The 115,343-nt window shown below is 48.3% G+C and carries 92 protein-coding genes, 1 tRNA gene and 1 riboswitch (1 of these 94 running past the window's edge); of the genes, 54 read left to right on the top strand and 39 right to left on the bottom strand.

Annotated elements, in window-relative coordinates; translation table 11 throughout:
* From P2W84_RS05555 to P2W84_RS05540, 4 genes are all read right to left on the bottom strand, one after another.
* On the bottom strand, positions 1-283 hold the start of the coding sequence (locus P2W84_RS05555) for a glycoside hydrolase family 78 protein (RefSeq protein ID WP_276089126.1). Its footprint begins 2,408 nt before the window's first position; only the first 283 of its 2,691 coding nucleotides appear in the window; the start codon lies at positions 281-283; the stop codon falls past the left edge of the window.
* Positions 284-352: 69 nt separating this feature from the next.
* A complete protein-coding gene (locus tag P2W84_RS05550) occupies positions 353-682 on the bottom strand; it encodes a multidrug efflux SMR transporter (protein ID WP_276089125.1) in 330 nt (109 codons plus the stop codon).
* Positions 683-755: 73 nt separating this feature from the next.
* Positions 756-1,331, bottom strand: a complete 576-nt coding sequence (locus P2W84_RS05545; protein WP_276089124.1) for a Crp/Fnr family transcriptional regulator — start codon at positions 1,329-1,331, stop codon at positions 756-758.
* Positions 1,328-4,126: a glycoside hydrolase family 2 TIM barrel-domain containing protein gene (locus P2W84_RS05540; protein ID WP_276089123.1), complete on the bottom strand. Its 2,799-nt coding sequence runs from the start codon at positions 4,124-4,126 to the stop codon at positions 1,328-1,330. Before P2W84_RS05540 ends, P2W84_RS05545 begins: the two co-directional genes overlap by 4 nt.
* Positions 4,127-4,205: 79 nt before the next feature.
* Here P2W84_RS05540 and P2W84_RS05535 point away from each other — a divergent pair, with 79 nt between their 5' ends.
* From P2W84_RS05535 to P2W84_RS05525, 3 genes are all read left to right on the top strand, one after another.
* Positions 4,206-4,682, top strand: coding sequence for a TspO/MBR family protein (locus tag P2W84_RS05535; RefSeq protein WP_276089122.1), 477 nt, complete (start codon positions 4,206-4,208; stop codon positions 4,680-4,682).
* Positions 4,683-4,746: 64 nt separating this feature from the next.
* Entirely contained in the window at positions 4,747-7,068 is a 2,322-nt protein-coding gene (locus tag P2W84_RS05530; RefSeq protein ID WP_276089121.1) for a patatin-like phospholipase family protein, read from the top strand.
* On the top strand, positions 7,065-7,592 hold the full coding sequence (locus tag P2W84_RS05525) for a hypothetical protein (protein ID WP_276089120.1): 528 nt from the start codon (positions 7,065-7,067) through the stop codon (positions 7,590-7,592). The genes P2W84_RS05530 and P2W84_RS05525 overlap by 4 nt, the downstream gene beginning before the upstream one ends.
* A gap of 12 nt (positions 7,593-7,604) precedes the next feature.
* On the opposite strand, the gene P2W84_RS05520 is transcribed toward P2W84_RS05525, so the two are convergent.
* Complete coding sequence (locus P2W84_RS05520; protein ID WP_276089119.1) at positions 7,605-10,004, bottom strand: BamA/TamA family outer membrane protein; 2,400 nt, start codon at positions 10,002-10,004, stop codon at positions 7,605-7,607.
* Here P2W84_RS05520 and P2W84_RS05515 point away from each other — a divergent pair.
* From P2W84_RS05515 to P2W84_RS05500, 4 genes are all read left to right on the top strand, one after another.
* The gene (locus P2W84_RS05515) at positions 9,995-10,777 is read left to right on the top strand and encodes an RNA methyltransferase (RefSeq protein ID WP_276089118.1); all 783 of its coding nucleotides are present in this window, start codon (positions 9,995-9,997) and stop codon (positions 10,775-10,777) included. The two genes, P2W84_RS05520 and P2W84_RS05515, sit on opposite strands and share 10 nt — an antisense overlap.
* A gap of 55 nt (positions 10,778-10,832) precedes the next feature.
* Positions 10,833-10,903, top strand: a tRNA-Cys gene (locus P2W84_RS05510).
* 29 nt (positions 10,904-10,932) lie between these two features.
* Positions 10,933-11,109 carry a spore protein gene (locus P2W84_RS05505; protein ID WP_276089117.1) on the top strand — a complete coding sequence of 59 codons (177 nt, stop codon included), beginning with the start codon at positions 10,933-10,935 and terminating at the stop codon, positions 11,107-11,109.
* Positions 11,110-11,205: 96 nt separating this feature from the next.
* Positions 11,206-11,619: an EVE domain-containing protein gene (locus P2W84_RS05500; RefSeq protein WP_276089116.1), complete on the top strand. Its 414-nt coding sequence runs from the start codon at positions 11,206-11,208 to the stop codon at positions 11,617-11,619.
* Between the two features lie 13 nt (positions 11,620-11,632).
* Here P2W84_RS05500 and P2W84_RS05495 read toward each other — a convergent pair whose 3' ends face one another.
* The 3 genes from P2W84_RS05495 to P2W84_RS05485 are packed head-to-tail and all read right to left on the bottom strand — an operon-like array spanning position 11,633 to position 15,372.
* Positions 11,633-12,151 carry an acyl-CoA thioesterase gene (locus P2W84_RS05495; RefSeq protein ID WP_276089115.1) on the bottom strand — a complete coding sequence of 173 codons (519 nt, stop codon included), beginning with the start codon at positions 12,149-12,151 and terminating at the stop codon, positions 11,633-11,635.
* Positions 12,152-12,158: 7 nt separating this feature from the next.
* Entirely contained in the window at positions 12,159-13,505 is a 1,347-nt protein-coding gene (locus tag P2W84_RS05490; protein WP_276089114.1) for a type IX secretion system plug protein domain-containing protein, read from the bottom strand.
* Positions 13,444-15,372 (bottom strand): ABC-F family ATP-binding cassette domain-containing protein, encoded by a 1,929-nt coding sequence (locus tag P2W84_RS05485; protein ID WP_276089113.1) that lies wholly within the window; start codon positions 15,370-15,372, stop codon positions 13,444-13,446. Before P2W84_RS05485 ends, P2W84_RS05490 begins: the two co-directional genes overlap by 62 nt.
* 39 nt (positions 15,373-15,411) lie before the next feature.
* On the opposite strand from P2W84_RS05485, the gene P2W84_RS05480 reads away from it, so the two are divergent.
* From P2W84_RS05480 to P2W84_RS05465, 4 genes are all read left to right on the top strand, one after another.
* Complete coding sequence (locus P2W84_RS05480) at positions 15,412-16,443, top strand: quinone-dependent dihydroorotate dehydrogenase (protein WP_276089112.1); 1,032 nt, start codon at positions 15,412-15,414, stop codon at positions 16,441-16,443.
* 47 nt (positions 16,444-16,490) lie between these two features.
* Positions 16,491-16,696, top strand: a riboswitch (cobalamin riboswitch).
* Positions 16,697-16,762: 66 nt separating this feature from the next.
* On the top strand, positions 16,763-18,820 hold the full coding sequence (locus P2W84_RS05475; protein ID WP_276089111.1) for a TonB-dependent receptor: 2,058 nt from the start codon (positions 16,763-16,765) through the stop codon (positions 18,818-18,820).
* Positions 18,817-19,956 carry a DUF5074 domain-containing protein gene (locus P2W84_RS05470; RefSeq protein WP_276089110.1) on the top strand — a complete coding sequence of 380 codons (1,140 nt, stop codon included), beginning with the start codon at positions 18,817-18,819 and terminating at the stop codon, positions 19,954-19,956. The genes P2W84_RS05475 and P2W84_RS05470 overlap by 4 nt, the downstream gene beginning before the upstream one ends.
* 21 nt (positions 19,957-19,977) lie before the next feature.
* Complete coding sequence (locus P2W84_RS05465; RefSeq protein ID WP_276089109.1) at positions 19,978-21,246, top strand: hypothetical protein; 1,269 nt, start codon at positions 19,978-19,980, stop codon at positions 21,244-21,246.
* Between the two features lie 2 nt (positions 21,247-21,248).
* Here the strand turns inward: P2W84_RS05465 and P2W84_RS05460 are convergent, their stop codons facing one another.
* From P2W84_RS05460 to holA, 3 genes are all read right to left on the bottom strand, one after another.
* Positions 21,249-22,730, bottom strand: coding sequence for a family 43 glycosylhydrolase (locus P2W84_RS05460; protein WP_276089108.1), 1,482 nt, complete (start codon positions 22,728-22,730; stop codon positions 21,249-21,251).
* 71 nt (positions 22,731-22,801) lie between these two features.
* Positions 22,802-25,459, bottom strand: coding sequence for an outer membrane beta-barrel protein (locus P2W84_RS05455; protein WP_276089107.1), 2,658 nt, complete (start codon positions 25,457-25,459; stop codon positions 22,802-22,804).
* Positions 25,460-25,596: 137 nt separating this feature from the next.
* Entirely contained in the window at positions 25,597-26,622 is a 1,026-nt protein-coding gene (holA, locus tag P2W84_RS05450) for a DNA polymerase III subunit delta (protein ID WP_276089106.1), read from the bottom strand.
* Positions 26,623-26,668: 46 nt separating this feature from the next.
* Here holA and P2W84_RS05445 point away from each other — a divergent pair, with 46 nt between their 5' ends.
* The gene (locus P2W84_RS05445; protein ID WP_276089105.1) at positions 26,669-27,130 is read left to right on the top strand and encodes a type I restriction enzyme HsdR N-terminal domain-containing protein; all 462 of its coding nucleotides are present in this window, start codon (positions 26,669-26,671) and stop codon (positions 27,128-27,130) included.
* 31 nt (positions 27,131-27,161) lie between these two features.
* Here the strand turns inward: P2W84_RS05445 and P2W84_RS05440 are convergent, their stop codons facing one another.
* Positions 27,162-29,822 carry a valine--tRNA ligase gene (locus tag P2W84_RS05440; protein ID WP_276089104.1) on the bottom strand — a complete coding sequence of 887 codons (2,661 nt, stop codon included), beginning with the start codon at positions 29,820-29,822 and terminating at the stop codon, positions 27,162-27,164.
* A gap of 45 nt (positions 29,823-29,867) precedes the next feature.
* Positions 29,868-32,018: a DPP IV N-terminal domain-containing protein gene (locus P2W84_RS05435; RefSeq protein WP_276089103.1), complete on the bottom strand. Its 2,151-nt coding sequence runs from the start codon at positions 32,016-32,018 to the stop codon at positions 29,868-29,870.
* Positions 32,019-32,081: 63 nt separating this feature from the next.
* Here P2W84_RS05435 and P2W84_RS05430 point away from each other — a divergent pair, with 63 nt between their 5' ends.
* Positions 32,082-32,984, top strand: coding sequence for a DMT family transporter (locus tag P2W84_RS05430; protein ID WP_276089102.1), 903 nt, complete (start codon positions 32,082-32,084; stop codon positions 32,982-32,984).
* A gap of 304 nt (positions 32,985-33,288) precedes the next feature.
* A complete protein-coding gene (locus P2W84_RS05425; RefSeq protein WP_276089231.1) occupies positions 33,289-35,268 on the top strand; it encodes a M13 family metallopeptidase in 1,980 nt (659 codons plus the stop codon).
* 159 nt (positions 35,269-35,427) lie between these two features.
* On the opposite strand, the gene P2W84_RS05420 is transcribed toward P2W84_RS05425, so the two are convergent.
* Genes P2W84_RS05420 through P2W84_RS05410 form a run of 3 tightly spaced genes read right to left on the bottom strand, consistent with a single transcriptional unit; the run spans position 35,428 to position 37,657 of the window.
* Positions 35,428-36,147 (bottom strand): TetR/AcrR family transcriptional regulator, encoded by a 720-nt coding sequence (locus P2W84_RS05420; RefSeq protein WP_276089101.1) that lies wholly within the window; start codon positions 36,145-36,147, stop codon positions 35,428-35,430.
* Positions 36,148-36,166: 19 nt separating this feature from the next.
* Complete coding sequence (locus P2W84_RS05415) at positions 36,167-37,294, bottom strand: Gfo/Idh/MocA family oxidoreductase (RefSeq protein WP_276089100.1); 1,128 nt, start codon at positions 37,292-37,294, stop codon at positions 36,167-36,169.
* Positions 37,295-37,321: 27 nt separating this feature from the next.
* On the bottom strand, positions 37,322-37,657 hold the full coding sequence (locus tag P2W84_RS05410) for an MmcQ/YjbR family DNA-binding protein (RefSeq protein ID WP_276089099.1): 336 nt from the start codon (positions 37,655-37,657) through the stop codon (positions 37,322-37,324).
* 69 nt (positions 37,658-37,726) lie between these two features.
* On the opposite strand from P2W84_RS05410, the gene mnmD reads away from it, so the two are divergent.
* The 4 genes from mnmD to mazG all read left to right on the top strand — a co-directional run bounded on the left by mnmD (position 37,727) and on the right by mazG (position 41,516).
* Positions 37,727-38,398 (top strand): tRNA (5-methylaminomethyl-2-thiouridine)(34)-methyltransferase MnmD, encoded by a 672-nt coding sequence (gene mnmD / locus P2W84_RS05405; protein WP_276089098.1) that lies wholly within the window; start codon positions 37,727-37,729, stop codon positions 38,396-38,398.
* Positions 38,399-38,470: 72 nt separating this feature from the next.
* The gene (locus P2W84_RS05400; RefSeq protein ID WP_276089097.1) at positions 38,471-39,424 is read left to right on the top strand and encodes an aldo/keto reductase; all 954 of its coding nucleotides are present in this window, start codon (positions 38,471-38,473) and stop codon (positions 39,422-39,424) included.
* A gap of 54 nt (positions 39,425-39,478) precedes the next feature.
* The gene (locus P2W84_RS05395) at positions 39,479-40,591 is read left to right on the top strand and encodes an AI-2E family transporter (RefSeq protein WP_276089096.1); all 1,113 of its coding nucleotides are present in this window, start codon (positions 39,479-39,481) and stop codon (positions 40,589-40,591) included.
* 118 nt (positions 40,592-40,709) lie between these two features.
* The gene (mazG, locus tag P2W84_RS05390) at positions 40,710-41,516 is read left to right on the top strand and encodes a nucleoside triphosphate pyrophosphohydrolase (RefSeq protein WP_276089095.1); all 807 of its coding nucleotides are present in this window, start codon (positions 40,710-40,712) and stop codon (positions 41,514-41,516) included.
* Here mazG and P2W84_RS05385 read toward each other — a convergent pair.
* Positions 41,503-42,117 (bottom strand): DEAD/DEAH box helicase, encoded by a 615-nt coding sequence (locus P2W84_RS05385; protein WP_276089094.1) that lies wholly within the window; start codon positions 42,115-42,117, stop codon positions 41,503-41,505. The two genes, mazG and P2W84_RS05385, sit on opposite strands and share 14 nt — an antisense overlap.
* Positions 42,118-42,369: 252 nt before the next feature.
* Between P2W84_RS05385 and P2W84_RS05380 the strand changes: the two genes are divergently transcribed.
* Positions 42,370-43,188 carry a murein L,D-transpeptidase catalytic domain family protein gene (locus tag P2W84_RS05380; protein ID WP_276089093.1) on the top strand — a complete coding sequence of 273 codons (819 nt, stop codon included), beginning with the start codon at positions 42,370-42,372 and terminating at the stop codon, positions 43,186-43,188.
* Positions 43,189-43,192: 4 nt separating this feature from the next.
* On the opposite strand, the gene P2W84_RS05375 is transcribed toward P2W84_RS05380, so the two are convergent.
* Positions 43,193-44,725 (bottom strand): L,D-transpeptidase family protein, encoded by a 1,533-nt coding sequence (locus P2W84_RS05375; RefSeq protein ID WP_276089092.1) that lies wholly within the window; start codon positions 44,723-44,725, stop codon positions 43,193-43,195.
* A gap of 139 nt (positions 44,726-44,864) precedes the next feature.
* Here P2W84_RS05375 and P2W84_RS05370 point away from each other — a divergent pair, with 139 nt between their 5' ends.
* Positions 44,865-45,491 (top strand): hypothetical protein, encoded by a 627-nt coding sequence (locus tag P2W84_RS05370; protein ID WP_276089091.1) that lies wholly within the window; start codon positions 44,865-44,867, stop codon positions 45,489-45,491.
* A gap of 39 nt (positions 45,492-45,530) precedes the next feature.
* Here P2W84_RS05370 and P2W84_RS05365 read toward each other — a convergent pair whose 3' ends face one another.
* The 8 genes from P2W84_RS05365 to P2W84_RS05330 all read right to left on the bottom strand — a co-directional run bounded on the left by P2W84_RS05365 (position 45,531) and on the right by P2W84_RS05330 (position 59,901).
* On the bottom strand, positions 45,531-46,244 hold the full coding sequence (locus tag P2W84_RS05365) for a DUF4198 domain-containing protein (protein WP_276089090.1): 714 nt from the start codon (positions 46,242-46,244) through the stop codon (positions 45,531-45,533).
* A 49-nt stretch (positions 46,245-46,293) separates the two neighbouring features.
* Entirely contained in the window at positions 46,294-47,646 is a 1,353-nt protein-coding gene (locus P2W84_RS05360) for a PepSY-associated TM helix domain-containing protein (protein ID WP_276089089.1), read from the bottom strand.
* Between the two features lie 75 nt (positions 47,647-47,721).
* Positions 47,722-48,948 carry a DUF4374 domain-containing protein gene (locus tag P2W84_RS05355; RefSeq protein WP_276089088.1) on the bottom strand — a complete coding sequence of 409 codons (1,227 nt, stop codon included), beginning with the start codon at positions 48,946-48,948 and terminating at the stop codon, positions 47,722-47,724.
* Positions 48,949-48,958: 10 nt separating this feature from the next.
* Positions 48,959-51,325, bottom strand: a complete 2,367-nt coding sequence (locus P2W84_RS05350) for a TonB-dependent receptor (protein WP_276089087.1) — start codon at positions 51,323-51,325, stop codon at positions 48,959-48,961.
* 218 nt (positions 51,326-51,543) lie between these two features.
* The gene (locus P2W84_RS05345) at positions 51,544-52,833 is read right to left on the bottom strand and encodes a PepSY-associated TM helix domain-containing protein (RefSeq protein WP_276089230.1); all 1,290 of its coding nucleotides are present in this window, start codon (positions 52,831-52,833) and stop codon (positions 51,544-51,546) included.
* A 33-nt stretch (positions 52,834-52,866) separates the two neighbouring features.
* Positions 52,867-55,374 (bottom strand): TonB-dependent receptor, encoded by a 2,508-nt coding sequence (locus P2W84_RS05340; RefSeq protein WP_276089086.1) that lies wholly within the window; start codon positions 55,372-55,374, stop codon positions 52,867-52,869.
* Positions 55,375-55,680: 306 nt separating this feature from the next.
* Positions 55,681-56,901 carry an FtsX-like permease family protein gene (locus P2W84_RS05335; protein WP_276089085.1) on the bottom strand — a complete coding sequence of 407 codons (1,221 nt, stop codon included), beginning with the start codon at positions 56,899-56,901 and terminating at the stop codon, positions 55,681-55,683.
* A gap of 114 nt (positions 56,902-57,015) precedes the next feature.
* Positions 57,016-59,901, bottom strand: coding sequence for a PVC-type heme-binding CxxCH protein (locus P2W84_RS05330; RefSeq protein WP_276089084.1), 2,886 nt, complete (start codon positions 59,899-59,901; stop codon positions 57,016-57,018).
* Between the two features lie 63 nt (positions 59,902-59,964).
* Between P2W84_RS05330 and P2W84_RS05325 the strand changes: the two genes are divergently transcribed.
* Entirely contained in the window at positions 59,965-61,242 is a 1,278-nt protein-coding gene (locus P2W84_RS05325; RefSeq protein ID WP_276089083.1) for a DUF1343 domain-containing protein, read from the top strand.
* Between the two features lie 22 nt (positions 61,243-61,264).
* The gene (locus P2W84_RS05320) at positions 61,265-61,480 is read left to right on the top strand and encodes a hypothetical protein (RefSeq protein WP_276089082.1); all 216 of its coding nucleotides are present in this window, start codon (positions 61,265-61,267) and stop codon (positions 61,478-61,480) included.
* A gap of 58 nt (positions 61,481-61,538) precedes the next feature.
* On the opposite strand, the gene P2W84_RS05315 is transcribed toward P2W84_RS05320, so the two are convergent.
* Positions 61,539-62,624, bottom strand: coding sequence for a DNA topoisomerase IB (locus tag P2W84_RS05315; protein ID WP_276089081.1), 1,086 nt, complete (start codon positions 62,622-62,624; stop codon positions 61,539-61,541).
* A 78-nt stretch (positions 62,625-62,702) separates the two neighbouring features.
* Here P2W84_RS05315 and fmt point away from each other — a divergent pair, with 78 nt between their 5' ends.
* From fmt to P2W84_RS05290, 5 genes are all read left to right on the top strand, one after another.
* The gene (gene fmt, locus P2W84_RS05310) at positions 62,703-63,611 is read left to right on the top strand and encodes a methionyl-tRNA formyltransferase (protein WP_276089080.1); all 909 of its coding nucleotides are present in this window, start codon (positions 62,703-62,705) and stop codon (positions 63,609-63,611) included.
* Positions 63,608-64,288, top strand: coding sequence for a response regulator transcription factor (locus P2W84_RS05305; protein ID WP_276089079.1), 681 nt, complete (start codon positions 63,608-63,610; stop codon positions 64,286-64,288). The genes fmt and P2W84_RS05305 overlap by 4 nt, the downstream gene beginning before the upstream one ends.
* A 9-nt stretch (positions 64,289-64,297) precedes the next feature.
* Positions 64,298-65,674, top strand: coding sequence for a HAMP domain-containing sensor histidine kinase (locus tag P2W84_RS05300; RefSeq protein ID WP_276089078.1), 1,377 nt, complete (start codon positions 64,298-64,300; stop codon positions 65,672-65,674).
* Positions 65,675-65,786: 112 nt separating this feature from the next.
* On the top strand, positions 65,787-66,269 hold the full coding sequence (locus P2W84_RS05295; RefSeq protein ID WP_276089077.1) for a hypothetical protein: 483 nt from the start codon (positions 65,787-65,789) through the stop codon (positions 66,267-66,269).
* 18 nt (positions 66,270-66,287) lie between these two features.
* A complete protein-coding gene (locus P2W84_RS05290) occupies positions 66,288-67,226 on the top strand; it encodes a bestrophin family ion channel (protein ID WP_276089076.1) in 939 nt (312 codons plus the stop codon).
* Positions 67,227-67,273: 47 nt separating this feature from the next.
* On the opposite strand, the gene P2W84_RS05285 is transcribed toward P2W84_RS05290, so the two are convergent.
* Both P2W84_RS05285 and P2W84_RS05280 read right to left on the bottom strand, forming a co-directional pair.
* Positions 67,274-68,122 carry an aminotransferase class IV gene (locus P2W84_RS05285; protein ID WP_276089075.1) on the bottom strand — a complete coding sequence of 283 codons (849 nt, stop codon included), beginning with the start codon at positions 68,120-68,122 and terminating at the stop codon, positions 67,274-67,276.
* A complete protein-coding gene (locus P2W84_RS05280; protein WP_276089074.1) occupies positions 68,101-69,123 on the bottom strand; it encodes an RluA family pseudouridine synthase in 1,023 nt (340 codons plus the stop codon). Before P2W84_RS05280 ends, P2W84_RS05285 begins: the two co-directional genes overlap by 22 nt.
* Positions 69,124-69,160: 37 nt before the next feature.
* Between P2W84_RS05280 and P2W84_RS05275 the strand changes: the two genes are divergently transcribed.
* The gene (locus P2W84_RS05275; RefSeq protein WP_276089073.1) at positions 69,161-70,039 is read left to right on the top strand and encodes a pyridoxal-phosphate dependent enzyme; all 879 of its coding nucleotides are present in this window, start codon (positions 69,161-69,163) and stop codon (positions 70,037-70,039) included.
* A gap of 97 nt (positions 70,040-70,136) precedes the next feature.
* Complete coding sequence (locus tag P2W84_RS05270; protein ID WP_276089072.1) at positions 70,137-71,498, top strand: acyl-CoA dehydrogenase family protein; 1,362 nt, start codon at positions 70,137-70,139, stop codon at positions 71,496-71,498.
* Between the two features lie 4 nt (positions 71,499-71,502).
* On the opposite strand, the gene lat is transcribed toward P2W84_RS05270, so the two are convergent.
* The 3 genes from lat to P2W84_RS05255 all read right to left on the bottom strand — a co-directional run bounded on the left by lat (position 71,503) and on the right by P2W84_RS05255 (position 74,296).
* Positions 71,503-72,834, bottom strand: a complete 1,332-nt coding sequence (lat, locus tag P2W84_RS05265; RefSeq protein ID WP_276089071.1) for an L-lysine 6-transaminase — start codon at positions 72,832-72,834, stop codon at positions 71,503-71,505.
* 89 nt (positions 72,835-72,923) lie between these two features.
* Positions 72,924-73,640, bottom strand: a complete 717-nt coding sequence (gene bshB1, locus P2W84_RS05260; RefSeq protein ID WP_276089070.1) for a bacillithiol biosynthesis deacetylase BshB1 — start codon at positions 73,638-73,640, stop codon at positions 72,924-72,926.
* 38 nt (positions 73,641-73,678) lie between these two features.
* Positions 73,679-74,296, bottom strand: a complete 618-nt coding sequence (locus P2W84_RS05255) for a DUF4294 domain-containing protein (RefSeq protein ID WP_276089069.1) — start codon at positions 74,294-74,296, stop codon at positions 73,679-73,681.
* 158 nt (positions 74,297-74,454) lie between these two features.
* On the opposite strand from P2W84_RS05255, the gene P2W84_RS05250 reads away from it, so the two are divergent.
* The 4 genes from P2W84_RS05250 to P2W84_RS05235 all read left to right on the top strand — a co-directional run bounded on the left by P2W84_RS05250 (position 74,455) and on the right by P2W84_RS05235 (position 79,844).
* Positions 74,455-76,674 (top strand): bifunctional (p)ppGpp synthetase/guanosine-3',5'-bis(diphosphate) 3'-pyrophosphohydrolase, encoded by a 2,220-nt coding sequence (locus tag P2W84_RS05250; protein WP_276089068.1) that lies wholly within the window; start codon positions 74,455-74,457, stop codon positions 76,672-76,674.
* A gap of 61 nt (positions 76,675-76,735) precedes the next feature.
* Positions 76,736-77,227: a transcriptional repressor gene (locus P2W84_RS05245; RefSeq protein ID WP_276089067.1), complete on the top strand. Its 492-nt coding sequence runs from the start codon at positions 76,736-76,738 to the stop codon at positions 77,225-77,227.
* 34 nt (positions 77,228-77,261) lie between these two features.
* Complete coding sequence (locus P2W84_RS05240; RefSeq protein WP_276089066.1) at positions 77,262-78,539, top strand: adenylosuccinate synthase; 1,278 nt, start codon at positions 77,262-77,264, stop codon at positions 78,537-78,539.
* Between the two features lie 45 nt (positions 78,540-78,584).
* Positions 78,585-79,844 carry an anthranilate synthase component I family protein gene (locus tag P2W84_RS05235; protein ID WP_276089065.1) on the top strand — a complete coding sequence of 420 codons (1,260 nt, stop codon included), beginning with the start codon at positions 78,585-78,587 and terminating at the stop codon, positions 79,842-79,844.
* Positions 79,845-79,855: 11 nt separating this feature from the next.
* Here P2W84_RS05235 and P2W84_RS05230 read toward each other — a convergent pair whose 3' ends face one another.
* From P2W84_RS05230 to P2W84_RS05215, 4 genes are read right to left on the bottom strand one after another with little or no spacing between them, the layout of a single operon-like run.
* Positions 79,856-80,662 carry a M48 family metallopeptidase gene (locus P2W84_RS05230; protein WP_276089064.1) on the bottom strand — a complete coding sequence of 269 codons (807 nt, stop codon included), beginning with the start codon at positions 80,660-80,662 and terminating at the stop codon, positions 79,856-79,858.
* Positions 80,663-80,673: 11 nt separating this feature from the next.
* On the bottom strand, positions 80,674-81,321 hold the full coding sequence (gene plsY, locus P2W84_RS05225) for a glycerol-3-phosphate 1-O-acyltransferase PlsY (RefSeq protein WP_276089063.1): 648 nt from the start codon (positions 81,319-81,321) through the stop codon (positions 80,674-80,676).
* 4 nt (positions 81,322-81,325) lie between these two features.
* A complete protein-coding gene (nadC, locus tag P2W84_RS05220; protein WP_276089062.1) occupies positions 81,326-82,168 on the bottom strand; it encodes a carboxylating nicotinate-nucleotide diphosphorylase in 843 nt (280 codons plus the stop codon).
* A gap of 36 nt (positions 82,169-82,204) precedes the next feature.
* Positions 82,205-82,600: a DUF4783 domain-containing protein gene (locus P2W84_RS05215; protein ID WP_276089061.1), complete on the bottom strand. Its 396-nt coding sequence runs from the start codon at positions 82,598-82,600 to the stop codon at positions 82,205-82,207.
* A 112-nt stretch (positions 82,601-82,712) separates the two neighbouring features.
* On the opposite strand from P2W84_RS05215, the gene gpmI reads away from it, so the two are divergent.
* On the top strand, positions 82,713-84,236 hold the full coding sequence (gene gpmI / locus P2W84_RS05210; RefSeq protein WP_276089060.1) for a 2,3-bisphosphoglycerate-independent phosphoglycerate mutase: 1,524 nt from the start codon (positions 82,713-82,715) through the stop codon (positions 84,234-84,236).
* Positions 84,233-84,769, top strand: a complete 537-nt coding sequence (locus P2W84_RS05205; RefSeq protein ID WP_276089059.1) for a hypothetical protein — start codon at positions 84,233-84,235, stop codon at positions 84,767-84,769. Before gpmI ends, P2W84_RS05205 begins: the two co-directional genes overlap by 4 nt.
* A 3-nt stretch (positions 84,770-84,772) precedes the next feature.
* On the opposite strand, the gene P2W84_RS05200 is transcribed toward P2W84_RS05205, so the two are convergent.
* Entirely contained in the window at positions 84,773-85,402 is a 630-nt protein-coding gene (locus P2W84_RS05200) for a tetratricopeptide repeat protein (RefSeq protein ID WP_276089058.1), read from the bottom strand.
* A 230-nt stretch (positions 85,403-85,632) separates the two neighbouring features.
* Here P2W84_RS05200 and lon point away from each other — a divergent pair, with 230 nt between their 5' ends.
* Both lon and P2W84_RS05190 read left to right on the top strand, forming a co-directional pair.
* Complete coding sequence (gene lon, locus P2W84_RS05195; RefSeq protein ID WP_276089057.1) at positions 85,633-88,104, top strand: endopeptidase La; 2,472 nt, start codon at positions 85,633-85,635, stop codon at positions 88,102-88,104.
* A 14-nt stretch (positions 88,105-88,118) separates the two neighbouring features.
* The gene (locus P2W84_RS05190; RefSeq protein WP_276089056.1) at positions 88,119-89,078 is read left to right on the top strand and encodes a lipid A deacylase LpxR family protein; all 960 of its coding nucleotides are present in this window, start codon (positions 88,119-88,121) and stop codon (positions 89,076-89,078) included.
* 4 nt (positions 89,079-89,082) lie between these two features.
* Here the strand turns inward: P2W84_RS05190 and arfB are convergent, their stop codons facing one another.
* Positions 89,083-89,496 carry an alternative ribosome rescue aminoacyl-tRNA hydrolase ArfB gene (gene arfB, locus P2W84_RS05185; RefSeq protein WP_276089055.1) on the bottom strand — a complete coding sequence of 138 codons (414 nt, stop codon included), beginning with the start codon at positions 89,494-89,496 and terminating at the stop codon, positions 89,083-89,085.
* Positions 89,497-89,537: 41 nt separating this feature from the next.
* Here arfB and cmk point away from each other — a divergent pair, with 41 nt between their 5' ends.
* The 17 genes from cmk (at position 89,538) to pafA (ending at position 113,899) form a co-directional block, all read left to right on the top strand.
* Positions 89,538-90,218: a (d)CMP kinase gene (cmk, locus tag P2W84_RS05180; RefSeq protein ID WP_276089054.1), complete on the top strand. Its 681-nt coding sequence runs from the start codon at positions 89,538-89,540 to the stop codon at positions 90,216-90,218.
* Positions 90,219-90,382: 164 nt separating this feature from the next.
* Complete coding sequence (locus tag P2W84_RS05175; protein ID WP_276089053.1) at positions 90,383-91,549, top strand: efflux RND transporter periplasmic adaptor subunit; 1,167 nt, start codon at positions 90,383-90,385, stop codon at positions 91,547-91,549.
* A gap of 3 nt (positions 91,550-91,552) precedes the next feature.
* Positions 91,553-94,729: an efflux RND transporter permease subunit gene (locus tag P2W84_RS05170; RefSeq protein WP_276089052.1), complete on the top strand. Its 3,177-nt coding sequence runs from the start codon at positions 91,553-91,555 to the stop codon at positions 94,727-94,729.
* 13 nt (positions 94,730-94,742) lie between these two features.
* Positions 94,743-96,146, top strand: coding sequence for an efflux transporter outer membrane subunit (locus tag P2W84_RS05165; RefSeq protein WP_276089051.1), 1,404 nt, complete (start codon positions 94,743-94,745; stop codon positions 96,144-96,146).
* A gap of 210 nt (positions 96,147-96,356) precedes the next feature.
* Positions 96,357-97,490: a PepSY-associated TM helix domain-containing protein gene (locus P2W84_RS05160; RefSeq protein ID WP_276089050.1), complete on the top strand. Its 1,134-nt coding sequence runs from the start codon at positions 96,357-96,359 to the stop codon at positions 97,488-97,490.
* A gap of 115 nt (positions 97,491-97,605) precedes the next feature.
* Positions 97,606-99,534 carry a 30S ribosomal protein S1 gene (gene rpsA / locus P2W84_RS05155; RefSeq protein ID WP_276089049.1) on the top strand — a complete coding sequence of 643 codons (1,929 nt, stop codon included), beginning with the start codon at positions 97,606-97,608 and terminating at the stop codon, positions 99,532-99,534.
* Positions 99,535-99,608: 74 nt separating this feature from the next.
* A complete protein-coding gene (locus P2W84_RS05150; RefSeq protein ID WP_276089048.1) occupies positions 99,609-101,273 on the top strand; it encodes a beta-N-acetylhexosaminidase in 1,665 nt (554 codons plus the stop codon).
* Between the two features lie 35 nt (positions 101,274-101,308).
* Entirely contained in the window at positions 101,309-101,857 is a 549-nt protein-coding gene (gene pyrR, locus P2W84_RS05145) for a bifunctional pyr operon transcriptional regulator/uracil phosphoribosyltransferase PyrR (RefSeq protein WP_276089047.1), read from the top strand.
* A gap of 3 nt (positions 101,858-101,860) precedes the next feature.
* Positions 101,861-102,793, top strand: coding sequence for an aspartate carbamoyltransferase catalytic subunit (locus P2W84_RS05140; protein ID WP_276089046.1), 933 nt, complete (start codon positions 101,861-101,863; stop codon positions 102,791-102,793).
* 134 nt (positions 102,794-102,927) lie between these two features.
* Positions 102,928-105,945, top strand: coding sequence for a tetratricopeptide repeat protein (locus P2W84_RS05135; RefSeq protein ID WP_276089045.1), 3,018 nt, complete (start codon positions 102,928-102,930; stop codon positions 105,943-105,945).
* A 10-nt stretch (positions 105,946-105,955) separates the two neighbouring features.
* On the top strand, positions 105,956-107,653 hold the full coding sequence (locus P2W84_RS05130) for a TonB-dependent receptor (protein ID WP_276089044.1): 1,698 nt from the start codon (positions 105,956-105,958) through the stop codon (positions 107,651-107,653).
* 52 nt (positions 107,654-107,705) lie between these two features.
* Entirely contained in the window at positions 107,706-108,896 is a 1,191-nt protein-coding gene (locus tag P2W84_RS05125) for a hypothetical protein (RefSeq protein WP_276089043.1), read from the top strand.
* A 6-nt stretch (positions 108,897-108,902) separates the two neighbouring features.
* On the top strand, positions 108,903-109,613 hold the full coding sequence (locus P2W84_RS05120) for a MotA/TolQ/ExbB proton channel family protein (protein ID WP_276089042.1): 711 nt from the start codon (positions 108,903-108,905) through the stop codon (positions 109,611-109,613).
* Complete coding sequence (locus P2W84_RS05115; protein ID WP_276089041.1) at positions 109,613-110,014, top strand: biopolymer transporter ExbD; 402 nt, start codon at positions 109,613-109,615, stop codon at positions 110,012-110,014. Before P2W84_RS05120 ends, P2W84_RS05115 begins: the two co-directional genes overlap by 1 nt.
* Entirely contained in the window at positions 110,014-110,823 is an 810-nt protein-coding gene (locus P2W84_RS05110) for an energy transducer TonB (protein ID WP_276089040.1), read from the top strand. Before P2W84_RS05115 ends, P2W84_RS05110 begins: the two co-directional genes overlap by 1 nt.
* 41 nt (positions 110,824-110,864) lie before the next feature.
* Positions 110,865-112,151, top strand: coding sequence for a folylpolyglutamate synthase/dihydrofolate synthase family protein (locus P2W84_RS05105; protein ID WP_276089039.1), 1,287 nt, complete (start codon positions 110,865-110,867; stop codon positions 112,149-112,151).
* A gap of 68 nt (positions 112,152-112,219) precedes the next feature.
* Positions 112,220-113,899 (top strand): alkaline phosphatase PafA, encoded by a 1,680-nt coding sequence (pafA, locus tag P2W84_RS05100; RefSeq protein WP_276089038.1) that lies wholly within the window; start codon positions 112,220-112,222, stop codon positions 113,897-113,899.
* A 110-nt stretch (positions 113,900-114,009) separates the two neighbouring features.
* Here the strand turns inward: pafA and P2W84_RS05095 are convergent, their stop codons facing one another.
* Positions 114,010-114,990 carry an acyl-ACP desaturase gene (locus P2W84_RS05095; RefSeq protein WP_276089037.1) on the bottom strand — a complete coding sequence of 327 codons (981 nt, stop codon included), beginning with the start codon at positions 114,988-114,990 and terminating at the stop codon, positions 114,010-114,012.
* Between the last annotated feature and the right edge of the window lie 353 nt (positions 114,991-115,343).

The raw sequence follows: 115,343 nt of genomic DNA, 5'->3' as shown, positions 1-115,343 counted from the left end.
CCAGGACCGAACGGTCTGTGCGCTTTTCGCCCTTCCATACCAGTTCCTTTCCCGAACCCAGCGCCTTCGCGTCACTGCCGACCCTGATCTCATAAGCGGTCTGCAGGGTATTTTTTTCAGTCGAACTCAGTTTCCAGCTCAGGCGCGGAACCGAGGGTTCAACCGTCAGCGGATTGACCTGGTGCTCGACCTGAAGGTCTGTGACACTTAGTTTTTGTGCAGAAACAGTAAAGTTAAAGGCGAGCATCAGCATGGCTGCGCCCTTTAAGGATGTCAAATTCATAATTGGTTTATTCGGGTCCTACGATTATCCGCAATATTTTTGAATTTGGCATCATGCACTGTCCTGCAATTAATGTGCAGACACCAGTTTGAGGCCTACGATCGACATAATGAGCGTAGCAATAAAGAACATTCTCCAGAAAGTTGCCGGGTCATGAAAAAAGAAGATCCCCATCAATACCGTACCTACCGCGCCAATCCCGGTCCAGACCGCATAAGCCGTGCCCAGCGGAAGGGTTTCCGTACTTTTAATCAGCAGGAACATGCTCGTGCCGCAGGTCAGTGCAAATGCCGCATACCACCAGTAGGCTTCGTTACCTGTTGTTGTTTTTGCCTTGCCAAGACAGGAGGTAAATGCCACCTCAAATAGCCCGGCGATCACTAAAATTATCCAATTCATTGTTTAATGATTATACCACAAAGATCGGAAGCCCCGGATAAATGAGTTTTTACAAATGTTAAAAAATATCCTGCTACCTGACCTCTCCCCGGATGCGGCTCAGACTGACCTGGCTGATGCCCAGATAGGAAGCGATATGGCCCAGTTGTACACGCTTGAGCAGGTCGGGGTTCTGTGAGACCAGGTCTGCATAACATTCCGCAGCAGTCCGGAACTGTCTGCCTATAAACCGCTGCTCCGTCTTCATGAGTTCTTGCTCAGCAAATTTACGGCCCCAGTTGGCTATCTGGAGGTTTAACCCGTAGAGCTGTTGCAGCTCCGCTGTCCCTATTTTATAGAGTATGCTGTCTTCGAGCAGCACCACATCTTCATAACCAGGCTTTTCCTCTACATAACTCCTCATCGAGATAACGGGGTCGCCCTCACGGCCAAACCAGAAGGTCACTTCCCTTTCCGGGGTGCTGGCATAAGCCCTGGCCATTCCCTTTTTGATGAAATATACCCAGCGCTCCACCTTTCCGGCATGAAAAAGAAGATGTCCCTTTGGCAGGGACACTTGCTCCATCTTTTCACAAAGCATCGTCAGCGGCGCTTCCTCCAGCCTGTAAATATGGTTCAGTATATCTTCTAACGGCATTTCCTTCCTCATTTTCCGGAGAAGTCAAACACCAGGTCCAGCTTCAGATAACCGCCGGGTACACGCTTGCTGTCGAAACTGTAAGGAGCAGACCGCGGCCCCAGGGCGTCAGGCTTGCTGAACTTGTTTCCGATGGCGGGGATTGCATGCATAAAGGAGAGGTCGCCTGGCGGGTTCGCAATTACAGAGTTTTCAGGCCCCGGTGCCTCACCGGGGTTAAAGAGCTTCAGAAACACGTCCGGCGTGCGGTTATAGACCGTGAAGGACTGGCCGCCTTTCAGCAGCAGCTTTGCCCAGTAAAGGTTGGCGTGGTAACCCTTAAATTCCGGGTAAACAAAACCCGAATGACCGGTTACGGTATTGTTGTAGGCTTTTTCCCAGATATTGAAATTGACACCGCGCAAACGGTTCTTCCAGACACGATAGGGTCCATCGCCCATCCAGCGCACACCTTCCACTTCCTTTTCAGGAAGACTGAATTCCAGACCGGCAAAAGTACCAGAACCTTTAGGCTGATATTTTACCTGAAGCTCCACCAGCCCGTCGGGGCGTATGGTCCATACCGCCTGCATGCGGTTTTTTTCATAATCTACCACAACCTGGTGAATGCCTTCCTTTTCTTCATGCCGGACGCCACTGACCGTATAGCTACCAGAGGCCAGTACAGGCCCGTTTTGCAACGGCAGTTGTCCCTTACGATTACTCACAGATCTCAGCATGCCGTTTGTTTTATCGATATGGATCCTGATCTCGCCTACACTGAATTCATAACCATTCCCTTCCGAAAAGCTCACCACAGCTACCGGATTTACAGCCTTTAGGGCATCAGTCGTCACATTTGAAGGCGTTCTGACCGGGAAACTGCGGATACAGACCAACCGGCCATGGGGGTCGGTCGCAGTGATTTCGAGCACATCTGCCTGCTGCCATCCTGCGGGAAGCCCAACCTTCAGGTTACCTCGTTCCGTTGGTCCCAGATCACCCAGTTGCGGGACGCCCGAGGCAATGGTCTTGCTGACGCCTCCGCCCGGGGCCGGCAGCCTGAGCCACCTGTAGCTGAACTTACATTGTCCGAAGCGGGTGTAGTGGAAGCGGTTCTCTACCGGGAAATTTCCATCAAATGCGGGCGTAATGTATTTGTCGCCGATATACACGGGTGACCAGATCTCCCGGATCGTATAAAAACTTCCCTCTCTTTCATGATAAGGACCGACGATTCCGTCCGGGGCATGGTTGCCATCCCCATCCAGTTCTTTGGAATCTGTCCGCTTTACCATCTCGTCTGCGAGCACCCAGAGGAAACCTCCGGCACAAAGCGGCTGTGCCCACATCTTTTCCCAGTAATCTTCAAGCCCTGCACCAAGTCCGCCGTCATAGAGCCCGTGAAGAAACTCCGTGGGGAAGAATATCTGGCGTGATGCAAAATTCTGCATAGACAGGTAATCATAGGTGATGTAATGCGCGGTATTGGTTTTGCCGAAAGTCTCCCAGGGATGCAAAACCTCGCGCTTCTGAATATCCAGTTCTCCGAATTCGTGGTCATAACCATAGTTCCAACCGCCCTCATTGCCATTGTCCCAGAAAACCACAGACGGCGCATTTACGTCCCGCCGGATCAGCTCCCTTACTAGTTTACGCCCGATGGTATCGTCGTAACTCGGGGCCTGCCAGCCGGTCAGCTCGTCCAGTACAAACAGCCCGAGCGAATCGCAGGCATTAAGGAAATGCTTATCATGGGGGTAATGCGAGAACCTTACTGCATTCATGTTCATATCCTTGATGAGGTTTACGGTTTCAACACTCATCTTTTCAGATGAGGTCCTTCCGTAATCCGGATGGAAGGTATGCGCATTGACTCCCTTGAACTTGATCTTCACCCCATTTACATAAATGCCATCCTCGGCCCTGACCTCTACCGTTCTGAAACCAATCTTATGGCGCACCTGGTGGATCAGTTTTCCGTTTACACCCAGCAGGCTCGTTACAGCGACATAACGGTTGGGAAACTCAGGGGACCATGTTTTTACCGAAGGGGCCTTCCCAGAGATCCTTGTGGTCGGACTGCTGCCGGGCGCTTTGCCGGACACCGCGATCTGCCGGCCCTGCATGTCCCTGATCTCCACCTGTATCCTGGCCGCAGCGCGCCGGTCTGAAGTGGTCACATCGGCAAAAAATGTACCGTCCGCACGTGCGTCGACCGCTACATGGTCTATGTATTCGGCAGGGTCAGCCTGAAGGTATACCGGCCGGAAGATACCACCGAAATTCCAGAAATCTGCTTCCAGTTCCGCCTGGTTGACCGATTTGTTATCCGAGCGTTTTTTGACGTTCACCTCGAGCTGGTTTACCGCGTCATAACGGAGCAAACCAGAAACATCAAGGTCAAACTCGTAGAACCCACCCTGATGCCTGCCTGCAGGCTTGCCGTTCAGCTTAACTTCGCAATCTGTAAGTACGCCTTCAAACACAAGCCTCACATGCCGTCCTTTCCAATCAGGGTTTAAATTGAACGCATATTTATAGTGTCCTTCCTCATTGACACGCTTGTCCAGTGGCATATGTCCGTAATTGTATTCACCGAAGCCTTGCTGTTCCCAGCAGGACGGCACCTGTATTTTGGTCCACTTTCCGCTACCCATGCCCCCTGTGCAATAAAAATCCCAGGATACGGTATGATCGGCGCCTGTTCCCGACAGGTAACGGACGATACTTGAAGCTGCGGGCCCCGGATCATTCGAACGGGATTTCAATTGCCCTGACACGCTGAGACTGAAAAGGCACAAAAGGAGAAGTAAAATTCTTGACATAAGATGAAGTTACAAACTTTTACTGCATTAGGTACATTTATTGCGGGACTGGGGCCTGAGATTACTGAACCCTGAATAAATGAAGTTTAATTTCCCCGCTTTTGTCGTCAACCTGATCATACCTTTGGCTATTGGTGCAGGTGGCGCATTTTTTACCGCTCACTCGGTCGATACCTGGTACCCCACACTGACCAAGCCTGCTTTTAACCCACCAAATACGCTGTTTGGCCCGGTATGGACAGTGCTTTATCTGCTGATCGGCATTTCCGCCTACCGGGTCTGGCAACGAAGAAGGACGATCGCCCATTTCCCACGCACGCTTTCCGTCTACTTTATACAACTGCTGTTAAACCTGATGTGGTCATTCATTTTCTTTTATGCAAAGCAGCCCGGTCTGGCTTTTATTGAAATACTGATTTTACTGGCCGTCATCGTCATTAATGGCAGGTTGTTTTACCGCGTCGACAAAACGGCAGGCCTGCTGTTTATCCCCTATTTCCTTTGGGTAAGCTTTGCTTCGGTCCTGACCTACAGCATTTATTCGCTGAATCCATAATGTACCGTCATTTAAGTATGTTCAGAAAACAAGTCCGGTTTCCTGAAATTTACTAATTTTAAATGTGGTCGCTTTAAAAAAACTACTTGTCGCCCTGCTGCTATTTCCCGCACTGCATCACGCATGCGCGCAGAAGGTAGGCCTTGTCCTTAGCGGCGGCGGGGCAAAGGGCCTGTCGCATATCGGGGTGATCAAGGCACTTGAAGAGAACAATATCCCGATAGACTATATCACCGGGACATCCATGGGTGGCATTATCGGTGCCATGTATGCCGCAGGCTATTCGCCTTCACAAATAGAGAAGGTCGCCGTCAGCCAGGAGTTTCAGGACTGGGTAAGCGGACGCTACAACAGCGACTACAGTTTCTTTTTCCAGAAAAAAAGCACCAACCCGTCTATCCTGACGGCCAAGCTTTCCGTAGACTCTAATCTCCGGATGAGTTTCCGTTCAAACCTGGTCAATGACATTCCGCTCAATTTTGCGTTGATGGAGCTCTTCTCGCAGGCCTCTGCCGCAGCCAAATATGATTTCGATAACCTGTTTGTGCCCTTCCGCTGCATGGTATCCGACGTGCTTTCCCAGGCGAGCATCACGGTTTCCAAAGGGAGCTTATCTGAAGCGGTACGTGCCACGATGACCGTACCGCTGGTCTACCGTCCGATCAAACTGGACGGCAAGTATGTCTTTGACGGCGGACTGTACAATAACTTCCCGGCAGATGTCATGAAAAAGGACTTTAGCCCCGACATCATTATTGGTGCCAACGTCAGTTCGAAAACCTATAATGAATATCCCAGAAATGAAGACGACCGCCTCATGAACCGCCTGATGATGTTCATGCTGCTTGCCAAATCGGATTCTACACTGATCGGCAAAAACGGTGTTTATATACAACCGGAACTCAGCGGGTTTTCCGCTACGAATTTCAGCAACGTCGCGGAGCTGATCCGCCAGGGTTATGAGGCTACACTGGCAGAAATGCCGCAGATCAGGGAAAAGATCAAAAGACGGGAAGACATCCGGGCACTCCTCAGGCGCAGGACCGAATTCAACAACCGGAAACCGGACCTGAAATTCAGTTCGATAACTGTAACCGGCGTAAATGCAGACCAGAAACGATATGTGGAACGCCTGTTCAACCGGGACAAAAAGGTATTCAACCTTTCAGACATCCGGCAGGGGTACTACAAACTTGTCGCTGACGAGACCTTTGAAACCATTTACCCCAGGATCACTTACAACCCGGTTTCCGACAGCTATAATTTCGAGATTGCCGCCCGTCCGGAAAAAAGCTTCAAGATCGATTTCGGGGGCAACATCTCCACCCGGCCGATCAGCAATGTATTCGTAGGCATCCAGTACCATTACCTTAACCGCAAGTCTTATACCTTCAGCGCCAATTTATATTCCGGGCGCTTTTACGAGTCGGTCCAGCTCAACGGCCGGATTGATTTTCCGTCGCGGCTTCCCCTTTTCCTTGCCGGAGAGCTTACCTACAACAACTTTGACTATTACAATACCAGTTCTATCTTTATCGAAAACCCCCATCCGACCTATATCCTTCAGGCCGACCGGAAAGCGGAGCTGAAACTGGGTATGCCACTGAACCGGAACACCAGGGTCATTCTGGGTACGGCCTACGTCAGTACCAGTAACCGGTACAGTCCTAACAGTAATTATACATTGGGCGATATCCTGGATAAGACGGGCTTCAGCGGTTCAAGAACTATCCTCAGTTTTGAGCAGAATACATTCAACCGGAAACAATATGCAAACCGGGGACGGAACTTCCTGCTTAACGTCAATTACTTCTCCGGAAGGGAGCATTACACCCCCGGTAACATCGGAAACCCACAGGCGCTGGACGATGGCAGCAACACACTGCATCATGACCGGCATTGGTTTAACATCAGGGTGAGCGATGACAACTACTTTTTCCATACGCGCAGATACGCACTGGGTTACCTGGCTGAAGCCGTTTTATCCGATCAGCCGCTGTTTTCTACCTATTATGCTTCGTTGCTCTCCGCTCCCGCTTTTTATCCGCTGCAGGACAGCCGTTCCATCTTCCTGGAAAATTTCAGGGCTACAAGCTATCTGGCGGGCGGCATCAAGCATGTATTCCAGCTTCGCCGTAACTTCGAATTCAGGGCAGAGGCTTATGCTTTTGTCCCCTACCGTAAATTTGGCCGGGAAGGGCAACAGGGAATTTATCACCGTAAAGCCTTAAGTACCTGGCAATATGCGGCTTCTGCGGGACTGGTATACCATACCCCTGTGGGACCGGTAAGCCTCAGCTACAATAGCTATGACGACCCCATAAAAAGAAATGGCATTTTGCTACATTTGGGCTACCTGATCTATAATAAAAGAGCTACGGAATGAGAAGACTGCTACTGGCCATTTTACTGCTTACCGGGGCCGCCTGCTTTGGGCAACCTACTGCAATCGACAACTTCCTGGTCAGAGAAAGCTTGCTGAAAAACAGCAAACTGGCCATTATTGCTGCCGATTCACTTGAAAACCCGGTAGAGAATATCAATGGGACCTACACCTTCAGTATAAGCGGCTTTACGCAGCAGCTCCGGTTCAGCAATGGTGTGGCTGTATTGTCTATGCCACTGGAACGCTCTGCCTTTGTTTACATTAAGCATCAGAATGATTCGGGTACGCACAGTAAATTGTTGTACGTATATAAAAGCGACGGTGGCCTGAACCCTTTTGTGATCAGCAGTCTCTGGCTTGTTCTGTTTCCGGCAATCGTTATTTTCCTTGCATTTGCCATACGGAAGCTGATCATTGCTGCCATCGTCATACTGATCTTATGGCTTTATTTCAACCATAGCAATGGTCTGGATGTAGCTACCTTCTTTGAAACGATATTTGACGGGCTGAAATCCGTCTTCTAAAGGTCTTTCTGCTTAGAAAGGCATACCGATACCAAAGTTATACTGGAGGAACCGGTAGCGGTCGGGAGAATTGGCCTTGTCATAAGCGTCCCGGAAGGCCTTTCCCCCGCTCAGGAATTTGCTGATCACCCACTGGTCACTCCCGCTGAACTGAGGGTCCTTGAGTTTCAGTCCCATATCAAAACGGAACACAAAATACTGCACATCATACCGAAAGCCCATACCCGTACCCAGGGCAATCTGCTTACCCAGTTTTTTGACATCAAAATAAGTCTCGCTGTAGGCACTGCTGTTGGATGATGCATTCCAGATATTACCTGCATCCAGGAAAACCGCGCCCTTAAGTTTTGCGCCAAAGAAACGGTTGAGCAGCTTATACCGGTATTCGAGGTTCGCCTCAATGCGCATATCTCCCAGCTGATCAAGGCCATAAAAAGCCTTACGGCTGTTCTCATCGGCAATACGCTGGCCCCGGTTGTAGTTTCCGGGCCCGAGTGTCCGTGCCTGCCATGCACGCACGCCGCTTGCGCCACCCGCAAAGAAGAGTTTTTCAAAGGGCAGTACGATAGAATTGCCATAGGCATAACCGATACCTGCGTTTAACCTTGTCACCAATTGTCTTTCCCCGCCGAGATACTTATACCACCTCAGGTCCACTTCAGGCCTGAGGTACTGGTTGAAAGGCAATCCGAACAACGTCGCATAATCTTCCTGTTTAGGATTACTGGCTGCACCTCCAATCTTAGACGCCAGTTGGAGCATATTTCCTGCCATATCCATGTTTGCCCGCATATAAACAAAGCTGCTGTTCTCCAGCAGGCGATTGGCATTCAGACTATAGGCATACTTTATACCGAGTGTGATGTTCCTTCTGTCGAGCAGGTTGATGGTATAACGGTTGGCCTCGAATTGCTGCCTGCCAAACACCGTACTGGTATCCAGCAGAAGGTTACCAAAACGGTATTCCAGGTTGAAAGGCGTAACCGAGTGATACCTGGACTTGGATTCCACAAATTCATAGGTTACGGAGTTCAGGAATACCCGGCGGCGAAAGGCTTCTTTCTGCAATGCGTACACATAGCTGGTGGAGAATATGGTATGCGGCATTCCGCCTCTCCTGCCCGGTCTGGCCGTGATCAGCGGCAGCATCAGCCTCGGGACGCTGAGGTTTGCGCTCAGGGAAAAGTCACGCTGATAAATGTCGCTGAACAGTCCGCTCCCCTGGCCGATCCTTGACTGTAACCCGCCCTTTACCTGGAATTCAAACCTTTCAGCACCCCGGAACAGGTTATTGTTCGAATACGTATTGCTCAAATTGAAGCCTACAGTTCCGCCATTGAAAGGCACCTCACCTTCCACCCGGTTGCTCATGATCTTCTGAGGGATCAGGTAAATACTCGGCAACACCAGTTTACTGCTGTCCCCGGCCTTGCTATATTCAATTTTCACGTTCTTGAATACATTCAGCTCATACATCCGGTCATAAGTCAGTTCTTCATTTCTGACGTCGTATTGCTCCGGGGCAGACAAAAAATTATACCGCACGATCGGGTTCCGTCTGAACTTCCCGGAAAGATCCGTATACCTGACATCCTTAAAAGCCCGGGTGTTCAGCACGATCGTGTCCCTGAAACCGTCGGCATCAGGAGCAATGATCACCTTGGTTTCACCGATATGATAGCGTTCGTGTGCAGGTTTTCCGTCCGGATTGTCTACCACCAGCGTTACGTTCGCCTTGTTGGCATTGAGGTTGGAATCAACAGTATACTTTACATATGGCTTTGAGAAATCAAAATAACCATTTTCACGCATCAGCTGCTGCAACTGGTCCCGCTCATAGCTTAAGGAGTCATCATCGAAACGTGCCCCTTCACGCAGATGGGTAAATTCCTGTTTCCTGGACACATAAAGTTCCTTGACCGAAGGATCAGCAATTTCAAAATTCAGTTTATTGACGGTAAACGGTTGTCCCTGCCTGGCTGTATAGACCACTTTTGCCCGCTTCTTTTTAATCGTAATTTCCGATTTCACCACGGCATTGAAATATCCCTTGCTCTTTAAAAACTTCTCGATCTGGTTGCGCGATATCTCTACCAGGGTACTGTCGAGTATGGGGGGTGGTGTTCCCAAAGGTTTAATGTTACTGGTTTTGTATTTACCGTCCTTGGTATTAAAGATATTATAAATGACCACATTGATCCCGATAACAGAGGCAGGGCGGATATCTTTCTGAATATAATTGTAGGCTTCCTCCTCAAATGCGTTGTCAATGCTGTCGATCCTGACCTTTTTTACGATCGACTGGTAATCGGCAATATATTTTGTAGAAGAACAACCCGCGCCAAAAACAAGAATAAATAGTAATATTGCAGCAAATAGCACATTGTTTTCAGGATTCAGGTATGCTTTCAAAATCTCAGGTCGGTTTTATTAAATCACTACATCAAAAAAAGTACCGTAAAGCGCATGGGATCTTCATCATTGAAGGTATAAAGTCTATTTCAGAATTTATCCGGTCATCCTATCAGGTACACAGCATCTACTATTTGCCCCAATTCCAGTCTTCACTGCAAAAATTGCCCGCAAATATAAAGTTATTTGAAGTAAACAACGCTGATCTTGATAAGATTAGTACACTGCAGGCCCCTCAGGGCATTCTGGCACTCGTTCATATCCCTGGCCACCGGGAGCAGGAGACTGTGCCCGACCTGGACCCGTCAAGCCTGAACGGGAAATTCACGCTGGTACTCGACGGTGTACAAGACCCCGGGAACCTGGGGACAATTATACGGACTGCAGACTGGTTCGGCTTTGACCAGATCATCTGCTCGGCAGATACCGTTGAAGCTTACAATCCCAAAGTCGTTCAGGCTACAATGGGTTCGCTGAGCCGGATCAGGGTACACTACTGCGATCTGGCCCGGCTCATCAGCAGTTCCAAACTTCCGGTATTCGGCGCATTGCTAAACGGGAACAATATCTACGAAACCGATTGGGGACATGAGGGCCTTGTCGTATTGGGCAGCGAAGGCCAGGGCATCAGCCAGGAGATCATCAGACTCGTCGGGTATCCCGTAACGATACCAGGGGCCGGTGCAGCCGAGTCACTCAACGTGGCTGTATCCGGTGCCATCTTCTGTTCCGAACTCTACAGGAATCTCCATACGGGCGTGAGAAAATTATAGAAATAAATTGCATCATAACGAATATTTACTATTTTTGCAGCCTGAATTTTAACAGGGTCGAATGGCCGAGTGGCTAGGCAGAGGTCTGCAAAACCTCCTACAGCGGTTCGAATCCGCTTTCGACCTCAAGGATTTAATACATTAAATTAAAAGACATGGCAGTTACCAGATTAAAAAGAAAAGACAGAAGGAACAAAACTTTTGCGAAGCAGGAAGTGAAACATTTGAAATTGGCAACCAACCTTGAGCTGGGCAGCCGCTCAAAGCAGTCTGCAAAAGATCAGCTGGCTAAAAACAATGCTGTTCTGGCTAAATTGACTGCTCAGGCATAGATCCTGTCATTAAAATACATAGCACGCCCCGGTACTCAGGTATCCGGGGCTTTTTTTATTCGGGATTCGCTATTTTTGCAGTAACTATCCACAAACATGAGTAACACGCAATACTGGCTCGTTAAGTCAGAGCCATTCAAATACAGCTGGGAAAAATTCAATAAAGACGGCCGCACCTTTTGGGATGGTGTGCGCAATTACCAGGCACGCAATAACCTACGGGACATGAAGGAAGGCGATCTCGTCTTATTTTATCATAGCAATGAAGGCAAGAATGTAGTGGGTATTGCTAAAGTCGTGAAGGAATTTTATCAGGACCCCACTACAGATGATCCGAACTGGGTTGTAGTGGATCTTGCGCCTGTAGAACCTTTAAAGAACCCGGTAAGCCTGGAGCAGATCAAAGCTGAGGAAAGCCTGAAGGACATTTCCCTGATACGCCAGGGAAGGCTTTCCGTAATGCCGCTCAAAGCTGCCGAATTCGACAAGATCCTGGAGATGGGCAGCTGACGGGGCGCGGGCCTCAGCTGCTAAACAAAGCCTTCAGTTCGAGCGCATCGTTTGGCAGCATTTTTCCACTGAGGATGAGCCTCAATTGTCTCCGCCTTAAGGCGCCGTCGTAAAGCTCGATTTCCTCAGGACTCTCCGGTTTCAGTTCCGGGACCGGTATGGTGCGGCCGCTCTGGTCCACGGCCACGAATGTATAGTAAGCTTCATTAGATTTTACCTTCGATCCTGAAGGTACATTTTGTGCCCAAACATCCAGCCGGACCTCACAGGAAGTATTAAAGGCACGTGTTACCCTGGCCTCGATCGTGATCACATCTCCCAGTTTCACGGGTTGTTTAAAGGATACGTTGTCCACAGATGCCGTCACCACAATGCGGTTACAATGCTTCTGCGCCGAGATCGCAGCGGCGATATCCATCCAGTGCAGCAACCGGCCACCCATCAGGTTATTCAGGGTGTTGGTATCGTTCGGCAATACCAGCTCATTCATTACAGTATAAGACTCCTGCGGGTGTTTTGCTTTCAAATTCATATCATCTTTATTTCTTCAGGGAATTCACTTGACCATAACCCGCAAGTTCTTCCCACCTGGAACCGGGGCGTTTATAATATACGAAAACCTGGTAATTGTTGCCTGTTTCAAAATGTGAGCCTTCGAAGGCGGTAAAATCCACTTTGCCAATCTGTTTGTCCAGCCAGACATATTTATAGTCATAAAGCCCCTGCTTAAGTTTGACCACTGCTGAGAACCGTTTGCGCGCAGGATCAAAATTCATTTTAGCGCGCTCATCCAGTACGTAATTATTAAACCGGCCCACTACAAAGGCGTCCCCGGAAGCAGACGGAGGCACGGCATCCAGGCTGAATGTAACATTGGCGTAATCGCTTTCCGTGGCATCATCACGCCCGTCCTGGTTCCGGATGAAAAAACTTCCATCCTCATCTATCACGTTACTGTAACGATCGCGGGAAGTGTTCGGATCGTCGAAAAGTATCACGCTTAAACCCGTATCCCTGACGATATCCCGTACGTTCTGGGCTTTGTAACGCACACTGCGGATGTCAAACTTCCGGAATTCACTCCCTCCGGGAAAATCATTACTGTTCATTTCGTTATAAACCAGCGAACCCTGCTTCACAAACTGAGGCCGCGTGTTCAATACCGCAGTCTGCGGATCGCCGTTCTGCATGACCACGACCTTCACATCCAGCGATGGATTGGCAATTGGTGCCTGATGGAACAAGGTAAAATTTACCTTCTGATTACTGAAACGCAAAGCTACCTGCTGACTGGCTACTACATCCGCTACTACACTGACCGCATGATCTGCAACATAGAAACGTTGCGAAATCACGGGTTTCTGCTGGTTTCCTTCTTCATACACCTTCAGCAGGTAATTCCCCGAAATCTTAGGTTTCACCTGTGCATTGGGCAATGTCAGTTCATAGTGCGTATACTTCTGCAAGGTTCCGAAAGAATATTTAAAATCATTGATCCGGTCTTCAGGCATGCCTTCAAGATAATCGAGTACAGACAGCCTTGAAGATTTCCAGTCATAAGTACAATGTTCAATTGTATACCAGTATACCTTACTGCCCCCCTCCAGGTCATCAAAGGAAAACCGCAGCTGTTCATCGGACTTGAGCGCAATGACCGGCATTGACTGCTCGTTCCGGACATTATAGCACTGCACCGTCTGTATCGAAGCCCTGTAGGCCCGGTTCTCATACTGAAAATCTGCCTGTCTGGCAACGGCGGCATGACTCAGCAACCCGATCAGGGTGCATATCCATTTTAATTTCAGACAGACCGCTTTCCTCATGTTATTGCGCTTCCAGTTCCATAATTTCACCGGCCAGGCCTTCCCAGTCCTTCTGTGCCGCATCCAGCTGCGTCTTAGCTGTATTGTATTTCTTATTTGCTTCTGCCAGCTTCTGTGCATCGGCATAAATATTTTCGTCAGCCAGCAGCATCTCCATCTCCTTCAGGTTCGCCTCAAAACCGGCAATATCCGTCTCGATCTTCTTCAGCTGCTCATTTAGTTTCTTGAGTTGCTGCTGGGGATTCTGTCCGGAAGCGGCCGATACCGGGGCTGGCTTTTCCTCTTTCTTTACTTGTTTATCCGGTCTCACCGGAATGGAAGAGGACCTGGCAGGCGGACGCTTCGCTGCCCATTCCTCGTATTCAGCATAAGTACCCGGATATTCCTTGATCTTCTGGTCCTCAATGAACCATATCTTGTTCGCTACGTTGTCCAGGAAGTAACGGTCGTGCGACACCGTAATGAAAGTTCCCTCATATTGTTGCAAAGCCTGGATCAGGATATTCACCGACTGGATATCCAGGTGGTTGGTCGGTTCGTCCAGAATCAGGAAGTTGGAATCCGTGGTCAGCGACTTGGCAAGTGCCACGCGCGATTTCTCGCCCCCGGAAAGTACCCTGATCTTCTTGAACACATCATCTCCCGTAAACAGAAAACAGCCTAAGATGCCCCTGAGTTCTGTATCTGTATGCTTTGGCGCAAAAGCCTGCAATTCCTCAAGTATGGAATTGTCCAGGTGCAGCGACTCCAGCTGGTGCTGTGCAAAGAAAGTCTGCGTCACGTTATGGCCCGTCACACAGGTACCCGAAAAGTCCTCAGTCCCGGCAATGATCCGCAGCAAAGTAGACTTACCCTTACCATTGGCACCGATCAGCGCAATCTTATCGCCCTTCTCGATCACACCTTCCGCATCCTTTAGGATATCCACGTTCGGATAGCTTTTGCTCGCCGACTCGATCCGGATCACGTGCCTTCCCGAAGGCTTGGTAAACTTAAACTGGAAATTCACTGTCGGGTTATCGTCATCTACATCATCCACACGTTCCATACGGTCAAGCGCCTTCATCCTCGACTGTGCCATCTTCGCTTTGGAAGCCTTTGCCTTAAACCTTTCGATCAGACGCTCCTCCTGCTTGATCTTGGCCTGCTGGTTTTTAAATTCTCCCCGCTGGATCTCTTCCCGCAATGCCTTCTCTTCCAGATAGAAACTGTAATTTCCGGCATAAACCGTCAGCTTGCCCTTCCTGGACTCCACCGTCTTGTTCACGATCTTATCCAGGAAATAGCGGTCATGCGATACGATCACGATTGCCCCTTCAAAACCGGACAGATAAGTTTCCAGCCATTTAATGGAAGGAAGGTCCATGTGGTTGGTCGGTTCGTCCAGCAGCAGGATGTCCGGTGTCTGCAAGAGTATCTTTGCCAGCATGACACGCATCCTCCAGCCTCCTGAAAAAGTATTCAGCGGGCGCTGCTGGTCTTCAGTGCTGAAACCCAGACCTGCAAGGATCTCATGCGCACGGTATTCGATATTGTATCCGTCCAGCGCTTCGAACTCCTGCTGCTTGTCACTCAGCTTGTTCAGTACTTCTTCCGAATAATCCGTCTCAATTTTCTTCAGCAGCACCTCGATCTCGTCATGCAACTGGTTCTGCCGTTCAAAGGCTTCCATTGCGACATGCAGGATACTGTGGTGAGAATCATAAGAAAGCAGGTCCTGGTTCAGATAACCGATCTTCAGGTCCTTTGACATGGAAACCGTACCCGAGGTAGGCGCATATTCCCCTACGATGATCTTCAGCAGTGTAGATTTGCCGGTGCCGTTTGCGCCGATCAGTCCTGCCCGGTCACCCGGTTTGATGTGCCAGTTCGCCTCATCATACAAAGCCCTTGCACCAATAAGAAAAGTTAAGTCGTTTATTGAAATCATTTGGGCTCAAAAATACGTTTTTTTCCTATCTTCGCGCTCATGTACCGTCTGATTAAGCCTATATTCTTCCAGTTTGAACCTGAAAAAGTGCATCACTTTGTGGTCAGGCGACTGAAATGGTTCCACGAGTACTTTCCGATGGGCAGCCGTATCCTCAGGAGCTGCTACGGGGTAAACATAAGTGGCCTGGAAAAAGAAGTTTTCGGCATCAGGTTTCCTAATCCTGTCGGTCTGGCAGCAGGCTTCGATAAAAACGGCGAGTACATAGAAGCACTCAGTGACCTGGGTTTCGGGTTTATTGAAGTCGGTACGGTCACTCCCCTGCCTCAGCCGGGCAATGACAAACCCCGTATGTTCCGTCTGCCTGCAGACAGTGCCCTGATCAACCGGATGGGTTTCAATAACAAAGGGGTGGACACACTTGCCGAGCGTCTGCGGTTGCTCAAATCCAGAAACAAGCGTATTGTTGTCGGCGGCAACATCGGCAAAAACAAGAATACACCAAACGAAGATGCAACAAGTGATTATATCAAGTGTTTTGATGCATTGTTTGATGTGGTGGATTATTTTGTGGTCAACGTGAGCTCACCCAACACCCCGGGCCTCCGCGCACTTCAGGAAAAAGCGCCTTTGATGGAATTACTGCACACTTTGCAGCAGCGGAACCATAAAAATGGCATATCCAGGCCTATTCTGCTTAAAATTGCCCCGGACCTTACTCATGAACAACTGGACGATATTGTGGAGATCGTGCTCCAGACCAGGATTGCCGGTGTGATCGCAACTAATACCACTATTGACCGTAACGGGCTTTATTCTTCCCCCAAACTTAAGGAAGAAACCGGTGGGTTAAGCGGCAAACCACTCACCCAGCGTTCTACCGAAGTCATCAGGTACCTTTCCGAAAAATCCGGCAAAGCCTTTCCGATCATTGGTGTCGGCGGGATCCATTCTGCAAAAGACGCTCGCGACAAGCTTGCCGCAGGCGCCTCGCTGGTACAAATCTATACCGGGTTCATTTATGAAGGTCCCGGATTGGTACGCGAGATCTGCAAGGGTCTGTCTGACTAACTCATTCCCGCCCTTAACGAAACCTGCTATCCTTAAGATATATTTCTTATTTTTGCACCGCATCAGGTTCCTGACATCAGTTCACAATGTCAGGATTAAAAGGGAATCAGGTGAAAATCCTGAACAGGCCCGCTACTGTAAGTTCTGTAACGACACTTTGATATCTTCATGCCACTGTTTTTGTGAATAAGAACGGGAAGGCCGTCAAAAGTGAGAACAAGTCAGGAGACCTGCCTATGCAACTGTTTTAAAGCTTTCGCGGTCGGAGCTTTGAATATAACTTGGACTGAAACCCATATAGATGCATATTTCAGGCGCTTTGAAAACGTTATCCACTACGTTTTTGGTACTTACCGGCCATTACCTGTACGGACAGCAGCCCGGGCACGATACCCTGCGTCTGGATTCGGCACGCGTCAGGACCTTACAGAACGTGACGATCTCTGCCCCGGAATATAAAGAAGTCATCCCCTCCCAGAAACTCTCCGGCGACCAGTTAAAAAACCTGAACAGCTTTTCCGTGGCCGATGCCATAAGGTACTTTGCAGGTGTCCAGGTGAAGGACTACGGCGGTATAGGGGGATTAAAAACCGTAGACATGCGCAGTATGGGTACCAACCACATGGGCGTATTTTATGATGGCATCCAGCTGGGCAATGCCCAGAACGGACAGATAGACCTCGGGAAATTCTCTATGGACAATATGGAGTCCATCTCCCTCTACAATGGGCAGAAAAGCGATATTTTCCAGCCGGCGAAAGATTACGGATCTTCGGGCACGATCTACCTGCGCAGCCGGAAGCCGGTATTTGATTCACAGAAGACCACGAATTTTAAGGGAGTGCTCAAAACGGGCTCATTTGACCTGATCGATCCTTCGGTACTTATTGAACACCGGTTGTCCAAAAGCCTCAGCTATTCTTTCAGCAGCGAATACATTTATGCTTCCGGCCGTTATCCCTTCCGCTACAGGCGGGTATTACCCGGGACGAAGACCGTTGCCTATGACACCACCGCGATCAGGGAAAATGGCGACATTCATGCACTGCGGCTGGAAAGCGGCGTGTACGGAAACATCAGGCATGGCTTCTGGCAGGCTAAAGCCTACTTCTATGATTCAGAAAAAGGTATACCCGGTGCTGTCGTCAATAATGTCTGGAGAAATCCGCAAAGACAATGGGACCGTAATTTTTTCCTGCAGGGTTCTTTTCAGAAAAACAGCGTCAATGGTCACGGCGTCCAGGTCAATGCAAAGTATGCCAGCGATGAGATGCGTTACCTGAGCCCCGGCCCGGATGAACTGCATATAGACAACAGCTTTCATCAGCAGGAATGGTATACTTCGGTAGCCAATAAGTACAGCCTGTCCAGAGCGATTGATGTCGATCTTTCAACAGATCTGCAATACAACTCCCTTGCTTCCAATCTGGAAGGGTTTATATACCCCAGGCGGCTTACCGCGCTCATTGCGCTGGCGGGTGCTGCACAGCTGGGGAAATTCAAGATGCAGGCCAGCCTGCTGGGCACCTTCGTGAACGAAGGCGTAAAACGGGGCCTTACGGCCACGGGTGAAGCAGCGGTGGCCGCCCCCGCCAAACATGAGTTTACGCCCGCTATTTTTTTATCGTACCGGCCGTTTGAGCAAAATGACTTCAGCCTGAGGGCGTTTTATAAAGATATTTTCAGGATGCCTACCTTCAATGACCTTTATTATACGGATGTCGGTAATATCAGGCTGGAGCCGGAGTATACACGTCAATACAACCTGGGTTTCACCTATCGTAAAAACCGGAAAGGCGCTGTACTGAGTGAGTGGCAGCTACAGACCGATGCCTACTATAACCAGGTTACCAATAAGATCGTAGCCGTTCCCAGGGGCAGCGGCATGTACCGATGGATGATGATGAACCTGGGTTATGCAGAGATAAGGGGCATCGACGCGGTTTCCGATTTCGCTTTCTCCTTACCCGGCAACCTGCAGCTGAACGTGAGGGCCTCCTACACTTACCAGAAGGCGCAGGACTTTTCCAGACGGCAAAACCCTTTGCTGGAAGGATTGAGTTATGGCGGTCAGATCCCGCACATTCCCTGGCATAGCGGCTCGCTGATCTCAGGTATCCGGTACAGGTCATGGCAATTGAACTACAGCTACATTTATATCGGACAACGGTATGATAACTCCGCCAATATTGCTGAGAATTACCAGCAACCCTGGTATACCCATGACCTGTCCGCGTCAAAAGCGATACGGCTTAAAGGATACCGCGTTAAAATTTCAGGTGAGGTCAACAACCTGATGAACCAGGATTACGAGGTAGTATTGAATTATCCCATGCCTAAGCGAAATTATAAACTGATTTTATCTGTTGAGCTATGAGAAAACTACACCTGATCCTGCTGGTTCTCCTCGCGGTATCCTGCCGCAAAGATGTAGAGCTCTTTAAAACCGGCGAAACTGTCGTAGATAAGCCCGCCGATGACGGCTTTTCCGGCTTTTACCTCCTTAACGAAGGCAGTATGGGCAGCAATAAGAGTACACTGGACTATTATGACTTTTCCAGGGGTGTCTATCAGCGGAATATCTATGGCATGGTAAACCCGGCTGTTCCGAAAGAACTGGGTGATGCAGGAAATGACCTCGCCATTTACGGCGGCAGGCTTTACGCGGTGATCAATGTCTCGAACAAGGTAGAGGTCATGGAGGCAAGGACCGCCAGACGCATTGGGCAGATAGAGATCCCCAACTGCCGTTACATCAAGTTCGATAAGGGATTCGCTTACGTTACTTCCTATGCGGGGCCTGTTGAGGTCAACCCGGACTATACCCAGAAAGGCTATGTGGCTAAAATAGATACCGCTACGCTGAAAGTGGTAGACCAGTGTGTGGTCGGATATCAGCCTGATTGCCTGGAGATCGTCGACGGAAAGATTTACGTAGTGAATTCAGGTGGCTACATGGGCGGGGGAAGTACAAACAAGTATGAACGAACAGTTTCGGTGATCGACCTGGCTACGTTCAGGGAGGAAAAAAAGATCGACGTAGCCTACAACCTGCACCATATCAGGGCGGACAAGCGGGGCGGCCTCTGGGTGACTTCACGAGGTGACTACAAGGCTTCACCATCACGCCTGTATTTCATAGACAAGACGCTGCAAAAGGTAACAGATACCCTACCCGTAGCGGTGAGCAATTATTACCTCGACGATGACCTGTTGTACCTCTACAGTACCGAATGGAGTTATGTAACCTATTCCAATGTCATCACCTATGGGATCGTCGATACAAAAACGCACCAGGTCATATCCCGCGTATTGATCACCGATGGGACCGATAAACAGATAGAAATACCCTATGGAATCATGGTACATCCTGTCACCAAAGACATCTATATCACTGAAGCGGGCAACTATGTTTCGCCCGGCTTACTCTACTGCTTTAATAAAGAAGGCAAAAAGAAGTGGGTCGTTCGCACGGGTGATGTTCCCGGTCATTTTGCCCTGTTACCAAAATAACTTATTAATCAACCATTTTGCATGAATAACCGATATCTATTTCTTCTCTATCTTGGCTGTGCCGCGCTGCTGATCTGCAGTTGCAAAAAAAACGCTGAAACTTCAAACCCAGCACCGGTAACCTACAGCCAGGTCACCACCAATACGATTTTGAAATTGGAGGCACCTCAGAAATTTGCGGATAAGGATGTATTAAAATGGGAGATGATATCAGCCCCTTCCGAATTATACCGGCTGACTTCCGGTACATCGTCCGCTGCTTTTTTTACCGCCGTGAACGCGGGGACTTACCAGTTAAAAGTCTCTTCGGGCGATTTGGCAGATACGCTGCTGGTTACTGTACAACAACGGGCAAGGGCCGCTGCTGGCTTTACCGCAAAGGTCTTCGACTATATGCCCGCCCCCGGACAGTTCGTTAACGAGATGCCCAAATATCATCCAGGCGATACTTATGAAACCATGCTTGCCAAAGCAGACCAGGAACTCGTCGGAGAAGACGCCGGTATGGTCACGTTGGGGAGCTGGGGAGGTTATGTGGTCCTGGGTTTTGACCATACCATCGTCAATGTTGCGGGCAGGCGCGATTTTCGCATTTATGGAAATACCTTTGGTACTCCTGTCGGCCCCTCAAACGCGCCGTTTGGCGGAAGCAGCGAACCGGGAATCGTTATGGTGGCCTGGGACAAGAATAAAAACGGAAAACCCGATGCGGACGAATGGTACGAGATCAGGGGCAGCGCGAGCTTCTCTGCTGAGGGAGAATCCTGGTACAGTACTGCAGTGGCCAACAATGATGTCCGTACTTTCCGTAATTACGAAATGACCTATCAGCGCCCGGTAACCGAAACACCGGCAGGCACTCCCGAAAACAACGTCAGCATCAGCAATTATATCCGGTGGACAGACAACCAGGGGCAAACAGGTTACAAAGCCAAAAATGTTTTCCATGCACAGAGTTATTATCCCGCCTGGGTGAAAGACGACAAGATCGTTTTTAACGGCGTCAGGCTTGCGAACAATGGCCTCGAAGAAAACGGCCAGGGCACCTACTATGTGCGTTATGCATTCAGGTACGGTTACGTGGACAATTATCCAAACGCTCATGACAATTCCGGCATTGACATCGACTGGGCCATTGACAAGAACGGCAATCCGGTAACACTCCCCGGTATCGACTTTGTGAAGGTCTATAGCGGGGTCAGTCAGGAAAACGGCTGGCTTGGCGAAACCTCAACGGAAGTCGGCCGTGGTGAAGACCTGCACCTGCTGGGTGTAAAAATTGAAAACTAAGCTTATTTCAACGTAAAACTGTCAAAGCTTGCTTTCTTGTCCTTTTCGCCAATGGCGATCATACCCACACGCAGTGCCCGGTCCCATGGCGGCAGGAAGCTGCCGTCTGCCGCTTCGGCACTGATCTTTCTGTAAGCACCTTTGTCCGGGGCATAGTAAAAGGTAAAGCTGGCATTCCGGCTGGCCTCCAGCCTAAATCTTAAAGGAAATTGCGTTGCAACACCCGGCAGCGTCTTCAAAACCGTAACCTCGCCATTCCTTACCGATTTCAGTACGATATCTGTGCCCTTTACCGCAGCGTAGACCAAATGCTTATCGTCACCGATGATCCCAATGCCCGCTTCCGCAGCAGAAGCCGATGTCAGCACGGTTTCTGCAGTATAACTATTATACAATACAGGTTGTGCTATATAAGCGCCTGAGATGTCAGGTAATGCGTCCAGCGTCAGCACCCCGCCAGCCAGCTGATACTTAACATCCTTGAAAATACTCCACTGCCAGTCCAGCCCAAGCTCACTTCCTGAAAAATTATCGGATTTAGTGGTGCGCTTTACAGCTACCGGCGCATCCTTTTTAAAGCTGATCCAACCATCTTTGGTAAACTCCAGTTCCTGGAGGAGGCCCTGTCTACCGGCAAAAACACTTTCCGCAGCACTGTAGCCGTGGTACAGGAAATAGTACTTACCGTCTTTCTGCACTACCGTACCATGTCCGGGGCAAGTCCATTCAGCTGTACTGGCCAAAACCGGGTTCTGCGCATACTTCTCCCACGGCCCCAGCAAATCCTTGCTCCTGGCAACTCCCGTTCCATAGTTACATTTGGTTCCGCAGCAGGCCGCAGCCGCATAGACCGCATAATAATATTCCCCATGTCTGACCATCGAAACACCTTCTACCAGGCCGTTCTCCCAAGGCTGGTCACCCCTGAAAAGCTCCTTCTTCTCTCCGATCAGCCCGGTACGGTCTTCCTTCATCTCCATCGCCCAGATCGGGGTCGGCTTGCGCACGCTGTTGCCGTCTTCCTTCCAGATCATGTACAGTTTGCCATTTTTGTCCCGCATCGGAAAAGCATCAATAGAACCGTCTTCCTGGCACATCAGCGGACCCAGGTCTGTGTATTCCCCGTCCGGCCGGTCGGCTACGGCCGCACCGATACAAAGGTTGCCGTTCTTCTTGTGTGCAGTATAATAGATGTATACCTTGCCATTGTCATAAGTGATCTCCGGAGCCCAGAAATAGTAGTCGGCCCATTCAGGACGCTGTTTAAAAACCACGCTCTTTTTTGTCCAGTGCTTCAGGTCCTTACTCTGATAAACAGGAAAGGCCGGGAACCAGTTGGATGTGGTGGCAGTGGCCCAGAAGCTGTCACCGATCTTAACGACAGAAGGGTCAGGATGGTCGCCGGGCAAAACAAGTTGCTGGGCCTTCAGGAAGCACGGGGAAAACAGGAAAAAGAAAAAGATAACGGTCTTCAATAATTTCATTGGTTACTGGTTTTAGGTTGCCTAAAATACAGATTATTGCCCAAATGACCGCCTGTCGCAGCAGAAGAAAGCTATCCGCCGAACTTCCTGACACGGTAAATGAACGACAACATGAAGTAACGGCCCAGCCGGTTCACCTGCCGGTCTACGATCACGTTATCGAATACATCCCTGGAGATGCCCGAATTCTGGTTGAATAAGTCATAACCGTCAAGCCTCAGGGCAGCCATGTCATTCTTCATAAACTTATATTCCAGGGAAAGCCGGAGCAGTGTCGGGTTGTTGATGATGGTATTACTGAAACCGGAATTGATCACCTTGCTGAAGTCATAGCCCAGCGTCAGTTTCTTAAAGAAGTAATTGCGGCCTTCTACCTTGTATTCCCAGCGATTGGTCTTCCGCTCTTCAAAGGCTTCCTGCGAATAGGTCGTCCTGTTTTGAGAATAAGAAGTCTCAAACTGCACGTTGACCACCTCCTGAAGATCAATCTTAAACTCTATTCCCTGCCTCCAGGCCGTATTCTGCGCCACATTGCGGTTGCCATCCACGAAAGAAACATTATTGTTCAGTGAGCCCCAGCCCGAATACCCCAGAGAGAATTTGCGTTCAGCAAAAGGCTTGCTGTAATAATAATCCCCGCTCAGGTTATAAAAGCCGTCCGTATTGGTATAAGTGGTCTGCTGCCAGCCGGTAGATGGTGAGATGAATTTGGTGGTCACGATGCGGTTATTCGTCTTATTGTAAGAAGCATTCGCAAACAAGACATGCCCGAGGTTCCAGTCCGATTGCTTGTAATGCGCATTGATGCTGTGAATGAACTCTGGCTTCAGATCGGGGTTACCGGTGACGACATTCTGCAGATTGGAATTATCAGAAATGGGCTGCAACTGGAAAAAGCTGGGCTGATTGCTGCGTCCCCAGTAATTGATATCAAAAGATTCCTGGTTAGAGAACTTGTAGGCCAGCCGGGCAGAAGGAATGATATTAAACGTATGGTTCACTGTCGTGAGGTCACGGCTCAGGTTTTGCCCCCTCAGTACGGCAGGCTGGGCATTCACACCCAGTGTATAATTCAGCTTCTCACCGATATAGCGGTAATTCAGGCCAACCTTGTTGGTAATGAACTGGTAATCGTAATTGTTACTGAGGTCAGGATTGAACACCTCATTCCCGGATTTTATATCCCTTACATCCCTGCTGCTGGTGTTGGCCGAGCGGTTCCAGTTATAATTCACTTCAATGAACGTCTTTGCCCACAACGGTTCCATATAGGAACCGCCCGCATTGAGGCCCAGGTTGTGGTTGTCCTGATCATTAAGCTGGTGTTGCAATGCCACAGAGTCGATGCTGTTCCTGGTGAACAGGTAATCATTCAGCACGTCCCGGTAATTATTGCCTTTTGAGTAATTGATATTTCCCCAGAAGCTGAAATTGCGGCCTTTCCTGGCAAATTTATGGTTATAGAACACATTGGTCTTCAGGTTCAGGTTGTCTGAATTACTGCTGGTTTCGCTCAACCTTTTGGTCGTCAGTGCGACAGCATCGGCTATCGCGGGCTGGCTGCTCAGTGAATTGCCATTGTAACTGCCTTCGTTCTGGTTATACGAGAAATTAGGTGATACCTTCAGGTAATTATTGGTATCTATCTTGTATTCCAGGTTGCCGCCAAACCAGTGGTTACGGTTTTTACTGAAATTGTCGTTAGTTGCATCCTCTAAACGGGTATAAGCATTCTTTTTGGTGTCTTCGAGGAAGTTCTGGGTATGGGAAGCACTGTAGGTATTATTCCGGTTGCCATTGAAACCATAAGCTGCATCAGCCGAAACTTTCTTATTGAATTCATTCCTGTAATTGACATTCGCTGAATTGCGTGTCGTTACGCCGTCCCCGCCATTGCCCCACATACTGGCATTGTTGATGGTCCCATCAAAAGAAAGCTGTTGCTCCCCGACCATCCGGTTGGCTTTCAGACTGGTATTATAACGCTCTGCATTGCCCAGGCCCCCGGAAACCCTGGCAAAATAGCCCTTCTTCTTATCTTCCTGTATGGTCAGGTTCAGGACTTTTTCCGGCTCTCCGGTTTTAATGCCGGTAAGCTTGGCCTGGTCGCCATAATCATCAATGAACTGCAGGTTCTTGATAATGTCCGCGGGAAGGTTCTTGATCGCGGTCGCCACATCTGTTCCGAAAAAATCCTTGCCGTTTACCCGGATCTTCGTCACCGGGACGCCCTGGTTGGTCACATTGCCATCCTTGTCCACCTTAATGCCGGGCAGTTTTTTCAACACTTCATCGACGGCATCCCCGTCACGTACCGGAAAGGCAGATGCATTGAAGCTCACCGTATCTTCGGTAACCTTGACCGGCGGTACACCCGATATCACGACCGCATCAAGCGTATTTGTGGCGGGTTTCAGCCTAATCTGCCCAGCGTCAAGGGAACTGCCTTTTTCGATCTGGTATTGCTTAACAAAGGTATCAAATCCGATAAATGCGGCCGATAAGGAGAATTGCCTGGCTTTAATCTTTGAAATGGAGAAGCTACCGTCAACACCCGCGGATATGCCCAGGCTGTCAGCACCCCACTTTACCCGAACCTGCGCACCCGGCAAGGGAAGCCCGGCGGTATCGAGTATGGTACCCTTAACGGTATAATTCTGGCCCTTGCTGCTGATCACGGCTCCTGCAAGCAGCAGGAACAGCAAAGCCAGTTTAAAAAAAAACTTCATGGTTTACATTTGTGTGTGCTGTAAAAATACGACAACCTGCACCAAAGGTCCCAGCGTAATCAACATTTTACAATCGATTGCTGATACGCATACAGATAGTATCTTGCCGGAACGGATAGCCGGCTGCCCGAATGTCTTCAATGCAGTATCCTGAACATCAACTCTTTCAACAGCTCCCCGTCCGTGACATTACCCGTACTGTCAACCCCCTTACTCTTCAGGTCATATTCCCGCAGCAGACTGATGATGTTAAATACATGGCCGATGCTGTAACTGCGAGCCGCAGCTTCATAGTCCTTCACGAAAAAAGGATTTACCCCTAATTCCTTCGCAGCATCGCCTTTGTTCTTCAGGTAATGGTACTTAAGTATCTTGGAAAAATAACTGTTCAGGTTGGCCATGACCATAACCATCGGATTGGCCTTGGGATTATCGGCAAAGTAATTCACGATCTGGTTACATTTCAGGACATCACGCATCGCCAGTGCCTTCTGCAGCTCAAACACATTATATTCCTTGCTGATCCCGATATTCTTCTGCACCAGGTCAGTATCGATCACCGTTTCCTTGGCGATATTCAGGATCAGCTTATCCACCTCGTTCTCAATCTTGGACAGGTCGGTTCCCAGGTATTCACCCATCAGGGCAGAAGCCTGCGGCGCGATCTTATACCCTTTTTCTTTTACAAGGTCCTCGATCCATCCCGCCAGTTTATAATCGCGCACCGGGTCAGACTGGAACACCAGCCCACTCTTGTCAATCGCCTTATAGATCTTCTTACGTTTATCGAAGGTACCGTATTTATAGGCCAGCACCAGGATCGTCGTCGGCAGGGGCTTTTCAAAATAACTGAGCACGAAACCTGCCTCCTTACTACTCCCCTCTGTCTCCTTCGCCCATTTGAGGTCCTGCGCCTCCTTCACGACCACCAGCTGATAATCCGACATCATCGGGTAGCGCTTGGCCGCATTCATGACGGTGGCCATATCCGTATCCTTGCCATAGAGAACAGTCTGGTTAAACCCCCTTTCCATATCGTTCAGGACATGGTTCTCCATATACTGCACGATCTTGTCAATATAATAAGGCTCCTCCCCGTGCAGCAGGTACACCGGCTTGAATTTCCTGGCCTTAATGTCTTTGATGATCTCCGAAGCACTCATAAGATGGCCCAAACATAGCCAAAAAATTTGTCTACTTTTACAGCAAATGTCATTTACGCCCATCGAACTGAACCTGCCGCCTTATCCCTTCAGGATCACCCTGAAAGACGCAAAACACTACATATTCGATGAGATCCGTAAAAAGCATCTCGTGCTCACCCCCGAAGAATGGGTGAGACAGCATTTCATCCAATACCTCATTACTGAAAAAAAATTCCCCCGCAGCCTCATTCAGATCGAAGGCGGGCTCAGTCTAAACCAATTACAAAAGCGCACCGACATCCTGATCTTCAACACCTCCGGTGAAAAACTAATGGTCATCGAATGCAAAGCCCCTGCTATAAAAATCAGCCAATCTGTATTCGACCAGGCCGCACGTTATAACTCTGTCCACAAAAGCAAATGGCTGGTCGTAACCAACGGACTTAACCATTGTTATGCGCAGATTGACCACGCCACCAGCCAGTTCAGCTTCTGCCCTGAGCTGCCTGATTACAAAATGCTATAGTTAAAAGGCTATTTGAGATTGCTCAGCCCTTCTACAACGCCGCCAGGCTTTCTTCAATAATCCTGATCTTTGCCTCCGCATCCGCCTTTTTATTGCGCTCATTCTGCACCACTTCCGGCTTCGCATTCTGCACAAAGCGCTCATTGCCCAGTTTTGCTTCTACCGAGCGCAGAAAGCCCTGCAGGTAAACCAAGTCTGCATTCAGCCGCTCACGCTCCGCTTCTGCATCCACCGCCTCATTCAGCTGAATAAAAAACTCATCATTCCCCACCATAAAGCTCACCGCGCCGGCAACCTTATCATTCACCAGCTCCAGCCCGGACACATTCGCCAGCTTAAACAACACTCCGGCCCACAGCTGATAATCCAGTGAAGAATTCACTTTGACCGCCAGCGGCAGGGCCTCCTTAGGTGAGATCTGCCGCGTATTCCGGACATTTCTGATCTCTGCGACAACCGTCTTCACCGCTTCCACATCCCTCAGCAAGGCAGCATCGACCGCACCCGCTACCGGGTAATCAGCTACAATACAACACTCCAGTTCAGCACGTTCGCCAAATAAGCTGTCGTGCCAAAGCTCCTCTGTCAGGAACGGCATAAACGGATGGAGCAGCTTCAGTATCCGTTCAAAGAAACCTACCGTTGCCTTCAGTGTCTCCGCATCTACAGGATGCTGGTATGCAGGCTTCACCATTTCCAGGTACCAGGCACAGAAATCGTCCCATACCAGTTTATAAGTAGCCATCAGGGCTTCAGAAAGCCTGTACTGCCTGAAATTATCTTCAATCTCGGCAAGTGCTCCGCTGAAACGGTTTTCAAACCAGGCGATGGCTTGTTCATTAGGGTTTTCCAATTGGTCACTGACTTCCCAGCCCTTCACCAGCCTGAACGCATTCCATACCTTGTTTGCAAAATTCCGGCCCTGCTCACAATAAGCCTCATCAAACATCAGGTCATTGCCGGCAGGAGAACAAAGCAGCATACCTACCCGTACCCCATCCGCACCGTATTTTTCGATCAGCCCGATCGGGTCGGGTGAATTGCCCAGCGATTTGGACATCTTACGGCCCAACTTATCCCTCACGATACCTGTCAGGTACACATTGGTAAAAGGCTTTTTGCCCCTGAACTCATGCCCCGCCATGATCATTCTTGCCACCCAGAAGAACAGGATCTCCGGTGCTGTCACCAGGTCATTCGTCGGATAATAATAATTGATGTCCTTATTGTTCGGGTTCTTAAAGCCGTCAAATACCGAGATCGGCCACAGCCACGAAGAAAACCAGGTATCCATTACGTCCGGGTCCTGCGTTACAAAAGGTGACAGCTGGTGCTTAAAGCCCGCAGCCTCCTCGTTGGTGAACACCCCGTCAATATCCTTCAGCTTCAGGAACTCATCCAGCGCTTCCTCCTTCGTCTTTGCCACTACCCAGTTGCCTTTGTCGTCATACCAGGCCGGGATCTGCTGTCCCCACCACAGCTGCCGGCTGATGTTCCAGTCCCGCACGTTCTCCATCCAGTGACGGTAGGTATTCACGAACTTATCCGGGATCAGCTTCACCTCGCCATTCAGTACATCCTCCAGCGCCGGGCGCGCCATCGCTTCCATCTTACAGAACCACTGCATCGATAACTTAGGCTCTATCGCGGCATTCGTACGCTCGGAAAAACCCACCTGCGACTTATAATCTTCTACCTTCTCCAGGTGGCCGGCTTCTTCCAGCAGCACGGCGATCTTCTTGCGTGCGGCGAAGCGGTCTTCACCCACCAGCAATACGGCCAGTTCATTTAAGGTACCGTCGTCATTCAGGATATCGATTACCGGGAGCTTATGCTTCAGCCCCAGCTCATAGTCATTGAGGTCGTGCGCAGGGGTCACCTTCAGGCAGCCCGTGCCAAAATCCATCGTTACATACTCGTCCTGGATCACCGGGATCTCCCGGTTGATCAAAGGCACAAATACTTTCTTTCCTTTCAGGTGCGCATAACGCTTATCCTCCGGGTTCACACAGATCGCCACATCGGCCATGATCGTCTCCGGGCGCGTCGTCGCTATGGTCAGGTAATCTTCGCTGCCGGAAACCGTATACCGGATATAATACAGCTTCTGGTTCACCTCTTTGCGGATCACCTCCTCATCTGATACCGCGGTTTTACCCGCGGGGTCCCAGTTGATCATGCGCACACCACGGTAGATCAGTCCCTTCCGGTATAAATGGATAAAGCAGTCAATTACCGCCTCAGACAGGTCATCTTCCATCGTAAAGCGCGTACGCTCCCAGTCGCAGCTTGCGCCCAGCTTTTTCAGCTGTTCCAGGATGATGCCACCGTATTTCTCCTTCCACTCCCAGGCATATTTCAGGAACTCCTCCCTGCTCAGGTCCTTCTTCTCAATACCGCGTTCCTTCAACATAGCCACTACTTTCGCTTCCGTAGCGATAGAGGCATGATCCGTTCCCGGCACCCAGCAGGCATTCTTTCCCTGCATGCGCGCCTTGCGGATCAGCACATCCTGAATCGTATTGTTGAGCATATGCCCCATGTGCAGTACACCGGTTACATTGGGCGGTGGGATCACGATGGTATAAGGCTCACGTTCATCAGGCTCGGAATGAAAAAAACGCTTCGACATCCAGTAGCTGTACCATTTATCTTCGGTCGCCGCCGGGTCGTATTTAGTGGAAATGCTCATTATGTTTGAAAGTATTCGATTTAAGGCCGTAAAAATAAGAAAAACTTAATTGAGGTTCTGTATAAAGTAGTCGGTCACCTTCTGGTATAAGTGCGTCCTGTCCTTACCCGTCACATTGTGCTCATGACCGGGATAGATCATATAGTCTACCTGTACCCCCTTATCTACCGCTTTCTTCACGAAATCCACCGAATGCTGCTGTACGACCACGGGATCCTGCAGACCATGGATCAGCAGCAGTTTGCCTTTGAGCTGGTCTGCCTTATTGCTCAGATACGTCGCCGCATAGCCTTCAGGGTTCTCCTGCGGGGTATCCATATACCTTTCGGTATACATGACTTCGTAAAATTGCCAGTTGATCACCGGGCCGCCGGCTACAGCCGCCTTAAATATGCCCGGATGGCTTACCATAAAGTCTACCGTATCGAAGCCACCAAAACTCCAGCCAAACAGGCCCATCCTCGACGTATCGGCGTAAGGCAGCGCTTTCAGGTAATCCACGGCGCTCAGCATGTCTTCCATCTGCACATCTCCTACCCTGCGGAACATCGACTGCTCAAAAGCCCTGCCCCGGTTATCACTGCCCCGGGTATCGATGGTCAGCACCACATAACCCCGTTCTGCCATGTACCGGAACCAATAATCTCCGGCGCCGGCATTCCAGCTGTTCAGTACCAGCTGGGCATGCGAGCCCCCATACCAGTATACGATCACCGGATATTTCTTACCCGGCTCAAAACCTTCTGGCTTGTATAAACTGCCATACAGGTCGTCACCAGTTTTGCTCTTAAACGTAAAGATCGTTGAATTTGCCATTGCATACCCGGCCAGCGGGTTGGCAGCAGTCAGCAGGGTCTTTTCCTTTCCCGACCCTGTTTCGAGCAGTTGCACGATTCTCGGCTGTTCTACGTTACTGAAGTTATCGATCACGGTATTGCCCGAACTGCTCACCTGCGTATTGTGCACCCCGCTGCCTTTCGTCAGCCTGGCGCTTTTACCGGAAGAAAGGTTCAGTACATATAGATTGCGCGTAACCGGTGAATCTTCCGTGGACACATAAAACAAACGCCCGCCTTTTGCATCAAAACCCTTAACCTCCAGCACTTCCCAGCTGCCGCTGGTCAGCTGTTTCAGCATTTTGCCATTGACGTCATACAGATAAAGATGATTCCAGCCGTCACGGTTGCTCTGCCAGATGAATTTACCCGGATCGTTTTTCAGGAACAGCATGGGCACCAGTGGTTCCACATACTTTTCATCCTTTTCCTCAAACAGCGTCTTCACAAAATCTCCTGTAACGGCGTCATACTGGTTCAGCTTCAGGTGGTCCTGGCCACGGTTTAGCACCGCGATGTATATATATTTATCGTCCGGGCTCCAGGCAATATTGGTCAGGTACTGTTCCGCAGGCTCACCCGTTTTCAGGTACACCAGCTTACCGGTTTCCGCATGGTATACGCCAACGGTCACCTCGTGACTCTTGTCGCCCGCCATCGGGTATTTGATGTTGACGTTCTTCGCCGGCCTGCTGGTCCAGTCGATGATCGGGTAATCCGTTACCATACTTTGATCCATCCGGTAAAAAGCCAGTATTTTGCCATTGTTGCTCCAGAAAGTTCCCTTAGTAATGCCGAATTCTTCGCGGTGCACAGTAGAAGCATAGACGATGTCTTCACTTCCGTCAGTGGTTACCTGCTTTACGGCACCGCTTCGGGAAACGAACAGGTTGTGGCCATCTACATAAGCGACATAACCGGCACCACTTTCCTCAGCGACGCCCCTGGCAGCTACCGAAGCCTCCAGTAAAGTCCTTGCCCTGCCCGTCGCCGGGTCAAGCGCCACTTTCGACCCATTGAGCATCACGATCCATTCCCTGCCCTGGTTAAACTGTATAAATGGCATGGCCTTCGCCGTATCCAGGCTGCCGGCACGCAGCTTCGCATTCAGCTGACCCAGTGTCAGAAAATCATGCGCCGGGCGTTTGAAGCTGCCGCTGGTCCAGACCACCTCATTGCCCTGGCGCTTCGCATATACATAATCTTCTGTACCGTAAATGAACTGTATCTGTGAAAGGTTCTGTGGCGCCAGCGTACCGCGCGCATTGATCATGGCATCTTCCATGGTCAGTTGCTTTTGACGGGCAACGCCGGAAATTGCCATCACGATCAGGGGGACGGCAAATATCAATCTCTTCATAGTTGTTTAAATGAAATAAGCTGCGCCAAACATAACCAATTTTACTGTATTATCTTTGTCACCGTGAAACGTATATTAACCGGTATCCTGTTCGCCATGCTCTGGGCATCGGCATCGGTAGCCACCAAATTCGGCATCCATTCCGCGCCGCCGCTGATCCTGGCCAATACCCGCTTCTTTATTGCCGGTATCGTGTTGCTGGTCTTTGGTTATGCTGCAGGCCCGAAATCAGGCAAACGCATGCCAGCGGGCAGGGAATGGCAGCAACTGGCTATTTTCGGCTTCCTGAACACGACGGTTTACCTGGCACTGTATGTCTATGCCATGAAATATACGGCCGCGGGTATCGGTAGCCTGGCCACCTCCACCAATCCGCTCATCATCGTACTACTCTCCTCCTGGCTCATCGGCCGCAAGCCCGCCAAGGCAGAGATCTGGAGCATCTTCATCGGCATGACGGGTATCGGCCTGGCTACTTACCCGCTTTTGCGCAGTGCCAGTACTACCCTCCCGGGCATCAGCGTACTCATGCTCAGCATGGTCGCCGTTTCTTTTGCCAGCGTCTATTACGCCAGTGTAAAGTGGCAGTTGTCCAACATCCTGATCAATGCCTGGCAAGTCACCCTCGGCGGGATATTCCTGTTGCCCTTCACCCTGGGCCTGAGTGATTTTTCCGCAGTCAGGATAGGTCAGACCTTTGTCCTTTCTACCTTATGGCTCAGTCTGTCGGTGTCTGTCGTCGGCCTCATCTGCTGGTTCTGGCTGCTGCGCATCGACACGGTAAAGGCCTCACTCTGGCTCTTCCTCTGTCCGCTGTTCGGATTTTTCTATGCTTGGTGGCTGCTCGGCGAGGCCATCACTCTTTATACCATCGGTGGCACCCTGCTCGTTCTTTTGGGGCTCTACATAGGTCAGAAAGATAAATTCGCGAAAAAAACGGGGGTTCAGCATGCGGGGACACAATAAAAACTGTTAAAATATGTTAAATACCTATATAACGGAATGTGTCATGAAAGCGATTAAAGTTTCGGATATTACCCACACCCTGTTCAGGAAGCTGGGCATCGTCAAGATCTATTACTGGTTCAATAAGTAATATTTTGAATAGACTGGCGGTTGCCCCGCCGTATTGTTTAATTTAGCCCGTAGCAAGTTGCGGGCTTTTTCGGCTATAAACTGCAATAACAGCATATTTTAACTAACCTATCTTACATTTATGTATAAAACCTTACTGCAGGGTGGCATCTCATCGGTCCTGATCGCCCTGACCATGACCACTTCAGCACAAACACCATCCAGATTCATCGACCCGGCAAACATGGACCTCAGCGTAAAGCCCGGGGACGACTTTTACCGGTATGCCAGTGGTACCTGGATCAAAAACAATCCGGTACCTGCCAAGGAAACTCGCTGGGGCAGCTTCAACATGCTGCGCGATTTTAACATCAATGCCGTAAAGGGTCTGGTAGAAGAAGCCTCAGCAGACAAGACGGCACCGGCCGGTTCGGTCAAAAAACGTGTGGGCGACTTTTACGCGGCCGCGATGGACAGTCTAGCCATTGAAAAGCTGGGTTATACGCCTGTTAAGGCAGACCTGCAAATGGCCGGCAAGTTGAAAGACATCAGTGCTGTACTTGACTTTGCCGCTTACCTGCGTACCTCTGGCCTTGCCAGCCCGCTGTTCAGTTTCAGCGTAGGCCAGGATCGTAAGAACGTAACCAAATATGCCGTACAGCTCGGTCAGGGAGGCACCACACTGCCGGACCGCGACTATTACCTGAATGACGACAGCCGCAGCAAACAGATCCGTGATGCTTACCTGAAATACATTAACGAGGTCTTTACGCTTACCGGCATCCCGGCTGCAAATGCAGGACAAAAAGCGGCAACGGTCATGGCCATTGAAAAACAACTGGCGGCCGCACAGATGAGCCGGGTGGAAATGCGTGACCCTTATAAGACCTATAATAAGTTTACGGTAGCTGAATTTAATAAGCGTACCCCCGCTTTCAACTGGAAGGACATGCTTGTGAAGCTTAAAACACCCGGGCAGGACACCGTGCTTGTGTCGTCACCGAAATTCTTTACCAGCCTGGACAGTCTGCTGAAAAGTGTCCCTGTGGCCGACTGGCGGACCTATATGGAATGGAACATCCTGAAAAACGCGGCCCCGAACCTCAGTTCTGCTTTCGTCAAGGCGAACTTTGCCTTCAGCCAGGTACAGTCCGGCCAGAAGATACAGACCCCGAGATGGCAGCGCATGTCGCAGCTGACCGACGGCACCATTGGCGAACTGCTGGGCCAGCTGTATGTCGCCAGATATTTCAAACCCGAAGCCAAGCAGCGCATGGACGAACTCATTGCCAACCTGCGCAAGGCTTTCGAGATCAGGATCAAAAACCTGGACTGGATGAGCCCGGAGACCAAGGAGAAAGCCCTGGCCAAACTGCACGCTTTTGTGCCCAAGATCGGCTATCCGTCCAAATGGAAAAACTACGATGGTCTGGTCATCAGCCGCAATACCTATTTCCAGAATCTGCGTAATGCCGGAAAATGGGGTTATAACGACATGGTGGGCCAGCTGGGCAAACCGGTTGACCGTACCCGTTTCGGCATGACCCCGCCGACAGTAAACGCCTACTACAGTGCAACCATGAACGAGATCGTGTTTCCCGCGGGCATCTTGCAGTTCCCCTTCTTTGACCCCAATGCAGACGATGCCGTAAACTATGGCGGCATCGGGGCTGTGATCGGCCACGAGATGTCGCATGGTTTTGATGATTCTGGCAGCAAATACGACAAAGACGGCAACCTGCGTAACTGGTGGACTGATGAAGACCGGAGTAAGTTCGAAGCCAAAGCGAAGGCGCTGGGTGAACAGTTTGACCAATACACCGTGCTGGATACCATCCATGTCAACGGTAAATTTACCATGGGCGAGAACATCGGCGACCTGGGCGGGCTGAACGCAGCTTATACCGCCTTTAAGATGACCAAACAGGGCCAGTCTAATGAAAAGACAGATGGTTTTACGCCCGACCAGCGCTTTTTCCTCTCCTGGGCGCAGGTATGGCGCGGTAACATCCTGCCCGAGACCGCGGCACAGTTCATCAAGACCGATCCGCATTCACCCGGCGAATACCGTACCATCGGTGCACCGGTCAATATGGATGCCTGGTATGAAGCCTTTGGTGTCAGGCCGGGTGATAAACTGTATAAAAAACCTGAGGACCGGATCAGGATGTGGTAATATTAAGAGATTGTTAAAGGATGTTAAAGAAAGAAAAAATCAGAATATGTCACCAGTTTTTAAAAAAAGCACGCGTATTTTTATAACCAGACATTAATACGCTTCTCAAACTAAGAAATGAGGGTGTTTCTCCCCGAATCACCCTCACTCTTAAGTAACTTATACTTCCTTTTTGCCCATCCCTTCTGCAGCCTTGTCGTAAACCAGATCCGTGATCTGATCGAGTGCTTTCATCATGCGCTCCATTTCCGCCGGGTCGTTGATATCTATCCCGCAAAAAGGATTTCCACTGGCCTGCGACTGCAGCACCATAAAGATGATCCCCGCCACCTGCAAGGCCATGATGCCTCTGAAATCGACACCTGTACGTTGTTCAAAATAAGGGGTCAGCAGCTTAAATAATTCTTCGCCAAAGGCCTCGCGCTTGAGGCCCACTTCCTTCATCAGTTTATTCCGCTCACTTGTTTCCCAGATGACGATCTTTTGCATCTCGTCCTCTGCATAGAAATGGCTAAGGTGTGTCTTTAATATGGTCTTTACCATCGGGCGCCCATGGTCGATCTTTGATTCGGCAATGATCTGTTCCATATCCCCTGAAAGGCTGATCCAGTAATCCTTACGCTTTACATAAGCTTCGATCAGGTTATTGACATTGTTATCAAAGTACCTGTAAATGAGCTTTTTGTTTACATCAGCAGTCTTTGCTATGTTATTCACTCCCAGCGCCGTATAGCCCTGGGTCTTAATGATCTCGCCAACAGCATCGATCAGCTTCAGCATGGTACGCTCGCGGTCGCGGACAGGTCCTGAAGTTCTCTTCCTGGGCTTCCCGGTCCTGGTCAGGCCATTGGTTGTCTTCGTATTTACTTCCTCATTCATATGGGTAAATCCATTACGGCTACTCTTGTGTGAACCTGATTGTCTTACCTGTTTTTACGGATTCCTTCGCCGCTTCCAGTATCCTGACGACCATTACATTATTTTCCAGCGAATACAGCCCGTTTTGCGGCACAGTTATCCTGCCCCTGACGACATCGGCCAGGTAAGCAAAAGGATCCTCATATACCGGTATCTCTTTCGGCGTTATTACTCTGACCTGTTCCGAACGGTCTGTTCCGGTCCGCATCCGCATGTGGTAATTGTCAACCGCAAACACATAACCTGTTTCTCCATATACCTCCATGTCCTTACGGTTGAAAGGCCAGTTCCAAGAAGCCTGGATCACACATTGTGCTCCGGGATAGTCGACAATGATCGTCGCATCGTCATCTACCTTAGGGTAAATCTCCGGCTTAAACTGCCTGGCTACCGCGGTAACGGCGATGGGTTGCTGCCCTTTCATCAGCCAGGTCATCAGGTTCGCCCCATAACATCCGAAGTCCATGAGCGCGCCGCCACCATTCAGTACCGGGTCTGTCAGAAAATCAAAGAACTCCCGGCCTACCCCGATCTCCCTGGGGCCCTGGTGTCCATCATGGATGACCACCTTACGCACTTTGCCGACGTAATTGCTGTCATTGACCAATTGATAAGCCTTGGCGTTACTCGGATACCAGGAGGTCTCGAAGTTGGTCAGCAGATGTATCTTATGTTTTTTTGCCAGCTCCTCCATACGTTTGGCCTGTGCCACCGTGGTAGCCAGGGGTTTTTCTACCATCACATGTATGCCGCGGGGGGCACAGGCTTCTACCACCATCGCATGATCATATACCGAACCAAAGGCTACCACCGCCTCGGGCTTCACCTTGTCGAGCATTTTACCCAGATCAGTATAAAAAAGCTTGCCGTCCAGCTGGTAATTCCTGATCCTGGCCCCCGCAAGTGCTTTATCTGGTTCAAAGACCCCAACCAGCACAGCATCTGCTTTATTCTTGCGGTTCAGTATCCAGGGCACATGCCCATGACTCGTACCTGCAACCGCAATCCTGAGCGGCCGGTCTCCGCCGGTCTGTGCCGCGGCGTCATATCCCCACGGCAACAGTAATAACACCATTGTGCAACTTATCCAACGAAATAATTTCATCATAGCTTTTTTTTATTATATCCTATTCCATTATGAAAACTCCTGCTGCAGCTTCTTTGTCAGCTTTGCGATCACCAGTCGTCTGCTCTGCGCTACCCGCTCCGCCAGTTCGACATCGGGTAATAACTCCAGGTTTTCTATAAACACCCATTGCCTGCGCGCGAAATGTGGTGCCTGCACAATCCCAGGCTTTGCGGTAAGCTGGTCAAAATCCTCCGGGTCACATTTAATACATAGGCCGCCATCGTCCAGTGAGACCAATGCAAAGATCTTTTCTGCTACCATAAAGCAAAGGTGGTCCCATTTCATCCCTTCGGTCGTTCCTTTCAGACCAAGGCAATATTCCCGGAAAGTCTCGATGTCCATAAACAGCTCTTTAGGTCTTGGTGGTTAATCCAAGGCAATATAATGGTAAATATTGATAAGTTTGCAGGCATGAACAGGATTACGCCCACGGCAGACGGCTCCAATACCCTTTACAATGAAGAGATCGGCGAACATTACCATTCCAAACATGGTGCGCTGCAGGAAAGCCTGCATGTATTCATAAAGGCGGGACTTGAGCATACCGCCGGTTGCTTCCCGGACCGGCAGATCAAGGTGCTCGAAGTCGGCTTCGGGACCGGGCTGAATTTTCTGCTCAGCGCAGCCTGGTGCCTGGAACGCAACCTCTCCCTTAGTTATGTTTCGCTGGAAGCCTATCCCTTGCGTGGCAAAGAGCTGGAAAGTACCGGTTACAATGCCTATATACCGGATAGCCTCTGGCAAAGCACCACACTGAACTATGGCAAAGCCATGCAACAGACCAGTGAAATTGCTGCCGGCATACAATTGCGCATCCTGCATACCCATCTACACCGCTACGATAGCCCCGAGCGGTTTGACCTGCTTTATTACGACGCATTTTCTGTACAGCATCAACCCGAAATGTGGACAGACGAAATCATTGCACATGCCTGCCAGTTCCTGAAACCCGGGGGTATTTTCGTCACCTATGCCATTACCGGAAAACTCAAACGCGCGCTGCAGGGCATCGGCTTCCATATCGAAAAACTCCCTGGAGCTCCCGGTAAACGGGAAATGCTCCGCGCTACTAAACTTTCCTGACCCACTTCTGACGCCTGCCGGACAAACCTTGCCCGCCGGAAATTGTTATGCCCATATACAATCAAAACCAATATGGAAAAGAGACAGCTCGGCAATACCACATTACAAGTATATCCCGTTGCCTTCGGTGGCAACGTCTTTGGCTGGACCGCCGACGAACAGCGTTCATTTGAAATCCTTGACGGATTTACCGGAGCAGGCTTCAACCTGATCGATACAGCCGATGTCTACAGCAAATGGGCGCCGGGTAACCGCGGCGGGGAATCAGAAACCATTATTGGCAATTGGCTTGAAAAGCACGGCGGCCGTGACAAGCTGGTCATCGCTACAAAAGTGGGTTCCCAGATGGGGCCTGATAAAAAAGGGCTCAGCAAAAAATACATCCTGCAGGCCGCAGAAGACTCGCTGAAAAGGCTCAAAACCGATTATATTGACCTTTACCAGACCCATTATGATGACCTGGATACGCCGATAGAGGAAACACTTGAAGCCTACCAGCAACTCATTACGGATGGCAAGGTCAGGTATATCGGCACCTCCAATATGTCACCGGAGAGGCTGCTGCAGTCACTGGAGATTGCGGAAAAAGAAAACCTGCCCAGGTACAGTTCCCTCCAGCCGGAATACAACCTGTATGCGCGGGAAGGCTACGAGAAGAACTACGAGCAGATCGCTATGGAGCATAACCTCGGTGTCCTGACCTATTATTCCCTGGCCAGCGGCTTCCTTACCGGCAAGTACCGTTCAGAGGAGGACCTGGACAAAAGCCAGCGGGGCGGAGGCATACGCAGTTATCTCAACGAGCGCGGCTTTAGTATCCTGAAGGCCCTGGATGAAGTTTCTGAGCAATACAGTGCAGACCCTGCCAGCATAGCCCTGGCCTGGATCATCGCCCGGCCTTCGGTTACAGCGCCGATTGCCAGCGTCACCAGCCTGGGCCAGCTCGCGGACCTTGAAAAAGCCGCCAGGCTAAAGCTGGGCAACGAAGACATTTCCATACTTGACGCCGCCAGCGACTGGAAATAGTTTTGGCAGGGCATTTGCATTTCAGTAAATTACAGCACAAACCGCTGCCATCTGATGAAACCGCTGATACTGCCCTTTTATGCCAAGCTGGCGATTATTCTTTTTTCAGTCATTGCCCTTGGTTACCTGGCAATTATCGGTCAGACCATACTAGCCCCATTACTTACTTCTTTCCTGCTGGCTTTGCTATTACTGCCACTGGCCAATACATTAGAAAAAAGATGCAGGTTCAGCCGCAGTCTGGCGGCCATCATATCGGTACTGATCATGATCGCCTTCATCTCCGGCATTATGTATTTTCTGGCAAATCAGCTGACAGACCTCTGGCAGGACTGGCCACTGCTCAAGCAACAGGCCGAACTCTCCTTTCATGACGTGCAGATCTGGATATCCAGGACATTTCATATTAATGCCCATAAGCAATTGGACTACCTGAAGAACAGCGCAGACAGTGCCCTGGCCACCAGTGCTACCGTATTGGGTGCTACACTCCTCACCCTGTCCTCTACCTTTCTGTTCCTCTCCTTTCTGCTGCTGTTTACCTTTTTCATCCTGAATTACCGGCGCATTCTGTTTACCTTCCTCAACTCGGTTTTTGCAGAGCAGCATAAAGAAAAAGTCAGTGAGATCGTACAACGCATCCAGTACATCATTAAGAAATATATCACTGGCCTGTTCCTGCAAATGTTCATTGTTACCCTGATGATGGTACTGATCCTCTGGATATTGGGCGTTAAATATGCCATGCTGCTGGGCCTCATTGCCGGTATCTTTAACATCATTCCATACATTGGCATCTTTACCGCCCTGCTCATCAGCGCCGTCATTACCTTTGCCACGGCGGGTGCTGCTAAAATGTTACTGGTTATCCTGGCCTTTGTAGGCGTCCATGCCATCGACGGTAACATCCTGATGCCACTCGTGGTCGGTTCAAAGGTCAAGATCAATGCCTTATTTGCGTTCATTGGTATTGTCGTGGGTGAAATGCTATGGGGCATCTCCGGCATGTTCCTCTGTATTCCCTACTTGGCTATGCTCAAGATTATTTTCGACAGAATTGACCAGCTAAAACCCTGGGGCATCCTGCTCAGTGGTGAAGAAAAACCGAGACGTAAGCGCCGCAGCTACCAGATCACTAAAAAAATCCGCCTCGAGGAACAGGAATAACTGCCCGTGCACGTAAAGAACCCGCACATCCTCACGTTATTTTTCTTTTAGGGCTGACGGTACTTTTTGTTAGTGCAATGATCATTACCTTTGACTTTTTAATCTAGTCAAGTGATACATGCCTAATCATATCCCCCCTGCCACAGCCCATGAACCCGCAGCTGCCTTTCAGCGCCTGCTTACCGTTCTGAATACCCTGCGTACTGAATGCCCCTGGGACAGAAAGCAGACCATGGAAAGCCTGCGCCATCTTACCATAGAAGAAATCTACGAACTTTCCGACGCCATTCTTGAAGGCAACCCCGACGAGATCAGAAAGGAACTCGGTGATGTCATGATGCACCTGGTATTTTATGCACGGATCGCCTCAGAAACCAATGATTTTGACATTACCGGTGTCCTTAACGGCGTATGCGACAAACTCATCAGCAGACACCCCCATATCTATGGCGATACCGAAGTGCAGGATGAACACGACGTCAAGCGCAACTGGGAAAAGATCAAGCTGAAAGAAGGCAATAAATCAGTGCTGGCCGGTGTACCGGCAGGGTTACCCTCACTGGTCAAAGCGAGCCGTATACAGGAAAAAGCCAGGGGTGTCGGCTTTGACTGGGACAGCAAAGACCAGGTATGGCAAAAAGTAGAAGAAGAACTCAGTGAATTCAAGGCTGAATACAACCATGCAGATGACGGCGCAATAGACCAGGAAAAAGCCGAGGCCGAATTTGGTGACTTGCTGTTCTCGCTGATCAATTATGCCCGATTTGTAAACATCAATCCTGAAAATGCCCTGGAAAAAACCAATAAGAAGTTTATCAAACGCTTCCAGTACCTGGAAAGTAAGGCAAAGGAAAATGGCAAACAGCTCCAGGACATGAGCCTGGCAGAAATGGATGTCTACTGGAATGAAGCTAAAAAGTTATAACCGCCGGAAACTCCATAAAACGGTCCAGCAGCTTTTGCAGCTTGCCGGTCATTTCCCTGGTAAACACAAGTTGCTGCACTTTACCTGCACTGCGTGCCAGTTCAAACAGGGGCACCTGCATGTTGAGCCCGATCATCTCGGATGCATCGTCCACGATAAACATCTTGATCCGGTTCATATTCAGCGCCAGCTTCAGGTAAATCGTCCTTGCCCGGTTGGGCGTCGCGACTACGATATCCGTACCATGCATCAGTTCGTTGATCTCCTCCTCCATGCCCCCTTTTCCATACAGGCCGGTTACCCGCAAGTTCTTGTTCCTGCCCAGTGACCGGAACTGTGCAATCACTTCCAGCGCACGTTCCTCATCCGGCACCAGCACCAGAGCCTTTGGCGCTTCATCTGTGCTGTAGCTTAGTTTCATCAGAACGCCAAGTACGTATGCTGTAGTCTTTCCACTATCCTCCGGAGCAGTCACCACCAGGTTCTGGCCGCCATGTATCCTTGACAATACCTTTTGTTGCACCTCGGTACCTTCCTCAAACCCCGCTTCCTGCATCGCAGCAATCAGTTGCCTGCTCAGTTTTAAATTCTCTAACGACACTTTTGTATTTCTGATAAACCGCAAAATTACAGATTACCAGGGAGATTAAAGGCATTTCGCTGCATTGAACTCATAATCAGAGAGATTCGTCATATTAAAGCAATAGCTGAACATTTATTCTACTAGAAATGTCCGGTAGCGCTTAACTTTGTATAAGTTTAACAGAAAATACATAAACAAGATTTCTGTTTACAAGATACTAAGACCAGTTAATTAACGTATTAATCCATAGCCACGCTTTAAATGAACACTATGAGAAGATACCTGTTAGGAATAACCGCATTCATCGTCCTTACCATTGCACTCACTACCATCAGCTGGGTGCCCATGGCCGGTAATACCACTAAACATGACAGTCTCGCCAAGGCAGACACGGTTGCAGCAAAGGAAAGCCTTTACCAGACTTATCTTAAACGTATCTACAATACTGCACACCTGGCCGAAACCGGTCTGAGGCTAAATGTATTTGAAATGGCAGTGACGGGATTTTATAACCTGAAGAAGTCAGGCAAACTGAGCAGCGATAAATCTGTAGTGACGATTGCAGACATGGACCTGAACAGTACCCGCAAGCGTCTGTGGATCGTAGACCTTGAAAATGGGACGCTGCTACTCAATACCTGGGTAGCCCACGGACAGCGCAGCGGTGACGACAAAGCCATCAATTTTTCAAACACCAGCGATTCTCATCAAAGCAGCCTTGGCTTTTACGTGACGGGGGAAATTTATACCGGGCAGCACGGCCGTTCATTACGCCTGGACGGCATGGATGAAGGCTTTAACTCCAATGCCCGCAGCCGGGACATCGTTGTTCATGGTGCCAGTTATGTAAGCGCAGGCACCATCAAGGCCCTGGGAAGACTGGGCCGCAGCCATGGCTGTCCGGCCATTGCGCCTGAACTGACCAACAAGGTCATTAATACCATCGGCGGAAAAACGCTGTTGTTCATCAACAGCAGCGATAAGGGTTATACTTCCAAATACCTGGATGAGCAATCGGCAGCCTCACTAGCCGCCGGAACGGAAGAAGCGCTGCTTTCTCAGGATACAGTGGATTCACTGAACATATAACCGTTTACCCTTTCATTTTTTCCAGGTAAGAATACAGTACCACATCCTGCCCGTATACATCCTTTCTGAACTGCAGCACCCCCTGTTCATCGGGCCAGCAGGTAAAGTAAGTCAGGTAAACGGCCACTTTTTTGGGCAGGGCAATGTCCTTCGCCTGCGGATTGTCTGTCTTCTCCATTTCCCGTTTGATCAGCTCCAGCTTTTCACCTTCGCCAAACAATACACGCGCCAGCTCCAAAGGCTGTTCCAGACGTACACAGCCATGGCTAATGGCCCGCATCGGCTTATTGAACGCCATCTTGTTCGGGGTGTCGTGCAGGTACACTGAACTCTGGTTATTGAAAAGGAACTTGATCTTACCTAAGGAATTTTCTTCACCCGGACGCTGCTTGAATGAATAGGCCCCTGCATCAACCGAACCCCAGTCAATGGTCTCCGGATCTTCTACCAGCTGACCATCCTTGAATACGTCGATGGCATTATTAGACAAGTAGTACGGATCTGCCGCTGCATATTTACTGATCTCCTTTGTCGCAATGCTTTTTGGAATGTTCCAGACGGGGTTCACCTGCACACTATGGATCAGGCTGCCCAGCTGAGGCGTTTCCCTGCTGAAAGGCCTGTCCTTCTTCAGGTCATCCTCATCGTATTCCTTCAGCTGATCATCAGCTGAAAGCTCCCGGCCCTCCCCTACGCAAACCTTCATTTTTAGGACAGGCTTATCATGTTCAAGCACCTGCAGCGTAAAATCCGGTATGTTCACGACCACCATCTTTTCGTCATTATTACGGTTCTTCCAGCGCAGCCGCTCCAGGTTTACTTCCAGCACCCGTGCCGTTTCCTCCTTGCCCATCCCCGGTGCCGTTACACCTTCGGCCAGCGCCTTCTGCAACGCCAGGTAAGCCTTGCCCTGAGGTTGTATGCTGTCCAGGTATGTTTTTAAATCCTCCGCACGCATGGCGACCTGCATGGACACACTATCTGGGCGTTTCGTTTCAGTATAATAATGCGCATAGATCTTCCGTGGACTCAGCAAGCCATACTGTAATGCATTACTATAGCCAAGAAGACTGTTGGCCATTGCGATTTCAAGTTCTGCAATAGCCTGGTAAGCCTCATTTGGAGTCCTGACCGCACGTTTGTCATAGACCTTATCTAAGCGTGCCTTTAACTTTTCAGTACCGAAGAGCTCCGGTGAAAGCCCGTGCGTACCGGCCTGATCCAATCGCGCCACCAATTGTTTCACGCCTCCATCTTTCAGGTGACGCATGCTCAGCACCGGATCGTAACCGTGCTGTGCATAAAAGGCCGTAATGAACTTCGGGTTTTTCAGGCTGCCCTTTTCCTGCTCCAGCGCTTTTTCAAATACCCCGGCAAAGGCTTCGGCATCTATGTCTTTAAAGGTCTTATTTCTCGTCTCCTGGAAAAACACCTTACCAATGTCAGACCTGCTTTTCTTACAGGATGTTGCCAGCAAGACCAGGCAGCAGGACAGTATCAATGTAAAATGGTTGAAATACCTCGTTGTATTGTTCATATGGATCATGTTTTGAGTAGAAATAAGAAAAGCGGCCATTTTGTTTGATCTAAATTTCCGAAGCCCGTTGTCCAAACATTTAATGGTACTACGGCGTTATCTGGCAAAAGAATACACTGCAATCATTACCTGAAATACCATGCGCAGAAGCACCCTTTATTATATAGCCCTGATCCTGTTCACGGCCGCAGGCTGCAGTTCCGAACAGGACAGCGGCACCCACGATTCCGTTACTGTGGCCACTGCTTCCACTGAAGATGATGCTGCGGTCGTCAGCAATACCGTTGCAGAAAATCGGCTGGTACCAGGAAAGTCCGCAGGTCAGATCAGCCTGGGTGAAGATGCCGCATTACTTTATCAAAAAATGGGCAAGCCCGATGCCGGCGATGCCGCGATGCAGAAAGCCGTGGCCATATGGTATGACGACCACGATCCGAAGTCCTATCAGACTGCTGTTTATACCGTAAGGGATACCGGCGACAACCCACCCGCCCGTATCCGCCAGATCCGCGTTACTTCTCCGGAATACAGGACCGTTACCGGCATGGGGCCTGGTGTCGAGCTGAATAAACTGCTGAGCAGTTTTACACTGGTCAAACTCGACAATTATCCCGCAGCTGAGGTAAAAAACGCCAAAGAAAAGCTACAGCTTTACGACAGCGACGAAGGCATCGCCTTCGAAGTTAACGAAGCCATGAAATGTACCGCGGTGATTATCCATGAACCAGGGAAGATATTAAAGGCCGGCAATTTACCCTTAAGGTAAAACCGGCCTTTATTTAACAATTCAATTATTCTCAGGGAGCTACTTTACCTCGAAACTGTAGGTGGCACCTTTCCAGGTTGCCTTATAATCCTTACCGTAATGCTGGCCTGGTGTTTTGTCCATATCACTGATCTCTATTACATAGCGACCTGCCCACACCGGGATGAAAGAAACCACGCCGCCGGCATCGGTGGTCAGTTCCTTAGACCACCCACTTGGCGAAAACACGCTTACCGTTTTGCCAGCAGCAGCAGCACTGTTCAGGAATGCCTTCAGCAAAACCTGTTTTTTCAGTTTAACGGAAGTCGCATCATCCAGGTGCACCTTCAGTACATTGTCGTTCTGTGCCGCATCGGCTATGGTCTTGCCCACTGCCACATGTGCACTTGACAGGAAATGATACTTGGTCGTACCCCCCAGTTCCCTGGCCTCATGGCTGACCGTCAGCGTATAGGCACCATTAACAGCAGGCGTAAAGCTTGCCTCATAATAGTTCGCGCCGGGCGTGAGTTTTAACTCCAATTTCTTCTGGTCCGGACCTGTCAGCCAGAGCGTAACCGCTTTTACGTCAGAATACCAGTTGGCTATGCTATCACGCTCGCCGGTAGCATACTCCCCGTAAAACACCTTTACGGTCTGCGCATGTCCTATCTTGCCCGTTGCCGCCGTCTCGATCCAGAGCGCATGGGCAAAAAGCCCGCTGCTGATAAAGCTGAGCACCAGGGTCAGCATCAGGATATTCCATTTTTTCATCTTATCAGTTTTTAATTTGATCAATATTCAATTCTTGTTTAATTCATAACTATTCAGGCTGCAAAGGCAGATTGCTTGCCAGCACCGGATCCTTTGGTTTTGCGTGTACCTTCAGTTTCGGCTTCGTCACCATGCCCGCACGTTTAGCGACATTACCGACAGAAGAACCGCCTCCTTTCTTGTCGCCTTTCTTCTTCTTGAATTTCCGGCCATACCAGATCAGGAACCCGGTAATGGGCAGACTCGCGCCGATCAGTGAAGCCAGGAAAGCCAGCACCTTACCCGGAAAACCCAGGATACTGCCCACATGGATCTCATAATTCATCTTGCGCAGCTTTTGCCCAAATGACGCCTGATTGAACGCCACTGCATAAGGATCACTGCGCTTCAGCTCCTTGAGCGTGTGCTGGTCAAACGTATAGCTTTGACTGTTGTAAAACTGTCCGGCGGTTGGATATACATAAATATCTATCGTTGCCCCGGAGCGCGCCGTATCCGGAAAGCTGTAATAAAAACCGGTAGACTTTTGATGTTTCGATATTACCTTTGCCCAGGCCCCGTCTATCGCCTCAACCGGCGTGTAGAACCTGCCTTTCTGCAGCGAGTCCGATTCCATTCTCCTGAACTCCTGCAACTTCTCGCCGGTAGTGACCCAGTACAGACCGTCACTGTACCATTTGATGCCATAGACCATTCCCGTAAGTGCGATCGCGGCCAGGAACAATAAAGCGTAAAAACCCAGCACATTGTGCAAATCCAGGTTCACCCGTTTAAAGGAAGCGCCCCACTTGATCTTAAAGCTCTTCTCGCGGGTAGATTTGTTCCATTTTTTAGGGTACCACCAGACGAGCCCGGTAATGAGCAGGATTACGAAGACCAGTGTACCATAATTGACGATCGGCCTCCCGATCTCATAAGGCATCCACAGGAACCGGTGCCCGTTGAGTATAAACCTGAAGAAATCTGTCTCCCCCGGCTTACGTACCTCTTTACTGATGACCTCACCGGTATAGGGGTGAATCTTCAGTGAAACCCCGCCGCCGCGCCTTCCGCCGCCACGGCGTCCGCCCTTCTTTTCAACTTTATCCCTGAGGTTTAGATTGATCACCTCGCCCTGGTGGTAACTGGCATAGGCCGGCAACTTATCCGGGAACTGTTTAGCGACGATCCCCGCCAGTTGCGCGGGAGTAAGCACCGGCTTGTCCTGCCATTCGACCTTATTCTCTGGTTCGAGCAAGCCGGTAATCTCCTCATTGAACACCCAGATACAGCCGGTGATGCATACGATAAAGACAATGATGCCTGATATCAGCCCCAGCCACAAGTGGAGCCAGTTGTTGATCCTTTTAAAAAGCGAATCCTTCTGCTTTTTCCTCGGCGGTGTCTGTTTGTTCGCTGTCATTGTCTTTAATGGTTTCCAGGTATGTACCGGGTATGGTGTGCTGAGGAATTATCGTTATTGAAATGCATTTTATGACTATTGCAGGTGCTGGATCGCGGTGATCTTTCCGCCTTCTACTTTAAGGCCTTTAGTTGCGGTAGCATTTGAAGCATCTATCTTATATACCCAGGTCGTGCCATCGGTCAGGTTTACCCCGACGTAGCCATACCTGCCATCTTTAGGCGTATAATTGTTTGTAGTAATGCTGGAAATGGTGGCCGGATCGGCGAAGCCGGTTACTGCGTTTACTGTCCTATCAACCACATTCAGGATTGCCAGGCGGATACCCGCCTTATAAGCACCACGGGTAGCCTTTGGCTCCATGTGCGCAATGAACTTATTGCCACCTATATATAACCAGTTGGTAATCACATGACCATTTGAGACCTCTTCAAAATTCAGGAAGTAAGAAAGGTCAAATTCAGTGGTACCAGCCTTGATGCGGGTAATCGCAGATGGCTTAGTAGATGTCAATACGCCGCTGTTTACCGCAACAGAAGAAGAAAAGGCGTAAACATCACTGTTTTCAACCACACCGAGGCCGTCTGTAAAATACCTGCCGATAAAACTGGTACGCGTGTCTTTAATTACCTTCTCCAGTTGCATACCCGGATAAGAATATACAGCTATACCTGCATAATCGGGATAGTCGGTATGAAACGAACTGTTCTTGATGCCAAAGAATGGAGCCCAGACCTTGTCACCGATCTGTCTGATCCAGCTAAAATGCGCAATTTCACCGTTACCTGTAGGCTCAGTTGCATTCAATGTACCTTCAGCTGCAATAGAAGTGCTGGTCGTATTTACACGATACCAAAGCGCATTGGTAGTACCGGTAGCTGAAATCGTCCTTGGTACTTTTACCAACAGAATATCGTCCTTAACAGGAGCAAAAGCCTGAACCGTCTCGGTAACAAAGTTGGTCAGCTTGTTCAGCTTTCCGTCAACAATATTATAAGCGGTAACAGCCCCGGGGTTACCCTGACCGTAAAGCATGCTGAAGAATTTATTGTTGGCGGTTACATAGTAGCGGTAAGTACCGTCCTGCTCTGTTCCATTACCCACAATAGATACTTTTCCTGTATCGAGACTGCTGGCAGTAACCAGGTAGTCGGCTACGCCCGTTGATGCAACAGGAGTTACCGCCAGGATAAAATTACCCGGATTTTCCGGGACTACTTCTATATCTTTCTTTTTAGAACAAGATGCCAGGACAGCAGCAAAGGCCAGTGCAGCAAGCGCTTTTGTAAATTTAGTTTTCATAATAATTATGCTAATCGTTTTTAAATTGGTGTTTGTTAATGAAATATCTCAGATTCAGATAGAAGCCCCGGCCTGGTTTTTGAAGGGCAAAATTATCGTAAAGCGCAACATCGGTAATGTTCCGGGCCTCAAGACTAATGTTATACCGGCCTTTGGCCATGCTGTACACAAGATTCACATCATGTGCAAATTGTTGGGGCACTTCGTTCTTTTGCGCCGCACTGGCGGTACCCAGACTTGGCCAGTATAGCCAGAAAGCGTGCACATACAGTAAATTGTAACCTATACTCAGGTTATTGCCCTTTTTACCAATGTCTTTCAGAAACACAGAAATGTCTCCGTTACCAAAAAGATAAGGGATGTTCGGCATCTGGTCCAGATATACAGGACTTGAAACATAGGTACTTGTCTGCGTATCGTATACATATTCCTCCAGGTTTTTCAGGTACTGGTAGGTCATGGTAGCTCCCGCACTCAGCCAGTTTTTATAAGCATAACGCAGTTCCGCATCTCCACCTATTGTCGATACCCCCGCTTTGTTATCCAGAACAAGTTTGGTTTGGTTCAGGTTATACCGGCTAAAAATGAAGTCCCTGGCATACCGGTAAATCCCATTGGCAGTAAGTGAGAAATTGTGTACCCGATTGAGATTGAAAGTATAAATTACGCCCAGGTTCACATTGTCGCTGCCTTCCGGCTTCAGATTAGGATTTCCTTCCTGGTTTTCCAGGTCTCCGAAAAGTTCCTGCGCCTCAGGTAAACGATTACTCAGTTCATAAGAACCTCTGAACTGTAAATTCCTGTTCAGGAAATAAGTTAGCGCAGTGCCATATCCAAATTTCGTTAATCCAGGCTGCGGGCTGCCGTAAACAGCTTTCTGATACAACATTTTGCCAAATGCCGTCGCACTCCACTTGTCCGCCACGTTATAACTGTAACCTAACCCGGTCACATTTTTGTTTAATTTCTTTTTCCTCTCATTTTCTGCACTTGCGGGATTAAGCTCGTCTTTGGCTGTCCGGTCAAAGGTATTGTAGACGTTGCTTAATGCTATAGACTGATTCGCGTCGATATTGTAGTTGAACATCGCCGTACCTAAGCCGTTATGGTTTTTATATTTGGCCAGAGTTCTGCTCCGTTCACCACTGGTGCCGATGGGTTTAGATGTGCCGTACCAATCAAAACGTGCGTTTACGGTATCTATGTTCTGCTCATAACCTAAGTTATAATTTGCATTAACAGCTACGTCCAGCCCCGGGATCAAATCTTTCTTCTTATATTTCAAAGCAGGCATGATGATGTTTCCGCGCCTGTGCATGGCGCCAAAGACAGCCTCCGGACGGGCCCCGGTCTGCATTTCTTTATAGTTCTGGCCCAGCGTAATGCCGAACAGCAGCTTGTCCGCATAGCCTTTGTCCAGCACACCGACATTAGCGATCACCGTTTCGTTGTGGTAAGTATCGTTAAATCTCCTGATGGTCTTGCCCTGATTATACTGTCCCGTATAAATGTCCGCGGCCAGAATATCCATCTTATAGTTATTGTCCGAATAGTTCTGAAAAGCGCTTAACTGTAAAGTAAGGCCATTTTTATGGGTAGCAGCGGCGTTTACTACACTTCTGTGTGTATTAAAAGAGCCATAGGAGTAAGAGACATCTGCATAATTTCGGTAACGGTCCGCAGTCACGATATTAATTGCCCCGCCTAAAGCATCCGAACCCAGCCACATCGGCACCACACCTTTATACACTTCTACACGTTCTGCAATATTGATCGGAATATTATTGATCTGGAACGAAGAACCAAAATTGTCCATCGGTATACCGTCAATGAAATAACGGATCCGGCTACCCGAAAAACCATTTAGCGAAAGGTTAAAGTTGGACCCAACTCCTCCAGATTCCCTGACCCGCACACCCGCTACCCTGTCAAGCGCGCCTGATATATCTAAAGTCGTATTGTAAAGTTTAGTGGCATCAATGGCAGTTACATTGAATGCCTGCCGGTTCACTTCCTGGGCTTTGGTACGACCGATCACATTGACCGTCTCCATTTGCTCAGCGCTTTCTTCAAGGCTGAAGCTGAGCGTGCCAGTTTCTCCAGCAACCAGTCTGATCTCTTTTTTCTCTGGCTTAAAGCCGATGGCGTTGACATGCACCACATAGCTGCCCGGTTTTAAGTCGTTGATTTTGTAACTACCCTGAGCATCGGTAACTGTGCCATACCTGGAATTCTGGAGTCTGATGGTCGCTGCGGGAATTGCTGCTCCCGTACTTGTCCTGACCTGACCACCCAGACTTGATTTCTTTTCCTGGGCACTTGTAAAAATTGCCTGGATGCATAGTACACCCAATAGCAAAAGTTTCTTAACTTGCATTACTTTTAATCCACATTAAAGGTGAGCCGGTTTATCCGGTTAGCCACACGGTTCGGACCCGTGTGGCATTTTTTTTATACCGCAAATATAGCCTTATTTAGAATAAGTCCAAATATAGAAACTAAATAAAACCTCACATTTTTGTTACCATTCCAAACGCCAAAGGCCGGCAACTTACCACTCTGGTAAGGCCGGCCTTTGGCCATAATAAGCGTCTGTTATTCCAGTACAGTATCTTCCTGCAGGGTATACGCTTTTGGCCCGGACTTCACCCTGGCCGACGAAGCCTTTTTCTTCTTTTTAAACTTGCGTCCATACCAGACCAGAAAACCCGTGATCGGCAGGCTCGCACCGATCAGGGAAGCCAGGAAAGCCAGTACTTTTCCCGGAAAACCAAGGATGCTGCCCACATGGATCTCATAATTCATCTTGCGTAGCTTTTGCCCAAATGACGCCTGATCAAACGCCACAGCATAAGGATCGCTTCGCTCCAGTTCCTTAAGCGTATGCTGGTCAAACGTATAGCTCTGACTGTTGTAAAACTGCCCGGCAGTGGGGTAAACATAGATGTCTATCGCTGCCTTCGCCCTGGCCGTGTCCGGAAAACTGTAATAGAAACCGGTAGATTGCTTATGTTTTGCGACTACTTTTGCCCAAGCACCGTCTATCGCTCCGGCCGGCGTAAAAAACCTGCCCTTCTGCAAAGAATCTGATTTCAGCTTTCTGAATTCCTGCAGCTTTTCACCTCCGGTGGTCACCCAATATAAACCTCCACTATACCATTTCAGGCCATAAACCATCCCGGTAAGGGCAATAGCCGCAAGGAATAATAAAGCGTAAAAACCCAGTACATTGTGCAAATCGAGGTTCACCCGTTTAAAGGAAGCACCCCACTTGATCTTAAAGTTCTTGTCACGGGTAGATTTGTTCCATTTCTTCGGATACCACCAGATCAGGCCGGTAATGAGCAAAATGACAAACACCAGCGTACCGTAGTTTACAATCGGTCTGCCGATCTCCACAGGCATCCAGAGAAAACGGTGTCCGTTCAGGATAAACCGGAAGAAATCGGTCTCGCCCGGCTTACGCACTTCATTACTGACCACCTCGCCGGTATAAGGGTTGATTTTCAGCATCACCGCGACATCACGTCTGCCACCGCCCTGAGGACGTCCTTTTTTCGCAACCTTGTCTTTCAGACCAAGATTGATCACTTCACCCAGGCGATAATTGGCGTAAGATGGTACCTTATCCGGATACAGCTTTGCGGCAACCTCCGTCAGCTGTGAAGGGGTCAGTACCGGCTTATCCTGCCACTCGACCTTGTTTTCAGGTTCGAGTAAGCCGGTAATTTCTTCATTAAATACCCAGATGCAGCCCGTAATGCACACGATAAAGACAATGACGCCCGAAATCAGACCCAACCACAAATGGAGCCAGTTATTGATCCTCTTAAAAAGCGAATCCTTCTGCTTTCTCTTAGGTGATGTCTGTTGTTTTTGGGTCATCATTGTAACGATCTGTATAGCGGTTTTCCAGGATTACTTGAAGCGGTAGGTCAAAGACAACCTGGCATTCCTTGGAACTTCGTAGATGTAGGTGTAATAGGAAACAGATGTCGCCGTTGCCCTGCTGCCTAAATCTGTGTACGAACCTTGAGTAAGCAGTCTGCGGTCAAGTAAATTGTTCACTACTGCAGACAATGTTACTTTTCCGCGTTCATAGGAGATACCTGCATCGAACCGGTAATAATTTGGCAAATTCAAAGGAGCTGAAGTCGTACCCGCATACCTGTCCAGCTGAATCTGATAACCACCGGTTAGCCCCAGACCGTTGAGCACCGATCCCACCTTTTTGTAACGGTAGGAAAGCCAGCCATTGGTAATGTGTTTCGCCGAATTTGGCGTATGTCTTCCCACGAGGTCTGGCTTATTGTCTTCGCTGACACGGGCATCAGTATAAGCGTAATTCAGTACCAAATTCAAGTCCTTGACAACTTCACCGGTAATATCCAGTTCTATCCCTTTTGACTTGATTTCACCCAGTTGCACTTGTGCATTCGGGTTGGCCGCAATATGCTCCGGATCGAGATCAGCGGTAAGCACATTCTTCTTAATAATCTGGTAAGCTGCTACAGTCGTACTCCATTTTCCGTCAAACCAATCTTTTTTCAGCCCCAGTTCAATATTGTTACCTCTTATCGGTTTAAAAGGCTCACCGAAAAAGTCCTGCCCCGCAACCGGAAGATAACTTTGATCATACAGCGTATAAGCGGAAAAGTCCTTAAAGATCGAATAGCTCAAACCGGCACGCGGAGAAAATACATTATCAGAAATCTGAGTTTTGTTTGACTTTCCAACGTTTACAGAATGGGTAAACCTACCTGCCAGAGTCAGACGCAACTTCTCTTCCAACATACGGATCTCATCCTGCAGGTACAGACCTGTGTAGGTCAGATTGGTAGCATAAGCAAGGTTGGCCGGAATACCTGAACGGATCTGGATGCTTTTAGAACGGTCAAAAACGGGAATATTTGCTGTTGGGATGCCGTAAATCGGATTGTAGATATTGAAGGTCGCATTTCCGGCGAGCTGCAAATCTGGCTGCTGAACACTCGCAAAATCACCCCAGGTTTTCAGATTGCCCATATCCACACCGGTAAGTATCCTGTGAACAATAGCACCAGTAGCCACGTCACCCATGATGCTCAACTGGGCGTTCTTATTGATCGCCAGTTCTTCACTGATATTCAGGTATCTCCTCATATCGCCATTTGGTGCGATCATTGATGGCCAGGGTGTACCGCCTTCAAGGCCATATTTTATATAAGCAACCTGACCATTCACTTTCCAGTCCGCATTTAATTTGTGGTTCAGGTAAAGAGTGATATTGTGATCATATAGTTTATTCGGATCCAGCGCCGGATCTCCTATGAAGAAACTGGGATCAGTATCGCCAAACCCCTTCGGAGAGAAACCATAGGTACCCAATGCCTGAGCTTCTACGTGCTGCGTCGTGTATTCAGCAGTAACCAGGGTATTGGAATCAATCTGATAACTGATCACAGGGGCGATAATGTACTTATCTGTATAATTGTATTTGTTGTAGCTGCCTTTAGTTTGCGCAGCAAGGTTGAGACGAAACAGCAATCTGCCGTCCGATGACAATTTCCCATCCAGGTCAACCGCGGCACGGCCCAAGTTAAAACCGCCGCCGCTGAAACTTACAGAACTCCGGTTTTCACCTGTTGGCTTCTTGGTTACGATGTTATAGATACCACCTGGTTCTCCATTGGCCATCATAAAACCTGAAGGTCCCTTCACGAACTCTATACGGTCAATAGTTGCCGCGTCGTCAGCAAGCGGGCCCCAGGGCATTTTCTGGTTCATCCCGTTCCTGAACGCCGGAATGTTGGTACCACGCATAAAAACGTTTGCATACTGAGCATCCCAATGCCCTGTTCTGGTCGCGCCACTGACGTTGCGTGTCACACCGTCTACGATATCAAATACCAACTGGTCTGCAAGTACTTTGCTTGTAACCACCGCAATGTTTTGGGGCACTTCGATCAACGGAGACTGCAGTCTTAGTGAAGGGGAAACCTTATCAGCTTTAAACCGTTTACGCTGTCCATTGATATTTACTGCCTCCAGCTCCGACAGGTTCTCATTAAGTGAGAAGTCTGCTACTACGGTCTGCTTTGGTCCTACATCTACCTCTTTTTCCTTCGGATAAAGCCCCACCGCGGATACCACGATCGTATACTGGCCCGCAGGCACCCTTTTGATCTGGTATTCGCCGTCTTCGTTAGAGATGGCGCCAAAATTAGTACCCTTAAGGACTACAGACACATAGGGAGCGACACTTCCGTCTGCAGTCGTGATCCTTCCGCGTACAGCACCGTACTGCTGCTCCTCCTCCGGGATGCGGGATAGCGTCCTTTCGCTGGCTTTTGAAATATTTACAGGCACTTTTGGCCCGGATGCAGCCGCGGAGATGAAGGCTGCGGTGCAGAATGCACCCAATAACAAAAATTGTTTAACTTGCATTACTTTAATTCACGTTGAAGTACCGGTTATCCGGCAGCCACACGGGGCCTAAACCGTGTGGCATTTTTTTCACCGCAAATATATATCTATTTAGATTAAGTCCAAATACCAAGACAGATAAATAATAGTATCGTCGTTTTAGCTCCGCACTATGTCCAATACGAAAACTGATCATCATCAGGTGTCAAACCGGCTTTAAACTGTATTTAAACTGGTTGGACCAGATGGTGACCAGTCTGAGACCAGTCCAATACCAGACCAAAACCAGACCAAAAACGGGACATAAGTAGGCCCTGAAATGGCGGATCACTTAAACCTGATCGCCTTAAGCGGGCTGATCCGGCTGACAAGCATGGAAGGAAGAATGAGCACCAGGGTGCAAATGATGATAGTTGCAAGATTGAGCAGCAGTACATCGGTGAAATGGAATTCTACCGGCACATAGGCAAGATAGTAAGAAGATTGGTCCAGCTTGAAGATATGGGTGTAATGCTGCAGGATGCCAACGCCCAGGCCAAGCAGGTTACCGAGCAGAAGGCCGATACCGACCAGATATAATGCGTTGTAAAGAAATATCTTCATGATGCTGACATTGCCCATGCCCAGGGATTTGAGCAGACCGATCATATTTGTGCGTTCCAGGATCATGATGAGCAGGGCGGTGATCATGTTGATGACCCCGACGATCATCATCAGTACCAGCAACACACGGGTATTCACGTCGAGCAGGGAAAGCCAGGTAAAGATAGCCGGAAAATATTCCTGGACCGATTCCGATTTGAGTTTCATTTCCAGGTTCTCATAAATACCGGTTGAAGTCTCCGCCAGTTTAGAGAAATCCCGGATACGGACCTCCAGGCCCCCGATCTCACCAGGTTTCCAGTTGTTCAGCCTTCGGATAAGGTTGATATCACCGATCACAAAGGTTTTGTCGATTTCTTCGACTCCGATGTCGTAAATACCGACGATCTTAAAGGGCCGCTTTCGGGGCGGGTCCTGTACAAAGTGCATAATGAAGCTGTCTCCGGTCTTCAGGTTGAGCCTGCTGGCGGTAAACCTGGAGATCATGATTTGCTTCATCGCCTGTGCACTGTCTGCGAAATTGATGACCGTACCACTGACCAGGTGTTTCCGGATGAAGTCCCAGTGATAAGTCTTATCGACCCCCTTGAAATTAATGCCTTCAACCTGGTCATTGGCCGACAGGATAGCCGGTTTGGTGGCATAGGGCTGAAAGTATACTACCTCCGGGTTCTTCCGGAGATTACGGATGGTCTCGGGATCTGGTATGAAGGGGCTTAGCTCGAAAGAATTGTTGAGGTCAAATTTAAAGATGCGGATGTCGCCGATGTATCCCCGTACTTTTTCACGGATCTCGGTCTTGAAACCTTTGATGATGGCTACGGAAAGCATCATGACGGCAAGGCTGAGCATGACGCCGGCAATGGCAATGCGCACGATCAGTTTGGAGAAGGTGCGGTTGGATTTGACGGCAATGCGGCTGGCGATGAAATAGGATGTATTCAACCTGTTAATGCTCTTGACCTGTTAATGCTTCTGATGATTGTATGCACACAAAAGTCGCAAAATAATTTGAATACCCGGACCTGAAAGTTCAGGTCCGGGTGATTATGCGTCACATTACTGCTTTACCGTAAGCAGGTACTGCACGACATTGGCCAGGTCTTTCTCGCTGAGCTGAAGCGCTGAAGGCTCTGGCATAATAGAGGTCGCAAACTGTTTGCGTGAGGCGATGTCTTTTGATTTGATGTTGTATTTCTCGCCGGCCATGCCTTTGAGTACCACGGTTTCGCCGTCGGCCTGCAGGAAGCCGGAGAAGGTGGAACCGTCTTTCTTGGTGATGAGCCAGGATTCGTAGCCAAAGGCCATGCCTGCGCTCGGATTAATGATGGCGTCGAGCATACCATTCTTTTCAAATTTCTTGCCGATCAGGGTAAGTTCGGGGCCTATGCTTGCGCCTTCGTTGCCTACCTTGTGGCAGGGGGTACATTTATTTTTGAAGACGAGCCTCCCCGCAGCCGCATCACCCTGTAATTTGGCGATCCTCGGAATGGAATAGGTGGTTTCTCCGCCCGGCTTTTTAAAGTAGTCGCTGGCCAGCACGCGAACGGTCTGGTCCGGGTTACTGAAAATGACCTTGCTGACTTCGTCCGTAAGTTCCTTGCTCAGTTTTTTGTCTACGGCAAGGCCGATAAGCATTTCCCCGCCGATCTTGTCTTTGGCCATGGCCTGTATAGCGGTAATCTTGTCTTTTTGCGGCGTTGCATTATTTTCCAGCTTTACCTTATGGGCCAGCATTTTCTGCTGCTGCTGTTCGTTGGCTTTGTTGCCTTCGTCAGGCAGCTGAATATTGAAATTGCTCCACTCGTTGCCCTGGCGGTAGCGCAACCACCACAGGGCCTGTTCCTTCACACCTGATATCTTACTGGCACTTAGTTGCTGCATGGCATCAGCCGCTGCCTGGTCGGGTATGAAACCGATGGCGACGACGGCCTGTTTGCGTTGCTCCGGACTGAGTTGGTCTGATCCGGCGCGCTGTACCAAAGCCGGGAGGGCAGCCTTGGGGTGTAGTCTCCAGGCAATACCTGCCATGGCCGGACTCCATTGCAGGGGTGCCCCGCCTATTTCTGCATTGACAGCATGGTAAATTTCTTCTTCCTTGCCCAGGGCGGCCTCACCCAGTGCTTCCAGGTAATAACGGTCTTTGCCATCATACATGCGGGCTAGCTGGACAATGAGGTCTCTGGTATTGGCCAGGGGCAGGTCGCGGAGCGCTACCGCAACCTCACGGCGTACGGCTGGCGAAGGGTCCTTTACCAGTTGTTGTGCATAAGCCAGGATATCCGGTTTTATACCGCGAAGTGCCCGGAAGGCGGTAATGCGCAGGTTGTCATCGGTAGATCTCAAAGCAGCCTCCACCTCTTTTATCCCCTCCGGCCCCAGGTTGGACAACAGCCAGATGGCTCTGGCCCGATGGTAGGGATTAACGGAACCCAACAGTTTAATTGCGGGTTTCACTGCTTTTGCACCCTGGGCCACCAGCAGCACAAAACCAGAGTTGCGCACGTTGACTGCAGGACTGAGCAGGGCCTGTAACTGGCCGTTTATGTTTTTCAGGTTGTATTTCGGCTTGCTGAGTTTTTTGCCTTTTGGCGCGATGCGGTAAATGCGGCCGGTGCCTGTGGTATCGGTCATCCGGTGGCCGCCGACCATACTGTCATACCAGTCAGCAACATAAATAGCGCCATCCGTACCTACGGTGACGTCGCTGGGGCGGAACCATTTGTCTTTTTCGCCATCCCTGGCACTGCTCCCGGCCCCGGCCACCTGCTCATCGGGCAGGGAGGTGATCAGGTTGAGGCGGTTGAGATCGAAGCCCGCGCCGTTTACCTGGGGCTTGTAGGCAAAAACTACGTTCCTGCCGGCATCGCAGGCCATGAGCATACCCCTGTATTTTTCACCTAGGGCATCGCCCTCGTTAAAGGCTACGCCTGTGGGTGAGCCCGCACCGGTATTGTCGCCAAAAGGCAGTACGCCCGGGTCTTCCTGGTGCCAGTGGGCTATTGGCGTAGCCTGATCTGGCCTGCGGTCGGCCTCCCAGCGGCGGGTACCGTCTGCGCTGGCATAGCCCATGTTGGCGCCTTCCATGAGCCAGGATACGCGGACGCCTTTGTTGCCGTCATCGTCATTATCGTTCTGCCACATGTTGCCGTAGGAATCGAGCGTATATTCGTAAGAGTTTCTGAAATTGTGTGCGAGCACTTTAAGTCCGGTACCGTCCGGATTGACGCGGAGTGCAATGCCACCGGTCCAGACTTTCCCGTCGTCACTCACCAGACCGCCTTTATTGCTGTTGTTATAAGGAGAACCGCCATTATAGTTACTGCCAGAGCGCAGGTTCCAGCCCGATTTATCGGTAACGATGTGCGGCCCGGCGTTACCGGCGTTGAAGTAATATTTGCCATCGGGCCCGGCAAAAAGGGCATGAAGGCTGTGGTCATGGTCCTTACCACCAAAACCGGTGAGGAAAATTTCTTTCTTATCGGGTTTATCGTCTCCGTCTTCATCGGTATAGACGATCAGTGAGGGCGCGCAGGAAACAATGACCTTATTGCCGACGACGGCGATACCCAGCGGTGCGAGCAGGTCTTTGTCCTGAACGAAGACTTTGGAGCTTTCCGCCTTTCCGTCACCATCCTTGTCTTCCAGGATAACGACGCGGTCGCCTGCATCCCTGTCCGGGAAATGGGGTGCCCTGTTGTTGTACTTACGGTAATTGACCGCCTCAGTTACCCAGATACGGCCTTTTGCGTCAACATCGATGTTGGTGGGGTTGTACAGTTGGGGAGACTCCGCCCAGACCGTGGCTTCGAGGTCCTGGGGAACGAAGAGCCGGGTCTCTTCTGAAAAGTGTTTGCTTTCAAGGTTCAGTTCGGTCCGTCTCTTGAGCGTGTATCCTGACGCGGCAACTGCTACTACGGCGGCGGCAATGAGTTTGGTTCTCATGGTTATCATTTGGTTTGTTGAGAGCAATATAGTAATTATCCCTCATTTACTTACCTTTACTTTATGACTTCTATGCTGCTGAATTCCCTGAATGCTTTACTGATCGTGGTTTCCCTGAATGCCTGCGGGTGGCCAAAAGTGGTCTTTAATCCGGGCGTACCGAACCCTTACCAGGTGAAGGCGGAAGACTTTGACAAACCCGGACGGGAAAAGGGCGCCCTGAAAACAGGCGCAGAACAAACTGACCTGTACGTGCCTTATCTGAAGGGCAAACGGGTGGGCATGGTCGTGAACCCGACTTCAGTTATCGGCAAAGAAACCACAGTGGACAGTCTGCTGAAACTGGGTGTGAAGATTGTGAAGATCTTCGGTCCGGAACATGGTTTCCGGGGTAACGCCAGTGCGGGGGTACATGTAAACGATGAGGCGGATGTGAAAACCGGCATTAAAGTGGTGTCTTTGTATGGCAGGCATTCGGCGCCGACGAAGGAAGATCTTCTGGACGTGGATGTGATGGTTTTTGACATACAGGACGTTGGTGTACGCTTTTATACGTATATCAATACGCTGCAGCATGTGATGGAGGCTTGTGCGGCAAATGATAAAGAGGTGTTGATCCTGGACAGGCCCAATCCAAATGGTTTTTATGTAGATGGACCCGTGCTGGAACCTCAGCACAGATCGGGTATCGGGATCAATCCGATCCCGATCGTACATGGACTTACGGTAGGTGAATATGCACAGATGCTGAACGGTGAAAACTGGCTGAGCAACGGACTGAAATGCCGGATCCGGGTGATTAAAGTGTCCAACTATACGCACGATACGCCGTATGAACTGCCGGTGAAGCCTTCTCCAAACCTGAATACGCAGCAGGCGATACTGTTATATCCGTCGACCTGCCTGTTTGAGGGCATTTACCTGAACCATGGGCGGGGCACGCAGTTTCCGTTTACGGTAATTGGTGCGCCATACCTGAAAGGGATATATAGTTTTTCCTATACACCGGTAAGCATAAAGGGAATGTCGGAAACGCCGTTATTTATGGGACAGGTCTGTTATGGGCTCGACCTGCGGAACTATGATGTATCGGAGTTTCGCAGGACCCGGCAACTCAACCTGAGCTGGCTGCTGGAACTGTATAAGGCTTCGCCGCGGAAGGCTGATTTTTTTAATTCGAAGCTGAGCAGGGAAATGGGGACCATTGAAAGACTGATCGGGGTTTCCGCTTTCAGGGAACAGGTAATGGCGGGTAAGTCTGAAAAGGAGATCAGGGCAAGCTGGGAACCGGGACTGAGCAAATACAAAACAATGCGCAAAAGATACTTGTTGTATCCCTGAGATCTGTCAAATACATCCTTTTATGAACAGCGCACCTAAAAAGAAGAATGAAAAACCCAGCAGCAACTACCGCGAAGAAATTCCCAAGGGTAAAATACCGGAAGGCGACAAGGCGGTAAAGCAGCCCGAAGACGAGGTATATAAGGGAAAAGAGCCGCATTTTAACAACCCCGCCGAAAGACGGGAAACCAGTGAGCAGCCGGTGCATCCCGTTAAGAATGCCCCCCGGGAAAAGTAATATAAATGCCTGATTCAGATACCTTAATCGGGTGTTTTAACTTTGGAACGTTTCCAATTTAAGCGCTTAAATTTTCGGCTTTTTGTCTTTGTGCGGCGCGCAGGAATTGCATGAGTACCTTTTCGTCGTTTTCCAGGTCGGCCTGGGATTCGCCCCGGCTGCCGCTGATCTTTTTCAGGTAGCGGGAAAGCTGGTCGTTTTCAAATGCTTCCAGGAGGACCGGATAAACATAAGAACTTTTGCATACGGCCCTGGTATTGCCCAGCTTGCTGGCGACACAGTCCAGTACTTCAACGATAATTTTCTTTTTTGAACGTTCTGAGGCCCTTGTCATCGCTGCTGTATCTTCGCTGCAGCATCTGGCCAGCTGGCGTAATGCTTCAAGGGTTCCGCCCCAGGTACGGAAGTCCTTGGCCGTAAAATCGCAGCCCGTGATCTCGCGGATATAGGCGTTGACCTTGCCGGAGTCTATGGCCCGGTGCTGTCCCCCTTGCGTATAATACTGGAAAAGTTCCTGCCCCGGAATGTCCCGGCTTTGTTTCACGAGCCGGACCAGGGTGCGGTCGTTGAGTCTTACATTTTGCTTTACGCCTTTTTTTCCGGTAAAGCTGATCAGCAGCTGGCTGCCATCGATCTTCACGTGTTTGTCGCGAAGCGTGGTAAGGCCATAACTTCCATAAAGCTGCTTGTAAGATTCATTGCCTACGCGGATCAGCGTCTTAAGCATGACCTGCATGCAGATGGCCAGCACTTTGCGTTCATCAAAGGCTTTGCGCCTGAGATCGCGTGCGATATGACGGCGGGCGGCAGGCAGAGCCTTGCCGAATTCGAGCAGACGGAAATATTTACTGTCGGAGCGACGGGAGGTCCATTCCGGATGGTAACGGTATTGTTTGCGGCCTGCCCCGTCATAACCGGTTACCTGAAGATACGCATTGCTCTTCCTGGCGATCCAAACGTTGGTCCAGGCAGGCGGAATGACGAGTCTTTTGATGCGGGCAAGCTGCTTTTCATCTTTGATCCGATTGCCTTCGTGGTCGATATAAAAGAATTTGCCGGGACTGCCTTTGCGGCTGATCCCGGGCTGGCTGTCGTTGGCATAGGTAAGACCGGCGGACTCAATGGCTTCAATACTTTCTGGCATAGCTTTACAGGAACAGATGCGCTTTATTTTTGTTAATTTGCAAACGCATCTTGAATTGTTAATCTCAAACAACGACGTATGAAAATAGTTTTCATGGGCACACCTGATTTTGCCGTAGCTTCACTAAAGGCCTTGAAGGAAGCGGAAATGGACATTGTGGGTGTGGTGACTGCACCCGATAAACCGGCAGGACGCGGGCAGAAGCTGCAGGTAAGTGCGGTGAAACAATATGCGGTGGCTAACGGGCTGAGGGTATTGCAGCCTGTAAAGCTTAAGGACCCAGGATTTATTGAGGAATTGCGTTCACTGAACGCTGACCTGCAGGTAGTGGTGGCATTCCGGATGCTGCCGGAAATAGTCTGGAGCATGCCACCCAAGGGCACAATTAACCTGCATGCGTCTTTGCTGCCCCAGTACAGGGGGGCCGCGCCGATCAACCATGCCATTATCAACGGGGAAAAGGAAAGCGGCGCGACGACGTTCTTCCTGAAGCAGGAAATCGATACCGGTGATGTGATTTTTTCGGATACGGTGCAGATACCGGAGGATATGACTGCCGGGGAGCTGCATGACCAGCTGATGCAGCTTGGCGCAGATTTGCTGGTACGTACGATAAAAGCGATTGAAACCGGGGACTACCAGGAGCAGCCGCAGCCGGAAAGCGGGGAACTGAAACATGCGCCGAAAATTTTTAAGGAATTCTGCCAGATTGACTGGAGCAGGCCTGCCCGGGAGGTCCATAACCTGGTGCGGGGACTGAGTCCCTATCCTACCGCCTTTACGCAATTGAACGGCAAGACCCTGAAAGTGTTCCGGACGGAAATCGAGGAAAAGGAACCGGGTATTGCACCGGGAGGCTTCCTGACAGATGGAAAGACCTTTTTGAAGTTTGCGGCCAGGGACGGTTTCCTGAAACTCACGGAGCTGCAGTACGAAGGAAAAAAACGCATGGGGATCGGGGAATTCCTTAGAGGCGTGAGATTATGAAGGTATTGTTGGTGGAAGATGAACCGGGATTAGTCTCGGTGATTGTAAAAGGGCTTAAGGAAGTGGGGATTGAGACAAGTGTTGCCGTGGACGGGAACATGGGGCTGGATATGGCGCTGGGCCATCAGTTTGACCTTCTGATTCTGGACATCATGCTGCCGGGCATGAACGGGATACAGCTTTGCAGGGAGGTCCGGAAAGTGAACCCTGAGGTGCCGGTGATCATGCTGACGGCGCTGAACACAACGGAAAATATTGTGACCGGGCTGGATGCAGGGGCTGACGATTACCTGGCCAAACCTTTTAAGTTTCCCGAGCTGGAAGCCAGGATCCGCTCGGCGATCAGGCGGTCAAAAAACGGCGGTACGGCTGTCAACCTGATGAAGGCGGCTGACCTCGAGGTGAACCTGGACACACAGACCGTCACCAGGGCCGACCGGCAGGTGACACTGACGACTACCGAATATAAATTGCTGCTGTATTTTATAAAAAACCGGAACAGGGTACTGTCGCGGATACAGATACTGGAGAATGTCTGGGACATTGACTTCAATATGGGAACAAACGTGGTGGATGTCTATGTCAACTACCTGCGCAGGAAACTGGACACAGGCTATGCCGTAAAACTGATCCATACGGTATTTGGCTCGGGGTATATCTTCAGGGAGCAGGACTAAATACAGGCCATGAAGATACAGAACAAGATCACATTATTGTTTTTCGGACTGGCTACGCTGGGGCTGGTGCTGCTGAACGCGGCGATCTTTTATTTCGTATCTGAGTTTAACTTTGAGGATTTCTTTAAGCGGCTGGAGGCCAGGGTAAACCTGGCAGCCGAGATCAAGATCACCCCGGACGCCAGATCAAGCGCCTATGAGGAGGTGCGCAACCGTTACCTGGAGAAGCTGGACGATGAACGGGATCATATCATCAAGATAGATCCCTACCATAAAATGCTTTTTCCAAGGCCGGTAAACTTGCCTGACGAATTTTACAAGGCCATTATCCAAAAGGGCAAGGCAAGGTACAGCGAAGACAACCGCTTTTACGCGGGTGGTTACTTCAATACAGCCAGGGGACCTTATATCGTGATCGTGGGCGCATCGGACCCCTACGGATTTAAGGAGCTGCAGGAACTGAAAAGGGTGCTGGCCATCGGTTTTTTTGCTTCACTGGCTTGTATCTATGTTGTAGGGATTGTTTTTTCGAACTATACCATGCGGCCTTTCCGGCAGTTCATCAAGAGTGTGAAAACGATCAGTGCGGATAACCTCAACCTCCGGTTAAAGGAAACCGGCGGAAAAGACGAGGTTGCAGAACTGGTACTGACTTTCAACCACATGCTGACGCGCCTGGAAACAGCCTTTGAGACGCAGAACAATTTTGTAAGCAATGCCTCTCATGAGCTGCGCACACCGCTTGCGATCATTACAGCGGAAACGGAATTGTTGCTTCAGCAGGACCTGAATGCCCAGAGCCGTAATGCGGTCGAGGTGGTACTGAAGGAGGCAGAGAAACTGAACCAGATCATCACCAGTTTGCTCGGACTTGCGCAATCGGGCTTTGACGGGAAGAAGCAGAACTGGCAAAAAGTGAGGGTAGATGAACTGATCCTGGACGTAATTGCCTCGGTGCGCAAGATTATCCCCGAATGTGCGGTCGACCTGGATTATTCAGCCCTACCCCAGGATGAGTCACTGCTGTATACGGATGGGATCACCAATCTCCTGCATCTTTCGGTGACCAACATTGTCATGAATGCCTGCAAGTATTCCAGTAACCAGCCCGTAAAGATCGCACTGACGGTTGAAAATGGCAGGATTATTATCTCAGTAACGGACAGGGGCATCGGTATTCCGGAAAATGAGCTGCAATACATTTTTGAGCCTTTTTTCAGGGCCTCGAACACGGGAAGCTTCGAAGGTTACGGCATCGGGCTACCGCTTACACTAAACATTATCCGGCTGCACAAGGGCTCGATCGGTATCCGCTCGGAAGTGGGCGAAGGCACTGAAATACAGGTTTTGCTGCCTTCTACGGGCAATTATTCCGCTGAAGGATAAAAAATTAGAGAAAACGCCTTATTTTCTAATGAAATTCTAATCTGTCTTTAACGGGGTTCTAAAAACCTCTTAATAAGTACAGGCTAACCTTGCATTAACTAATGTTATGGTTATGCAAAATATATTGATCCCAACTGATTTTTCAAGGAAGTCGACAGATTGCCTTCCTGCTTTATGTGCACAATACGAAGGTACATCTTTGCGCCTGGTCTTCGTGCATTTCTTTAAAATTGCCGACTCGATCTCCGATCTGCTGATGCTGTCCCGCAGGAACAAGGAATACAGCTATGTATCTGATGGCTTTTACGCTGCTTGCGAAAAACTGAGGGCGGAGCATCCGGGCCTGGTGATCGGCATCGAGTTTTTTTACGGCAGCAGCCTGGGCAACTTCAGAGATTTCCTGGAGGCCAATGAAATTGACGCTGTGCTGGATCCGGTCTTTTGTGTACTGGATAAACTCAATGCTTCCAGCGCCGACCCTTTGCCATTTATCCGCAAGAGCGGTATCGCCTTGACGCAGATTGCCACACGCACAGCTGATGCAGAGACCGCCCCGGTTACGCCGGAGGAACTGGTGCTGGCGGAAGAAGTCTAAACCTTAATTTTTTAGCCTATGTTACTGAAACAAAATATTCCCGTGAGTTATATCTTCGGCAAGATCAAGCCGGAAGTGATCGGCGTAACTTTATACGCGATACTCATTGCCGTGTTGTACAACAACTTTCACTTTACACGGATTTCCATACCGATCGCCATTCCCACTTTGCTGGGAACGGTGATCTCGCTGTTGCTGGCCTTTAAGTCTAACCAGGCTTATGACCGCTGGTGGGAAGCCAGGACGATCTGGGGCGGCATTGTGAACGATTCCCGGACGCTGACGCGTCAGCTCCTGACTTTTATTGATACATCTTACGGATCGGCTGAAGAAAGGAAGTTTTGTGAGCGGATGGCGAAAAGGCAGATCGCCTGGTGCTATGCGCTGAGCAGGAGCCTGAGGCGGCAGGACCCGCTGGAAGGGCTGGAGAAATTCCTGACCCGGGAGGACATGGATTATGCCCGCAATTACAGCAATGTGCCACTGGCCTTACTGAAACTGCAGGGCTCTGACCTGAAAAATGCCTACAAACTGGGCTGGATCAATGAGTTCCAGCAGGTGCAGATGGACAGCACATTGTCGAAATTTTCTGACCAGATGGGTGCCTGTGAACGCATTAAGAATACGATCTTCCCGGCTACATACAGTGTATACATTCATCTTTCCGTGCTCTTGTTTGTGCTGCTGCTGCCTTTTGGCCTGATTGAGTTCTTCGGTGTCGTAGAGATCCCACTGGTGATCGCGATCTCAAGCTCTTTTTTCCTGATCGAAAAGATGGCGATACACCTGCAGGACCCGTTTGAGAACAAGCCGACAGACACACCGACGACGACCATATCGCAGACGATAGAGCGTGACCTCACGCAGATGATCAGGCTGAGTTATGAAGATGACCAGCCGGCACTGGTGAGCAGCGGGGGCAGTCTGAGCAGCGGCAAGCTGTTTTATATCCTGTAAAGTCGGCTACCTGCAGATCGGGTACTCCTGATCAGGCTGGAGGGAGTTTAAGGCCGGCTGTTCAGGCGGGCGCTGAGTGTTTTGGAGACTTCGTTGAAATAACGCTTGCGCCCGTAACCCATTACCCAGCGGATGCCGCCGACAGCATTGGTAATGAATACTTCCTCTGCTTCGTTGAGTACCTCTGGGTTGATCTGTGCTTCTATGACTGCAATGCCCTCTGCCCTGGCCAGATCCATAACGGCCCTGCGCATGATACCGTTGATACAACCTTCTGAAAGCGCAGGCGTATAGACCTGGCTGCCATAGACCACAAAGACATTGGAACTGATGGTTTCGCAGAGAAAGCCTTGCTGGTTGAGAATGAAGGCTTCATCAAGACGGTGCTGTTTTTTGTAAAGCCCGGCCATAACATATAGCAATGAACTGCTGGTCTTGTGATTGGACAGTTTGTCTACCGGTTTGGTCATTTCCTGGAATACGTCCAGGATAAGGCCTTTTTTGTTGAGCTCGTAAGTGCCGGTGTCTAGTGCTGTGCCTTCAAGGATATAACCTGCTTTGTTGCTTTCCGGCGCATAAAGCCCCCCACCTTCCCGGTAAACCGAAAGCCTGAACCTGGCATTGTCCTTAAATTTGTTTCGTTTACTAAGTTCTGCGGTCTTCTGGCGCAGGAAGTACTCGTCCATAAGGGCTGAACCTTCAATTTTCAGTGCCTTCATGCCTGCTTTAAGCCGTTCTGCATGGGCCTCGGCATAGCGCAGCTTGCCATCTGTCATACGCATGGATTCGAAGATACCGTCGCCGTAACGGAATCCGCGGTTATGTACAGTAAGCAGTGGCTGCTCACCGGGATAAAATTCGTCGTTGTGCAGGATCATTGGGTATATTTTCTCCATTTGTCCAGTACGGCTGCAAAATCTGCCGGAAGCGGTGCTTCAAACTCCATATATTGCCGGACGCCGGGATGCATGAAGCCCAATACCTGGGCATGCAATGCCTGCCTCGGCATAACTTCAAAACAGTTCTGGACAAACTGCTTGTACTTTGCAAAAGTCGTACCTTTTATGATTTTGTCACCGCCGTAATTGGCATCGCTGAACAACGGATGACCGATATGCTTCATGTGCGCCCGGATCTGGTGGGTCCGGCCGGTTTCCAGCTGACAGCTGATGAGCGTGACATAGCCCAGGCGCTCAAGTACGGTATAATGGGTCACCGACCATTTGCCCTTGTCTTCACTGTCATAGATGTCCATAATGATCCGGTTTTTGGCGCTACGGCCAATGTAACCGGTTACTGTGCCGTTCTCGGCGATATCGCCCCAAACCAAGGCGATGTACCTGCGGGTAATGGTATGGTCGTAAAACTGCTTGGCCAGACGGGTCATGGTGCCTTCGTTCTTGCTGATCAGCAGCAGGCCGGAAGTATCTTTGTCAATGCGGTGCACAAGACCGGGGCGCCCTTCATTGCCTGTCAGCTGGGGCAGCTGCTCGAAATGATAAGCGAGGGCATTGACCAGGGTGCCCGTATAATTGGCATAGCCCGGGTGGACGACCATTCCGGCAGCTTTATTGACGACAAGCAGATCGTTGTCTTCGTAAATGATCTCGATCGGGATATCCTCAGGATAAACTTCGGTATCGCGCGGGGGGTGAGGAAAAACAATAGAAATCTCGTCCAGAGGCTTAACTTTATAGCTGGGCTTTACGGTCTTCTGGTTGACGAGTACATTTCCCGCGTCTATGGCGTTCTGGATGCGGTTACGGGAAGCATTATTGACCCGGTACATCAGGAATTTATCGATGCGCAGCAGGGACTGTCCTTTATCCACAACGATATTCAGGTGTTCGTAAAGGTCCTGGTCTTCTGCTTCCTGCAGCACATCTGGGTTTTCCATAGCCTGCAAAGCTAATCTTTAAATATATTTGCAGCAAATGTCTGTGACGATACATAGCCCCCTGCAGCAACTCAAGGCCCCTGAGCGGGCTTCGGTCTGGGTAAAAAGGGACGATATGATCGATCCGTATATCTCGGGCAATAAATGGCGCAAACTAAAGTACATACTTGAAGGCGCACTGGCTTCCGGCAGACGGCACCTGGTCACTTTCGGCGGAGCTTATTCTAATCACCTGGTGGCTGTGGCCGCGGCCTGTGCCCGGAACGGCCTGCGCAGTACGGCCTTCGTGCGGGGTGAAATGGCAGAGAACGAGATGTTGTTGCTGTGCAGGTTGTATGGCATGGAACTCCGCTTTACAGACCGGTTGGGTTACAAGGACAAGAGGGGACTTTTTGAGCGTCATTTCGGCGGCGACGCGGAGGCTTGCTTTGTAGACGAAGGCGGCGCGGGCATGCCTGCGGTGCTGGGTTGTGCTGAACTGGTGACGGAACTGCCGCCTGACACCCGGCATTTGTTTTGTGCGGCCGGAACAGGAACTACGGCAGCCGGGCTCCTGAAAGGTATACGGGAAACAGGCATGGATACGTTACTGCACGTGGTCCCGGTATTGAAGGGCGGTGAATTTATCCGGGCGGAGATTGCCCGGTATACGGATGGGTTGGACCGGCTGGTCTTGCACACCGCTTATCATTTCGGGGGTTATGCCAGGACCAGCCCGGAGTTGACGCAGTTTATCGGCAGGTTTGCTGCGGCCGAAGGCATTCTGACCGACCCGGTTTATACGGGCAAGTTGTTCTTTGCCCTGGAGGACCTGTTATCGCAGGGTCGTTTTGCGGCGGATGAAAAGATCGTAGTGGTACATACCGGTGGATTGCTGGGGATATGGGGAATGAAGGAGAAGTTTTCGGTCTTATAATTGGTTTTCAACAAAAGGGCTTTGTATCTTGTTGTGGTTGATTAATGGTCTCACTGATCATTTCGTGTACAACCGCAATAGTTCTAAACAATTCAATATGGCTGGTTTCTTCTCATCGCTTAAAAACGCTTACACACTTTTCAGGACCATTGATTTGGCCAAACTGGAATCACTTTCCAGGAAGGTCGACCTGGCTAAGATGATGGACTCGGTCTCGTCGCTGGATGAGACACAATTGCAGGGACTGATGAAGATGATGGATACGCCGCACAAAAAGAAAGAACTGCCGCCGGTAGAAGGTGATTTTTACCACCTGGGTGAGGAGGCGCTGAAAGATGAGGACCGGGCCCTGCAACTAAAAGTACGTGATTTCCTGGAACGGGAAGTGAAGCCGGTCGTAAACCATTACTGGCTGAGAGCCGAATTTCCTTTTGAGCTGATCCCGAAGATTGCGGAACTGAATATCTGTGGTCTGACTTACCAGGGTTATGGCTGTCCGGGAAAATCGAACCTGATGGAAGGGATCCTGGCGATGGAAATGGCAAGGATAGATACTTCTATTTCGACTTTTTTCGGGGTGCAGAGTGGCCTGGCGATGGGGTCGATCTATCTGCTGGGTTCGGAAGCGCAGAAACAGGAATGGCTGCCGCAGATGCAGCAGCTGAAACTGATCGGGGCCTTCGGACTGACGGAGCCGGAAGTGGGCTCTGCCGCAGCGGGCGGGCTGACGGTAACGGCAAAAAGGCAGGGTGGCAAATGGATATTGAACGGCCGGAAGAAATGGATCGGCAATGCCACTTTTGCCGATGTGACGGTAATCTGGGCGCGGGACCTTGAGGACAACCAGGTAAAAGGTTTCCTCGTGCGCAAAGACACGAAGGGCTTCTCTGCAGAGAAGATACAGGACAAGATGGCGCTAAGGATCGTGCAGAATGCGGTGATCACTTTGCGGGACTGCGAGGTGGAGGAATCGGACCGGCTGCAAAATGCGAATTCCTTTAAGGATACAGCCAGGGTGCTGAAGATGACCAGGGCCGGGGTGGCCTGGCAGGCGGTGGGTTGTGCGCGGGGTGCTTATGAGAGTGCCCTGCATTATACGCGTACGCGCAAACAGTTTGGCAAGCCGATCGCTTCCTTTCAGCTGATCCAGAACCACCTGGTGGAGATGCTGTGTAACCTTACGGCCATGCAGACTTTGTGTTTCCGGCTTTCGCAATTGCAGGACCAGGGACTGCTTACGGACGAACATGCTTCGCTGGCCAAGGTATTCTGCTCGATGCGTACACGGGACGTCGTGAGCAGGGCCAGGGAGGTGATGGGCGGCAACGGGATTTTACTGGAGCATGACGTAGCCAGGTTCGTAGCAGATGCAGAAGCCATTTATTCTTATGAAGGTACCAAGGAGATCAATACACTGATCGTCGGACGCGCCATTACAGGCTTTTCTGCTTTTGTATAGAAGGTTAAAGCGCGGGCAGGATACGGTCCATGATGTCGATCCCTTCGTCTATTTCTGTTTTCCCGATACATAGTGCGGGCCGGAAACGGATGGTGCTGGTGCCACAGCCCAGGAACATGACCTGCTGCTGCATGCCTTTTTGAATGAAGCTGTCCCGCAGCTCTTTTGAGGGAAAGTCGAAGGCGCAGAGCAGTCCCCTGCCCCGTACATTGCTGATCTGCGGATGCCTGGCAGCCAGACCGCGCAGTTGCTGCTGCAGATAGGCTCCGGAATCGGCAGCTTTATCGCAAAGCCGGTCTTCTTCGATGATCTGCAGGATCTGAGTGGCCCGCACCATATCGACGAGGTTACCACCCCAGGTTGAGTTGATCCGGGAAGGAACATGGAAGACATTGGTTTCGATTTCATCGATCTTCCTGCCCGCAAGAATGCCGCAGACCTGCATTTTCTTGCCAAAGGCAATGATGTCTGGCCGGGCTTCCGCTCCGAAATGCTCGTGGCACCAGAATTTGCCGGTAAGTCCCACCCCGGTCTGCACTTCGTCATAAATAAGCAGGGCCTCGTTCTCATCTGCGAGCTGACGCAGCCGGGCCAGGAATTCTCCGCGTATGTGGTTGTCTCCGCCCTCACTCTGAATGGGTTCGATGATGATGGCGCAGATCTCGTCTTTATTATCGGTAAAGGCCTGCTTGATCTGTGCGATGGAACGGGCCTCGGCCTGAATCACATTTTCGAGATTGTCGCCCCAGAGGGGAAAACGGATAACGGGTGTAGATACACGCGGCCAGTCAAATTTAGCATACCACCGGGTTTTTTCGGGCAAAGTATTGGTGAGGCTCATTGTATAGCCAGTACGGCCATGGAAAGCCTTTTCAAAGTGAAGGACTTTAACTCCCTTTTCCTGTTGATAACCCTTTTTAAAGTTCTTCTGTACTTTCCAATCCATAGCGGTCTTGAGGGCATTTTCGATGGCCAGCCCGCCACCGGCGATGAAAAAGGCATGAGGCAGGTAGTCCGGCATGCCATATCTGGAAAAAGTATCGACAAACTGGGCATATTGCCGGGTATAGACGTCGGAATTGGAGGGATTGGCCAGGGCTGCCAGCAGCAGGTTTTTCTTAAATTCTTCATCTCCGTTCATTTTGGGATGGTTATATCCCAGCGGCACAGAAGCAAAGCAGGTAAAAAAATCCAGCAGCTGACGGTTGTGCTTTGCATCATAGATGTAGGCACCGTGGCTTTTTTCGATATCATAGGTCATATCAAAACCGTCAGCAAGAATGTGTTGTCCAAGGGCTTCGTTAACTTGTTGCGGGCTAATCGTCAGCTTATACATCGTTTTTTTATGTTGTTTGTACTAATTTAAGAAATGCCGGCTGCTTCCCGAAAAAAGAGGTCTTCCGGATCCATTAAAGCGCCGCTATTTTAAAGCAGTTCGAACAGATTGGCGACACCGATCAGCTTGCGGGATGTAAATCCTTCACCGTAAGTAGTACCGATAGATTTACCAAATTCCCTGGCCCTGCCGATGACACTTTCAAAGAAATCGGGTGAGGAAATATAAGTTTGGGGCTGTTCCCCGCCTGGACTGAGGAACTGGGTCCTGAATGCCTTGATGGATGCAATTTTGGTATCCATATAGGGTGTGATGTCAATGATGACGTCTGGTTTGAGATAGCGGTCCTGGATGAACTGCAGGACAAGCCTCGGGCGCCAGGCCTCCTGCTCCTGTCCATTGTCCTGAGAACTGATGCGCGGCAACCCGGACAGGAAACAGGCGTCGTTGGAGAGGTCTCCTGCACGGCCATGATCCGGATGGCGGTCTTCAAGGGCATTGGTAAGCACTATTTCGGGCCTGTACTTCCGGAGCATGCGGACGACGGCCATCTGGTGCGGCTCATCGTTCTTAAAAAAACCGTCCCGAAAACGGAGGTTCTCGCGAACATGCAGGCCGAGGATACGGGCAGAGTCTGCTGCCTCCTGATCACGGATCTCGGCGCTGCCGCGGGTACCCAGCTCGCCACGGGTAAAGTCAACGATCCCTACTTTCCTGCCTTCTGCAATATATCTGGCGATAGTCCCTGAACAACCGAGTTCTGCGTCGTCCGGATGTACAGCCAGGACGAGGATGTCTAGTTTCATGATGTCTTTGGTTTTGTTCCCTGCAAAAAAGGGAAAAATTACTGATAATATCCCGAAGAAATGATGATGGATTCGATATCCCTGTCTTCCTGAACATCGTAGGTACTCTTCAGGTTATGCCCTACTACCCGCGCAACAGACTGATAGACAAATGCGGTAAACCCGCCTTTTGTCTCTTTGACAATTTCATAAGTGGTACGACCGACTTCCCGGTCGATGAGCTTGGTCAGTATCTGGCCCTGCGTAATCGTGAGCTCCTTGATCTCGCGGTTGAACATGTCTTTGATTTCCTTATCGCATTGTTTTACAAGTTCCTTCTGCTGCTTTTTATCTGTAGTAACTGCGATATCCCGCTCGAGCTGTTCATAACGTCTCTTGGCATACAGCGCATAGGGCATTACCTTCATGACATTATACCGGAGCCGGTTGTAAGCGGCCCGGTCGCCGGGTGTCTTGAAGATGCGTGTACCGTAGATGACGACTTCATGCAGGGGTATCCAGGGAATCATTTCTCCGTCTACAGCTGTACCCGCTACCCGTATGGTATCATTTTTACCCAGCACGGGCATCTTCACGGTTGCATACTTATCCTGAGCCATCGCATTTCGGCTGGCAATAATGACAATAAACAGAATAAATAACCTATAAAATTTCATAAATTTATATCCCTAATATAAGCTTTTAAAGGCAATTTATCAATGATTTGCTCATTTGAAACTTTTGTTTATCAACCAGAAGGAAAACACAAAAAATGAAAAATTATTGTATTTATTAGTATCATATTTGCACAAAATTACGGAAAAGAGACAGATCGATGAAGAACGCGTTAGTGATTGATTTAGAGGCGGAAAAACAGGAGATACTGAAAAGGTACAGGGCCTTGCTCAGGGCCTGCAAGCCGACCATGCAGCGGGGGGATAAAAAGGAGATCCGGAAGGCTTTTGATATGGCACTGGAAAGCCATAAGAACATGCGCAGAAAATCCGGAGAGCCATATATTTACCACCCGATAGCGGTCGCGCAGATTGCGGCCGAGGAGATCGGACTGGGCACAACCTCAATTGTCTGTGCGCTGCTGCATGACGTAGTGGAAGATACAGACATTACATTAGAGGATATCGAACGTGAATTTGGCAAAAAGACTGCCCGGATCATTGACGGGCTGACCAAGATCTCGGGTGTGTTTGATTATAACAGTTCCCTGCAGGCGGAAAACTTCCGGAAGATGCTCCTAACACTGGCAGACGATGTCCGTGTGATCCTGATCAAACTGGCTGACCGCCTGCACAATATGCGGACAATGGATTTCATGCCCAGGCAGAAGCAATTGAAGATCGCATCGGAGACGATATACCTGTACGCGCCGCTGGCACACCGTCTGGGATTGTATGCGATCAAATCGGAACTGGAAGACCTTTCGATGAAGTACCTGGAACCTGATACTTATAAATACATTGCTACGCAACTGAATGAGAAAAAAGCGGAACGGTCCATGTTCATTAAACGCTTTGTGGAGCCTATCAACGAAATTCTGGCTGAACAGGGGCTGGTCGCGGATGTATACGGACGGCCAAAATCGATCCACTCGATCTGGAACAAGATGAAGAGCAAGAACATTCCCTTTGAGGAGGTTTACGATTTGTTTGCGATCAGGATCATCCTGGACAGCCCGCCGGAAAGAGAAAAGGCGGACTGCTGGAAGGCATACTCTATCGTTACGGACTTATACCGCCCTAACCCGGACCGGTTGCGGGACTGGGTCTCTTCCCCTAAGGGAAATGGATACGAATCGCTGCATACTACGGTAATGGGGCCGAAAGGACAATGGGTGGAGATACAGATCCGTACGCAGCGAATGAACGAAATTGCGGAAAAGGGCTTTGCTGCCCACTGGAAATACAAGGAGTCGAGCAATGACAATGGGCTCGACCAGTGGATCATGAAGGTACGGGAGATGCTGAGTAACCCTGAAGCGAACGCACTGGACTTCCTGGACGACTTCAAAATGAACCTGTTTTCCGATGAAATCTTCATCTTTACGCCTAAAGGTGCTTTAATCCAGTTGCCTCAGGGTGCTACGGCACTCGATTTTGCCTTTGAGATCCATACCGATATCGGGGCTAAATGTATCGGGGCCAAGGTGAACCATAAGCTGGTGCCGTTGTCGTATAAACTCCAGAATGGCGACCAGGTAGAAATCATTACCTCGGGGAAACAGGCACCAAAGGAGGACTGGCTGAATATTGTGATGACGGCAAAGGCCAAGTCAAAGATCAAGTCGTCGCTGAAGGAGGAGAAACGCAAGATCGCCGAGACGGGCAAAGAGATATTGGAGCGGAAGCTGAAATCATTGAAGATCACCTACAGCACAGACAACCTGAACAAACTGAGCTATTTCTTTAAACTGCCTTCGACCCAAGATCTGTTCATTGCCGTTGCTAACGGCAAGATAGAGCTGAAGGACCTGAGGGAATACCTCTCCAGTGAAAAAGAGGTAGATAACAAGGTTGTTCATGAGCGGCCCGAGCGTACAGAATACCAGCAGATCGAAAATCTGCTGAGCCGTGTAAAGACTGCGGAATCGGATACCCTCTTGATCGGGGAAGATATGCAGAAGATCGACTATACATTGGCGGCCTGCTGCAATCCGATACCGGGAGATGACGTATTTGGGTTTGTTACGGTGAACGAAGGCATTAAGATCCACCGGACGAACTGCCCCAATGCTGCACAGCTGATGGCCAACTATGGCTACCGTGTCGTGAAAGCCAAATGGAACAGCCAGCGGGAACTCACTTTTCTGACCGGGCTGCACATTGTGGGTATCGATGATGTCGGGCTAATCAATAACATTACCAAGGTGATCTCCAATGATTTCAAAGTGAACATGCGGTCGATTACGGTGGATACGGACAATGGCATTTTTGACGGATCTATCATGATCTACGTGAACGATACGGACCACCTGGACCGGCTGATCGAAAACCTGATGAAGGTAAAAGGCGTGACGGGTGTAACGCGGTTCGATGCGTAATTTGCGATTATCCGCTAGCGTTTTAGATAAAAAATGATACCTTTGGAAGGAGATTTTAAATATGTCTGCAAACCATAACAGCGAGCTGGTCAGAAAGATATTCGAAGCCTATCTCGAAAACAAGAGCCTGAGAAAAACGCCTGAGCGTTTTGCGATCCTCGAAGAGATCTACTCACGTGATGACCATTTTGACGTGGAGACACTTTACATCCACATGAAGAACCAGAAGTACCGCGTGAGCAGGGCTACTGTTTACAATACACTTGAACTGCTGGTATCCTGCGACCTGGTCACCAAACACCAGTTTGGAAAGAATATGGCTCAGTTCGAGAAGTCTTACGGTTATCATCAGCATGACCATGTGATCTGCATCGATTGTGGTAAGGTGGTGGAATTTTGCGACCCGCGCATCCATCAGATTCAGAGTATGGTGGGCGAGTTGCTGAAATTTGACATCAAACACCATTCGCTGAACCTTTATGGAGTATGCTTTGACTGTTCTGCCAAAGCCGCAATGAACAACCAGCAGCCCAGTATCAAAAACGCAAGTTAAACCAATTATAAATTTCTATTCTTAATTTCTGATAATGACGCAAGTAGACGTGCTTCTAGGCCTGCAATGGGGCGATGAAGGCAAGGGAAAAATTGTTGATGTGCTTAGTCCCAAGTATGACCTGATCGCCCGTTTCCAGGGCGGCCCGAATGCGGGACATACATTGGAGTTTGATGGTAAGAAGTTTGTACTGAATACAATCCCCTCTGGTATTTTCAACGAAAAAACCATGAACCTCATCGGGAACGGCGTGGTCATTGACCCGATCATCCTGAAACGTGAACTTGACAACCTGAAAGCTGCAGGGCATGATCCTGTAGCAGCCGGAAAGCTGGTGATCGCCCGTAAGGCACACCTGATCCTGCCTACGCATCAGTTGCTGGATGCTGCCAATGAGCAGAAGATGGGCAAGAATAAAATTGGTTCTACCCTGAAAGGTATCGGACCGACCTATATGGACAAAACAGGCCGTAACGGGCTGAGGGTTGGCGACACGACCTTACCTGACTTTAAGGAACGTTACGACAAGCTGGTAGAAAAGCATAAGGAAATGCTGGCACACTATGATTTCCAGTATGACCTGACTGAAAAAGAAGCGGCGTTCTTTGAAGCCGTTGAATTCCTAAGGGCCATTCCTCATGTGGACAGCGAGCATTTTGTAAACGGCTATCTGAAGTCTGGAAAAACTGTACTTGCTGAGGGTGCCCAGGGCACCTTGCTGGATGTAGATTTCGGTTCCTACCCTTTTGTAACTTCCTCGAATACGACCACTGCCGGAGCCTGCACAGGACTTGGCATTGCACCAACCGCTATCGGCAAGGTATTCGGTATTTTCAAGGCTTACTGTACCCGCGTGGGCGGAGGCCCCTTCCCTACTGAACTGGAAGACGAAACGGGTGAAACGCTTCGCAGTGTAGGCCATGAATTCGGCGCCACTACCGGACGTGCCCGCCGTTGCGGATGGATCGACCTGCCTGCATTAAAATATGCGATCATGCTGAACGGTGTATCTGAACTGATCATGATGAAGGCGGATGTACTGGATGGCTTTGACACGATCTACGTGTGTACGCATTACGAACATAATGGCGAAACCATCGACTATATGCCTTACGACATCATTTCGGTAAAACCGGTACCGGTACTGAAGGAAGTAAAAGGCTGGAAAACGGACATTACCGGCATCAGGGGAGTTGAGGAAATTCCGGCAGAACTTTCTGATTACATTGCGTTCCTGGAAAAGGAGCTGGGGGTACCGGTAAAATTCCTTTCCGTGGGACCTGACCGGATTCAGACGCTTACCCTGGGTTAGTTTATTACCGGTAAGCCTGTATTTCTGCATTTGCCGGCGCAAAAAATGAAGATAAGGGACTTAACGGATTTCAAGCAAAAAGCTATACAGTGGGCAGCGGCATTTGACGTATACTGCTGCCTGGATTCCAACGGGTATGACGACCCTTACGGGCAGTTTGATTTCGTACTTGCAGCAGGGGTTAAGACTTGTATCATGCCAGATGACGGGCATTGTTTTACAGCCCTGAAAAATTTCTATGAAATCCATAAAACCTGGATGTTTGGTCTGTTCAGTTACGATCTGAAAAATGAGACAGAACACCTGAGTTCCGGCCATGCTGATCATTTGTCCTTTCCTCAGTTGTTTTTCTTTGTACCCCTGCATCTGATTGCTGTGAGGAACGGGGAAGCAGAGGTGCTGACGGATGATACCTGTGTGCTGCTACAGATAGATGACGTAAAACTCAGCGAAGTCAGAACTGCTGACATTGAAGTTAAAAGCAGGATATCAAAGTCGCAATACCTGGAAACCGTCAGGCTGTTGCAGGAACATATCGCGCGCGGCGACATTTACGAGGTGAATTTTTGCCAGGAATTTTTTGCAGAACATGCCCTGATTGATCCGCTCGCCTTGTTCAATCGTCTGAACCAGGTTTCCCCGACCCCTTTTTCCGGCTTTTTCAGAATTGAAGATAAGTACATCCTCTCCGCTAGCCCTGAAAGATTCCTTTGTAAGCGGGGCCGAAGACTTCTGTCGCAACCGATAAAAGGCACGGCAAAACGCGGATCGGGCCGGGAAGAAGATGAGGCCATAAAAAAAGGGCTCCGGGAAGATCTGAAAGAACAAACGGAAAATGTAATGATCGTGGACCTTGTGCGCAATGACCTGACCCGAAGTGCGGTTAAGGGCAGTGTAAGGGTAGATGAACTTTTTGGCATTTATCCTTTCCCGCAGGTTTACCAGATGATCTCTACGGTCAGTTGTGAGCTGATGGAGGATATACATCTTGTGGAAGCGATAAGCAATGCATTTCCTATGGGCTCAATGACCGGGGCCCCGAAGGTAAGGGCGATGCAACTGATCGAACAATATGAAGCCAGCAGGCGCGGTGCATACTCCGGTGCCTTTGGTTATATAAGCCCTGATGGCGATTTCGATTTTAATGTAATTATCCGAAGTATACTTTATGCTGCAGACCGGCAATACCTGTCTTTCCAGGTAGGCGGCGCAATTACACATGCTTCGGATGCCGAAGCAGAATATGAGGAATGTCTTTTAAAAGCTTCAGCTATGATCAGGGCTATTAAAGCTGACCATAGCTGAACGCATTACCATTAAGGTTTGTAGTATTTTTTGGCTTCCGGCAGCACACGCTGGATTTGGGCAATACGTGTGGCATCACTGGGGTGAGTGCTTAGAAATTCAGGCGGTTTCTGACTGCTTTGAGAAGCCGAAGCCATTCTTTCCCAGAAGCCGATGGCATTCTGAGGATTGTAACCGGCCATGGCCATAAAGATAAGGCCCAGCCTGTCTGCCTCAAGTTCCTGGTTACGGGAATATTTAAGCATAACAAGCGGCGTGCCCACACCGTATAAGGTATTAAAGATGGATTGTGTTTTAGGGTTTTTAGACAAGGCTACATTGCCAGCTACACCAAGTCCCTGAGAAACCATTTCCTGCGACATACGTTCTGCACTATGCCCCGCAATGGCATGTGCAATTTCGTGCCCCATTACGGTGGCAAGACCGGCATCGTCCTTAGTGACCGGCAGTATACCGGTATAGACCACAATCTTTCCTCCCGGCATACACCATGCATTGAGTTCCTTGCTCTCGACTACGTTGACTTCCCACTGGTAATTTTTGATGAGATCGCCGTAGTTATTACTGTTCATATAGTTCTTAACGGAAGCAATGAGTTTATTGCCAATGTTCTTGACCCGCTGCGCCTGTGAACTGGAAGACGGAAGCACCGCACCTTTATTTTCGGTAAGAAACTCACCATAAGCCTGGAAGGCCATTGGTAAAACCTGTTCGTCACTGACCAGGTTCAACCTGCTCCGCCCGGTAAGCGGCACAGTAGAACAAGATGAAAAGGCCATGAAGATAATGCCCACACCTAAAATCCATAGTTTTTTCATAAGGTAGATTTTTAATTCGTTTTCTTTTTAAACAGATAAACTTTGGATTCCTTGCCTTTGAGCAGACGCTCGAGGTTTTTCTGATGGGTAACCAGGATCAATACACATACACACATTCCATAGAGCACTTCTGATTTTACCGAAGAGTGAAAAAGGAACACAATACTGAGCGGGAAGGTAAACCCGGCACAGATAGAGCTCAGAGACACATATTTGGTAGCCAGAAGGACAACCACAAAGACCAGAACGCAAAGCATAGCTGCATTGAAGTTCACTGCCAAAATCATTCCAAAAAGCGTAGCTACGCCCTTCCCGCCCCGAAAACCGGCAAACACCGGAAAAAGGTGTCCCATGACGGCGGTTACGCCGAGTGCAAGCTGATAATTGGTAAACTGAGAAGAACTGGAAGGTCCCGTCACAGACATTCCTATGAAATAGGCCAGCTGGGTAGCCGTGTAACCCTTGGCAATATCGATCACCATCACTGCAATGCCCGCTTTTTTGCCAAGCACACGAAAGGTATTGGTGGCCCCTGCATTACCACTTCCGTATTCCCTGACGTCTATGCCATAAAATGCTTGTCCCAGCCACACAGCAGTGGGTATAGAACCAAACAAATAGGCCAGCAATACTGCCGATATGGAATAAATGGAAACCATAAGATCAGAATGCCTTTAAACTCATGTCTAAACTCTTCACAGAATGGGTAAGCGCACCGATAGAGATATAATCTACACCGCATTTGGCATACTCGGCTACATTCTCCCGGGTAATGCCACCCGACGCCTCGGTAATATACCGGCCATCGATACGGACTACCGCTGCTTTGAGGTCGTCAAAGTTAAAATTATCCAGCATAATACGGTCGACATGGCCGTAGTCCAGTACTTCTTCCAGCTCGGTGAGGTTTCTGACCTCAATCTCAATCTGTAAGTTCTTGTGTTTGTCGGTTAGATAGCTGTTTGCTGCAGCAATGGCATTGGTAATACCTCCCGCATAGTCTACATGATTGTCCTTAATGAGGATCATATCATAAAGGCCGGAACGGTGATTGACCCCTCCGCCAATACGTACCGCCCACTTCTCCAGTATTCTTAACCCGGGAGTAGTTTTGCGGGTATCCAAAAGTTTGGTTTGATACGGGGACAGTAAACGTACGATAGCATCCGTTTGCGTGGCAATACCACTCATACGCTGCATACAGTTGAGCACAAGGCGTTCAGCCAGTAAAATAGAGTGGATGCTTCCCGAAACTGTAAAAGCGACATCTCCATAGCTAACGGGCTTTCCATCGGAAATAAAAACTTCTGTCTGAAGGCTGGGGTCTATCTTCCGGAAGATCTCCAGGGCCAGTTCCACTCCTGCCAGGACACCAGCTTCCTTGATCAGTAGCTTTGCCCTTCCCTGCGCACCGGCAGGTATAGTGGAAAGCGAGGTATGATCGCCGTCGCCCTGATCTTCTGCAATGGCATTGGCGATAAAATCATCTGTAATCTGCTTATCCAAAGTTTTAAATTAAACCCAAAAATAGCATTTTGGAAACTATTTCTCCGTTTCAATCCTCAATTCTGTAATAAAAAAGCTGTTGCCGGATTTTTTCAGGGTAATCGAAACGCGGAAAGTTCCGTTTTTGGTGGTCAAAGAAAGTGCCCCGTAGCGGTAGTTGGGATTGGTGTTTAGCCGGTGTATAATGACGGATCTTGTGGGTGGATATTTTGAGAAAAAACTCCTCAGTATCTGTTCGGCCTGTGCCTTGGAATAGACATCTTCTTCGTCAATAATGATCAGGTCTACAGATGGAGAGAAGCTTGCAGCGACTTCTTTGGCATTCGCGTTTTTAAAATGTGCAGATAAACTATCTATGATATCAGCTTGACTGACAAGCAATGACGAAACATTGACAAACAACAGGACTAAAGAAATCAACGGCTTTACCATTCTTCCATATATAGCTAACAGCTATGCATATACACAAACTATGCCATCTTTCTGCAAAAACCTTATATTTGCCCTACCCGGCATTGCCGCTCTAATGTTAAAATAACCACGCATGAACAACAAAAAAGTAGCGCTGATCATTCTCGACGGATGGGGATATGGAAAGCAGGACAGCTCCGATGCAGCTTATGCTGCAAACACACCCTTTTTTGACTCCTTACTGAAAAAATATCCTAATTCCAGGCTTGAGGCCTCCGGAGAGGCGGTAGGCCTGCCTGCCGGACAAATGGGAAATTCTGAAGTAGGTCACATGAACCTGGGTGCAGGCCGTGTCGTCTATCAGGAACTGGGCAGGATCAACAAAGCAATCAGCGATCGTACACTACACAGCAACCCGGTACTTCTTGCCGCATTTGAGAACGCCAGAAGGAACGGACGCTCGGTACATTTTATCGGCCTGGTCTCCGACGGTGGTGTACATGCGCACATTGACCACCTGAAGGCACTGTGTGACGCCGCTGACGAAAGCGGTGTGAAACAGGCTTACATACATGCTTTCCTCGATGGCAGGGACACGGACCCGAATTCAGGGGCAAAGTTTATCGGTAACCTGCAGCAGCACCTGGAAAACTCTTCGGTGAAGCTGGCAAGTATGGTGGGCCGTTATTATGCGATGGACCGCGACAACCGCTGGGAGCGGGTAAAACTGGCTTATGACTTGCTTACCAGGGGCATTGGCGAACCTGCCAGGGATGCAGTTGCCGCTATTGAGCAATCATATGAAGAAGGCATTACCGACGAATTTGTAAAACCGGTGGTTCTCACGGATGAGAAGGGCGCGCCTGTAGCAACGATACAATCTGGTGATGTGGTTATTTGCTTCAACTACAGGACGGACCGCGGCCGTGAAATTACCTCTGCCCTGAGCCAGACGGACTATCCGGACTTCGGCATGCATAAACTCGACCTGTACTATGTGACAATGACCACTTATGATGAGAACTTCAGAAATGTAAAAGTCATCTTTACCAAAGATGATCTTTCACAAACGCTGGGGGAAGTACTTGAAAAGCACCATAAGCGCCAGATCCGCATTGCGGAAACGGAAAAATATCCGCACGTCACGTTCTTCTTCTCCGGTGGCCGAGAGCAGGAGTTTGAGGATGAAAAGCGTATTCTGATTCCATCGCCTAAGGTAGCTACCTATGATCTGCAACCCGAGATGAGTGCGGCAGGCATCACTGAAGCAATCATTAAGGAAATAGAGCGCGGGTGGGCTGATTTCATCTGCCTGAATTTTGCCAATCCGGATATGGTAGGCCATACCGGTGTATTTGAAGCTGTGGTAAAGGCTGTGGAAACCGCTGACAGTTGCGCCGGACAGGTGGTAAACAAAGGCATTGAAAATGGTTATTCGTTTATTATCCTTGCTGACCATGGCAACTCGGAATATATGCTGAACCCTGATGGTTCGGTAAACACTGCGCATACGACCAATCTTGTCCCTTGTATACTGATCGATAATGATTACAAGCACATCAGTGATGGAAAGCTGGGAGATGTAGCGCCTACCATCCTGCAGCTGATGGATATCCCTAAACCAGAGATCATGACCGGCAACAGCCTTATTTCATGAGATATGTTTCTTTATACTTAAGCTTCTTTTTTTTTCTTTCCGGGTGCAGCCCATCCGGGAAGGAAAAAAAGGATAAGGGTATTTACTTTGATCTGGAAGGCTATGTCAACAAAGAAATATCCCGCTTATCGAAAGAAAACCCCCTCATACATAAAACAGTCGCTGTCAACGGATCTGCCGAGCACAAACGCATCAAGATCGCCGATTGGAGAAACGAGCTGTCTGCATTGTCGGCAGCGGACATCAACAAAACTGCCTGGAGTGGTTATTTTACTGCTGACACTGAAAAAACAGACAGCACGGTGAGCTATCGGTCGGATGATAAAAAGATCAATGTCAAGGAATTAAAGATCATTAAACAAAAGGGGCGGCTCAAAGGGATCTATATCTTAATAAGAAATACCAACATGCTTTACGCTTCAGCAGATACGCTCACCTATTTCCCTGATAGCATTTATGAATTGCGGAAGACACAGCAAATCAGATTTCTGGAGCCAAAGCGCTACCGGGTAACACTGAAAATGAAAGAATAAGAATTACTTGAGACTTGAGGCCTGAGCTTTGACATAATCGATCAGGGAAATAATATCTTTTCGCAGCGGCTGGGTGACCAGTATTTTATTGAAGTCTGCAATGGAGCTATTGAACAGTTCAATACAGGCTTTCCTTTCTGCAGATTTCCTGATCTTGTAAGATTTGTAAATACCATAGTCCTTATAGGCAAGCGCCCTGTTCTGGAAAAGCTGTGCGTCCTCTTCTTCTCCCTTGATTTCAATGGCTTTCGTAAAATCCCTGATGGCTGAAAGGTAAAAGTTCTCCCGCATTTCGTTAAGAGACTCCTTAGGGTCGTTGGCGACATTAAGCCTTGCTTTGCCTCTGTAATAGTAGGCAGAATAATCTGCTGGTTTTAACGCGATAAACTTGCTGTAGGTAGTTATCGCATTCTCAAAATCTCCACATTGGTAATAAGAGTAACCCAGCATTTTCAGGATGTTGGTATTATTGGGCTCCTTGACATCGGCTTTTTCCAATTGGGTTACAGCTGTCTTGTAATCGCCCTTCATCCAGGCTTGCATACCCAGTTTATCGTAGCTGTTACTCTGTGCGCTCACCCCGATCGCAGAAGCTAGCAGGGAAATCAAAACCGTTTGTTTGATATGGTTCATTAATCAATGTCTAAGGTGACTTAAATTACCGGTAAATATGCTATTAACGAAGGAGAACTCAAAATATGATAAATAATGCACTTATTTTGTTTGAATGCCTGACTTTTTAGCATGGATACCAGCAATACATCTTTTTGGCATAGCTGTTGAAAATATGCATCTGCATAAGAAATTGTTAATTTTTCAAATGACAGCTGCCAGATTGTCGTTTTTAATTTATATTGTATTTAATGAGCAAACAGGATCAATTTGATTTCAGTCACGCACTTCCTATAATAAATGAGGATACTGAGTTTTTTCCGTTGATGTCGCAACAGGATGAAGATGATATGAACAACGAGGAAACACCGGAAGTCCTTCCCATCTTACCGCTAAGGAACACCGTTCTTTTTCCGGGGGTTGTCATCCCGATTACGGTCGGACGTGACAAATCCATTAAACTGATCAAGGATGCATATAAGGGAACCCGGATCATTGGTGTGGTCTCTCAAAAGGATGTAACCATCGAAGATCCCTCCTTTGAACAACTTAACAGTGTAGGTACAGTAGCCCATATCATTAAGATGCTTCAGATGCCGGACGGAAATACAACGGTCATCATACAGGGAAAACAGCGCTTCCGCCTGGTGGAACAGCTTCAGTCTGAGCCATACATTAAGGTAATGATCACCAAATTTGCAGAGACCAAACATAAGGAAGATAAGGAGTTTAAGGCCCTGGTTGCTTCGATCAAGGAGATGTCTTCGCAGATTATACAGCTCTCTCCGAACATCCCCAGTGAAGCAGGGATTGCGTTAAAGAACATTGAAAGTACTTCATTCCTGATCAACTTCATTTCGTCCAACATGAATGCCGACGTGGCAGACAAGCAGAAAATGCTGGAGATGGATAATTTACGCGACCGGGCAGATATGGTAATGGAACTGCTGACATTGGAGCTGCAGATGCTGGAACTGAAAAACCAGATTCAGAGCAAGGTACGCACCGATCTGGACAAACAGCAGCGTGATTATTTCCTGAACCAGCAGTTGAAAACCATTCAGGAGGAACTGGGGGGAAATTCATCTGATCTGGAATACCAGTCGCTTCAGGACCGTGCAAAAAAGAAGAAGTGGTCCGCAGAGGTAGAGAAGCATTTCGCGAAAGAACTGGAGAAACTGGGCAGGATGAACCCTGCGGCGCCGGACTATTCGGTGCAGCTTAATTACCTGGAACTTTTAGTCGATCTTCCCTGGAGAGAATTTACCAAGGATAATTTTGATCTGAAACGTGCCCAGCGTATTCTTGACAAAGACCACTTTGGACTTGAAAAGGTAAAAAAACGCATTATAGAATATCTTGCGGTACTGAAGCTGAAGCGTGACATGAAAGCCCCTATTCTTTGTCTTGTAGGCCCTCCGGGGGTAGGCAAGACTTCTCTGGGCAAGTCCATTGCGAAGGCACTGAACCGGAAATATGTAAGGATGGCACTGGGTGGTATCCGTGACGAAGCCGAAATCAGGGGACACCGTAAGACTTATATTGGCGCAATGCCGGGACGTATCATTCAGTCCATTAAGAAGGCTGGGGCAGATAACCCTGTATTTGTACTGGATGAGATTGATAAGGTAGGCGCGGATTTCAGGGGTGACCCTTCGTCTGCCTTGCTGGAGGTACTCGATCCGGAGCAGAACAGTGCTTTTAACGATCATTATGTAGAGGCAGATTACGACCTTTCCAATGTGCTTTTTATAGCTACGGCGAACTCTTTGAGTTCGATACAGCCGGCCTTGCTGGACCGTATGGAGATTATTGAGGTAAATGGCTATACGATTGAAGAGAAGATTGAAATTGCAAAAAAATATCTTTTGCCCAAACAACGCGAGCAACATGGCATTAATCCTAAGGATATTGCACTGAAAAATACCCTGATTGAAAAAGTAATTGAGGATTATACACGGGAATCGGGCGTTAGAGGACTGGAGAAAAAGATCGGTTCTCTGGTCAGAGGCGTTGCCACTAAAATTGCCATGGAAGAAGCTTATGATATTAACCTGAGCCAAAAGGATGTGTTGAATATATTGGGTGCGCCGCTTTATGACAAGGATCTTTACGAGGGCAATGAAACGGCCGGTGTAGTTACCGGGCTGGCCTGGACATCGGCAGGCGGCGACATTCTCTTTATTGAAGCGAGCCTGAGCCCGGGAAAAGGAAAACTTACACTGACAGGTAACCTGGGAGATGTGATGAAGGAATCTGCTATTATTGCACTGGCCTATCTAAGAGCCCATGCGGACCTCTTTGACATTGATGTAGCCTTGTTTGACCAATGGGATGTGCATGTGCATGTTCCGGCCGGGGCGACACCTAAAGACGGACCCTCTGCGGGTGTGACGATGCTTACTGCACTTACATCTGCGTTTACACAACGCAAAGTAAGGAGTAAACTAGCTATGACCGGTGAGATTACACTCAGGGGAAAGGTATTGCCGGTCGGTGGCATTAAGGAAAAGATACTTGCCGCAAAACGTGCAAATATCACAGATATCATCCTGTGCAAGTCAAACCGGAAGGACGTACTGGAAATTAAAGAAACCTACATTAAAGACCTGAACTTTCACTATGTTTCGGAAATGAAAGAGGTAATACAGCTTGCCCTTACCAAAGAAAAAGTCAAGAACCCTCAGAAACTATCGGTAAAGCTGCCGGCTGCTGTAAATTAACCTGACCAAACCCATTGAAGACCATCCTAAAACTCTTTCCCGCCACTGTTCTTGTACTGCTGTGCTGCTGCAGTGCAGGCGCACAGGATTTTAAAAATGAATTTGGTTTCAGAAGCGATAATGATTCTTACCTGGCACAAGGTTCTGACCGTTATTATACCAACGGCCTGTTCATTTATTTCCGGCATTCGGCCAATCAGCAAGAATTGAAACCCGGACTGGAGAAAAAGATTTATGAGTTTACGGCGGGCCAAAAGATGTACAATCCTAAGTCGGGCTATGTCCCTAACCCGCTCAAACAGGACAGGCCTTTTGCCGGGTATCTATATGGCGGGTTTGCCTTAAGCTGGTTCCGTAGCAATGAAAGTACATGGAAGGCCAGCGCCGAAGTGGGCACTACAGGCCCCAGATCACTTGCTGAAGATGCCCAAGAGCTGTTGCACAACACCATAGGATTTTATAAACTGGGCGGATGGGAATACCAGATCCGTGATGAATTTTCAGTAAACGTTTCTGCACAATATACGAAGCTGATGTACAGGTCTGCCGGAAATGATGCAGACCTATCTTTTGAGGGATATGTCAACGCAGGTACCACCTTCAGCGGTGCAGGTGCAGGTGTACTTTTCCGGGGCGGAAGGATCAATCAGCTGTTCAACTCGGGTTATACCAACGCTGTTATCGGCAACCATGCCAAAACCCGGGGACTGATAAAGCGGGAATTGTTTTTTTACGCCAAACCCCAGCTCAATTTTGTCGGCTATGACGCAACTGTCCAGGGCAGCATGTTTAATGACCGCAGCCCGGTCACCTTTGGGACCAGAAAGATCGTGTTTGCCCAACAGGTTGGTGTTAACTACAGTTCGCAGCGCTTTACACTGGATTTCGGAATGCTGTTCAAGACCAGAGAGATCAGGAGTACGGCTGTGGCGCATCAGTTTGGTTCGATCACCATGTTCTATCGCTTCAACTAAGCGCTTATCCATCTTCCTGCGGACGCCTGCGCATCGTTTTCTTAGCGGCTGTCGACCGCTTGTTTATAAGGCGTCTGCGTACCCCTGCCTGCGAGATTTTCGTCGGCTTGCGCTTTTTCCTGACCTGAAGTGCTGACTTTAGCAGTTCCAGCGTTTTTACGACTGCTTTCTCGCGGTTGATGAACTGGCTTCTGTCTTCCTGCGATACGATATGGAGCAAGCCTTCTTTGTCCAGCCGACCGGCCAGGCGCTCTTGTAACAACGTCGCTTCTTCGGGGTTCAAAGTGGAAAGAAGTTTGATATCCAGGATCAGTTCTACTTTACTGGATACCTTATTTACATTTTGCCCGCCTTTACCCCCGCTCCTCGAATTTCTGAAAACCGCTGCGCGAAGGACGTCTTCTCTAATTGGTAACATTCTGCAAATGTAACCGCGAAAAAAACTAATTTTGCATCACTATGAGAAAAAACCTGGTTGTTGCTATAGATGGCTACTCTTCCTGCGGAAAAAGTACTTTGGCAAAGGCTTTGGCTAAAAAACTAGGTTTTATTTATATAGACAGCGGTGCGATGTACAGGGCGGTGACACTATATTTTTTGCGCAATCATGTGGATACAGGGAATGAAGATGCGGTACGTGATGCCTTGCAACATATTACATTGAATTTTCACTCGCGTGATTATGAATCCCACATTACCCTTAACGGAGAGGAGGTCTCTGATGAGATCAGACAGATGTATGTATCTCAGCGGGTAAGCGAGGTCTCCGCAAATAAGCTGGTAAGACAGGAAATGGTGAAGCAGCAGCAGCGTATGGGCAGGTCTGAAAATATTGTAATGGACGGAAGGGACATAGGCACCACTGTCTTTGAGGATGCCCAGGTGAAGTTTTTTATGACAGCTGACCCGAAGATCAGGGCGGAAAGAAGATTTAGGGAACTGCAAAGTAAAGGAGATACGACCACCACGCTGGAAGAAGTCTTCGAGAATCTGGCCCATCGTGACTATGCAGACACCACACGTGCAGAAAGTCCCTTAACAAGGGCTGAAGATGCGATCATACTTGACAATACTGACCTGAACCCTGCGGAGCAGCTTGAATTTGCCTTAAGACTGGTACATCGTCACATGCCTGTCTAATATTTTTTTGCGCTTATTAATTAATCACTTCATACTTTTTCTGCAAATGTTTAGTTACAAACATCTTGCGAAAAGAAACATTACAATTTGATGTTTTATCTGTTTTAAAGTATGAATAATTTCGCCGTCCGATGGCTTACCCCCTATTTAACAAAACAATTCAGATGAAAAAAACAATTTATCCAGTCTGCTTAATCGTACCTGCATTATTGAATTTCAGTTCATGCCGAAACAGCGATCAGAATAAAGGCGCCCAGGGTGCAAATCAGGTTCAGTCTTACCCTGTGCTTACGGTAAAGACGCAACCGACTTCCCTGGAAACAGATTATCCGGCTACACTTGAAGGCATACAAAATATAGACATACGCCCGAAGGTGGAAGGGTTCATTGACAAGATATGGGTAGATGAAGGCGCGACCGTAAAAAAAGGCCAGCTGCTGTTTACCATCAATGCTCCGCAGTATGAGCAACTGGTCAGAACGGCAGCCGCGTCGATCAGCAGCGCAGAAGCAGCCGTAAATACAGCACAGCTCCAGGTAAATAAGACAAAGCCACTGGTAGAAAAGGATATTATCAGTAAATATGAGCTGGATGCGGCCCAGCTGACTTTGCAAAGCCGTCAGGCTGCACTGGCACAAGCCAGGGCCGAATTGGTAAATGCGAAGGTGAATCTGGGTTATACCAGGATTACGAGCCCGGTTGACGGGGTGATCGGCAGCATACCCTTTAAGGCTGGAAGCCTGGTGAGCCCAACCAGTACACAGCCCCTAACTACAGTATCGAACATTTCTAAGATCTATGCTTATTTCTCACTGAATGAAAAGCAGTTGCTGGATTTCTCCAGAACTTACAAAGGAAATACACTGGCTGTACAAATGAAGAACATTCCTCCGGTTGCGCTCGTGCTTGCCGATGGTACAACCTATGCTGAAAATGGAAAGGTGGAGTCGATTAACGGGCTGATCAATACCAATACCGGATCGGCGAGCCTCAGAGCCACATTTACCAATCCGTCAATGTTGCTGCGCAGCGGTGCAAGTGCATCTGTACGTATCCCGCAGCATCTGAATGACGCTTTACTGGTACCCCAGAAATCGACAACAGACCTTCAGGGTAAGAAGTTCGTGTATGTGGTTGACCAGAAAGGTAATGTCAAAAATACAGAGATCGGGATCATGGACATACCTAAGGGAAGTTTCTATGTAGTGACAAAAGGCCTGAAGCCGGGCGATAAGATTGTACTGGAAGGTTTCCAGTCTTTAAAGGATGGTGCGGAGATCAAACCTGAAGAAAAGAACGCGGATTCTGTTTTTGCGGAGCTTAAAAACTAGTTTATGTTTAAAAAATTTATCGAGAAACCCGTTCTATCGACGGTTATATCTATTATCATAGTCATACTGGGTATTTTGGGTCTGGTTACCCTGCCGATCTCACAGTACCCTGAAATTGCGCCGCCGACGGTGCAGGTTTCTGCTTCTTACCAGGGTGCAAATGCCGATGTGGTAATGAACAGTGTAGTAGTACCGCTTGAGGAACAGATCAATGGTGTAGAGGACATGACCTATATGACCTCTACGGCAGGCAATGATGGTACCGCGACAATCACCATTAATTTTAAACTGGGTACCAACCCCGACCTGGCTGCAGTGAACGTGCAGAACAGGGTTTCCAGGGCTACCAGTCTGTTGCCTGCCGAGGTGACCCGTGCCGGTGTGGTAACGGCGAAGCGGCAGGCAAGTAATGTGCTGATCTTTGGTATTTACAGCGATAGCGCTTCTTATGACCAGAAGTTTCTGCAGAACTACGCGAATATTAACCTGATCCCCCAGATCAAAAGGATCAATGGTGTGGGTGATGCAAGTGCCTTTGGCCTGATGGACTATACGATGCGCATCTGGCTGAAGCCGGATGTGATGGCGACTTACGGCCTTGTGCCTAATGACATCAGTACTGCGCTGGCCGAGCAGAATATTGAGGCTGCACCCGGCCAGTTTGGCGAACAGGGCAACCAGTCGTTTCAATATACACTGAAATATTCAGGCAGGCTGAAAAATGAGACAGAATTCAGCAATATCATTATCAGGACTGCGGATAACGGGCAGGTACTGAGGCTAAAGGACATTGCCCGGATTGAGCTCGGTGCACAAAGCTACGCAAGCTCGGTGCGTTTCGACGGCAAGCCGGCGCTGGGTATCGCCATTAACCAAACGGCCGGCTCAAATGCTAAAGAAGTAATTGAGGGCTCTTTAAAGGTGCTTGACATTGCTTCTGAAAGTTTCCCTAAAGGCGTACATTATGCACCGCTGGTCAATGTCAATGACTTTCTGGACGCTTCTATTGAAAAAGTAATCCATACACTTGTTGAAGCGTTCATCCTGGTGTTCATCGTTGTATTTATCTTCTTACAGGATTTCAGGTCTACACTGATCCCTGCGATCAGTGTTCCGGTGGCGATTATCGGTACTTTCTTTTTTCTGAATCTGTTTGGCTTTACCATCAACCTGCTTACATTGTTTGCACTCGTGCTTGCCATTGGAATTGTGGTAGATGACGCGATCGTAGTGGTTGAAGCTGTCCACGCGAAACTTGACCATGGCTACAAATCTGCTAAGAAGGCAACGATTGACGCCATGGAGGACATTACGGGTGCAATTATCTCGATTACCCTGGTAATGGCTGCCGTATTTATTCCCGTGAGTTTCATTAAAGGATCTTCGGGTGTATTTTACAAGCAATTTGGTTTGACGCTGGCGATCTCGATCATTTTATCTGCAATCAATGCGCTGACGCTAAGCCCCGCACTTTGTGCCCTTTTCCTGAAGCCTCATACAGATGACCACGGACATAAGAAGAATTTTATGCAGCGTTTTTATGCCGCCTTCAATACTTCTTTTGACCTGATGACCAACCGTTATAAACGTTCGGTAAGCTTCCTGGCCAGAAGAAAGTCAATTGCCATCGGGGGCATCGTATTGTTCACAGCAGTATTGATCTGGGCGATGAATACAACGCCTAAAGGCTTTGTACCCAACGAAGATCTTGGAACGATCATGTCGGATATTTCTCTTCCACCGTCTACTTCCCAGGAGCGGACGAACGAAGTAATTGCCCAGATCGACAGTATTGTACATACCATTCCGGAGGTAAAAAATTCTATCCGGGTGGTGGGCAGGAGTATGATCAGCGGCACGGGAAGTTCCTATGGAATGGTCATCAGCAGGCTAATCCCCTGGGACAAACGCGAACGTGATGTTAAGGCCATTATCGGAGAACTATTTGCGCGCACCGCCAACATTAAGGGTGCAAAGATCATCTTCTTCGCCCCTCCTACTATCCAGGGTTTTGGAACAAGCGGAGGTTTTGAATTCCAGTTGCAGGATAAAACCGGCGGCGACATCAATAAGTTTAATGCAGTAGGCAACGAATTCCTGGCGGCATTGGGCAAAAGACCTGAGATACAGTATGCGTCGACTTCTTTTAACCCTAACTTTCCACAGTATGAGGTGGATGTAAATGTAGCCAGGACGAAACAGGCCGGACTTACTGTGAGTGATGTACTGAATGTACTGCAGGGGTATTATGGGGGTGTATATGCATCGAATTTTAACAAATTCGGCAAGCAATACCGGGTAATGTATCAGGCCGATGCCATGTACAGGGCCAACGAGCAGAGTCTGAATGCTATTTATGTCAGAAATGCCAGAGGTGAAATGGCCCCGGTAAGTGAATTTATCACACTTAAAAAAGTATATGGCCCTCAGGCTATCTCCCGTTTTAACCTTTTCACCTCGATTTCGGTGACCGGAAGCCCGAATGCAGGTTACAGCTCGGGTGATGCGATCAAGGCGATACAGGAAGAAGCTGCCATCCATCTTCCGGTGGGCTATGGCTATGAGTTTTCCGGACTTTCGCGTGAGGAAGTCTCCAGCGGCAGCCAGACCATTTTTATTTTCCTGCTTTGCGTAATTTTTGTCTACTTCCTGCTTTGTGCCCAGTATGAAAGCTATATCCTTCCGCTTGCCGTATTGATTTCGCTGCCGGTAGGTCTTGCGGGCGTGTTCCTATTTGATAAGCTCTTTAAGGTGGACAACAATATCTATACGCAGATCACGCTGATCATGCTGGTGGGACTTCTGGCAAAGAATGCGATCTTGATTGTAGAGTATGCGGTAGACCGGAGGAGAAAAGGTATGAGTATCGTCAGAGCGGCGATTGACGGCGCAACCGCCCGTCTCCGTCCTATCCTGATGACTTCATTTGCATTTATCCTGGGCCTGCTGCCGCTGATGCTCTCTACCGGTGTTGGTGCCGCAGGAAACAAATCTATTGGTACAGGTGCTGTAGGCGGTATGCTGATCGGAACTTTATTCGGGGTATTTGTAATTCCTGCCCTCTTCATTATTTTCCAGACGCTCCAGGAAAAGGTAAGCAGTAAGTCTCCTTTTGATGAAGGGATAGATAATGAACAGGCTGCATTTGAATTTCCGGAAACAGATACCCGTGAACACTAATCATTAAGAACACATGAATGCTAATTTCAAAAAAATATATTTCATTATCGGGTTTGGTATCCTGCTGCTTACAGCCTGCGTTACCAAAAAGTATGAACGTCCCGCGGTGAACAGCAGCGGCCTGTACCGCGATGTGTCAGCTGCTGACACGGCTACCATAGCCGATCTGCCCTGGAAGACTTTATTTAATGATCCTTTGCTCCAGGACCTGATCCAACAGGGCCTTAAGGAGAACCTGGATCTGAAACAGGCCATTGAACGGATGAGGGTTGCCGAAGCAACGCTGATACAGAGCAGGGCTGCATTATTGCCCAGTCTTTCCGCAGACCTTTCCGTAACTGACGCTAAACAATCAAAAGCTGCGCTTAACTTTCCTTCGGGAATCAACATCAATACGGAAACCCAGACTTATAAAGGACAACTGAGTACAAGCTGGGAAGCAGACATATGGGGGCGGCTGAGTAGCGCGAAACGGTCTGCATATGCCTCACTTTTACAAACTGAAGCGACAAAACGTGCGGTACAGACCCAGCTGATTGCCAATATTGCCAATACTTATTATAATTTACTGGCCCTGGACAAACAACTTTCCATTACTGAGCAAACGGTGAGGATCAGGCAAAGTGATGTGGAGACCATGAAGGAATTGAAGGCGGGTGCTGTTGTAACAGGTGCGGCGGTGGTACAAAGCGAAGCTAATCTCTACGCGGCGCAGGTAAGCATCCCGGATCTTAAACGGAGCATCAGAGAGGCTGAGAATGCCCTCAGTATATTATTGGGCAGGGCTGCCGGAACGATAACAAGGTCTTCCCTGGATATCCAGCAGCCCTATAGTGATCTGAAGACAGGCGTATCTGCACAGCTACTGCAAAACCGTCCTGATGTACAGGCATCTGAATTTGCCTTACGGGCAGCGTTTGAAAATACGAATGCGGCAAAGGCTGCATTTTACCCGGCATTGACGCTTACTGCCAGTGGTGGGCTTTCTACACTCGATGTAAAGAACTTCTTTGATCATTCGATCTTCTATAACATCATTGGTGGCCTGACCCAGCCCATCTTTAACAAAGGACAGAACAAAGCCAGATTAAAAACGGCGCAGGCCCAGCAGCAACTGGCTTTTTTCGCATTTCAGCAATCGTTGCTGACCGGTGGCCAGGAAGTTTCCAATGCTTTATATGCCTATCAGGCTGCAAGTGAAAAAGAAACAACGAGAAATCTGCAGATCATTTCGCTGACCAAGGCAGTAGATTATACCAAGGAACTGCTGCGATATAGTTCTGCAACAAATTATACAGATGTACTGACTTCCGAACAGAGTTTGCTTTCCGCCCAGCTGAACAGCACAACGGACAAGCTACAAAAATTGCAAGCTGTAGTCAATCTCTATAAAGCCCTTGGCGGAGGCTGGAAATAACAGGCCAGATGCCTGGCCTGTTATTTCCAGTCCTCAGTTTGGTCTGCTTGCTGATCTCGCCTTCACTGATCCTTTTTCTATGGCCTTCTCATTAATGACCAAAGAAATTGTACAGATGTAAATGCCCGGTCTGATATTTTAAAAACAAGTTGCTTATATGGGCGGAGTTGGCTTATTTTGCAAATCAGACTAAATCTAAATAAAACCGTTTTGATCAGAAAAAAATTCAGGTTCAAATATTGGATTGGACAGGTCCATTTGTGCATGGGACTGATTTCCGGCCTTTTTGTATGTTTTCTTGGTATAACAGGTTGTATCCTTGCCTTTGAAAGGGAGATTGAAAATTTCACTCAGCCTTACCGTTTTGTAAAACCGGAAAACAGGGTTTACCTGGAGCCTTCTGTACTCAAAAACATCGCCGATAAACAGGTACCTGGCAAACATGCACATAGTGTAGGTTATGAAAAGGGAAAAGCGGCTACAGTCGTCTACTACGCGGCAGAACCCGAATACTACTGGATCGTATTTCTGAATCCTTACACCGGATCGGTGCTTAAGGTAAAAGACATGAGCACGGATTTTTTCCGTATAATGATCAAAGGACATTACTATTTATGGCTGCCCCCTGAAATTGGTCAGCCTGTACTGGCTACGGCTACATTGCTTTTCTTCTTTTTACTCCTCTCGGGGCTGATACTCTGGTGGCCTAGAAATGCCGCGACAAGCCGTAAAAGATTTACCGTTAAGTGGAATGCCAGCTGGAAGCGGGTAAACTATGATCTGCACAGCGTACTGGGTTTTTACGTCACCTGGATATTGATCTTTATTGCTTTTTCCGGATTGGTAATGGGTTTTCAGTGGTTCGCCAAATCTACCTACTGGATCACTTCGGGAGGCAAGGCACTGAATTATTTTGAGGAGCGCTTTTCAGATACCACGCAGGTCCCGGTTGTTCCCAAACCGGCTATCGACATCCTTTGGGCCCGGACATTAAAAGCGCATCCGGACTATCAGGGCTCTATTGAGGTACATGTCCCGGACAGCCCGAAAGCAACTATTGAAGTGGCGCTGAATCCTGAGACAGGAACTTACTGGAAGACTAGTTACCTGTACTATGATCAATATAGTCTTAAGGAAATCAATGTGGACCAGGTTTACGGAAAGTTTAAAAAGACGAGGTTTGCGGACAAACTTTTACGTGCGAATTACGATATACATGTTGGTGCCATTGGAGGACTTCCGGGCAAAATCCTGGCATTTTGTGCCAGTTTCGTGGCTGCCAGCCTGCCGGTTACCGGCTTTTTGATCTGGCGTGGCCGGAAAAAGAATCAAAGGAAGCATTGATTTAAATTTCAATCCATTCAAAATCAACAAGATTTACAAAAAAATTCTTTCTTTAAAAAGATAAATATCTATCTTTGCCCTCCCCTAATAAGGGGAAAAAGGAGAAATAATTTTAATGGCTAAAAAACAAGTAGCAGAAAAAGAACTAGAGGCTAAAAAAGCCGAACTACAAGGCGCAGACGCTCGTCTGGCTGAGAAAGAAACCATTGAATCAGAAGCTGATTCGGTGTCGATCGAGCAGATCAAATCATCACTTGCAACCCCTGATCAGGATTTTGACTGGGATGCGGACGACAAAGTTTTCGGAAATTACAGCGAAGCAGACCGTAAAAAGTTTGAAGACATGTATACCGATACTTTCAACCAGATCACGCAGGGCGAGATCATCAGCGGAACTGTTGTTTCCATTAACAACAAGGACGTAGTATTGAACGTTGGTTTCAAATCAGACGGTCTTGTATCTGCTTCTGAATTCCGTGATATGCCGGAACTGAAAGTTGGCGACAAGGTTGATGTTTTTGTTGAGGCTCCTGAAGATGCGAACGGACAATTGATCCTGTCGCGTAAACGTGCCAAGACCCAAAGGTCATGGGAGACAATTAATGAAGCTCTTGAAAACGACAGAATCATCAATGGTTTCGTTAAAAGCCGTACCAAAGGCGGTCTTATTGTTGATATCATGGGGGTTGAAGCCTTCCTTCCTGGTTCCCAGATTGATATCAAGCCTATCCGTGACTACGATGTATATGTTGGAAAGACTATGGAATTCAAAGTGGTTAAGATCAACCATGAATTTAAGAACGTAGTTGTTTCTCATAAAATCCTTATTGAAGACGATCTGGAAAGCCAGAAAGTGGAGATCGTATCTAAACTTGAAAAAGGACAGGTACTTGAAGGAACTGTTAAAAACATCACTGATTTCGGTGTATTCATCGATCTTGGCGGTGTTGACGGATTGCTTCACATTACTGATATTTCATGGGGCCGTATCGAGCATCCGAAAGAAGTACTTAGCCTTGACGAGAAGATCAATGTCGTTGTGCTTGACTTCGATGATGAGAAAAAACGTATTGCTCTGGGCTTGAAACAACTGACTCCACACCCATGGGAATCATTGGATCAAAACCTGGCCGTTGGATCTAAAGTGAAAGGTAAAATCGTTACTGTAGCTGACTATGGTGCGTTCCTGGAAATCATTCCTGGTGTTGAAGGACTGATCCACGTTTCTGAAATGTCATGGTCACAAAACCTGCGCAGCCCTCAGGAATTCCTGAAAGTTGGTGATGAGATCGAAGCGGAAATTCTGACCCTTGACAGGGACGACCGCAAAATGAGCCTGGGTATTAAACAGCTGACTGAAGATCCTTGGCAAAATGTTGCGGCTAAATATCCTATTGGAAGCAAACATACCGCAGTAGTTAAGAACATGACTAACTTTGGTGTATTTGTTGAAATTGAGGAAGGCATTGACGGGCTGATCCACATTTCTGACCTTTCATGGTCTAAGAAAGTGAACCATCCTAATGAATTCACTAAAGTAGGTGATACACTGGACGTAGTGGTTCTTGAACTTGATGTAGAAAACCGCAAGCTGAGCCTTGGCCACAAGCAACTGGAAGAAAATCCTTGGGATACCTTTGAAACTATATTTACTGTAGATTCAATCCATCAGGGAACTGTTGTAAAAGTAACCGACAAGGGTGCTGTTATCGCATTACCATATGGTGTTGAAGGCTTTGTTCCTACCAAGCATATGGCTAAAGAAGACGGAGGTACAATCAAAGCTGATGAAACCAATGACTTTAAGATCATTGAGTTTAACAAAGACGCTAAACGTATCGTTGTTTCTCATGCCCGCATCTGGGAAGAAGCAAGGGCTGAAGCTGTAGCTGAAGAAAGAGCAACCAAGAAGAAAGAAGCAAAAGCATCAAGCAATGCGGTTAAAAAAGTAAAAGATGCAGTTGAAAAGTCTACATTGGGTGATTTGGGTGTGCTTGCACAACTTAAACAACAAATGGAAGGCGAAGAAAACAGGAAGAAATAAATAATTGTTTTTAACTGATATTTCGGAGGGCGCTTATATGAGCGCCCTCTTTTTTTTATCTCAACTAACCTCCGATGAAATTTTCCGCTATTCTTTTACTTCTTGCACTATCGCTTTCAGTACCTTGCCGGTCGCAATCGCTCCCTCAACCTGCTGCTGTTGCCATTATCCCGCAGCCTGTTGAGCTTAAATTGAAAAACGGTCTTAATTTTCAATTGAGCAATAATACTTTGATTTTGATCAGTGATCCTGAACTGACCAAATCAGCAGATTTTTTAGCAGACTACCTATTGCGGTATTACCACATACATATTGGTATTGCCCGATATACCCATAACGAAAATAGAAAAAATGCAATCCGATTTTTGAGGACTGCAAGTGTGGCACCACACCATGACCAATATCGGTTATCGGTAACTAGTGATGTCGTAGAACTGACTGCATCTTCAGATAAAGGCATATTTTATGGCATGCAGACCATGCTGCAATTATTGACACTGCCAGGAAACGGGCAAATTAGACCTGAAATCCCATGTGCAGAAGTGTTGGATTATCCCAGATTTGATTACAGGGGCATGCATCTCGATGTCAGCAGGCACTTTTTTGGTACAACATTTATCAAAAGATATATTGACTACCTCGCTTTTCATAAACTGAATTACTTCCATTGGCACCTTACCGATGACCATGGATGGCGTATTGAAATAAAAAAATATCCCGAACTGACGCGCATTGGCGCCTGGCGTAAGGGAACAATTATAGGTCTTTATCCCGGCGTCGGAAACGACGGAAAAAGGTATGGAGGTTATTATACGCAGGATGAAATAAAGGACATCATTAATTATGCTTCCGATAGATATATTACCGTCATCCCGGAAATCGAAATGCCAGGTCATAGCTTAAGCGTACTGGCTGCTTATCCTGACCTGGGGACGGAGCCTGATAAGAAATATGAAGTGGCGCAAACCTGGGGAATATTCAATAAGTTCAACAATGTCTTACAACCTACAGAAAAGACTTTCAGGTTTCTTGAAAACGTGCTTACAGAAGTCATGGACCTTTTCCCTTCTCCATATATCCATATCGGAGGTGATGAATGCTCAAGAATATGGTGGAAAAGATCTCCGGTTTCCCAGCAGATAATCCGTGAAAAAGGATTGAAAGATGAAAATGACCTCCAGAACTATATGATTAACCGGATCGGGAAGTTCGTCAACAGTAAAGGAAAAACGATCATTGGCTGGGATGAGATACTTGAAGGAAGTTTACAAGCTGATGCCGTTGTCATGAGCTGGCGGGGAGAAAAAGGTGGGATATATGGAGTAAAGACAAAGCACAGGGTAATTATGACCCCCGAAAATTTTCTTTACTTTAACCATGCACAGTCTGTTAAGGAAGATTCGCTGACGGCAGCAAAATACCTGCCTCTGAGCTCAGTATACAATTATGACCCGGTACCCAATTCACTGAGCCCGGCAGAAGCCGGATATATCTGGGGAGCACAGGCAAACTTATGGACTGAATATATTTCCAACCCTTCCAAAGCAGAATATATGCTGTTCCCAAGGCTTGACGCATTAAGTGAGCTCCTGTGGAGTCCCGGTAAAAAACGCAATTACGATGATTTTCTGCGGAGACTTAGGGTACAAATGAAACGGTATGATGCCTGGGGCGTTAACTATAACAGCAGTCTGGGACCAGGACAGAAAAATGAAAGTAAAGCCCTGGTTGGGCATTAAAACAAATTACCTATATTTGTGCAATCATTTAGTCAATGCAAACGAGAACCCTGCTAGACGGCCAAAAGTTCCAGATCACAATTAAGCGGCTTTGCCACGAGTTAATTGAGAACCACGGCGATTTTTCCGATACAGTTTTAATTGGTATTCAGCCCCGCGGACCCTATTTCGCCAATCGTATACACCATGAGCTTTCCGATATTCTGAAAAAAAACGGCATCAGAAAGGGTGACCTTGACATCACTTTCTTCCGTGATGATTTCCGGAGAAAAAATGGCATTGTCTCGGCAAGCAGCAACCATATTGATTTCATTATTGAAGGCAAAAATGTAATTCTGATCGACGACGTACTCTGGACCGGGCGTACGATCAGGGCAGCAATGGATGCCCTGCTTGCTTATGGAAGACCTGCTAAAGTAGAACTGATGGTATTGATTGACAGGAGATTCTCAAGACAATTGCCTATTGAACCAGATTATATTGGCCAGAAAATAGACAGCATCAATTCTCAAATGGTAAGGGTGAGCTGGGAAGAGACGGAAGGTGAAGATAAAGTCGTGTTACTATCAGAAAGCATTAAATAAAATATGGCAGCAGATAAATTATCAACCCGGCATCTTCTGGGTATAAAAGATATCAACAGAGAAGATATTGAATTGATTTTTGAAACTGCAGATAATTTTAAAGACGTCATTAACAGACCCATCAAGAGGGTACCTTCGCTAAGGGACATTACCATTGCCAATATTTTCTTCGAAAATTCTACAAGGACAAAACTTTCTTTTGAACTTGCTGAAAAGCGACTGTCTGCCGATGTAATCAATTTTGCAGCATCTTCCTCTTCTGTAAGTAAAGGTGAAACGCTGATTGATACCGTAAATAATATCCTCGCCATGAAAGTCGATATGGTAGTCATGAGGCATCCTTACGCAGGCGCAGGTCAATTCCTGAGCAGGCACATTGAGGCCCAGATTGTTAACGCAGGTGACGGTGCACATGAACACCCTACACAGGCACTACTCGACGCATTCTCCATAAGGGAAAAGCTGGGTGATGTGGCTGGGAAAAAGGTTGTGATCGTGGGTGACATCCTTCATTCCAGGGTAGCGATCTCCAATATTCTCTGCCTGCAGAAACTTGGTGCGGAGGTGATGGTCTGCGGACCGGCAACATTAATCCCCAAACACATGGCGAGCCTGGGCGTCAGAATAGAACATAACCTGATAAAGGCATTAAACTGGTGTGATGTGGCAAACATGCTCCGGATACAACTGGAGCGCCAGGACATTAAATACTTTCCATCGCTCAGGGAATATGCAATGATGTACGGATTGGACAAACAGCTGCTGAACAGCCTCGACAAAGAAATTGTGATCATGCACCCCGGCCCGATCAACAGAGGTGTGGAGATTACCAGTGACGTTGCCGACAGCAATCAATCCATCATTCTGGACCAGGTAGAAAATGGCGTAGCAGTAAGAATGGCCGTCCTTTATCTGCTGGCCTCACAAAGGGATTAAGCCTGATCTAAGTCTTGTCAGATACCAATTCTGCTTTATTTTCGTTAATCCTCTGTTATCAACAGATGTTAATTTCTTGTAAGCATAACACATAATACTATATTTATATTAGCACCAACCATATTTGAAACCAGATGCAGAAAAGATACCTTTTGATACCGCTGTTATTAGCAGGGGGCATTACTTCCACATTTGCGCAATCCAGTTTACTTGTTCATCTCAACAAAAATTACAGAACAGGACTGGAATTACTGGATAACGAGAAATTTGTTGCCGCGGCCCAGCAGTTTAAACTGGTAGAACAGACCAGGCAAAAACCAGGTTCTCAACAGGAAAGTAATGCGGAATTGTCTTTATTAAAGGAAAACGCGAAGTTTTATGCCGCGGTTTGCGCGCTTGAACTTGGTAACGATGATGCTGAAAGTCTGTTTCTGAGCTTTATACGTGATTATCCACTGAACCCAAATGCCAAACTGGCTTATTTCCACGTAGGTAAATCTTATTTTGCCCAAAAGAATTACGATAAGGCCCTGGAGTGGTTCGAGAAGGCCGATCCGAATTTATTTTCTGCCAAGCAAAGGCTGGAATACCAATTTAAGCAAGGCTATGCTTATTTTGTAAAAGACGACATTGAAAAGGCCGAACCTTTATTCGAAGCCGTTAAAAAGGATAAGTCCCCTTTTCAGGAAAGTGCTACCTATTATTTTGCTTATATCAACTATCTCAATAAGGAATATAAAACTGCACTTGCCAATTTTGAAAAGTTAAAGGGTTCGCCGACTTACGAAGCGAGTTATCCTTACTACATCACTTCAATGTATTATCTTGATGAGCGCTATGATGATGTGATCGACTATGCGATTCCTATTATCAGGAACTCCAAACAGCAGTATGAAGCGGAGATGCTTAGCATTATTGCTGCATCGTACTTTGCAAAGTCAGATTTTGTAAATGCAGAAAAGTACTTCAGGGAATTCTATGCCAAAGACAAGACAGGAAAGAAGAACAATCTCTATATCTATCAGTACGGATATTCCCTTTTTGTTCAAAAGAAATATACTGAAGCAGTAACTATATTAGAAAAACTGGACACTGATGATATCTACCTGCAAAACGGAATGTACACGCTGGGCAGGACGTTTATAGAGCTTAAGAACAAGGAGAAGGCCAGAAGTGCCTTTTTCAGGGCATCAAGGGTAGATTTTGATAAGGTGATACAGGAAGAGTCCTGGCTGAACTATACCCGGTTGAGTTATGAACTCGATTTCAATGCACAGGCACTCGAGTCTATCCAGAGCTTCATCAAGCAGTTTCCCCAGTCCAGAAAGATCAATGAAGCCAAAACCCTGCTCGGAGAGATCCTGCTGACCAGTAAAAATTACCAGGTCGCAGTAGATATCCTCGAACCGCTGCAAAACAAATCGGCCGCGGCCAAAGAGGCATATCAGAAAGCGACTTATTTCAGGGGACTTGAATTTTACAACGAAAGGGCTTTCCCCAATGCGCTTTCCATGTTTCTGAGATCAGAAAAATTCCCCCAGGATGAAGAGATCCTGGCACTGAGCACCTACTGGAAAGCAGAAGCATCTTATGAGCTCCGGAAGTTTGGAGAATCCGTAAAACACTTCGAAACTTTTCTGGATCTGCCCGGGGCTCCAAGGACCAAAGTCTACAATTACGCCAACTATGCGCTTGCATATGCTGCATTTGAAGACGAGCGGTATGGTAAAGCGGCTACCTATTTCGAACGCTTCCTTGCGGGTAACGATAAGGACCAGAAGACCGTTAACGATGCGATCATCCGCCTTGCTGATGCCTATTTCGTCAATAAGAGTTATGGCAATGCCATGAACAATTATAATAAGATCATTGCGAGCAGGGCTACCGGTGAGGATTACGCACTTTTTCAGCGTGGTATGATCCAGGGACTGGAAAATCAGAACGATGCCAAAATCGCTACCATGCAGGATTTGCTGGTACAGTATCCAAACTCTAACTATGCCGATGATGCCGGATTTGAGACCGCGTATACCTATTTCAATAAGGGAGATCTGGAAAAATCAAGGGCAGACCTTACCGGGCTGATCCAAAAATACCCCAGAAGTAGCTATGTGCCCCGGGCACTGGTAACGATCGGCCTGGTACAGTATAATCAGGATAAGGACAACGAAGCACTGGAAACTTTCAAAAAGGTAATTGCGGATTACCCCAGTACGGAAGAAGCCAAGCAGGCATTGGAATCCATTAAAAATATTTATGTAGACAGAGGGGATTCAGAAGGCTTTATAAATTATGCCAACTCTACTCCTATCGGCAACTATTCTGTAGCTGAACAGGACAATATTTTGTTCCAGGGCGTAAGCAACCGTTATCTGAAGGGTGATTTCCAGGGCGCATTCGAGGCTGTGAATGCCTATTTTGATAAATTCCCTAAAGCCATACATGACAAAGAAGCTAAGTTTATAAGGGCCGAGTCTTTGGTCAAAATCGGCAGGCCGCTTGAAGCAGTCGCGGATTACGAATATATCCTCAATGACTGGACCAGCGACTATACTGAGCGTTCGCTCATGAGCATTTCCGAACTTTATCTGAACCAGAAAAAGTATAATGAAGCCATCGTTTACCTGAAACGTTTAGAGACCACATCAGATTATAAAGCGCACTACAGTTATGCGATCAATAACCTGATCAAGGCTTATGATGCGATGAAGATGCCCGACGACATGCTGAAATACGTAAAGCTGATCAAGGAATCTGAAAAATCATCAGAGGAAGAAAAGAATGCTTCTGATCTTTATGCCGGTAAAGCTTATTTGTTAAAAGCCGATACTGTTCAGGCCACCAAGGCCTTTAATGCTGTGGTAAACAGTACCAAAACCGTTGCAGCAGCTGAAGCTAAGTACAATATCGCATTACTGCAGTATATAAAGAAAGAATATAAAACTTCTACAAAGACTTGCTTTGACATTATTAACAATATGCCATCCTATGACTACTGGGTAGCCAAATCATTTATACTGCTGGCAGACAACTATGTTGCGCTCAAAGACAATCTTCAGGCAAAAAGTACCTTACTGAGCATCATTGACAATTACGAGGGCAAAGATGACATAGTGCCTACCGCTAAAGAGAAATTGCAGAAAATTAAATAAGACCCATCACATGAGATTTCATAAAATCATATATATCACCCTTGTACTGTCTGCCGGAGCTGTACTGAGCACCATGGCACAAGACACCAAACCGACGAAGACTGAAGAGAAAGCGGTAACTGAGGAAATAGAAGTCGTACGGCCATACAAGCCAATATTGGCAGAAGCCGTAAAACTCAGAAGGAGTCCTGATCTCAATGACGTCAAGACGTATAAGGCAAAATTCAATTATAGCCTTACGGACAGAAAACTGGAGATGAACTCCGATATCGACAAACTTAAGGCGCAGCAGGTAGCGGCTGAACGCGAAGATACGTTGATCAACAATTATGTCAAAGGTGGGTTTGGAACCGCTAAAACCATACTTGGTGAAGCATACGTCAACATTGGTAAAGACGAGGCCATGCAGGCAGGAGCCTATTTCCAGCATTTCAGCCAGTCGGGTAAGCTGAACAAGCAGCAATCGGGCCAGCAAAAACTCAGTATATTCGGAAGGAGTATCGGTGAGACTGCTACGTTAAGTGGCAAGCTTAACTTCCAGCGCAACGGGCTTTATTTCTATGGGCAGGATGAAGCGAACCCCGCGCTGAACCCTAATCCGGAGCGGCAAGTTTTCAATTTCTTTGAAGCTGAAGGTGAAGTGGTCAATAAATTTACAGAAGATCCGGATGCTTTCAGTTACGCGGCAAAGGCAAACGGATACATCTGGAGTGATAAGTTCAATGCCAGGGAAAATTCGATTGTGCTGAATGGCTACATGAATAAGCGAATCAGTAAGTTTAATCTCGGACTTGCCGCATCTGCAGAGTTTGGAAATACCAAGGACTCAGCGGTAAGTGTAGGCAACAATATCCTGAAGCTCAATCCGTATATCCGTCTGCAGGCCAGTGGCGTGAAGATCAATGCGGGTATTAACTTTGTACAGGAATTCGGAGCCTTCTCCTCTACCCGTATTTTTCCCGTTGTAACTGCCGATTTTACGTTAATACCTGATTATTTGCAGGTATTTGGAGAAGTAAAAGGCGACGTCAATCGCAATTCCCTTAAACAATATACGGACGAGAATGCCTGGCTGAACAGCAATATCTTAATAAAAAATACCGTTGAAAAACTGAGCATCAGCGGTGGCATCAAAGGTACAGGTGGTCCCGGATTCGGCTACAAGGCAAGAATCTATCACAAGCGCATTGAAGATATGCCTTTGTTCGTGAATAATTTTGATCATTTCAATAAGTTTGATGTGATCTATGACTTCGGCACCATGAAACTGGTTGGCCTGGAGGGCGAGTTGTCCGTTCAGGTCAGTGATGCGCTGAAATGGACCGGAAAACTAAATTTTGAAGATTACAAGCCTGCTGCTGAAACACAAAGCTGGTTTAAACCCCAGATGCGGTTAAGCTCAGACCTGCGTTATAACATTACCAAACAAATAACATTTGAGGCTTCTGTGGCGTTGCAGGAAGAAAGCAAGGCAAAAGTATACCTGTCCGCCCCTGCCAATCCCTACCTCATACCTGACCCTGCCAACGAAAAGGTAGTGACGGTAAAGGGATTTGTCGATTTAGGCGCCGGTGCCACCTACAAAATCAATAACCAGTTCTCTGCTTTTCTGCGTGTGAACAATCTCCTGAATACGTCATATAGTAAATACCTTTATTACCAGGCGATTGGAATAAACATGTTTGGTGGCATCAGTTATTCCTTTTAACTGCTTGAATTAATAGTTGACCGATACAGAATTTAAATTTATTTTTACCCGAATGGATATCTTGTCGTATGTTACCGAGCTGTTAAATACCCAGAAAGAGGTGGGTATTCAAGGGCTTGGCATCCTTCGGAAAAAAAAATCGCCGGGCAGGTATGACGTTGAGCACCATATATTTCTTCCACCGGGTTATACCCTGGACTTTATCCCTGGTGATGTGGACAACCGTCTCGCGGAGTATATCGGATTCAAAGAGGATATTCCTGCTGAATCTGCAGCTTACTACATTGAACAATTCGTAGCCACCATCCATCGGCAGCTCGCAACAGAGGGGAGTGCAGATTTAGGTACACTTGGCAAGCTTTTCTCAGAAAGCGGGAATATAAGCTATATTCCCCCGTCCGATACGACTATCGGCCTGGATTATTATGGCTTGCCGGTGATTAAGGCACCGGAAACCGGATCAGCGGAAAATCCCTTACCTGTTTCTAATATACCCGAGCCTTTGTCCGATGAACAAGCCTCCGTTACCATTAATGAGGAAACTAATCCGGATGCCGCAGAGATCCCAAGTGCAGAAGAAACCCGGAAAGAAGCAATATATGCTGAAAATGAACAGCGAAATGACATAGAGACACCTGCAATTGCAGATTCCTATTGGGACTTTGACAAAGCACATCATCTGGAGACATCCCGACAACCTGATCACACAGAAGAAAACCCGGAAGCTGAGGTTCCTGTTCGGCATAAACCAGCATACACCACCTATGCGATTGTCACTTTAGTTCTTCTGATACTTGCAGCTGCCGCTTTCTATCTGATCAACCAGAAGACATTTAATACTACATCCTCAAAACAAGATACAATTCATCACAAAACAGTTGTAAAACCCGACACTTCATTATCAAAGTCCGACACCAGTGCTTTAGTTGCGACAGACAGTACAGTACTGAAAGATTCCCTGATGAACACGACACCCCCTGTCAGCCCGGATACGGTCACTACCTGGGAGATCATCGGTGCTTCCGTCATCCGGAAAGAAGTCGACCAGATAGTTGCAGAAATGAAAAGTAGAGGGATGAATCCTAAGATCATACCCAACATGCCGGGAAAAAAGAGGATAAAAATAAGTATTGCTACATTTTATGATGAAGCCAGCGCACGCGAAGGACGTAAAGTCCTTGCGCAGCAACTAAAAAATCCAGAGTTATATATATTTCAGAACAAACACACAAAAAGAAAATAGATTAGTATGATTGCATTGCTACAGGGTGCCTTGGACACCGCCAATCAGATTGCAGATTCCGCGAACAGTTTAACACAGCCCTTGACCACGGCAGAAACCGAGATCCATTTCATTGACCTGTTGTTCAAAGGTGGTTGGGTCATGATCCCACTCGCCTTTCTGGCCTTTCTCGGCCTGGTTATCTTCGTTGAAAGATACCTCACCATCAGAAAAGCTTCCAGGACTGAATCCAACCTGATGCTGCAAATCAAGCAATACATCCACGATGGCAGGCTTGACAACGCAATTGCATTATGCAGAAATAACAATTCTCCATTGGCACGGATGCTTGAAAAAGGACTGAAGCGCATTGGAAGACCTATAAAAGACATAGAAGCGGCAATTGAAAATAACGGAAAGCTGGAGGTCTCAAAACTTGAAAAGAACATCGGCATACTTGGGATCATTGCAGGTATAGCACCAATGCTTGGATTCGTAGGTACCATCATTGGTGTAATTACTATTTTTCATGACGTGTCGATCAAAGGTGCCATTGAAATTGGCACGATCTCAGGTGGTCTTTATACCAAAATGATTACTTCTGCCACCGGTCTGATCATAGGTATCATCTCCTACGTCCTTTATCATATATTGAATATGATGGTCGAACGCATCATATTGAGGATGGAAACCGATGCAATTGAATTTATCGACTTACTAGAAGAGCCAGGAAAGTAATGAATCTACGCAAAAGAAATAAGGGAACAGTAGAAGTGCATACCTCTGCACTGAACGACATTATGTTCTTCCTGCTTTTGTTCTTCCTGCTCGCGTCTGCAGTAGTCAATCCAAAAGTAGTGAAGCTGCTTTTGCCCCGTTCAGAATCAGGGCAGCAATCTTCTGCTCAAAAAACCGTTACAGTATCAATAGATGATAAGCTCAACTATTTTGTAGACAAGCAGCCGACAAAGCTTGAAAACCTTCAATCTGCCGTCGAAGTTTATCAGCGGGCCTCGCCTGATCTCACCATTGTACTTTACGTGGCAAGAGGTGTCTCCATTGAAAATACGATGCAGGTCTTTGATATCGCTAACAAGTTAAAATTGAAGGTAGTACTGGCCGTAGAACCAAAAAAATAATGACCTACCCAAAAGAAGAAAATAATTACCCTAAGGCAATTGCCATATCTGCTGGCATTATGGGGGCATTGCTTGCGCTAAGCTTCTTCATCGTCATTGGAGGTTTTCAGCCCGATTTAGGGACGGGTGGTATTGTGGTCAATTACGGAACTTCAGTAGAGGGAATGGGTACCGACTATACCAGTATCGAGGAACCGTCAGCAGACCCCAATGCTAATAATAAGCAGCCAGATAAAGTCGTAACTGAAAAACCGACACCTGAGACACCATCAGCTAACAACAGTAATAAAGAGATCGTAACCCAAAATACCGAAGAAGCAGTCAGCGTAAATACCAAAAAGGTAACCAAACCGACTACACCGACAGCCACAACAGAAGAAAAACCCTCTAAACCGGTGATCAACCAGAATGCTTTGTATAAAGGCAAGGCCAACACTGGTAACGGCGGAGGCGACGGTACCGGCTCGACTCCCGGAAACCAGGGCTCCAAAAATGGTGATCCACTGTCCAACAACTATGGTGAAGGGGGTTCCGGATTCGGAGACACGCCAATCCCGCTCAGGAAATTTACCAACCTGGTCACCCCGCAGGACGATGGCCAGAAAACAGGTAAAATCGCGGTTCGTATCAAGATAAACCGTGCCGGCGTAGTTATAGATGCAATTCCGGGTGTTAAGGGAACAACTTTAAATGACCGTGAACTCTGGCAAAAATGCCGGGCCGCTGTTTTGGGCGCAAGCTTGTCTGCTGCCGAAAACGGACCTGAAATCCAGGTAGGTGTCGTTGTTTTCAACTTTAAGGTAAAATAATCCTTTAGCATTTCTATTTTTGCTCTCTCAAATTCCTGTCCATGAATTACGAGCAAACGCTTAGCTATCTTTATAGTAAATTGCCCATGTTTACTCGTGTAGGTGCGTCGGCTTTCCGGAAAGATCTGCACAACACCCTTTCCATGTGCGAAAAGCTGGGCAATCCCCAACACAAGTTCAAAAGCATACATGTCGCCGGCACCAATGGAAAAGGTTCCACATCTCACATGCTTGCGGCAATTTTTCAGCAGGCAGGATACAAAACCGGCCTGTATACTTCACCGCACCTGAAAGATTTCAGAGAACGGATCAGGATCAATGGAGTTATGATCTCTGAAGACTTTGTTACAGCTTTCGTTGCCCAACAAAGACATACAATAGAAAAACTCAGTCCATCCTTTTTTGAAGTTACCGTAGCCCTCGCCTTTGCCTGTTTTGCAGAAGAGGAAGTAGATATTGCGATCATCGAAGTCGGTCTTGGCGGACGCCTCGACTCCACCAATGTAATCACTCCTGTGCTCTCGGTCATTACCAATATCAGCCTGGACCATACGCAAATGCTTGGTAACACGCTCGGAGAAATAGCGGGTGAAAAAGCAGGTATCATAAAGCCTGGTATACCCGTGATTATCGGAGAGCGTCATCAGGAAACCGAGAGCGTATTCCAAAATAAGGCCCGGGAAACCCAAAGCGAAATCTTCTTTGCAGATCAGGAACTGGAAATACAAAAAGCCAGTATGGATGAAGGTTTCTGGGACATTAACCTGGCAGATCAGAGAGGGTTGCTTTTTGAGCACCTCAAACTGGATCTTACCGGAAATTATCAGTTGAAAAACGTCATCACCGTTATCCGTGCTGTACAGGAAATGCGCAAGCTGGGCTATACGCTGGAAGACAAAGCCATCTTCCAGGCACTTTCACATGTTAAGCAACTGACAGGCCTCCAGGGCAGATGGCAGCTACTCGATACCAACCCGATCATCATCTGTGATACCGGGCACAATGAAGCCGGAATACGTGAAGTCCTTCAGAACATCCGGAACACCCGTTATGAACACCTGCATATGGTCATCGGTATGGTTAGGGACAAAGACATCAGTACAGTCCTTAGTCTCCTGCCCGCTGAAGCTGCCTATTATTTCTGTCAGCCCGACCTGGAGAGGGCGTTACCTTCAGAAGAACTTGCCAGGCAGGCAGGTCATAAAGGTTTATACGGCCAACATTATACCAGCGCGTCTGAAGCACTCTCCGCTGCGAAAAATGCAGCGTCAGAAAGCGATTTGATTTTTATAGGCGGCAGCACCTTCGTCGTTGCCGAAGTGCTATAAAATATTTACATAATGGTCATATGATGTTATTGATGAATAAGTACCTTAGCATCATTAACTACACAATAATGAAGAAAATCTATTTACTTTTTGCTGGCCTTGCCCTGATGTGCGCCACTTCCCGCGCCCAGCAAAAAGCAACAAAGACCAACGCCCAGTTTCCGGCAAAGATCGACCGTCCAAAACTTATCATCGGTATGGTAGTCGATCAGATGCGCTGGGACTACCTGTACCGCTACTATGACCGTTATAGCAACGGCGGCTTCAAACGGCTGGTTAACCAGGGGTTCTCTGCCGAAAATACATTCATCCCTTATACACCGACATATACCGCCTGCGGTCACTCCAGCATCTATACCGGTTCAACTCCGGCAATTAACGGGATTATTGGCAATGACTGGTACGATCCGGAACTCAAACGCAATGTTTATTGTGCAGAAGACACCACGGTAAAAACAGTGGGAAGCGATACAAGGGCAGGTTTAATGTCTCCGAAAAACATGCTCGTGACCACCATTACCGATGAACTCAGGCTGGCCACTAATTTCAAAAGCAAGGTTATCGGGATTTCGCTCAAGGACAGAGGTTCCATATTACCTGCCGGCCACACCGCCAATGCAGCCTATTGGTATGATGGCCAAACAGGTGACTGGATTACCAGCACCCATTACATGGATAAACTACCCGATTGGGTAAACAACTTTAACAAGCGAAAACTCGCCAATAAATATTTCAGTCAGAACTGGAACACACTTTATCCTATTGCAACCTATACGCAAAGTACGGCAGATGATAAGCCTTATGAAGGAAAGTCAAGAGGTGAACAATCCCCTACCTTTCCGCATCCTTTAAAACTCTATATCGACAAAAACTTCGATATGATCAAAAGCCTCCCGTTCGGTAATACCATAACACTTGAACTGGCCAAGGAAGCTATTCAGGCGGAACATCTTGGCGCCGGCAGTAATCCCGACTTCCTGGCGGTAAGTTGCTCTGCAACCGATTACGTCGGGCATCAATACGGTCCCAACTCTATCGAAGCTGAAGATACTTATCTCCGCCTGGATAAAGACCTTGAAGACTTCTTCAATTACCTTGACGCCAGGATCGGAAAAGGGAATTATCTATTTTTCCTTTCTGCTGATCATGGCGTAGCACATGTACCAGGATTCATGACAGAGAATAAACTTCCCGGAGGACTGTTCAGTGATTCTAAAGTAATCAAAAGCCTGAATGAGACCATCTCCCAGAAATACAATGTGAACAAGGCAATTATTACATCCACCAACAGCCAGCTTTACCTCGACCATGATGCCATAAAAGCTGCAAATGCAAATATCTATGCCATAAAAGCACTGATCATTGAAACGCTCAAACTCCAGGAAGGCGTTGCGGATGCAGTCGATCTCGCCAGACTAAGTGATGCTACACTTCCTCCGGCTATCAAAAGCGCAATAACGTATGGTTATAATGCACGCAGGAGTGGAGATATCTATTACATCCTGAAATCAGGCTATTTTGGCGGTGGCAGCACCGGAACCACCCATGGTGCATGGTATCCTTATGATGCGCATATCCCCTGTGTGTTTATGGGTTGGAATGTCAATCCTGGCAAAACCAACAAGACATATTACATGACAGACATTGCAGCAACCCTTGCAGCCATGCTGCGCATACAAATGCCAAGCGGCTGTATTGGCGAACCAATTACCGAACTTACCCACCAGTTTCAGAAGCCAGGAAAGTAGTTGTGGCTAAAGAACAATGAACTGTATTAAAAAGGGGCTGAAGATACGATCTTCAGCCCCTTTATTGTTATTGTCGCTTTTAAACCGCTTCAAGAGGACCGACGCCCTCACTATGCATTTATCCAGCTAAATTTATATTCCATTGTCGGCTCCTTCATACGCTCAGCAACGCGCAACAACCTAGCTGGAAGTGCCATGATGTAATCACGGGCTTTTTCTCCCGCCTCATTCATATCGCGTACACTTTCAATCTTCCATTCCTCAATCAGTTGCTGCATAATCTCAACGTAATCCACCGCCGTATAAACGCCCAGACGCTGGGCTGCATCTGTAAAGTGGCCAAAAGTCTGTCCGATCTTCATTCCCATCTCCCTCAGAAAATGAGCAGGCATCACAATCTTCTTTCTCATCATATCCTCAAAAGCAATCATCGCCTCACTCGCATCAACCTCGAATATCTTCAGGATAAAGTCCTTATAAGCCTTCGCATGCCTCGCTTCATCTGATGCAATCACGCCACACATCCTGGACAATTGATGATCACCAGACTTCTTGGCCAGAGAAGCTACCCTTCTGTGAGAGATATTCGTAGCCAGCTCCTGAAAACTGGTGTAAATAAAATTCCGGTAAGGGTCCTGACCCGTTCCGATATCAAAGCCATCTGCGATAAGATATTGAGTAGATATCTCCATCTGTCTCATGTCGACCCGGCCTGAAAGATAAAGATACTTGTTCAACAGATCACCATGACGGTTCTCCTCTGCCGTCCAGTGACGGGTCCACTTCATCCAGCCTCCGTCTTCCGATCTGGAGACTCCGTCGACCATCGTCAACCAGGACTCGTAAGTAGGCAGGGCTTCTTCCGTAATCGTATCTCCGATCAGCACGGCTACCAGGTCATACGATAATCCTTTCGCATTTTCGCGCAGTATTTTTATATCCTGATAAAAAGTCTCACTCGAAGAATCAGGCAAAAAATCAGATGGCTGCCAATTTGTATCAATCGGTTTTAGATAACTATGCATATTCTCCAGCATATAGCCTTCAATGTGCGTCATTACCTCCCGTCTCTTTTCTGCGAAAAAACTCATTTACCTATATTTTTACTTTTCAAATTAAAGCCAAATATACCAAAAATATTGCATTTAGCTTTTCAAACAGGCATATTATTATGGTGATCTGTATTATCAAAACAGATGAGCTTAATCATAGTTTAAATTTCATCTATAATGGGACTGCATACACTATTAAAGCTTACTAAAACCGACAAGTATTCAATGACTTCAGGAGGATCAGCAAGACCAGTGGCAAGAGCATTAAAAGAAAAGAACAGATGGGAGAAGACGGATAAGCGTAATTGGGTTGGGTATAAAACAAGAAACCCCTGCAGCATTGCTGCAAGGGTTCTTTAAGATTGGGCACCGACCTACTCTCCCACGTGTTA

Source organism: Pedobacter sp. JY14-1, assembly GCF_029269825.1.
In the GTDB taxonomy this organism is placed as follows: Bacteria; Bacteroidota; Bacteroidia; order Sphingobacteriales; family Sphingobacteriaceae; genus Pedobacter.
The sequence above is the reverse complement of the archived record's forward strand: the minus strand, read 5'-3'. Positions and strand labels throughout refer to the sequence as shown.

What these genes read in the sequence shown, in the direction of transcription:
- mazG (WP_276089095.1), top strand. Translation starts at nt 40,710, where the DNA reads ATGCCTAATCATATCCCCCCTGCCACAGCCCATGAACCCGCAGCTGCC.
- P2W84_RS05485 (WP_276089113.1), bottom strand. Translation starts at nt 15,372, where the DNA reads ATGATTTCAATAAACGACTTAACTTTTCTTATTGGTGCAAGGGCTTTG.
- P2W84_RS05280 (WP_276089074.1), bottom strand. Translation starts at nt 69,123, where the DNA reads ATGGAAAACCCAGATGTGCTGCAGGAAGCAGAAGACCAGGACCTTTAC.
- mnmD (WP_276089098.1), top strand. Translation starts at nt 37,727, where the DNA reads ATGAACAGGATTACGCCCACGGCAGACGGCTCCAATACCCTTTACAAT.
- P2W84_RS05245 (WP_276089067.1), top strand. Translation starts at nt 76,736, where the DNA reads ATGTCTGCAAACCATAACAGCGAGCTGGTCAGAAAGATATTCGAAGCC.
- P2W84_RS05550 (WP_276089125.1), bottom strand. Translation starts at nt 682, where the DNA reads ATGAATTGGATAATTTTAGTGATCGCCGGGCTATTTGAGGTGGCATTT.
- P2W84_RS05470 (WP_276089110.1), top strand. Translation starts at nt 18,817, where the DNA reads ATGAGAAAACTACACCTGATCCTGCTGGTTCTCCTCGCGGTATCCTGC.
- P2W84_RS05330 (WP_276089084.1), bottom strand. Translation starts at nt 59,901, where the DNA reads ATGAGAACCAAACTCATTGCCGCCGCCGTAGTAGCAGTTGCCGCGTCA.
- P2W84_RS05130 (WP_276089044.1), top strand. Translation starts at nt 105,956, where the DNA reads ATGAGATTTCATAAAATCATATATATCACCCTTGTACTGTCTGCCGGA.
- P2W84_RS05370 (WP_276089091.1), top strand. Translation starts at nt 44,865, where the DNA reads ATGCGCAGAAGCACCCTTTATTATATAGCCCTGATCCTGTTCACGGCC.
- pyrR (WP_276089047.1), top strand. Translation starts at nt 101,309, where the DNA reads ATGCAAACGAGAACCCTGCTAGACGGCCAAAAGTTCCAGATCACAATT.
- P2W84_RS05105 (WP_276089039.1), top strand. Translation starts at nt 110,865, where the DNA reads ATGAATTACGAGCAAACGCTTAGCTATCTTTATAGTAAATTGCCCATG.
- P2W84_RS05495 (WP_276089115.1), bottom strand. Translation starts at nt 12,151, where the DNA reads ATGAATTTGAAAGCAAAACACCCGCAGGAGTCTTATACTGTAATGAAT.
- fmt (WP_276089080.1), top strand. Translation starts at nt 62,703, where the DNA reads ATGAAAATAGTTTTCATGGGCACACCTGATTTTGCCGTAGCTTCACTA.
- bshB1 (WP_276089070.1), bottom strand. Translation starts at nt 73,640, where the DNA reads ATGAAACTAGACATCCTCGTCCTGGCTGTACATCCGGACGACGCAGAA.
- pafA (WP_276089038.1), top strand. Translation starts at nt 112,220, where the DNA reads ATGAAGAAAATCTATTTACTTTTTGCTGGCCTTGCCCTGATGTGCGCC.
- P2W84_RS05540 (WP_276089123.1), bottom strand. Translation starts at nt 4,126, where the DNA reads ATGTCAAGAATTTTACTTCTCCTTTTGTGCCTTTTCAGTCTCAGCGTG.
- P2W84_RS05170 (WP_276089052.1), top strand. Translation starts at nt 91,553, where the DNA reads ATGTTTAAAAAATTTATCGAGAAACCCGTTCTATCGACGGTTATATCT.
- P2W84_RS05460 (WP_276089108.1), bottom strand. Translation starts at nt 22,730, where the DNA reads ATGAAATTATTGAAGACCGTTATCTTTTTCTTTTTCCTGTTTTCCCCG.
- P2W84_RS05290 (WP_276089076.1), top strand. Translation starts at nt 66,288, where the DNA reads ATGTTACTGAAACAAAATATTCCCGTGAGTTATATCTTCGGCAAGATC.
- P2W84_RS05240 (WP_276089066.1), top strand. Translation starts at nt 77,262, where the DNA reads ATGACGCAAGTAGACGTGCTTCTAGGCCTGCAATGGGGCGATGAAGGC.
- P2W84_RS05440 (WP_276089104.1), bottom strand. Translation starts at nt 29,822, where the DNA reads ATGAGCATTTCCACTAAATACGACCCGGCGGCGACCGAAGATAAATGG.
- P2W84_RS05120 (WP_276089042.1), top strand. Translation starts at nt 108,903, where the DNA reads ATGATTGCATTGCTACAGGGTGCCTTGGACACCGCCAATCAGATTGCA.
- P2W84_RS05325 (WP_276089083.1), top strand. Translation starts at nt 59,965, where the DNA reads ATGACTTCTATGCTGCTGAATTCCCTGAATGCTTTACTGATCGTGGTT.
- P2W84_RS05380 (WP_276089093.1), top strand. Translation starts at nt 42,370, where the DNA reads ATGAGAAGATACCTGTTAGGAATAACCGCATTCATCGTCCTTACCATT.
- P2W84_RS05235 (WP_276089065.1), top strand. Translation starts at nt 78,585, where the DNA reads ATGAAGATAAGGGACTTAACGGATTTCAAGCAAAAAGCTATACAGTGG.
- P2W84_RS05480 (WP_276089112.1), top strand. Translation starts at nt 15,412, where the DNA reads ATGTACCGTCTGATTAAGCCTATATTCTTCCAGTTTGAACCTGAAAAA.
- P2W84_RS05360 (WP_276089089.1), bottom strand. Translation starts at nt 47,646, where the DNA reads ATGACAGCGAACAAACAGACACCGCCGAGGAAAAAGCAGAAGGATTCG.
- P2W84_RS05340 (WP_276089086.1), bottom strand. Translation starts at nt 55,374, where the DNA reads ATGCAAGTTAAACAATTTTTGTTATTGGGTGCATTCTGCACCGCAGCC.
- P2W84_RS05175 (WP_276089053.1), top strand. Translation starts at nt 90,383, where the DNA reads ATGAAAAAAACAATTTATCCAGTCTGCTTAATCGTACCTGCATTATTG.
- P2W84_RS05315 (WP_276089081.1), bottom strand. Translation starts at nt 62,624, where the DNA reads ATGCCAGAAAGTATTGAAGCCATTGAGTCCGCCGGTCTTACCTATGCC.
- P2W84_RS05345 (WP_276089230.1), bottom strand. Translation starts at nt 52,833, where the DNA reads ATGACCCAAAAACAACAGACATCACCTAAGAGAAAGCAGAAGGATTCG.
- cmk (WP_276089054.1), top strand. Translation starts at nt 89,538, where the DNA reads ATGAGAAAAAACCTGGTTGTTGCTATAGATGGCTACTCTTCCTGCGGA.
- P2W84_RS05445 (WP_276089105.1), top strand. Translation starts at nt 26,669, where the DNA reads ATGTCATTTACGCCCATCGAACTGAACCTGCCGCCTTATCCCTTCAGG.
- P2W84_RS05275 (WP_276089073.1), top strand. Translation starts at nt 69,161, where the DNA reads ATGTCTGTGACGATACATAGCCCCCTGCAGCAACTCAAGGCCCCTGAG.
- P2W84_RS05110 (WP_276089040.1), top strand. Translation starts at nt 110,014, where the DNA reads ATGACCTACCCAAAAGAAGAAAATAATTACCCTAAGGCAATTGCCATA.
- P2W84_RS05125 (WP_276089043.1), top strand. Translation starts at nt 107,706, where the DNA reads ATGGATATCTTGTCGTATGTTACCGAGCTGTTAAATACCCAGAAAGAG.
- P2W84_RS05400 (WP_276089097.1), top strand. Translation starts at nt 38,471, where the DNA reads ATGGAAAAGAGACAGCTCGGCAATACCACATTACAAGTATATCCCGTT.
- P2W84_RS05490 (WP_276089114.1), bottom strand. Translation starts at nt 13,505, where the DNA reads ATGCGGCACAGAAGGACTGGGAAGGCCTGGCCGGTGAAATTATGGAAC.
- P2W84_RS05420 (WP_276089101.1), bottom strand. Translation starts at nt 36,147, where the DNA reads ATGAATGAGGAAGTAAATACGAAGACAACCAATGGCCTGACCAGGACC.
- P2W84_RS05205 (WP_276089059.1), top strand. Translation starts at nt 84,233, where the DNA reads ATGAGATATGTTTCTTTATACTTAAGCTTCTTTTTTTTTCTTTCCGGG.
- P2W84_RS05535 (WP_276089122.1), top strand. Translation starts at nt 4,206, where the DNA reads ATGAAGTTTAATTTCCCCGCTTTTGTCGTCAACCTGATCATACCTTTG.
- P2W84_RS05215 (WP_276089061.1), bottom strand. Translation starts at nt 82,600, where the DNA reads ATGGTAAAGCCGTTGATTTCTTTAGTCCTGTTGTTTGTCAATGTTTCG.
- P2W84_RS05140 (WP_276089046.1), top strand. Translation starts at nt 101,861, where the DNA reads ATGGCAGCAGATAAATTATCAACCCGGCATCTTCTGGGTATAAAAGAT.
- plsY (WP_276089063.1), bottom strand. Translation starts at nt 81,321, where the DNA reads ATGGTTTCCATTTATTCCATATCGGCAGTATTGCTGGCCTATTTGTTT.
- gpmI (WP_276089060.1), top strand. Translation starts at nt 82,713, where the DNA reads ATGAACAACAAAAAAGTAGCGCTGATCATTCTCGACGGATGGGGATAT.
- P2W84_RS05505 (WP_276089117.1), top strand. Translation starts at nt 10,933, where the DNA reads ATGGCAGTTACCAGATTAAAAAGAAAAGACAGAAGGAACAAAACTTTT.
- P2W84_RS05255 (WP_276089069.1), bottom strand. Translation starts at nt 74,296, where the DNA reads ATGAAATTTTATAGGTTATTTATTCTGTTTATTGTCATTATTGCCAGC.
- P2W84_RS05285 (WP_276089075.1), bottom strand. Translation starts at nt 68,122, where the DNA reads ATGGAGAAAATATACCCAATGATCCTGCACAACGACGAATTTTATCCC.
- P2W84_RS05395 (WP_276089096.1), top strand. Translation starts at nt 39,479, where the DNA reads ATGAAACCGCTGATACTGCCCTTTTATGCCAAGCTGGCGATTATTCTT.
- P2W84_RS05270 (WP_276089072.1), top strand. Translation starts at nt 70,137, where the DNA reads ATGGCTGGTTTCTTCTCATCGCTTAAAAACGCTTACACACTTTTCAGG.
- P2W84_RS05500 (WP_276089116.1), top strand. Translation starts at nt 11,206, where the DNA reads ATGAGTAACACGCAATACTGGCTCGTTAAGTCAGAGCCATTCAAATAC.
- P2W84_RS05300 (WP_276089078.1), top strand. Translation starts at nt 64,298, where the DNA reads ATGAAGATACAGAACAAGATCACATTATTGTTTTTCGGACTGGCTACG.
- P2W84_RS05465 (WP_276089109.1), top strand. Translation starts at nt 19,978, where the DNA reads ATGAATAACCGATATCTATTTCTTCTCTATCTTGGCTGTGCCGCGCTG.
- lon (WP_276089057.1), top strand. Translation starts at nt 85,633, where the DNA reads ATGAGCAAACAGGATCAATTTGATTTCAGTCACGCACTTCCTATAATA.
- P2W84_RS05415 (WP_276089100.1), bottom strand. Translation starts at nt 37,294, where the DNA reads ATGATGAAATTATTTCGTTGGATAAGTTGCACAATGGTGTTATTACTG.
- P2W84_RS05355 (WP_276089088.1), bottom strand. Translation starts at nt 48,948, where the DNA reads ATGAAAACTAAATTTACAAAAGCGCTTGCTGCACTGGCCTTTGCTGCT.
- arfB (WP_276089055.1), bottom strand. Translation starts at nt 89,496, where the DNA reads ATGTTACCAATTAGAGAAGACGTCCTTCGCGCAGCGGTTTTCAGAAAT.
- P2W84_RS05250 (WP_276089068.1), top strand. Translation starts at nt 74,455, where the DNA reads ATGAAGAACGCGTTAGTGATTGATTTAGAGGCGGAAAAACAGGAGATA.
- holA (WP_276089106.1), bottom strand. Translation starts at nt 26,622, where the DNA reads ATGAGTGCTTCGGAGATCATCAAAGACATTAAGGCCAGGAAATTCAAG.
- P2W84_RS05115 (WP_276089041.1), top strand. Translation starts at nt 109,613, where the DNA reads ATGAATCTACGCAAAAGAAATAAGGGAACAGTAGAAGTGCATACCTCT.
- P2W84_RS05435 (WP_276089103.1), bottom strand. Translation starts at nt 32,018, where the DNA reads ATGAAGAGATTGATATTTGCCGTCCCCCTGATCGTGATGGCAATTTCC.
- P2W84_RS05095 (WP_276089037.1), bottom strand. Translation starts at nt 114,990, where the DNA reads ATGAGTTTTTTCGCAGAAAAGAGACGGGAGGTAATGACGCACATTGAA.
- P2W84_RS05545 (WP_276089124.1), bottom strand. Translation starts at nt 1,331, where the DNA reads ATGAGGAAGGAAATGCCGTTAGAAGATATACTGAACCATATTTACAGG.
- P2W84_RS05515 (WP_276089118.1), top strand. Translation starts at nt 9,995, where the DNA reads ATGCTTTCAAAATCTCAGGTCGGTTTTATTAAATCACTACATCAAAAA.
- P2W84_RS05320 (WP_276089082.1), top strand. Translation starts at nt 61,265, where the DNA reads ATGAACAGCGCACCTAAAAAGAAGAATGAAAAACCCAGCAGCAACTAC.
- P2W84_RS05525 (WP_276089120.1), top strand. Translation starts at nt 7,065, where the DNA reads ATGAGAAGACTGCTACTGGCCATTTTACTGCTTACCGGGGCCGCCTGC.
- P2W84_RS05295 (WP_276089077.1), top strand. Translation starts at nt 65,787, where the DNA reads ATGCAAAATATATTGATCCCAACTGATTTTTCAAGGAAGTCGACAGAT.
- P2W84_RS05425 (WP_276089231.1), top strand. Translation starts at nt 33,289, where the DNA reads ATGACCACTTCAGCACAAACACCATCCAGATTCATCGACCCGGCAAAC.
- P2W84_RS05150 (WP_276089048.1), top strand. Translation starts at nt 99,609, where the DNA reads ATGAAATTTTCCGCTATTCTTTTACTTCTTGCACTATCGCTTTCAGTA.
- P2W84_RS05230 (WP_276089064.1), bottom strand. Translation starts at nt 80,662, where the DNA reads ATGAAAAAACTATGGATTTTAGGTGTGGGCATTATCTTCATGGCCTTT.
- P2W84_RS05455 (WP_276089107.1), bottom strand. Translation starts at nt 25,459, where the DNA reads ATGAAGTTTTTTTTTAAACTGGCTTTGCTGTTCCTGCTGCTTGCAGGA.
- P2W84_RS05350 (WP_276089087.1), bottom strand. Translation starts at nt 51,325, where the DNA reads ATGCAAGTTAAGAAACTTTTGCTATTGGGTGTACTATGCATCCAGGCA.
- rpsA (WP_276089049.1), top strand. Translation starts at nt 97,606, where the DNA reads ATGGCTAAAAAACAAGTAGCAGAAAAAGAACTAGAGGCTAAAAAAGCC.
- P2W84_RS05135 (WP_276089045.1), top strand. Translation starts at nt 102,928, where the DNA reads ATGCAGAAAAGATACCTTTTGATACCGCTGTTATTAGCAGGGGGCATT.
- P2W84_RS05375 (WP_276089092.1), bottom strand. Translation starts at nt 44,725, where the DNA reads ATGAACAATACAACGAGGTATTTCAACCATTTTACATTGATACTGTCC.
- P2W84_RS05410 (WP_276089099.1), bottom strand. Translation starts at nt 37,657, where the DNA reads ATGGACATCGAGACTTTCCGGGAATATTGCCTTGGTCTGAAAGGAACG.
- lat (WP_276089071.1), bottom strand. Translation starts at nt 72,834, where the DNA reads ATGTATAAGCTGACGATTAGCCCGCAACAAGTTAACGAAGCCCTTGGA.
- P2W84_RS05365 (WP_276089090.1), bottom strand. Translation starts at nt 46,244, where the DNA reads ATGAAAAAATGGAATATCCTGATGCTGACCCTGGTGCTCAGCTTTATC.
- P2W84_RS05305 (WP_276089079.1), top strand. Translation starts at nt 63,608, where the DNA reads ATGAAGGTATTGTTGGTGGAAGATGAACCGGGATTAGTCTCGGTGATT.
- P2W84_RS05200 (WP_276089058.1), bottom strand. Translation starts at nt 85,402, where the DNA reads ATGAACCATATCAAACAAACGGTTTTGATTTCCCTGCTAGCTTCTGCG.
- P2W84_RS05165 (WP_276089051.1), top strand. Translation starts at nt 94,743, where the DNA reads ATGAATGCTAATTTCAAAAAAATATATTTCATTATCGGGTTTGGTATC.